The sequence below is a fragment of the Vibrio qingdaonensis genome (genome assembly GCF_026191675.1).
Taxonomy (GTDB): domain Bacteria; phylum Pseudomonadota; class Gammaproteobacteria; order Enterobacterales; family Vibrionaceae; genus Vibrio; species Vibrio qingdaonensis.
Genome location: NZ_JAKRRY010000006.1, coordinates 57,672 through 170,804, shown reverse-complemented (window position 1 = coordinate 170,804; position 113,133 = coordinate 57,672). Strand labels below are relative to the sequence as shown.

General features: G+C 44.5%; 104 protein-coding genes, 1 pseudogene and 1 riboswitch (1 of these 106 cut by a window edge). Of the genes and pseudogenes, 44 read left to right on the top strand and 61 right to left on the bottom strand.

Annotated features, from left to right (window positions below; all coding sequences use genetic code 11):
- A pseudogene (locus MD535_RS07240) lies at positions 1-267 on the bottom strand (diaminopimelate decarboxylase family protein); the annotation flags it as partial.
- 519 nt (positions 268-786) lie between these two features.
- Here MD535_RS07240 and MD535_RS07235 point away from each other — a divergent pair.
- Positions 787-2,163 carry an aldehyde dehydrogenase gene (locus tag MD535_RS07235; RefSeq protein WP_265674209.1) on the top strand — a complete coding sequence of 459 codons (1,377 nt, stop codon included), beginning with the start codon at positions 787-789 and terminating at the stop codon, positions 2,161-2,163.
- A gap of 199 nt (positions 2,164-2,362) precedes the next feature.
- Here the strand turns inward: MD535_RS07235 and ggt are convergent, their stop codons facing one another.
- From ggt to MD535_RS07215, 4 genes are all read right to left on the bottom strand, one after another.
- Positions 2,363-4,099, bottom strand: coding sequence for a gamma-glutamyltransferase (ggt, locus tag MD535_RS07230; protein WP_265674208.1), 1,737 nt, complete (start codon positions 4,097-4,099; stop codon positions 2,363-2,365).
- A gap of 145 nt (positions 4,100-4,244) precedes the next feature.
- Positions 4,245-5,021 carry a sulfite exporter TauE/SafE family protein gene (locus tag MD535_RS07225; RefSeq protein ID WP_265674207.1) on the bottom strand — a complete coding sequence of 259 codons (777 nt, stop codon included), beginning with the start codon at positions 5,019-5,021 and terminating at the stop codon, positions 4,245-4,247.
- A gap of 271 nt (positions 5,022-5,292) precedes the next feature.
- Complete coding sequence (locus MD535_RS07220) at positions 5,293-5,901, bottom strand: bifunctional 4-hydroxy-2-oxoglutarate aldolase/2-dehydro-3-deoxy-phosphogluconate aldolase (RefSeq protein WP_265674206.1); 609 nt, start codon at positions 5,899-5,901, stop codon at positions 5,293-5,295.
- Between the two features lie 8 nt (positions 5,902-5,909).
- Positions 5,910-7,286: a GntP family permease gene (locus MD535_RS07215; RefSeq protein ID WP_265674205.1), complete on the bottom strand. Its 1,377-nt coding sequence runs from the start codon at positions 7,284-7,286 to the stop codon at positions 5,910-5,912.
- A gap of 152 nt (positions 7,287-7,438) precedes the next feature.
- On the opposite strand from MD535_RS07215, the gene MD535_RS07210 reads away from it, so the two are divergent.
- The 3 genes from MD535_RS07210 to MD535_RS07200 all read left to right on the top strand — a co-directional run bounded on the left by MD535_RS07210 (position 7,439) and on the right by MD535_RS07200 (position 10,552).
- The gene (locus MD535_RS07210) at positions 7,439-7,951 is read left to right on the top strand and encodes a gluconokinase (RefSeq protein ID WP_265674204.1); all 513 of its coding nucleotides are present in this window, start codon (positions 7,439-7,441) and stop codon (positions 7,949-7,951) included.
- Entirely contained in the window at positions 7,944-9,740 is a 1,797-nt protein-coding gene (gene edd / locus MD535_RS07205) for a phosphogluconate dehydratase (protein WP_265674203.1), read from the top strand. Before MD535_RS07210 ends, edd begins: the two co-directional genes overlap by 8 nt.
- Before the next feature lie 293 nt (positions 9,741-10,033).
- Positions 10,034-10,552: a DUF2058 domain-containing protein gene (locus MD535_RS07200; RefSeq protein ID WP_265674202.1), complete on the top strand. Its 519-nt coding sequence runs from the start codon at positions 10,034-10,036 to the stop codon at positions 10,550-10,552.
- Positions 10,553-10,630: 78 nt separating this feature from the next.
- Here MD535_RS07200 and MD535_RS07195 read toward each other — a convergent pair whose 3' ends face one another.
- A complete protein-coding gene (locus MD535_RS07195) occupies positions 10,631-11,212 on the bottom strand; it encodes a porin family protein (RefSeq protein ID WP_265674201.1) in 582 nt (193 codons plus the stop codon).
- Between the two features lie 297 nt (positions 11,213-11,509).
- Positions 11,510-12,514, bottom strand: a complete 1,005-nt coding sequence (locus MD535_RS07190) for a LacI family DNA-binding transcriptional regulator (RefSeq protein ID WP_265674200.1) — start codon at positions 12,512-12,514, stop codon at positions 11,510-11,512.
- Positions 12,515-12,852: 338 nt separating this feature from the next.
- Between MD535_RS07190 and add the strand changes: the two genes are divergently transcribed.
- The gene (gene add, locus MD535_RS07185) at positions 12,853-13,845 is read left to right on the top strand and encodes an adenosine deaminase (protein WP_265674199.1); all 993 of its coding nucleotides are present in this window, start codon (positions 12,853-12,855) and stop codon (positions 13,843-13,845) included.
- Positions 13,846-13,984: 139 nt separating this feature from the next.
- Here the strand turns inward: add and MD535_RS07180 are convergent, their stop codons facing one another.
- The 6 genes from MD535_RS07180 to MD535_RS07155 form a co-directional block, all read right to left on the bottom strand.
- A complete protein-coding gene (locus MD535_RS07180; RefSeq protein ID WP_265674198.1) occupies positions 13,985-14,740 on the bottom strand; it encodes a hypothetical protein in 756 nt (251 codons plus the stop codon).
- Between the two features lie 201 nt (positions 14,741-14,941).
- Positions 14,942-17,182 carry a TonB-dependent receptor gene (locus tag MD535_RS07175; protein ID WP_265674197.1) on the bottom strand — a complete coding sequence of 747 codons (2,241 nt, stop codon included), beginning with the start codon at positions 17,180-17,182 and terminating at the stop codon, positions 14,942-14,944.
- Positions 17,183-17,350: 168 nt separating this feature from the next.
- Positions 17,351-18,115, bottom strand: a complete 765-nt coding sequence (gene fecE / locus MD535_RS07170; protein WP_265674196.1) for a Fe(3+) dicitrate ABC transporter ATP-binding protein FecE — start codon at positions 18,113-18,115, stop codon at positions 17,351-17,353.
- Complete coding sequence (locus MD535_RS07165) at positions 18,115-19,104, bottom strand: FecCD family ABC transporter permease (RefSeq protein ID WP_265674195.1); 990 nt, start codon at positions 19,102-19,104, stop codon at positions 18,115-18,117. Before MD535_RS07165 ends, fecE begins: the two co-directional genes overlap by 1 nt.
- The gene (locus tag MD535_RS07160; RefSeq protein ID WP_265674194.1) at positions 19,101-20,108 is read right to left on the bottom strand and encodes a FecCD family ABC transporter permease; all 1,008 of its coding nucleotides are present in this window, start codon (positions 20,106-20,108) and stop codon (positions 19,101-19,103) included. Before MD535_RS07160 ends, MD535_RS07165 begins: the two co-directional genes overlap by 4 nt.
- Positions 20,108-21,001 (bottom strand): Fe(3+) dicitrate ABC transporter substrate-binding protein, encoded by an 894-nt coding sequence (locus tag MD535_RS07155; RefSeq protein ID WP_265674193.1) that lies wholly within the window; start codon positions 20,999-21,001, stop codon positions 20,108-20,110. Before MD535_RS07155 ends, MD535_RS07160 begins: the two co-directional genes overlap by 1 nt.
- A 357-nt stretch (positions 21,002-21,358) precedes the next feature.
- Here MD535_RS07155 and MD535_RS07150 point away from each other — a divergent pair, with 357 nt between their 5' ends.
- Entirely contained in the window at positions 21,359-21,934 is a 576-nt protein-coding gene (locus MD535_RS07150) for a YceI family protein (RefSeq protein ID WP_265674192.1), read from the top strand.
- Between the two features lie 148 nt (positions 21,935-22,082).
- Positions 22,083-22,955: a patatin-like phospholipase family protein gene (locus MD535_RS07145; protein ID WP_265674215.1), complete on the top strand. Its 873-nt coding sequence runs from the start codon at positions 22,083-22,085 to the stop codon at positions 22,953-22,955.
- Between the two features lie 107 nt (positions 22,956-23,062).
- Here MD535_RS07145 and MD535_RS07140 read toward each other — a convergent pair whose 3' ends face one another.
- From MD535_RS07140 to MD535_RS07115, 6 genes are all read right to left on the bottom strand, one after another.
- Complete coding sequence (locus tag MD535_RS07140) at positions 23,063-24,679, bottom strand: methyl-accepting chemotaxis protein (protein WP_265674191.1); 1,617 nt, start codon at positions 24,677-24,679, stop codon at positions 23,063-23,065.
- Between the two features lie 272 nt (positions 24,680-24,951).
- Positions 24,952-25,296 carry an ArsR/SmtB family transcription factor gene (locus MD535_RS07135; protein WP_265674190.1) on the bottom strand — a complete coding sequence of 115 codons (345 nt, stop codon included), beginning with the start codon at positions 25,294-25,296 and terminating at the stop codon, positions 24,952-24,954.
- A gap of 71 nt (positions 25,297-25,367) precedes the next feature.
- Complete coding sequence (locus MD535_RS07130; protein WP_265674189.1) at positions 25,368-26,111, bottom strand: phosphatase PAP2 family protein; 744 nt, start codon at positions 26,109-26,111, stop codon at positions 25,368-25,370.
- Positions 26,112-26,307: 196 nt separating this feature from the next.
- A complete protein-coding gene (locus MD535_RS07125) occupies positions 26,308-26,604 on the bottom strand; it encodes a hypothetical protein (RefSeq protein ID WP_265674188.1) in 297 nt (98 codons plus the stop codon).
- Positions 26,605-26,851: 247 nt separating this feature from the next.
- A complete protein-coding gene (locus MD535_RS07120) occupies positions 26,852-27,319 on the bottom strand; it encodes a DUF2850 domain-containing protein (RefSeq protein ID WP_265674187.1) in 468 nt (155 codons plus the stop codon).
- A 151-nt stretch (positions 27,320-27,470) separates the two neighbouring features.
- Positions 27,471-28,790 carry an ABC1 kinase family protein gene (locus MD535_RS07115; RefSeq protein WP_265674186.1) on the bottom strand — a complete coding sequence of 440 codons (1,320 nt, stop codon included), beginning with the start codon at positions 28,788-28,790 and terminating at the stop codon, positions 27,471-27,473.
- A gap of 157 nt (positions 28,791-28,947) precedes the next feature.
- On the opposite strand from MD535_RS07115, the gene ppnP reads away from it, so the two are divergent.
- Positions 28,948-29,229, top strand: a complete 282-nt coding sequence (gene ppnP, locus MD535_RS07110; protein WP_265674185.1) for a pyrimidine/purine nucleoside phosphorylase — start codon at positions 28,948-28,950, stop codon at positions 29,227-29,229.
- Between the two features lie 286 nt (positions 29,230-29,515).
- On the opposite strand, the gene MD535_RS07105 is transcribed toward ppnP, so the two are convergent.
- A complete protein-coding gene (locus MD535_RS07105) occupies positions 29,516-30,364 on the bottom strand; it encodes a pirin family protein (protein ID WP_265674184.1) in 849 nt (282 codons plus the stop codon).
- A 169-nt stretch (positions 30,365-30,533) separates the two neighbouring features.
- Positions 30,534-30,633: riboswitch (purine riboswitch) on the top strand.
- A gap of 158 nt (positions 30,634-30,791) precedes the next feature.
- Between MD535_RS07105 and MD535_RS07100 the strand changes: the two genes are divergently transcribed.
- Positions 30,792-31,799: an adenosine deaminase gene (locus MD535_RS07100; protein WP_265674183.1), complete on the top strand. Its 1,008-nt coding sequence runs from the start codon at positions 30,792-30,794 to the stop codon at positions 31,797-31,799.
- 395 nt (positions 31,800-32,194) lie between these two features.
- The gene (gene mepA / locus MD535_RS07095; protein WP_279348231.1) at positions 32,195-33,040 is read left to right on the top strand and encodes a penicillin-insensitive murein endopeptidase; all 846 of its coding nucleotides are present in this window, start codon (positions 32,195-32,197) and stop codon (positions 33,038-33,040) included.
- Positions 33,041-33,142: 102 nt separating this feature from the next.
- Here the strand turns inward: mepA and MD535_RS07090 are convergent, their stop codons facing one another.
- Positions 33,143-33,487, bottom strand: a complete 345-nt coding sequence (locus MD535_RS07090) for a helix-turn-helix domain-containing protein (protein WP_265674182.1) — start codon at positions 33,485-33,487, stop codon at positions 33,143-33,145.
- A gap of 403 nt (positions 33,488-33,890) precedes the next feature.
- On the opposite strand from MD535_RS07090, the gene MD535_RS07085 reads away from it, so the two are divergent.
- The gene (locus MD535_RS07085; protein ID WP_265674181.1) at positions 33,891-35,168 is read left to right on the top strand and encodes a GGDEF domain-containing protein; all 1,278 of its coding nucleotides are present in this window, start codon (positions 33,891-33,893) and stop codon (positions 35,166-35,168) included.
- A 159-nt stretch (positions 35,169-35,327) separates the two neighbouring features.
- Here MD535_RS07085 and MD535_RS07080 read toward each other — a convergent pair whose 3' ends face one another.
- From MD535_RS07080 to MD535_RS07065, 4 genes are read right to left on the bottom strand one after another with little or no spacing between them, the layout of a single operon-like run.
- Positions 35,328-38,189, bottom strand: coding sequence for an FAD-binding and (Fe-S)-binding domain-containing protein (locus MD535_RS07080; RefSeq protein ID WP_265674180.1), 2,862 nt, complete (start codon positions 38,187-38,189; stop codon positions 35,328-35,330).
- 18 nt (positions 38,190-38,207) lie between these two features.
- Entirely contained in the window at positions 38,208-38,873 is a 666-nt protein-coding gene (locus tag MD535_RS07075; RefSeq protein ID WP_265674179.1) for a LutC/YkgG family protein, read from the bottom strand.
- Positions 38,874-38,883: 10 nt separating this feature from the next.
- Entirely contained in the window at positions 38,884-40,338 is a 1,455-nt protein-coding gene (locus MD535_RS07070; RefSeq protein ID WP_265674178.1) for a LutB/LldF family L-lactate oxidation iron-sulfur protein, read from the bottom strand.
- Positions 40,335-41,093 (bottom strand): (Fe-S)-binding protein, encoded by a 759-nt coding sequence (locus tag MD535_RS07065; protein ID WP_265674177.1) that lies wholly within the window; start codon positions 41,091-41,093, stop codon positions 40,335-40,337. Before MD535_RS07065 ends, MD535_RS07070 begins: the two co-directional genes overlap by 4 nt.
- Positions 41,094-41,228: 135 nt before the next feature.
- Between MD535_RS07065 and MD535_RS07060 the strand changes: the two genes are divergently transcribed.
- Entirely contained in the window at positions 41,229-42,131 is a 903-nt protein-coding gene (locus MD535_RS07060; protein WP_265674213.1) for a LysR family transcriptional regulator, read from the top strand.
- A gap of 71 nt (positions 42,132-42,202) precedes the next feature.
- Here MD535_RS07060 and MD535_RS07055 read toward each other — a convergent pair whose 3' ends face one another.
- Complete coding sequence (locus tag MD535_RS07055) at positions 42,203-42,805, bottom strand: hypothetical protein (RefSeq protein WP_455433331.1); 603 nt, start codon at positions 42,803-42,805, stop codon at positions 42,203-42,205.
- Positions 42,806-42,848: 43 nt separating this feature from the next.
- Between MD535_RS07055 and MD535_RS07050 the strand changes: the two genes are divergently transcribed.
- A complete protein-coding gene (locus MD535_RS07050; protein WP_265674176.1) occupies positions 42,849-43,160 on the top strand; it encodes a YnjH family protein in 312 nt (103 codons plus the stop codon).
- A 93-nt stretch (positions 43,161-43,253) separates the two neighbouring features.
- On the opposite strand, the gene MD535_RS07045 is transcribed toward MD535_RS07050, so the two are convergent.
- Positions 43,254-43,553, bottom strand: coding sequence for a YfcZ/YiiS family protein (locus MD535_RS07045; RefSeq protein ID WP_265674175.1), 300 nt, complete (start codon positions 43,551-43,553; stop codon positions 43,254-43,256).
- A 536-nt stretch (positions 43,554-44,089) separates the two neighbouring features.
- Here MD535_RS07045 and MD535_RS07040 point away from each other — a divergent pair.
- Positions 44,090-44,551: a TetR family transcriptional regulator gene (locus MD535_RS07040; protein WP_265674174.1), complete on the top strand. Its 462-nt coding sequence runs from the start codon at positions 44,090-44,092 to the stop codon at positions 44,549-44,551.
- Between the two features lie 170 nt (positions 44,552-44,721).
- Here MD535_RS07040 and MD535_RS07035 read toward each other — a convergent pair whose 3' ends face one another.
- The 6 genes from MD535_RS07035 to MD535_RS07010 form a co-directional block, all read right to left on the bottom strand.
- Positions 44,722-45,543 (bottom strand): heme ABC transporter ATP-binding protein, encoded by an 822-nt coding sequence (locus MD535_RS07035; protein WP_390902902.1) that lies wholly within the window; start codon positions 45,541-45,543, stop codon positions 44,722-44,724.
- The gene (locus MD535_RS07030; RefSeq protein WP_265674172.1) at positions 45,543-46,577 is read right to left on the bottom strand and encodes a FecCD family ABC transporter permease; all 1,035 of its coding nucleotides are present in this window, start codon (positions 46,575-46,577) and stop codon (positions 45,543-45,545) included. Before MD535_RS07030 ends, MD535_RS07035 begins: the two co-directional genes overlap by 1 nt.
- Before the next feature lie 132 nt (positions 46,578-46,709).
- The gene (locus tag MD535_RS07025; protein WP_265674171.1) at positions 46,710-47,603 is read right to left on the bottom strand and encodes a heme/hemin ABC transporter substrate-binding protein; all 894 of its coding nucleotides are present in this window, start codon (positions 47,601-47,603) and stop codon (positions 46,710-46,712) included.
- A 17-nt stretch (positions 47,604-47,620) separates the two neighbouring features.
- Positions 47,621-48,037, bottom strand: a complete 417-nt coding sequence (locus tag MD535_RS07020) for an ExbD/TolR family protein (RefSeq protein ID WP_265674170.1) — start codon at positions 48,035-48,037, stop codon at positions 47,621-47,623.
- Positions 48,034-48,729, bottom strand: coding sequence for a MotA/TolQ/ExbB proton channel family protein (locus MD535_RS07015; protein WP_265674169.1), 696 nt, complete (start codon positions 48,727-48,729; stop codon positions 48,034-48,036). Before MD535_RS07015 ends, MD535_RS07020 begins: the two co-directional genes overlap by 4 nt.
- A 2-nt stretch (positions 48,730-48,731) precedes the next feature.
- Entirely contained in the window at positions 48,732-49,565 is an 834-nt protein-coding gene (locus MD535_RS07010; RefSeq protein ID WP_265674168.1) for an energy transducer TonB, read from the bottom strand.
- Positions 49,566-49,772: 207 nt separating this feature from the next.
- On the opposite strand from MD535_RS07010, the gene hutW reads away from it, so the two are divergent.
- From hutW to hutZ, 3 genes are all read left to right on the top strand, one after another.
- Complete coding sequence (gene hutW, locus MD535_RS07005; protein WP_265674167.1) at positions 49,773-51,176, top strand: heme anaerobic degradation radical SAM methyltransferase ChuW/HutW; 1,404 nt, start codon at positions 49,773-49,775, stop codon at positions 51,174-51,176.
- A gap of 46 nt (positions 51,177-51,222) precedes the next feature.
- Positions 51,223-51,723, top strand: coding sequence for a heme utilization cystosolic carrier protein HutX (gene hutX, locus MD535_RS07000; RefSeq protein ID WP_265674166.1), 501 nt, complete (start codon positions 51,223-51,225; stop codon positions 51,721-51,723).
- A gap of 75 nt (positions 51,724-51,798) precedes the next feature.
- Entirely contained in the window at positions 51,799-52,341 is a 543-nt protein-coding gene (hutZ, locus tag MD535_RS06995; protein WP_265674165.1) for a heme utilization protein HutZ, read from the top strand.
- A gap of 38 nt (positions 52,342-52,379) precedes the next feature.
- Here hutZ and MD535_RS06990 read toward each other — a convergent pair whose 3' ends face one another.
- Positions 52,380-53,297: a chemotaxis protein gene (locus MD535_RS06990; RefSeq protein WP_265674164.1), complete on the bottom strand. Its 918-nt coding sequence runs from the start codon at positions 53,295-53,297 to the stop codon at positions 52,380-52,382.
- Between the two features lie 188 nt (positions 53,298-53,485).
- Here MD535_RS06990 and MD535_RS06985 point away from each other — a divergent pair, with 188 nt between their 5' ends.
- The 3 genes from MD535_RS06985 to MD535_RS06975 all read left to right on the top strand — a co-directional run bounded on the left by MD535_RS06985 (position 53,486) and on the right by MD535_RS06975 (position 55,809).
- Positions 53,486-53,764 carry a peptidylprolyl isomerase gene (locus MD535_RS06985; protein ID WP_250616217.1) on the top strand — a complete coding sequence of 93 codons (279 nt, stop codon included), beginning with the start codon at positions 53,486-53,488 and terminating at the stop codon, positions 53,762-53,764.
- Positions 53,765-53,841: 77 nt separating this feature from the next.
- Positions 53,842-54,198, top strand: coding sequence for a YibL family ribosome-associated protein (locus MD535_RS06980; protein WP_265674163.1), 357 nt, complete (start codon positions 53,842-53,844; stop codon positions 54,196-54,198).
- Positions 54,199-54,444: 246 nt separating this feature from the next.
- Positions 54,445-55,809 carry an alpha-amylase family glycosyl hydrolase gene (locus MD535_RS06975; protein ID WP_265674162.1) on the top strand — a complete coding sequence of 455 codons (1,365 nt, stop codon included), beginning with the start codon at positions 54,445-54,447 and terminating at the stop codon, positions 55,807-55,809.
- Between the two features lie 139 nt (positions 55,810-55,948).
- Here MD535_RS06975 and MD535_RS06970 read toward each other — a convergent pair whose 3' ends face one another.
- The 3 genes from MD535_RS06970 to MD535_RS06960 all read right to left on the bottom strand — a co-directional run bounded on the left by MD535_RS06970 (position 55,949) and on the right by MD535_RS06960 (position 59,650).
- Positions 55,949-57,790: a DUF3413 domain-containing protein gene (locus MD535_RS06970; RefSeq protein WP_265674161.1), complete on the bottom strand. Its 1,842-nt coding sequence runs from the start codon at positions 57,788-57,790 to the stop codon at positions 55,949-55,951.
- A 322-nt stretch (positions 57,791-58,112) separates the two neighbouring features.
- Positions 58,113-59,336 carry an HlyD family secretion protein gene (locus tag MD535_RS06965; RefSeq protein ID WP_265674160.1) on the bottom strand — a complete coding sequence of 408 codons (1,224 nt, stop codon included), beginning with the start codon at positions 59,334-59,336 and terminating at the stop codon, positions 58,113-58,115.
- Entirely contained in the window at positions 59,330-59,650 is a 321-nt protein-coding gene (locus tag MD535_RS06960) for an MFS transporter (protein WP_265674159.1), read from the bottom strand. Before MD535_RS06960 ends, MD535_RS06965 begins: the two co-directional genes overlap by 7 nt.
- A 125-nt stretch (positions 59,651-59,775) precedes the next feature.
- On the opposite strand from MD535_RS06960, the gene MD535_RS06955 reads away from it, so the two are divergent.
- Positions 59,776-60,786, top strand: coding sequence for a helix-turn-helix domain-containing protein (locus MD535_RS06955; RefSeq protein WP_265674158.1), 1,011 nt, complete (start codon positions 59,776-59,778; stop codon positions 60,784-60,786).
- Here the strand turns inward: MD535_RS06955 and MD535_RS06950 are convergent.
- From MD535_RS06950 to MD535_RS06935, 4 genes are all read right to left on the bottom strand, one after another.
- On the bottom strand, positions 60,749-61,039 hold the full coding sequence (locus MD535_RS06950) for a hypothetical protein (protein WP_265674157.1): 291 nt from the start codon (positions 61,037-61,039) through the stop codon (positions 60,749-60,751). The genes MD535_RS06955 and MD535_RS06950 overlap by 38 nt on opposite strands.
- Positions 61,017-61,235 (bottom strand): hypothetical protein, encoded by a 219-nt coding sequence (locus tag MD535_RS06945; protein ID WP_265674156.1) that lies wholly within the window; start codon positions 61,233-61,235, stop codon positions 61,017-61,019. Before MD535_RS06945 ends, MD535_RS06950 begins: the two co-directional genes overlap by 23 nt.
- Positions 61,236-61,466: 231 nt before the next feature.
- Positions 61,467-62,330 (bottom strand): MurR/RpiR family transcriptional regulator, encoded by an 864-nt coding sequence (locus tag MD535_RS06940; protein WP_265674155.1) that lies wholly within the window; start codon positions 62,328-62,330, stop codon positions 61,467-61,469.
- A 10-nt stretch (positions 62,331-62,340) separates the two neighbouring features.
- A complete protein-coding gene (locus MD535_RS06935) occupies positions 62,341-63,594 on the bottom strand; it encodes an amino acid deaminase (protein WP_390902901.1) in 1,254 nt (417 codons plus the stop codon).
- 198 nt (positions 63,595-63,792) lie between these two features.
- On the opposite strand from MD535_RS06935, the gene MD535_RS06930 reads away from it, so the two are divergent.
- The 8 genes from MD535_RS06930 (at position 63,793) to MD535_RS06895 (ending at position 73,595) form a co-directional block, all read left to right on the top strand.
- Positions 63,793-65,232 carry an N-acyl-D-amino-acid deacylase family protein gene (locus tag MD535_RS06930; protein WP_265674210.1) on the top strand — a complete coding sequence of 480 codons (1,440 nt, stop codon included), beginning with the start codon at positions 63,793-63,795 and terminating at the stop codon, positions 65,230-65,232.
- A gap of 54 nt (positions 65,233-65,286) precedes the next feature.
- Complete coding sequence (locus MD535_RS06925) at positions 65,287-65,679, top strand: RidA family protein (protein ID WP_265674154.1); 393 nt, start codon at positions 65,287-65,289, stop codon at positions 65,677-65,679.
- A 190-nt stretch (positions 65,680-65,869) separates the two neighbouring features.
- Positions 65,870-67,363, top strand: coding sequence for a sodium:solute symporter family protein (locus MD535_RS06920; RefSeq protein ID WP_265674153.1), 1,494 nt, complete (start codon positions 65,870-65,872; stop codon positions 67,361-67,363).
- 91 nt (positions 67,364-67,454) lie between these two features.
- The gene (locus MD535_RS06915) at positions 67,455-68,378 is read left to right on the top strand and encodes a sugar kinase (RefSeq protein WP_265674152.1); all 924 of its coding nucleotides are present in this window, start codon (positions 67,455-67,457) and stop codon (positions 68,376-68,378) included.
- A 10-nt stretch (positions 68,379-68,388) separates the two neighbouring features.
- Positions 68,389-69,012, top strand: a complete 624-nt coding sequence (locus MD535_RS06910) for a bifunctional 4-hydroxy-2-oxoglutarate aldolase/2-dehydro-3-deoxy-phosphogluconate aldolase (protein ID WP_265674151.1) — start codon at positions 68,389-68,391, stop codon at positions 69,010-69,012.
- A 148-nt stretch (positions 69,013-69,160) separates the two neighbouring features.
- Positions 69,161-69,880, top strand: a complete 720-nt coding sequence (locus tag MD535_RS06905; protein ID WP_265674150.1) for an oligogalacturonate-specific porin KdgM family protein — start codon at positions 69,161-69,163, stop codon at positions 69,878-69,880.
- 10 nt (positions 69,881-69,890) lie between these two features.
- A complete protein-coding gene (locus MD535_RS06900; protein WP_265674149.1) occupies positions 69,891-72,344 on the top strand; it encodes a family 20 glycosylhydrolase in 2,454 nt (817 codons plus the stop codon).
- Positions 72,345-72,641: 297 nt separating this feature from the next.
- Positions 72,642-73,595, top strand: a complete 954-nt coding sequence (locus MD535_RS06895) for a GGDEF domain-containing protein (RefSeq protein WP_265674148.1) — start codon at positions 72,642-72,644, stop codon at positions 73,593-73,595.
- A 46-nt stretch (positions 73,596-73,641) separates the two neighbouring features.
- Here MD535_RS06895 and MD535_RS06890 read toward each other — a convergent pair whose 3' ends face one another.
- The 3 genes from MD535_RS06890 to MD535_RS06880 all read right to left on the bottom strand — a co-directional run bounded on the left by MD535_RS06890 (position 73,642) and on the right by MD535_RS06880 (position 78,227).
- Positions 73,642-74,232, bottom strand: a complete 591-nt coding sequence (locus MD535_RS06890; protein ID WP_265674147.1) for an HAD family hydrolase — start codon at positions 74,230-74,232, stop codon at positions 73,642-73,644.
- A gap of 96 nt (positions 74,233-74,328) precedes the next feature.
- The gene (locus MD535_RS06885) at positions 74,329-77,181 is read right to left on the bottom strand and encodes a PAS domain-containing hybrid sensor histidine kinase/response regulator (protein ID WP_265674146.1); all 2,853 of its coding nucleotides are present in this window, start codon (positions 77,179-77,181) and stop codon (positions 74,329-74,331) included.
- The gene (locus MD535_RS06880) at positions 77,178-78,227 is read right to left on the bottom strand and encodes a cytochrome-c peroxidase (protein WP_265674145.1); all 1,050 of its coding nucleotides are present in this window, start codon (positions 78,225-78,227) and stop codon (positions 77,178-77,180) included. Before MD535_RS06880 ends, MD535_RS06885 begins: the two co-directional genes overlap by 4 nt.
- Positions 78,228-78,519: 292 nt before the next feature.
- Here MD535_RS06880 and MD535_RS06875 point away from each other — a divergent pair, with 292 nt between their 5' ends.
- A complete protein-coding gene (locus MD535_RS06875; RefSeq protein WP_265674144.1) occupies positions 78,520-79,611 on the top strand; it encodes an efflux RND transporter periplasmic adaptor subunit in 1,092 nt (363 codons plus the stop codon).
- A gap of 28 nt (positions 79,612-79,639) precedes the next feature.
- The gene (locus MD535_RS06870) at positions 79,640-82,684 is read left to right on the top strand and encodes an efflux RND transporter permease subunit (protein ID WP_265674143.1); all 3,045 of its coding nucleotides are present in this window, start codon (positions 79,640-79,642) and stop codon (positions 82,682-82,684) included.
- Between the two features lie 70 nt (positions 82,685-82,754).
- Here the strand turns inward: MD535_RS06870 and MD535_RS06865 are convergent, their stop codons facing one another.
- Positions 82,755-83,498 (bottom strand): dienelactone hydrolase family protein, encoded by a 744-nt coding sequence (locus tag MD535_RS06865; protein ID WP_265674142.1) that lies wholly within the window; start codon positions 83,496-83,498, stop codon positions 82,755-82,757.
- Positions 83,499-83,729: 231 nt separating this feature from the next.
- Between MD535_RS06865 and MD535_RS06860 the strand changes: the two genes are divergently transcribed.
- Positions 83,730-84,842, top strand: coding sequence for a BamA/TamA family outer membrane protein (locus MD535_RS06860; RefSeq protein WP_265674141.1), 1,113 nt, complete (start codon positions 83,730-83,732; stop codon positions 84,840-84,842).
- An 89-nt stretch (positions 84,843-84,931) separates the two neighbouring features.
- Here MD535_RS06860 and dcuC read toward each other — a convergent pair whose 3' ends face one another.
- Positions 84,932-86,299 (bottom strand): anaerobic C4-dicarboxylate transporter DcuC, encoded by a 1,368-nt coding sequence (gene dcuC, locus MD535_RS06855; protein ID WP_265674140.1) that lies wholly within the window; start codon positions 86,297-86,299, stop codon positions 84,932-84,934.
- A 336-nt stretch (positions 86,300-86,635) separates the two neighbouring features.
- On the opposite strand from dcuC, the gene MD535_RS06850 reads away from it, so the two are divergent.
- Positions 86,636-87,535 (top strand): LysR family transcriptional regulator, encoded by a 900-nt coding sequence (locus MD535_RS06850; protein WP_265674139.1) that lies wholly within the window; start codon positions 86,636-86,638, stop codon positions 87,533-87,535.
- Positions 87,536-87,648: 113 nt separating this feature from the next.
- Entirely contained in the window at positions 87,649-88,428 is a 780-nt protein-coding gene (locus tag MD535_RS26180; protein WP_265674138.1) for an autoinducer binding domain-containing protein, read from the top strand.
- Here MD535_RS26180 and MD535_RS06840 read toward each other — a convergent pair.
- Positions 88,369-88,977 (bottom strand): acyl-homoserine-lactone synthase, encoded by a 609-nt coding sequence (locus tag MD535_RS06840; protein WP_265674137.1) that lies wholly within the window; start codon positions 88,975-88,977, stop codon positions 88,369-88,371. The two genes, MD535_RS26180 and MD535_RS06840, sit on opposite strands and share 60 nt — an antisense overlap.
- Before the next feature lie 402 nt (positions 88,978-89,379).
- On the opposite strand from MD535_RS06840, the gene MD535_RS06835 reads away from it, so the two are divergent.
- Together MD535_RS06835 and MD535_RS06830 are read left to right on the top strand one after the other, a co-directional pair.
- On the top strand, positions 89,380-90,753 hold the full coding sequence (locus MD535_RS06835) for a diguanylate cyclase (RefSeq protein ID WP_265674136.1): 1,374 nt from the start codon (positions 89,380-89,382) through the stop codon (positions 90,751-90,753).
- A 94-nt stretch (positions 90,754-90,847) separates the two neighbouring features.
- Positions 90,848-91,738, top strand: coding sequence for a LysR family transcriptional regulator (locus tag MD535_RS06830; RefSeq protein WP_265674135.1), 891 nt, complete (start codon positions 90,848-90,850; stop codon positions 91,736-91,738).
- A 221-nt stretch (positions 91,739-91,959) separates the two neighbouring features.
- On the opposite strand, the gene MD535_RS06825 is transcribed toward MD535_RS06830, so the two are convergent.
- Positions 91,960-92,586: a response regulator transcription factor gene (locus MD535_RS06825; protein ID WP_265674134.1), complete on the bottom strand. Its 627-nt coding sequence runs from the start codon at positions 92,584-92,586 to the stop codon at positions 91,960-91,962.
- Between the two features lie 477 nt (positions 92,587-93,063).
- Between MD535_RS06825 and MD535_RS06820 the strand changes: the two genes are divergently transcribed.
- Complete coding sequence (locus MD535_RS06820; RefSeq protein WP_265674133.1) at positions 93,064-93,198, top strand: hypothetical protein; 135 nt, start codon at positions 93,064-93,066, stop codon at positions 93,196-93,198.
- Positions 93,199-93,303: 105 nt separating this feature from the next.
- Here MD535_RS06820 and MD535_RS06815 read toward each other — a convergent pair whose 3' ends face one another.
- From MD535_RS06815 to MD535_RS06800, 4 genes are all read right to left on the bottom strand, one after another.
- Positions 93,304-93,921: a glutaredoxin family protein gene (locus MD535_RS06815; RefSeq protein WP_265674132.1), complete on the bottom strand. Its 618-nt coding sequence runs from the start codon at positions 93,919-93,921 to the stop codon at positions 93,304-93,306.
- Between the two features lie 96 nt (positions 93,922-94,017).
- A complete protein-coding gene (locus tag MD535_RS06810) occupies positions 94,018-94,908 on the bottom strand; it encodes a DMT family transporter (RefSeq protein ID WP_265674131.1) in 891 nt (296 codons plus the stop codon).
- Between the two features lie 239 nt (positions 94,909-95,147).
- Positions 95,148-96,197, bottom strand: a complete 1,050-nt coding sequence (locus MD535_RS06805; protein ID WP_265674130.1) for a porin — start codon at positions 96,195-96,197, stop codon at positions 95,148-95,150.
- A gap of 191 nt (positions 96,198-96,388) precedes the next feature.
- Complete coding sequence (locus MD535_RS06800) at positions 96,389-97,435, bottom strand: porin (RefSeq protein WP_265674129.1); 1,047 nt, start codon at positions 97,433-97,435, stop codon at positions 96,389-96,391.
- A 710-nt stretch (positions 97,436-98,145) separates the two neighbouring features.
- Here MD535_RS06800 and MD535_RS06795 point away from each other — a divergent pair.
- Positions 98,146-99,270 (top strand): porin, encoded by a 1,125-nt coding sequence (locus MD535_RS06795; RefSeq protein WP_265674128.1) that lies wholly within the window; start codon positions 98,146-98,148, stop codon positions 99,268-99,270.
- A gap of 412 nt (positions 99,271-99,682) precedes the next feature.
- Positions 99,683-100,750, top strand: coding sequence for a porin (locus tag MD535_RS06790; protein WP_265674127.1), 1,068 nt, complete (start codon positions 99,683-99,685; stop codon positions 100,748-100,750).
- 131 nt (positions 100,751-100,881) lie between these two features.
- Here the strand turns inward: MD535_RS06790 and MD535_RS06785 are convergent, their stop codons facing one another.
- Genes MD535_RS06785 through MD535_RS06760 form a run of 6 tightly spaced genes read right to left on the bottom strand, consistent with a single transcriptional unit; the run spans position 100,882 to position 108,007 of the window.
- Complete coding sequence (locus MD535_RS06785; RefSeq protein WP_265674126.1) at positions 100,882-102,519, bottom strand: BatD family protein; 1,638 nt, start codon at positions 102,517-102,519, stop codon at positions 100,882-100,884.
- On the bottom strand, positions 102,519-104,429 hold the full coding sequence (locus MD535_RS06780; protein WP_265674125.1) for a VWA domain-containing protein: 1,911 nt from the start codon (positions 104,427-104,429) through the stop codon (positions 102,519-102,521). Before MD535_RS06780 ends, MD535_RS06785 begins: the two co-directional genes overlap by 1 nt.
- Positions 104,422-105,387, bottom strand: a complete 966-nt coding sequence (locus MD535_RS06775) for a vWA domain-containing protein (protein ID WP_265674124.1) — start codon at positions 105,385-105,387, stop codon at positions 104,422-104,424. Before MD535_RS06775 ends, MD535_RS06780 begins: the two co-directional genes overlap by 8 nt.
- 2 nt (positions 105,388-105,389) lie before the next feature.
- Positions 105,390-106,019: a DUF4381 domain-containing protein gene (locus tag MD535_RS06770; RefSeq protein ID WP_265674123.1), complete on the bottom strand. Its 630-nt coding sequence runs from the start codon at positions 106,017-106,019 to the stop codon at positions 105,390-105,392.
- Complete coding sequence (locus MD535_RS06765; protein ID WP_265674122.1) at positions 106,016-107,026, bottom strand: DUF58 domain-containing protein; 1,011 nt, start codon at positions 107,024-107,026, stop codon at positions 106,016-106,018. Before MD535_RS06765 ends, MD535_RS06770 begins: the two co-directional genes overlap by 4 nt.
- A gap of 24 nt (positions 107,027-107,050) precedes the next feature.
- Positions 107,051-108,007: an AAA family ATPase gene (locus MD535_RS06760; RefSeq protein ID WP_265674121.1), complete on the bottom strand. Its 957-nt coding sequence runs from the start codon at positions 108,005-108,007 to the stop codon at positions 107,051-107,053.
- A 493-nt stretch (positions 108,008-108,500) separates the two neighbouring features.
- Here MD535_RS06760 and MD535_RS06755 point away from each other — a divergent pair, with 493 nt between their 5' ends.
- The 4 genes from MD535_RS06755 (at position 108,501) to MD535_RS06740 (ending at position 110,670) form a co-directional block, all read left to right on the top strand.
- Positions 108,501-108,701 carry a restriction endonuclease subunit S gene (locus MD535_RS06755; protein WP_265674120.1) on the top strand — a complete coding sequence of 67 codons (201 nt, stop codon included), beginning with the start codon at positions 108,501-108,503 and terminating at the stop codon, positions 108,699-108,701.
- A gap of 300 nt (positions 108,702-109,001) precedes the next feature.
- A complete protein-coding gene (locus tag MD535_RS06750; protein WP_265674119.1) occupies positions 109,002-109,679 on the top strand; it encodes a LuxR C-terminal-related transcriptional regulator in 678 nt (225 codons plus the stop codon).
- A gap of 173 nt (positions 109,680-109,852) precedes the next feature.
- Positions 109,853-110,437, top strand: a complete 585-nt coding sequence (locus MD535_RS06745; protein ID WP_265674118.1) for a thioredoxin domain-containing protein — start codon at positions 109,853-109,855, stop codon at positions 110,435-110,437.
- Complete coding sequence (locus MD535_RS06740; RefSeq protein WP_265674117.1) at positions 110,434-110,670, top strand: hypothetical protein; 237 nt, start codon at positions 110,434-110,436, stop codon at positions 110,668-110,670. The genes MD535_RS06745 and MD535_RS06740 overlap by 4 nt, the downstream gene beginning before the upstream one ends.
- A 115-nt stretch (positions 110,671-110,785) precedes the next feature.
- On the opposite strand, the gene MD535_RS06735 is transcribed toward MD535_RS06740, so the two are convergent.
- Genes MD535_RS06735 through MD535_RS06725 form a run of 3 tightly spaced genes read right to left on the bottom strand, consistent with a single transcriptional unit; the run spans position 110,786 to position 112,546 of the window.
- Entirely contained in the window at positions 110,786-111,622 is an 837-nt protein-coding gene (locus MD535_RS06735) for a CsgG/HfaB family protein (protein ID WP_265674116.1), read from the bottom strand.
- A gap of 17 nt (positions 111,623-111,639) precedes the next feature.
- Positions 111,640-112,050 carry a curli assembly protein CsgF gene (locus tag MD535_RS06730; RefSeq protein ID WP_265674115.1) on the bottom strand — a complete coding sequence of 137 codons (411 nt, stop codon included), beginning with the start codon at positions 112,048-112,050 and terminating at the stop codon, positions 111,640-111,642.
- Between the two features lie 10 nt (positions 112,051-112,060).
- Positions 112,061-112,546: a curli production assembly/transport protein CsgE gene (locus MD535_RS06725; RefSeq protein WP_265674114.1), complete on the bottom strand. Its 486-nt coding sequence runs from the start codon at positions 112,544-112,546 to the stop codon at positions 112,061-112,063.
- A 287-nt stretch (positions 112,547-112,833) separates the two neighbouring features.
- On the opposite strand from MD535_RS06725, the gene MD535_RS06720 reads away from it, so the two are divergent.
- Positions 112,834-113,133, top strand: partial view of a curlin subunit CsgB gene (locus tag MD535_RS06720; RefSeq protein ID WP_265674113.1) — the start only. It continues 363 nt past the right edge of the window; 300 of the gene's 663 nt are visible here — the first part of the coding sequence; the start codon lies at positions 112,834-112,836; its stop codon lies beyond the right edge, outside the window.

Genomic DNA, 113,133 nt, shown 5'->3' with positions numbered 1-113,133 from the left:
CTTAACACGACGTAGGTTGTTACGCAGTGTGTCTTCGCTTAGCACGAAAAGCGGGCTACCGTATTGCTCGATAAGATCAGAGGCTTTGCAACCGCCGATGTATAGGTCGTCGCCTTGAGTGGTGAGCTCGTCAGTAGGAGTAAGAATATTATCAAGACGTTCAGCGTAGTTCATATTTGCTTTGTGTTCTTTAAGAAGCTGCTGTTGTTCTTCTAGGACAATGCTTAAGTGGTTTACCGATTCTGCTAAACGATCTTGATGCTTCATATGCTGCCTCTGTCGAATTGGAGTTCAAATTCATTATTGATTTAACTGCTGACAATTCTAGCGATTATCTGTTTTAGCAACATGTCACTCAGCGTCAAAATAACTTACTCACTCCGAGTTTTCTTGTTACTAAAATGTTGGGCCTGCCATCATTTGGGCTTATGAGTTGTATTTTATGCGCATTGTATTTGAGTATTTTACTTACATTGTAACGGTATCTTGTATACGTTATACCTTTGTAACTCAGTGCTCTCTGAGTTATGGTGATTTTTGTCGCTAACATCTTATATTCTTATGTATGTCAAATTTCCAACCCGATTTAGATCACAAATACGTTACATTTCGTTCAATAATATTGACGCTGGGTGACGTTACTCTCGCAGTCTATTCGATTAAATTGCAACCACTCTCTTGAAGTGCTCAACGGATTCCTAACTTCAATTGAAGGCAATTGGCCAGTTTAAGGCTAAACGAATTAACTACAGTGCCTAGCCACTGAATCTTTATGAGGTAATGACTATGTCTTTTGATATCAATAACGCTAAAGGTGTATTCGCGACAGTGGATGCTGCGATTGAAGCAACTCACAAAGCTCAAGTAGAATTTTACGCAACGTCGACAAAAGAAAGCCGCGAAGCCATCCTGACTGCCATTCGTGGAGCAGTATTGGCGCGTGCAGAAGACTTTGCAAAAATGGTTCGTGAAGAAACAAAGCTAGGCCGTGTAGAAGAAAAAGTGGCGAAGCATCAATTGGCGGCGCTAAAAACACCGGGTACAGAAGTACTAGAAACGAAAGTATGGTCAGGTGATCACGGTATCTCTCTAGAAGAGCGTGCACCATACGGGGTGATTGGCGCAGTGACGCCAGTGACTAACCCAACAGAAACGATCATTAACAACGCTATCTCTATGCTTGCGTCTGGTAATGCGGTCACGTTCAACGTTCACCCATCTTCAAAAGTGGTTTCAGCGGTGATGATCGACATGCTAAACAAGACGATCGTTGAAGCGGGCGGCCCTGCTAACCTCATTACGATGGTAAAAGAGCCTACGCTAGAAACATTGAATGAGATTGCTAAATCGCCACTTATCAACATGCTCGTTGGCACGGGTGGCCCTGGTCTAGTAAAAGCGATTCTACAATCTGGTAAGAAAGGTATCGGTGCTGGCGCGGGTAACCCACCCGTCATCGTAGACGCTTCTGCTAACTTAGACCTAGCAGCGGCTGGTGTATACGGCGGCGCTTCATTTGACAACAATCTACTATGTATTGGTGAGAAAGAAGTTTTCGTTGAAGATTCAGTGGCTGATGAGTTCCTAGCGAAACTCGAAGCAACAGGCGCTTATGTACTTTCTGCAGAAGAAGCCGAGAAGTTAACTTCTGAAATTCTAACGATGGATGAAATCGATGGTGCTAAGCCTTGTACCGCTCAAGAAATTGCACGCGTATGGCACCCAGTTAAAGAGCACGTTGGCCAAGATGCTAGTGATATTTTGAAATCTATCGGTATAGAGTCTGAAACTCGCCTTGCAGTTATGGTGGTAGAGAACGATCACCCACTGGTGCACGTTGAGCAAATGATGCCAGTACTTCCAGTGGTTCGTTGTGCCAATATCGACGAAGCTATCGAGCGCGCAGTCGCGGCAGAGCGTGGCAACAAGCACTCTTCTTGTATCTACTCAGGTAACATTGAGAATGTGACTAAATTTGGTCGCGCAATCAACACAACTATCTTCGCTCACAACGGCCCAACATTATCTGGTGTTGGTTACAACGCAGAAGGTACGTCAACGTTCACAATCGCAGGCCCTACTGGCGAAGGTATCACCAACGCGCTGTCTTACACACGTGCCCGTCGTTTTGCTATCGCTCAAGGCGGTCTACGTATCGTTTAATCGATAACAATGTAGAATTTCATCGACTCTTCCCAAGCGATGACATACCAAAGCCGAGCGAAAGCTCGGCTTTTTTTACGTTATGGGACGGTAGGAGTTAAGGAAGGCGGCATTCCGCTATGAGCAAGCAAAGGCTATGAATCTTCTGAAATAGGTTAGCACGCCAGTGCTAACCAGTATTTTTTGGACGCGAGAATGACTATTCACCCAATGACGTCGATGCACGGCGTCGGTCTGACGCGCCGTAAATTTTACCGTCTTTTAGCTCAATGGCATTCAGCCCACTCACAACAGGAATAACGTGAACCTTGTATCCCATCTCAGTAAATTCAGGCACAAGTGATTCAGCAAAAGTGCGTTTTTCAACCAATAGCCCAGTTGGGTTGTAAGGTTTGGTTCGGTCAATCTTGGTGCCGTATTGAATATTGGGTAAGTCGATAGCGGCTTGAGCTGACAGATCCCAATCTAACACCCCCACAATGGTTTTCAGTACGTAGCCAGGGATCTGTGAACTACCTGGGCTACCAACAACCAATCTTAGTTTGCCGTCTGGATCCATCACCATAAGAGGGGTGATGGCTGATCGTGGGCGTTTACCTGCTTCAATGGCATTTTGAACTGGCTTACCATTAAGCGTTGGGATAGAAGAAAAATTGGCCATTTGCGCATTGAGTAATACACCATCAACCATCACACCCGAACCCATCCCGGTGCCAACAGTACTGGTCATGGCTATGGCATTGCCTTCACTATCGACAATCGATATATGCCCGGTATCTTGGCTTTCAAATCCTTCATGATTAGCAGGAACCGTATCGCTCACCTTTCCAGGTGTGATGTCTTTGGATTTCCCTGCGCCTTCTTCTGGGATCATTTCATAGCGGTCATCGATGTAACCCTCGGCTAGCAGCTCTTTTACTGGTGTATCGACATAGCTAGGATCCCCGGCGTAGGCGATGCGATCTTCTTTTGCAAGTCGCATGGCTTCAACCATCAGTCGCCATGGTTCGGCATTGGTATAGGGCATATTGGCAATGTCGGACTTTTCCAACATATCCAGAGATTGAGAAACCAATACTCCCCCTGAGGCAGGGTAACCAAAGGAGACGATGTCGTGCCCACGGTAACTGGATTTCACAATATCGCGCTGCTTCACTTTGTAGTCGGTGAAGTCTTTTAGGGTGAGCTTGCTCTCGTTGTCTTTGAGGCGAGCGTTGACGGTGTCGACGATATGCTGTCCAAGTGCACCTTGGTACATGTAACTGTCACCTTCAGCGGCAATCTTTTTCAGTGTTGCCGCCATTTTTGGGTTGGTCATTTTCGTGCCGGTTGGGCGTATTTCTTTATCGTCCCAATACAGCGTCTTGATTTCTGGGTCATGAATGAGTCGCGTTTTCTCTCGGACCACAATGTCATAGGTATAGCTGTTCATCGCGTAGCCATTTTCAGCGTAGTTGATGGCGGGTTGTACCAATTGTTGCCAATCGAGTTTGCCATGTTCCTTGTGCGTGCGGTAAAGCAGTTTGAGCGTTCCAGGAATCGCGACAGAACGTGGCCCAAGAATATCATTACGGCTGATGGCTTGACCATTGCTGTCTAAAAACATATCCGGCGTTGCACTGGCGGGCGCCGCATCACGGCCGTCGTAAGCGGTGAAGCTTTTGTTTTTATTGTCATAGTAAAGAGCAAACGTGCCGCCACCAATGCCGGTCATATCCGGTTCGACCACACCCATGACAAGCTGCATGGCGACCATTGCATCAATCGCATTGCCCCCTTGTTTCAAAATAGAATAGCCAGTACTCGTGACATAAGGGTTGGTGGCGCTCACCATAAATTTGTCACCTTCACTATTCGGCAAGGTGGGAAAGGGAGCAGGTTTTGCTATCACGGCACTAGAAACGATAGACAAAAGAAGAAGGCTTCGTACAGACATGTAGACCTCAAATAAACGCGTGTGGATAGTTATTAGGCTAGTGGATATGAGTAACATATCCAGTCACGATGAAGTTAAAGTAATGTCAGAGAATGTGCCGAACTTTGTGAAAATACAGTGAATGACAATGCTAAATAACCGTGGTTTATAGGTAAGTGTTAAAAAAGAAATAGAGCGTAATAGATACCGAGCTAAATATAACAAAGCGTCGTACGATAATTTGAGGTACTCGTTGCGAGAAATGCGCAGCAAAATACCCACCGGTCAGTGTACCGAGCATCACAGCAATACCAGAATACCAATCAAGTAAGTCAGAAAAGATGAAAATGATAATGGCCATTGCCGATGCACAAGTCGAGATAAGCAGCTTAAGGCCGTTCATTAAGTTGATATCTCGGTACCCAGCAATGGCTAAATAACTGAGCCCAATGACACCTAATCCCGCGTTAAAAAAACCGCCAAATACGCCGACACAGAATAGAAACAGCGATAAAAAAAGCGCAATGAAACCAGTATGGTTGCTACCTTTGGATATTCGCTGCAGTGCTTGGTTAGCTTTCTCGCCAAAAATAAAAAGTAATGTCGCAGCAAGCAATAACCAAGGTACCGCGTATAAGAATTGTTGCTCACTGGTGTAAATCAAAAGTAAGCTACCACTGAATCCCCCCATTATACTGAGTAGGATGATCTTAAGTAGGTTAGCCCGATCTTTCAGTATTTCACGGCGAAAAGCGAAGGTCCCACTTAAGTAGCCCGCACACGATGCAAAGGTATTGGTGGCATTGGCAATAATCGGCGGAACGCCGACAAAAATTAACGCCGGGAAGGTAATAAAACTGCCACCACCCGCAATTGAATTAAGTACCCCGCCAAAAATACCTGCGATAAAGAGTAACAGAAGCTGCAGTATATCCAGTGACATAATCAGGGCACCTAAATGAGTGAGAAGAAACAACTTATTAACAATAAAGGAAATTATAGGGCTGAGCAATGGGGCTTTATCTTGATTGAGAGGTAGCAGCCGGAGCCTTTGAACCCTATCTTGTTGGTGTGGTGGCTCTCTGGTGAGTTAAATCGAGGTTGTTAACAAAAGAGAAAAGGAGCCGAAGCTCCTTTAAGTGTGGGATTCATTTACAACGATGGGCAAAACAGACCCTGTAAATAATTATGCGTTTCGGTGACAGACTAAGCGATTAAATCGCTTTGACTAACGCCGCTAGCTCATCCCATTTTCCTTCGTTAATTAGATGAGTGGGTACCATCCATGTTCCACCACACGCCAGGACGGAGGGAAGAGCTAGGTAGTCTTCCACATTACTTGGGCTAACGCCCCCCGTTGGCATAAATTCAACCGGGTAAACCGCAGACAGCGCTTTTAGCATTGGCACACCACCTGACGGTTCTGCTGGAAAGAACTTAACGGTTTTTAGCCCCAGCTCCATGGCTTGTTCAACCAAGCTGGGATTATTGACGCCAGGAACAATGGCAATACCAACTTGTTGGCAATATTTTACCGTTGTTGGGTTCAACCCCGGGCTAACGATAAAATCTGCACCCGCTTCTTTGGCAATATCAACCTGTTGTGCATTCAACACCGTGCCTGCACCAATAAGGAGCTCAGGATAGGCTTCACGCATTAAGCGGATTGACTCGGCAGCCGCTTCCGTTCGAAATGTCACTTCCGCGCAAGGTAGGCCATTTTCGACCAATACTTTGGCGAGCGGAACCGCGTGCTGCGCATCCTCGATGGCGATAACAGGAACGATTCGAATGTCTTTTAGCTGTTGTTCTAGCGTTTTCATAGTAAACCTTAAAGGATAAAGCTGAGTGTCGCGACGATAGCAAACGCAATCGTACCAAGTAATGTTTCCATCACTGTCCATGTCTTAAGTGTCGTTTTCTCATCCATTTCAAGTAGGCGAGATACTAACCAGAAGCCAGAGTCATTGAAGTGAGAAAGTACGGTTGCACCGCCTGCAATAGCGATCACGATGAAACATAGATCTAATTCACTTAGGCCAGTGGTTGCAGCAACCATTGGTGCAACAAGGGCAGCCGTTGTTGTTAACGCGACCGTTGCAGAGCCTTGGGCAACACGAAGACAGGTAGAGATAACAAAAGCCGCAACAATAACAGGCATACCAGTGTCAGCCATCACGTCTGCTAAAGCATCGCCGATACCGCTGGCACGTAATACACCACCAAACATACCGCCAGCACCTGTTACCAGGATAACAGCACAGATAGGGGCTAAAGAGTCACCACATAGGTTTTCCAGTTTCTTCATGCCGTAGTCTTTGGCAAAAACAGCCAAACAAACCAGCAATGTAATTAACAATGCAACGGGTGTTTTACCCAGCATTCTTAAGAATTCAACGAGTGGTGATGTACCGTCAATCACGCCAGCAACCGCAAGCGTGTTTAGACCCGTATCCATAAAGATAAGGAATACAGGGAGTACAAGAATCATGAGTACTGTTGCGAAGTTTGGAAGTTTAGACTCGTCGATGATCGCGTCAGAGTTAAAGAAGGCTTTAGACAGTGGGATATCGAATTTTTTACCCGCGTATAAGCCAAATAAGTACGCACCAAAGTACCAAGTAGGAATCGCAACTAAGATACCAACAAATAATAATAGACCGATGTTAGCGCCAAGAAGATCGGCCGCAGCAACTGGCCCTGGGTGTGGCGGGACAAAGGCATGCATTACGGCAAACGCGCCAGCAGAAGGTAGGGCGTATTTGATTGGTGAACCACCAAAGCGTTTCGCAACACTAAAGATGATTGGCATCATCACGACCAGACCCGCATCAAAGAAGATAGGGAAACCAAATAGCAAAGAAGCGACACCTAAAGCAAAGGGGGCTTTCTCTTCTCCAAATCGACCAATAAGCGTATCGGCGAGGACTTTTGCGCCCCCCGTCACTTCTAAAATCTTACCAATCATGGCGCCTAAGCCAACTAATAAAGCAACGGAAGCTAGTGTGCCACCAAAGCCACCCATCATGGTTGGTACGACTTGGTCAGAAGAAACACCGGTCGCGATCGCAGTGCCTAAACTCACTAATGTTAGGGACGCAAATGCATGAATTTTGAGTTTAATAATAAGCAGTAACAATGCCGCGACTGCAAGCACCGCCACGGTCAATAGGTAGGTAGGATCTGTACCTTGGGCTAGTTGTTCCATGTGTTCACCTTTAGGAATATTAATTGTGTTATAGTTCACATTTATTTAAGTTACGGGTAACATGTTACCGATAACACGAATAAGATAAACCCATATTTACGAGTTAATTCAAAAATTGGGATCCAGCGCAAACTTGGATAGGAGAAGAGATTATGGCGGGTAGTAGTGTAATAGTGATGGGCGTATGTGCATCAGGGAAAAGCACCATTGGAGCAATGCTAGCGCAGAAGCTAGGTCGAAAATTTATTGATGGTGATGATTTACACCCACGAGCAAACATTCAAAAAATGGCATCGGGTGAACCACTCAATGATGATGACCGTGCCCCGTGGTTAGAGCGCATTCGTGATGCGGCTTATAGCCTAGAGAGTAAAAATGAGCATGGCATTATTGTTTGCTCCGCATTGAAACAACACTACCGCGATCAAATTCGGGAAGGGAATGAACATGTTACCTTCTTATTCCTTGATGGCAGCTATGACCTTATTCTTGAACGTATGCGTAATCGCTCTGGTCACTTTATGAAAGAAAACATGGTGAGAAGCCAGTTTGATGCTTTAGAGCGCCCTGATGCGGAGCCTCAGACCGTTATTGTGGATATTGATTGCACGATGGAAGAGGTTGTTGAACGAGCGGCGGTTGCTTTGGAGGTTGCGCGTGACTAATCAAGTAGTAAGAGAAGTAACGGCTCGCATTATTGAGCGTAGTAAAGTACTCCGTGGGCAATATCTTGAAGCGATGAAGCGTCAGGAGTCGCTAGGCAAAGGCCGAACTCAGTTGTCGTGCGGTAACTTGGCTCATGCGGTTGCCGCCTCTTGTCAGAGTGAAAAGGACCAAATACTTAATTTTACTCGCTCTAACGTCGGCTTAGTGTCGTCGTACAATGATATGTTGAGCGCCCATCAGCCTTACTTAGGCTACCCACAAGAAATTAAAGTGGCGTTGGCTGAATACGGGCATACGGCGCAAGTTGCGGGTGTTGTACCAGCAATGTGTGATGGCGTAACTCAAGGTCAACCGGGCATGGACATGTCACTTTTCTCGCGTGATGTGATTGCACAAGCCACGGCGATTTCGCTGAGTCACAATGTATTTGATTCAACATTACTGTTAAGTATCTGTGACAAAATTGCCCCAGGGCAATTGATGGGGGCATTGACTTACGGTCACTTACCCACGGCTTTTGTGCCTGCAGGACCAATGAAAACGGGCATAAGTAACGAAGAAAAAGTCGATGTTCGCCAGAAATATGTTTCGGGTGAAGTGGGTGACGATGCGTTATTAAAGATGGAATGCAGCGCCTATCATTCACCGGGAACCTGCACCTTTTATGGTACTGCCAATACCAATCAGCTTGTTTTTGAATCCATGGGATTGATGTTACCAGGCTCTGCGTTTGTTCAACCTGATACCGCGCTGCGACATGCACTGACGAAGTCTGCGGCAGTATCAATCGCCTCAATGGCGAAGGCAACACCAAATTATCGACCGTTATACAAAGTGGTGGATGAAAAGAATATCGTTAATGGTGTTATCGCACTGCTTGCGTCTGGCGGTTCAACGAATCACACCATTCATATGGTCGCGGTGGCAAAAGCGGCAGGTATTATTCTAACGTGGCAGGATATGAGTGATCTGTCGGATGTCGTGCCATTGCTAGTGAAGGTGTATCCCAATGGTCCTGCTGATGTGAATGCCTTCCATGACGCGGGTGGGGTGCCTGCGTTACTGAAACGTCTAGATTCGGAATCCTTACTGCACCGAGATGTTCAACCTGTGTTTGGGTCATTTGCAGACCAAATGTCACTACCGAGTTTACAAGGTGAAGAGTTGGTTTGGACACCCGTTGAGGAATCGACGGATGGCGGCGTGATTTCACGATTTGATGAACAGTTTAGTCAAAGTGGTGGGACGAAGGTACTCAATGGGAACTTGGGTACGTCTGTCATTAAGGTCTCTGCGGTATCGGAAGATTATCGGGTGATTGAAGCGCCTGCTAAAGTGTTTCGATCTCAGCATGATGTTGAAAAAGCGTACCATGATGGCGAGCTTAACCAAGATTGCATGATTGTGGTGACGCATAATGGCCCAGCCGCCAACGGTATGCCTGAACTGCATAAGTTGATGCCGATTCTAGGTAATATTCAAAAAGCAGGACACCAAGTGGCACTGGTGACTGATGGCCGTCTCTCGGGCGCCTCAGGTAAGATTCCATCGGCCATTCATATGTCACCAGAAGCGGTGCGTGGTGGCGTAATCGGACTAGTACAAGAAGGTGACATTATTCGCTTAGATTGTCACACAGGAACCTTAGAAAACCTGACCGACATGACAGGACGAACGCCGGCAGTGATCGATACAGAATCCCAACAACAAGAGTGGGGACGCAACCTATTCTCAGTGATGCGCAATACCGTATCGAGTGCGCAAGAAGGCGCGAGCTTTATCGTATAGAAAGCGTTTGATTAACCGTCTATATATTCAACTATCACAGAGTCAAATGAGCCCGCTGTTTGTCTGACCCATTTGAAGAGCCTGCTTAAGTTTATCTTGGCAGGCTCTTTTGTTTATATTGGGGGGCATGCGTGATGATCTTGCGTAACCATCCTGCGCAATAGCCTTTACGTGATCGTTTTCAGTCGCTTTGATTTGTACATCGTAGGAAAGTTGCTATTCAGGCTTGCTCAATGCGTCATTTCTTGGGATCATCACAGCAGATGAACACATTTTTATAGGCCTGTTATTTTATGTCCAAACTAAGTCTCCAAGAGCAGATGCTAAAAGCTGGTTTAGTCAACGAAAAGAAACTGAAAAAAGCCAAGAAAGGCTCGAAAAAATCTCGAGTACAAGCTCGTGAAGCCAAAGCTGCGGTAGAAGAAAATAAAGCGGCGCAACTCGAGCGTGATAAACAGTTAAACAAAGAGCGTGACGCACTGGTTCTGAGTAAAGAGATGCGTGCTCAAGTTAAGCAATTGTTGAATATGAATAAAATCGACAATAAGAACGGCGATATTAAGTACAACTTTACCGATGAAAATTTGGTTAAGTCGTTGTATGTCGAGCAAGAAACGCGTAATCAATTAGCAAAAGGGATCTTGTCGATTGCCCGCTATGAAGAGACGTATGTCGTGATACCAACGATTGTTGCGAAGAAAATTGCGGAGCGCGATACTGAAACCGTCATCGAGAATGATGTGAAAGAAGAAGTCGCGGCAGAAGATGATCCATATGCAGACTTTGTCGTTCCAGACGATTTGATGTGGTAAAGGATCTTTTCAAGATAAACAAAAAGACCGCTGATATTCAGCGGTCTTTTTTATGTTTACTCTAAAGTACGGCTGTCTTTAGAATTTGTACGAAGCACCTAGGTAAAGGCCACCAACAGCAAACGTTGCTTTTTCTGTTGTCATATGTGATGGATCTTCATAGCTGAATGCATCCATGTCATAAGCAAGACGCATAGCCAATCCATCAATCATTTTGGGAGCGTACTCGACTCCAACGCCGTAACGAATGCCTAGAGTAGATTGTTCATCTGACAAGGGACCTAATCTGGTTTTCGTGTTTACATGGGATAAACCTACAGTAGCAAATGGGCGAATACCATTGTCAAACGTGTAACCAAGATTTGCAGCGACAGATAGCGCAGTAGGCGTAGCGGAAAAAGCAGGTACAGCAGGGTGTGTGAATTTACCGTAGTTAGTGTAACCTGCTTCAACAGCAACGATGCGGTTGAACTGGTAGCCACCGTAAACTTTTAGTGCGCGCTCGCCGTCAAATGTTGGGAAGCTAGAGTCATCTAGGTTGTTCAACTTGCTTTCAGTTAGACCGAAACCACCACCGATGTAGAAACCTGGATCTGTTGCAGCTGCGTAAGCGCTTGAGGCAAAAACGGTACATAGTGCTAGAGCGATTGCTTTTTTCATTCTGAAACCTATATTTTTATAAGTGGTATTTATAAGTGGTATTTATAAGTGGTATTTATAAGGGACTTAATAATTCGACGTGCAATGTAATAGTTTGCGACTAAAACATCCATGAGAGAAATGTCTGACAATGTAGGAAATGTCGCGAATTGTCAGAGATATGTCATGGCGTACATTCGACCTCTCTGATGAGAGATAAAGCGATCTGTCACTGATCGCGTTTTGGGGGAAGGGGAGCTAAAGAGTCATGGTTAAATGAAAGAACAAGGTGTGAGAGAAGAGAGCAAGTACTAACCGTTACAGACTCTCACCTTCTGTTATTCGATAGCCCAAATCAAAGCTACGCTGCGTTGGTGCATTGCCTTTCAAAGTTGCAATCAATAACTCAGCACTTTTTTCGCCAATGTCATAACGAGGCGTATCGACGCTTACGAGTTTAGGATGAATAGTTTGGCCAATATCCAAGGCGTTATAACCCACGACGGCAAGTTGCTGCGGTACCGCAATACCGCGTTGCTGAGCGGTTAAAATGGTACCAATAGCAATATCATCATTGGTACAAAATACGCCATCTATATCAGGGTGCTGTCTCAACGCCATATCTAGGAGCTCGGAAGCCAGAGAAAAACTAGAGTGCGATTCAGTGAGGATATGCTTAATTTCCAGACCCGCTTCATTCATGGCTTTGTCGTAGCCTTGCATACGCAGTTGAGTACGGGTATCCAAACGAGCACCAAAATAGGCAATCGACGTCCGCCCTTTTTGTATCATCTGTCGAACCGCTTGATAGGAGGCTTCCACGTGGTCTAACCCTACCGCCATATCAATAGGTGTTGCGGGTAGCTCCATGGTTTCAACAACCGGTATATCCGCGGTTTTAATCATTTGCAATGTGCGCTGAGTATGATGACTCTCGGTAAGGATTAAAGCATCAACTTGATAAGACAGTAGTGAAGCGATTTTATGTTCTTCCTCTATTTCATCATAGCCAAAATGGGCTATAAGGGTTTCATAACCATTGGCCTTGGTGACCGCTTCAATACCTTGCACAAAAGAGGCAAAGATTTGGTTTGATAAAGAGGGAAGAAGAATACCAATGGCTTTGCTGGAAGACTTAGAGAGCATAGCTGGCGCGCGGTTTTCAATGTAACCCACCTGTTCTATGACAGCCGCAATTTTATCACGCGTTTTTTGAGCGACAGAATCTGGATTGCGCATAAAGCGAGAGACGGTCATTTTTGTTACGCCCACTTGATCGGCAATATCTTGTAGAGTAGGGCGCCCTTTTCGTTCAGTTGTCATTATCTTTTACTAACCAATGTAATGTTACATGTAACATTATCACCGAATCCCTTAGTATGCCAATGACTTATGAATGCATGCTATTAGCTGAGTAAACTGTTCTATTATTAATTGATTATTTATAAACCAACAGTGATGAGGAAATTTTTATTTTTCACGCATACGTTTGCGTCAAATTTGAGGTTTGAAAGCGAATTTCTAATCCTGTAGGTTTATGGTCTATAGCTAAGCAAGTTTTGAGAATGGAGATTCAAGCGTAGCTCGGTTTATGAACCCCCTTCGTTAGCAGAAGTCCACACCTTAAAGACTTCAATAATAAAAATAGAGTGAGAGCGATAATGAACTACCATGCATTACCCAAAATTGATCTACATTGTCATTTAGATGGCAGCGTGCGACCTGAAACCATCATTGAATTGGCTGCGCAACAAGGCGTAGCGCTTGCGAGCACAGATGTAGACGTTGTTCGTGAAATGATGGTGGCGCCTGAAAGCTGTACCGACTTGCTTGAATATTTGAAACGTTTTGATCTTCCCCTTTCTGTGATGCAGCAACAAGATGCGCTAGAGCGAATCGCTTTTGAAGTGTATGAAGATGCGGCGTTAGAAAACGTCAAGTATATGGAAGTGCGCTTTGGTCCACTGTTGCACCGTGAGCAAGGTTTGTCTATCGACGGCATTATTGGCAGTGTTGTCGCCGGTATGAAACGTGCTGAGAAGGAACATGGCATTAAAGGCAATATTATTTTGTCGCTGTTGCGTCATATGCCGACCGATGAAATTAAAGACGTCATTGATGTTGGTGCTCAATATGTAGGCAAGGGTGTTGCTGCGTTTGACTTAGCGGGTGGTGAGGAGCTGGGTTTTTGCGAGAAGTTTATTCCTTTTGCTCAATACGCAAAGGAAAAAGGCTTGAATGTCACGATTCATGCCGGTGAGCAGGGTGAAGGTCAGAACGTGTTTGATGCGATCACCATGCTAGGTGCTGAGCGTGTTGGACACGGTATTCACATTGCCACACATCAACAAGCGTTTGACTTGGTACACGAGAAACAAGTTGCTCTTGAAACCTGCCCAAGCAGTAATGTACAAACGAAAGCGGTAGAGAGCTTAGACGTTCACCCGATTGAGTCTTTCCGTAAGCAAGGCATTCCAGTGACGATCAATACCGATAATCGCACAGTATCGAATACCACCATGACAAAAGAAGTACAAAAGGTCATTGAGCAGTTCAACCTATCGGCTGATGACTATGCTCACATCTATCGTAATAGTGTTGAAGGCGCATTTACCGACGCTGAGACTAAGCAATGGCTAATGTCGCAAATCTAAACGCGTTCCGGGTTTGGTGGCTTTAGGTTAGATCACTGGTTGAACTAAGCTATTAGCGAGAAAAAGCCCTGAAAGTGTCTGCTTTCAGGGCTTTAATATGGGTATAGGTTAATGATTTACCACACTGGTAGGCATGTTATTAACTTTGACGGTTGAACTTAAAGGTTTGTACTTTTAGCTCTTCGCCTTTGACGACCACGAACGTATCGATAATCCAGATATTCTTACCAACGAACCCTAATTCCATGTGGACATCGCTTGCATTAACACCTTCATAAATAACGGCATCTAAATTTTCTGGGTAGAAACTATAGCGGTTTTTTGAAGCTTGAAACTCACCAGCAAACTCAACGGATGTATTTGATTTCTCGTTGTTGATTTGCATCTTATAGCCAGTTTCGGGAGTAAAACTAAAGTTAGCGTTAATCGCTAATTCATCAGTGCCTGAGAGTACGATTTCTGCTTCAGATGTCTTCTTCAATGAACCGCTCGCCGATGTTGTTGTTGAACCCGGCTCAACAACATGAGTTTGAACCGTTACCCGCCATTTTCCAGTGAAGTTATCGAGTTCTTTCCAAACTTTTGGCGTAGATTCGCTGTTTTGATTGCCAATTGCAGCAAGAGCGGCATCTCTTTTTTCTGCGCGAATATTTTCTCTATTATTGGCGAGATCTTCCGAGGCACCAGACACGCCACCAGCCACACCACCAACTAGAGCAGCTTTTGCTGCGACGTCAGCATCCCCTGTGATAGCGCCAATCGCAAGTCCAAGTAACGCTCCGCCAATAGCGCCTTGTTTTGTCATTTCATTGGGATCGGTTTCACCGGGTGTCGCGCAACCAGTTAACACGATAGTTGCTAGTGATAACGCGGCAAATTTAGATTTAAGGTTCATGGAACAAACACTCGTATCAGGAATTAAGGGAATGGAATTCTATTTAAATAACGAATGGGTTGCAAGTGATTGCGGTGGTAATTTGTACTAATGTTTGGGTTATCTATATGGTTTTTAAATGCATTGGGGCAGGAATCCCCTTGTGCGATAGGGGGATCGGCCAGCAACGAGGGGGGTAGCTGCTGGCCGTGATGTAATCGCTTAAAAGTCGAGTTCGTACCCTAGGCTAAAGGTTTGTCCTCGGCCAGAGAAGTAGTAACTTGAGTGATTGCGGATCTGGCTGAAGTAGTTGATGTACTGCTCGTTGAGTAAGTTTTCAACGGCAAAGCTTACGCGACCATAGCCGTTCATGTCATAAAACATTGATATGTCCATCAGTCCATAGCCTTCGAAGTGTTGCGCCGCGCCAGCACCGTTGGCTTCTTTTGAGCGAGAAAACATATGGTTGTACTGGACACGCCCATTCAAGCGGTCTGAAAAGCTATGGTTAACCGCAACAAGCAGGCGGTCAGGGGATAAGTTTTTAAGATCCATATCGCTATCAACGCTACCATTTCCTGTGCTATCTACTTGTCCTTGTACGTGAGAGTACAACGATTGGATAGATGTGGTCGGTAATACATTGTAGGTCGCCGTGAGTTCATAACCTTTGATATCGGTACGTTGGCGTGTGACATCATAGGTACCACCACTGTTTAATGACAAGTTCGCACCATCTTTGGCGATAGACATATAAGTACTGCCGCTCACATGCAGTTTGTCATCGCTGTAGCTCAAGCCTATTTCATAGTTGTCAGTTACAACGGGTTTCACCGCTGGCATAGTATTGAAGTCGATCGGTGCTCCGCCAACAGGTGCAGTTGATGGGCCGCCTATCCAGTTACCGCGTAACACTCGGCCGATATCAGGTAACCCGAAGCCTTGGCTAAAGCCAACAAACGAGCTGACTGATGGGGTTAAGTCGTAAACCGCGCCAGCATTAAACACCGCTTGGCTAAAGTTTTGCTCACCACCGATGATATCAACTTGGCGATGACCCGCATTGCCGTATCCCCACAGGGTTTGCCCGTCCGCGACTTTAACTTTGGTGTTTTCTAGACGAACGCCACCGGACAAACGTAGGGAGTCTGAGACAAGAAAATCACCTTGAACAAAAGGCGCGAGGCTTTGATACATCATATCCGGTGTGACATCTTTACCTGATTGCATGAGTTTTTGTTTCGTGGCGTCTTCCATGCCATCTAAGCCAACTACCCAGCTGTCGTCCCAGCCTAGGATGTCGGTTCTTACATAGCTGAGCTTAAACCCTTTCTTAGACGAGACGATCGCGCCTTGATCCATTTTTTTGTCAGCAGTAGGCCACCATGATGCTTGGCCATAAACCGCTTCGAACTCTTGGTAAAACGCTTGGAATTTCAATTCACCACCGGCGAAGTTGTAGTGATCATAACCGAAGTTATAGAGCTCAGCATAGTTAGAGGTTGGAACGCCATCTGGTGTGCCACGGACAACCGTACCCGGCGTGCCGTTTACATGGTCACCTTTCACTGGGATGTAATTTTGGTTACTTTTCAGCTGAAAACGGCTAGCACTAAAGCTGACTCGTTGATCGCCACCATCAAAGTTATAGCCACCCTTAGCTAAAAAGTTCGTCGCATTTGAGTCTTGAGTTTCACCTTGAATGGCATTCATGCCGATAGGGTTGCCGTTACCGTCATAGTAAAGCCCTTGTTGCTCCCAAGAGCCGCCAATGAATAGATCGTAGTCTTCATCGTACTGTTTCAGGTTATAGTAGACCTTACCGCCCGTGCCATCGTCTTTTAGGTTAGACGTGACTCGCGTACCAATCGTTTGTTTCCAGTGATCGCCCGGTTTCGCACTTTTAGTGACGTAGTTGATGATACCGCCTGTTGCACCATTGCCCTGGACGGCGCTCGCGCCCTGCACAACTTCGACACGTTCAACCATCGAAGGGTCAACCGTGTAACCGTAGCGGTTACCGTTACGTAGTGGGTTATTTTGTGGTACGCCATCAACCATTATTAGTGCGGTTCGACCACGTAAATTCTCACCTTGATTTGAAAGCTTCTGGCGGCTAGGCGTCATGCCCGGAACAAGATTTGCAATGACACTGGTTAAGTCATCACTTACCGCTGTCTGTTGCTTCAGCTCTTCACTAGAGATGACGTGAATAGACCCTGGGATTTTATCGGTATCCTGGCTGTAACGCGTCGCTGTGACCACCATGGTTTCCGCTGCTTTCGATTCACTCTCAACTTGGCTCGGCGCTGCCTGCGCCGTGTCTTCCGCTGTTTTGTGAGACGCGTGATTTTGAGCTTGATCTGGATTCAGAGGTGCATTTTCAGCGTACGCACTGTTTATTGATAAAGCTAAAAGAGACAAGGTAAATAGACTTGTCTTAACGGAGTGAGACGATTTCAAAATAGTGTCCTTATACTGCTTGGATAAATTGTTGGTTTTTATTATTAGAGTGATTCGTATTACTCTATCGAATTAAAGTCGCGTGCAGTCGAGCACCACCGGGAGGACAATCAATGATTCCTAGATAATGGTTTGACTTGCCTTCACAAGGGGAGCGGCCCCGCTCGGTTACCGTGCAATGCACATCGGTGACTGGGAAATAGGATCGGAGATGATCATTGCGTCGAGGTTAAACACTTGCTGCAATAATGACTCAGTGAAAACCTGCTCTGGTGAGCCTTGAGCAATGAGTTTGCCTTTTTCAAGGACCACCAAATGATCACAATAGCGACAGGCCTGATTGAGATCATGGAGTACAACGATGACCGTTTTCCCTCGACGATTCATCTCATGCATTAGGTTCATCAGATCAATTTGGTGAGAAAGGTCGAGATAGGTGGTCGGTTCATCGAGCATGACAATGTCGGTATCTTGCGCCATGATCATCGCGATCCACGCACGCTGCTGTTGCCCACCTGACAGGCTGTCTACCGGGGTGTCGGCAAGATCAGTTACGCCCGTTGATGCCATAGATTGCTCAACAATACGTTGGTCATCTGCTGTCAATTTACCCCAATGAGAAGTGTAGGGTGCGCGGCCATAGCCCACCAATTTTCGTACACTGATCCCTTCTGGGGTAGTGTGGATTTGCGGCAGCAACGAAAGACGTTGCGCTAACTGCTTAGTGGGAATTTGCTCAAGCGCGACGTTATCAAGAAGTACGTTTCCTGATTTGGCTTTGTTAATGCGCGCTAAGGTTTTTAGTAGCGTAGATTTCCCACATCCGTTAGGACCAATTAGGGCGGTAATTTTGCCTTTTGGAATAGACAGGTTGAGATCGTCGATAATCACGTTGTTGCCATAGGCAACTTGCAAATGTTGAACAGACAGCATTACCAACCCTTATAGCGTTGTAGTAAAAAGATAAAGTACGGCGCACCAATTATGGACGTCAACACGCCAGCAGGCAGCTCAATGGGTGGTTGGATACCACGAGCAATGGTATCGGCGGTGAGTACAAGGAGTGCACCGATTAAACTGGATCCAACGAGCAGAGCCTTGTGGTGGTGTCCAAAAATAAGTCTGGCTAGATGGGGAGCGAGTAAACCGACAAAGCTGATGGTACCAGCGATAGCGACACTGATACTTGCGAGTACGATGGCACAAAGCAGTGCGATACCTTGAACCTTATTGAGGTCAACGCCCAATGAAATGGCGGTATCGTCACCCAAGCCTACAACATCTAGTCGCCATGCCAGCCATAATGTCACGGGCAGAAGTAGCGCTAGCGTCATCCAAATATACGGAACTTGTTCCCAGTCTCTTCCCCATAGACTCCCCGTCAACCACACCATCGCGGTGTTGATTTCGATAGGGTGTACCACGAGTAAGTAATCAATACCACTGGCAAGAAATGCACTGATAGCAATGCCGACAAGCGCCATTCTCGCTGGGGTGAGGTGAGCGTAGTGAGTGATGACTAGTAGTGATATACCCGTTGCTATTCCCCCAATCACTGCCGCAATAGGAAGTACATATAATGGCGCATTGGGGTAGATCGTTAATACGAGAGTGGCAACAAATCCTGCACCTGCACTAATACCAATAAGGTCAGGAGAGGCGAGAGGATTACGGATGACCCCCTGAACCAACGCGCCAGATAGTCCAAGACCTGCGCCAACACCAATAGCAAGAAATAAGCGAGGTAGTCGGTAGTGATTGATAACAAAATCGTAATCACCGCCATGCATCACGGTCTGGATCACGTCTGGTAGGGATAAATCCGCGACGCCAACCATCAAACTTATGATGCTAGCCAGTAAAATAACTACCGCGAGCGTCAGCCATGGTAAGTATTTTGTGTGGTGAAGAGTGACACTCATGAGTTCAAGCGACCTCGAATAGACAGTAAAATGAAAAATGGCGTGCCGATAAGCGCAGTGACAATTCCTACGGGCGTTTCAGTAGGAAAAGCAATCGCTCTAGAGAGCATATCTGCTAGTGTCATCAGTAGTGCACCAAGGCATGCGCTGGCAGGAATGATTAGCCGATAATTTTGTCCAACAAGTTTTTTAGCAATGTGGGGAACAAGTAATCCAACAAAGCCAATAGGGCCTGCTGTTGCGACGCTGACACTGGTCAAAATGACGATCGCGAGACAAGCAAGTAAACGTACAAGGCTGGTATTAACACCAAGATTGGTGGCAACATCATGCCCGAGAGAAAGTAGATTGAGTTGGTGCGCTAACAGCCATGAGAGGGTAAGCGCCGCTACGCTTATGGGCATCATTTGTGTGAATAGGGCCCAGTCTAGGTTACTGATTGAACCTATCAACCAAGATTGAATACTATAGGCCATATCATCGGCCAATATGATAGAAGCGCGCGTTAAGCCAAGTAGTAAAGCATTGACGGCAATACCCGCAAGAACCAGTTTTAAAGGGTGAGGTCGATGGTCAAAGAAGCCACCTAAGTAGATGACGATAAGGCCACTTAGCATACTGCCTATCGCGCCCATGAGCATGGTGGGTATTGGCAGGGTAATAAGGCCAACACTGCCAATGACGATACACAGCGACGCACCAGCATTGATTGCAAGTACGGATGGCGAGGCTAACGGGTTACGGGTAAGGCCCTGCATGAGTGCTCCTGCTACCGCCAAGTTAGCGCCAATGACCGCACCACTCAACGCTCTTGGCATTCTTAGTGTCGCGATGATTTGCTGTTCCATACTCGTTTCATCGAAGTGGAGCCAAAAATTCCAAAGTGTTGCCATCGATAGGTCGAAACTAGACCAAGCGATCAGCGACAGATTGAATGTGATAACTAAGGCGGCGCTCAATGCAAACCAAAGCGCAAGCCCTTGGGGTTTTAATGTCGTCAACATTACTTTTTGGTTAACAGTGTTTGCAGATTTTTGGCGATGCCTTCGGCCGCGAGCATGCCTCGATTTAGTGACCATAATTGCGGAGAGACCCGCACGGCTTGCTGTTTTTGTGACACCTTAAGTAGTTTGCTTAATGGTTGTTGTTGCCAGTCATCATACACAGTATGCGGCTTATATGGACCGAGCAGTAACCAGTCTGGATTTACTTTTAATAGCTGCTCGAAGCTGACTTCAATGTAGGCTTTATCATGGTTTGGCAACGTTGGTCCTTGCAGACCAAGCGCTGTAATGACACCACCAGCATAGGAATTAGGGCCATGCAGCCACATCCCTTTGTCGGTGACAACAGCAAATTGGATGGTTTCCGCGCTTGCTAATGTCTGTTTGTACGATGCCATGTTGGTTTTGTGCTGCGAAATTCGCTGTTCCATTTGACTCTGTTTATTGATCGCAATGCCAATTTTTAACGCTGAAGCTAGGTTTTCTTGATAGGTTTCACCGCGGCTTTTAAGCAATAGCGTTGGGGCGATGGTGCTAAGATCCTTGTAAACCGTGGCATGTCGTTCTGCATCAGCAATGATCAGGTCCGGTTTGAGTTCAGAAATGGCTTCTAAGCTAGGTTGCGGTCGCATTCCCACAGACGTCCATGGTGAAATAAGGGCGCGGACTTCAGGAAGAATACGCTCAATGTTTTTATCATCAGCAACGCCAATAGGCGAGACACCGACAGAAGCCAGAGCGTCGATAAACGAGTATTCAAGTACGACGATTCTCTGAGGCGTACCGAAAACAGTGAGTTCACCATGTTCATCTTTAATAGTTCGAGCTTGTTCCGCCGCTGATAGTAATGGTGTGGCAAATATAAAAACAACGACAAGTAATCGACGGAGCATCGTTAGGGGGCCAAGTCTTGAAGCAAGATGAGGTTTGCAAAGAGTGGATTCAAAGGCTTTAGATTTTAACTGTTTTATTGCTAACAACTTGACACCGTCGAGGTTTTGAAAAGAAAAACGGATACTAAAGTAATTACGAATTATTATCAATACTATTAATAATTACTAAAGTGAATATAACAGGCGCACAGATTAACCTTATTTATATAAAGGTTAATTGGCTTGTTAACAAACCCTATTAACGTAGTGCGATAAACAAAAATAAGCGGATAATGGTAGCGGGTTCAGGTATTAGATTTGGTGTTCTGATAACGGTGAACTACACCTATTAGGTACAAAAAATCAAAGGAGCGCGATATGAGAGCTGGAATCAGTGGTTTATTGGCCTTAATGTTGGCCTTTCCCGCGACAGCAGGGTGGATACTAGATAATGAGGCATCGTCATTAAAGTTTGTTTCAACGAAAAAAAATGCTGCGAGTGAAGTTCATCATTTTGAGGCGATGTCTGGCACCATATCGGATGATGGGAAAGCGACGGTGATATTGGATTTAAGCAGTGTGGAAACCAATATCGCAATTCGAAACGAACGAATGAAAAGTATGCTATTTGATGTGGCATCATTTAAAACGGCGACGATTACCACGGTCATCGATATGAGCGAATTAGATGGCGCGGATATTGGTGGTATTTATTCAGCGACATTCGATGTTACCGTTGATTTGCATGGTAAACAAAAGACCTACCCAGCTAATTTGACCGTGATGAAAATGTCTGATGATAAAATTGTCGTGGTGGCTAATGATCCACTCATTGTCAAAGCGGCTGATTTTGGTTTAGAGAAAGGGATTGAAAAACTGCGAGAAGTGGCTGCTTTGCCTTCGATAGCGACGTCAGTTCCCGTGACGTTTGTTTTGGTTTTCGATCAAAAATAGCCTCTGTTTGCTCCCTAATTGTATTTTAGGGAGCGTATAAAACATCACTTTGATAGCTTTTTCCTATCGAAGTAATTTACAAGTCCCATTATATTTCAGGCTTATGTTTCATTATTCTGTCACCAGTATTGATGATGAGAGAGAAATGATGAATAACAGTGCATTGATTGTAGAGGGTGGGGCAATGCGAGGTGTTTTTGCAAGTGGTGTGCTCGATACCTTTATGAATCATGATTTTATGCCTTATGATTTTGCAATTGGTGTTTCTGCAGGGGCATCGAATTTAGTTGGTTATTTATCAAACTCTCCTCAACGTAGCTTTGAGGTCATCACTAAAATGGCGACGAACAAGCGGTTTTTTAATCCAGCGCGCTTTGCCAAAGGCGGAGATTTGGTTGATGTAAAGTGGTTATGGGATGAGTCTAATCAACGCTACCCACTAAACTGCGAGGCGCTTTTCTCCAGTATCCCCATGTTTGCAGCTGTAACGAATATTGATAGCGGGCTTGCGGATTATTACCGAGTGGAAGCCCATTCATTATCCAACATTATTGAAGCTACAACCGCGCTTCCGATTGCCTATCGTCGTCCACCTTGTTTTTCTGGTGGTTGTTATACTGATGGCGGTGTCGCGGATTCTATTCCCGTAAGAGAAGCCTACCGCCGCGGTGCACGTGATATTACCGTGATCTTATCGCATCCACTGAGTTATGAAATGAAAGCCAGTCGTTCGGCGTGGTTGGTTCAGGCCTTATTAGCGAAGTATCCAAGTATTGCTCAAGCGATGAAGGTACGAGCTGAAAACTACAACCAATCGTTAGAATTTATTCGGCATCCCCCGAAAGATGCGACGATCAGAGTGATCACACCTCCAGAAGACTTTGCGGTGAAGCGATTAACGATGAACCAGAAGACTTTGCACCAAGGGTATAAAATGGGGTTAGCGGCGGGAGAGGAACACTTGTCTATTCGTCGCGGTGAATACGGGTTACACCAAGAAAATTGTCATTTCTGTGTTTAGATTATTGATGAGAGCGAAGCGCGATGGAGAAAAGGCTGTCGTGAGAAGGTGATAATAACAACGCTACATAGTCAGCTAACTACTATGTAGCGCTCGATAATTTTTAATTAAAATTTAAAGTAAGCCAGTTTTTGTGATAACTCGTCGGATGCTTGCGCCATCGTTTGAGATTGCTGGGCTAAATGTTGACTCGTTTGTTTTATCTCACTAATAGAAGTGTGCACGACAGTGACATTCTCATTCACGTCATTCGCGACGATCCCTTGCTGCTCTGCTGCCGCCGCAATTTGAGTCACCATGTCATAAGTTTGGTTTAGGCTGCTAACGGCACCATCAAGTTGCTCTTGTGTTTTTGTGGCGAGTTGAACACTGTGGGTGATCTTTTCTTGATTGGTCGCCATGACCGATAAGACACTGGTTGTACGTTTGTTTAGATCGTCGATAGTGCTTTGTACTTGCGTGGTGGATTCTTGCGTTCGGCTAGCAAGATTTCTAACCTCATCGGCAACGACGGCAAAGCCGCGACCTTGCTCACCAGCCCGAGCGGCTTCAATCGCTGCATTTAACGCCAGTAAGTTGGTTTGTTCAGAGACTTCGGTAATTACACCAACAACGTTGCTAATGTCAGCGACGCCTTGCTTCAAAGATGTCATGAGTTCATAAGTATCGGTAATGTCGTCTGAGATGGTGGCAATGTTGTCCAGCGTGTATCCCATGCTTCGGCTACCATCACCCGCTAGCACTTTGCTTTGCTCTGTGGTGGTAGAGGTGCGCTCTGCATTTTCGGCGATATCTTGAATGGTGGATGACATCTCACTCATCGCCGTCGCCAACTGCTCAAGCTGCTCAGTTTGCGAATGGATACACGTTGCCGTTTCCTCGCTGGTGGCTGCAATAGAGGCTGACAATTGACCTGAATGACTGGCAGATTCTTTCGCCACCGATATAGTGTCACGTAACGTGTGCATCATTCGATTGAGCTCGAGGCTTAATAGGCCAATTTCATCTTTGCGTTGCGTCGTTAAGTTTCGGCTAAGATCGCCATCGGCAACATGGTGAACACTTGTGACGAGATCTTCGATGGGGACAACGATGTTTCGCGCAATGGCACCACATAATAGAATCAGGAACATTGCCGCGATGCCATCAATAATCAGTTCTTTGATCATCGCTGATTTGAAGCTGTCATCGATATCAGACAGAGGAACACCAGAACCAATGATCCAGTTCCATTGAGGGATATGTGTCACATAGGTGATTTTCTCAGATTCTTCGCCGGAGGCTTCCTTCCAGTAATATTGCACGAAGCCTTGTCCTTGAGTGGTCGCTAAGTCAATAAGTTGCTGCATGAAAGGCTTACCACGTGCATCGGTGATCGTTGTGGTACTCATTCCCTCATAGTGAGGTTGGGTTGGGTGCATGACGATCTTTTGATCGGAGCTTGCTATCCAGAAATACTTATCGTGGTCAAAACTCAGTTGACGAACTGCCGCCATGGCTCGAGCTTTTGCTTCCTTGTCACCAATATCAGCGCTGAGCGCAATGTAGTGATCGGTAAGGGTTTTCGCGATATCCACACTTGCCTGAATGCTGCTCTTGCGCTGTTCGTAGCTATTGGATTTTTGTATGTTGAGATTAAACACACCAATAGATAAAAGGATAATCACGGCAATGATAACAATGCATTGCAGTTTGGTTCGAATAGACAGGTTGCTGAGATTCACTTAGAGGTCCTCGGGATGGGCTTTGTCATTTGATGACTTTTATGTGCAGTACTAAGGCGTTATCGGCATGTTAACGCAGATGTTGACGCTCGTGATGGGGGGAAGTATTGGCAGTGTGAATGCTTGATTAAGGCTACTATTGGTTGTTCGAAGATAACGGAAGGTGTTATTTGTCTGATGTATGGTTGGTGTGTCTTGTATATCTATAAGGCTTTAGGAAGAATGGGTTTTCTTTAGTCATTGATATGACCAGTTAAGAAAACCCGCTGTTTTTATGATAGTGGTAAATTTTCTTGGTCTTGAGTTCGGCTTATCTCAGCGTCATTACCGCTTTCTTCAATGCAGCATTCGTCTTGCAAGAAGCCGATAACACCTTGTAAATGCTCATATTGTGCAACGCAATAAAGGGTGCGCCCTTCGCGTCGTTGAGTCAGTAAATTCGCTGACGTTAAACTTGAAATATGATGGGATAACGTAGAGCCTGGGATATCAAGACGCTCTTGGATTTCGCCTACTGGAATGCCTTGATGACCCGCGCGAACGACTTGGCGATAGATCGCTAAACGCGTAACGTGACCCAGTTCTTTTAGCGCTTTCGCGGCGGTAGTGATCTGCATAAAGGTTCTCCCGAATAGTGTATTTCGATAATAATGGAAATTACGACTACGCTCTAGTAATTTCTACACGTTTACTCAGTCTTTTGCCTTTTTAACCATTTATCAAACAAAGGGTAAGTCATCGGGATAACGGCGTACAACAGTAAACCAAACAACATAGAGCCAAATAAGTCGATAGGGCGGTGCATACCAAGCCAGAGTCGACTCATAGCCACGCTCGATGCCCAAATTATGGTCAGAGCGGCCAGTAAATAGCGGCCATTACTTAGCAGTAGACCCCCAAAAAATAGTACGCAGATACTTGCAAAAATGGTGTGTCCAGAAGGGAATGAATAGTCCGTTTCCCCCATCCAGTGCATGGTTCTCCAATGACTAACTTGCTCGGACACTTGCTCTATCGCCTGATCTTTTTCGGCTACTTTTAGGGTGTAAAAGTCTCTGGGATTTTCAATGACATGCTGCTCAGCAAGTAGGTGAGTATAGGGTCGCGGGCTTTCTGTTACGTTTTTTAACAGCGACTTAGCACCAAAACTTAGCACGAGTAATAGACCTAATTGAATAAGGAGGTGCAGTTTGATAGGGGATTTCTTAATGACCCATGCTGTGGTAAGGCAAAACACACACAAGGTGATTAAAAAGCCTTGGTGCCCTGCGGAATAGGTGAGAGTTTGCATCGCCTCGCCTGTCATTGCTTCGACGTGACCTCGTAAAGACAAGGGGTAAAAGAGTAGGGTAAGGGCGAAGGTGACGGTAGCGAAGGCTGCAAGGCAAAGCATGCCGGAAGTTTTGGTGTCTTTGATTGAAATAAGTGCCATATTATCCGTCTACTGAATTGAAGAGCGAGCATCATAATGGATAGTTGGGCGATTTCTAACAGAGTAATGTCATAATGTGACATTGAGAGGCATGGTTGAGCTTTATTGTCGCCAATGCTCAGCACACCTGTTTCAAGGTATGCTGCTCATAAACGACATGAGTCGAAACGTCCAACGTACCGCTGCCGACATCAGGCTATAGATCGCGCATCAATGTTTCAAATTCATCATTAGCACGCAAAATTAATGCATTTAGCTCGCGGGCATCCTGGCAATGTAAAGGAAGATTCCAGAGCTGCTTATTGTGTTGATCGACGCCCTGAATATGGGTCACGGCGCCAGCATGCTTGAACGTCACTTGTTCAAACTCTGAATCATGATGTTCTTTTGATTCAATGATATCAATATCGAGATGCCCTATCGGGTTGATATCAATATTGACGTGGTAGCCGTTTGATTCAGGGAGTAAAAAATTACGATGTGTCTTGATCATGTTCCTCTCCTTGGTTGCGTGTATCTAAGGGATGCTTACTATTGCTAGCTATCGGCGGTAAGCGTCCCGTGTGGTGTTTTATTTGCTAACGCGCTTAGTTAAAGTTTAGGAGAAAAACAAAGGATAAAAATGAAAGTGTTATGAACATTGATTTATATCAATTGGGTCGTCAATTACGTTGTTATACCGCTGAGAGATACTGCGCCTTCCAACGGCATTTTCTTGAATATGTTCAACGGTAGAGAGGTTATTTGGTGGTGAAGTGCTCACTTAATGCAGAGCGACGGTTCTGACCTGGGCTATAACCATCCATTGGTACGGTATGTTCGAACCCTTGTAATATGAATCGTTGTGGCGGTAGAGCGGGAGTAATACGGCGTAATTGAGGTGAACGCGGTGTGCCGACTTTCTCGTAGACCCAAGTCCCACTGCCGGTTTTTAGTTTCACAATACGACCATCAAACTCATATTGAGTGGCGATAAGGCGATGATTTCGTTGTACGCCGTGAGAGGCAAATGTGAGGATTTCGGTACTTTGTTTTGGTGCGCCGATTTCAATCCAATTGCCATAGACTTGTGTTGGGGAGATGTGTTTCTGATGGCTGTTATAAAAGGCAAACCCTAGTACAGATGCAAGCGTAATAGAGACCAACAAAATGATGATGAGTATTACACTATCATTTGTCTTTGTGTGCTTTCCTCTACGTGATGCCATTCACCGCTCCCTTATATAGCCTGTAAATACAATATCGACCAGCTTAGCTATAACTTGAGCTTACGTTGACCTACCCATCAATTGTAGGCTTAGATTGTAACAGTTTATCCTTTTGTGACAGATATTTATGCGCATCGCATTCAGTAAATGTTCAGTCACTATTGACACGATAGGGTTCAAACAGAGAATGGACGTCGACCGTTGCATTGAGTCGTGCCGCGAGCAGGTAGAGCCCACCTATTTTTCGGTGTAAGAATAACGCATCTGCTGGCGGAGTGTGCCAATAGCCTTTTTCCATGCTCAAAATTGTGCCAGCTTGGCTAAGACGCTGCGGCAAATTGCTGCTACCAAAGTGATAGGGCCCTTGTTGCTTCAACGGATCACAAGCCAGTCTGACAAGATCAAAAATAGCGGTTTTTTGATCCGCAAGAATCTCTTGGTTAAAGAAGCCGATTTGAGCCAAAGCGTGGTCAAGGGCGTCATCGTTCTCATCTAGAATGGCGGAGAAAGCGCGTCGATACCCATTGCTGATATTCTCGTCATAACGGCGGGTCGCACCAAAATCCAGTAATACGACTTTTTGTTGGGCGGAGTCGTAAAGAAAATTAGCAAAATTGGGGTCAGTTTGAACCAATTTAAAATCGAAAATTTCTTTAAACAACAAGTCTAGCAACAGCTGAACGACTCGGTCTCGCGTTTGTTGGTTGGCACTGGTTAAAGACTCAATAGGATCGCCATGGACGAAGGTCATTGCCAGTACGTTGTCAGTGGTGAGATCAGCGATGACAGAAGGTAAAATGAAGTTGTTATTTCCATCAAGGTGCTGATGATATTGATTCAGTAATGCAGCTTCAAGTCGGTAATCCGCCTCAGCGTGTAATTGCAATTTAGCCTCTTCTAACAGGCCTCGGTAATCCACCCCTTTAGGAATTAACCCTACGACATTGAGTAAGGTACCGACATTATCGACATCACTGTCGATACTTTTTTTAATACCGGGGTATTGCACCTTGATGGCGAGTTTTGTTCCGTCCTCAATATGGGCTTGGTGCACTTGTCCAATGGAGGCGCTAGCAATGGGTTTGAAGTTAAAGGCAATAAAGTGCTGCTTCCAATTGACGCCGAGCTCTTGAGTTAACACTGTTGCGAGTTGCTTTGAAGGCATCGGTGCCGCGTCAGAACGAAGCCGCGCCAATATTTCCGCAAGTTCTGGGCTGATTAAATCCCCCGCATCCATGGACATCAGCTGTCCGACTTTCATGGCAGCGCCTCGTAAATGAGCGAGCTGATCCGCTACGCGCTTTACATTGCTGGGGGTTAACAACAGATCTTTGGCGCTTGGTCTTTTGCCTTGAGAAAGCTGTTTAGCACCTTCAGTCACCATGGCGCCAGTCACGCGAGTGGCCAAAGAAGCAAGCTTACCAAACCGTGAGACACGATTAGTAGGCACTTTACTCTCGTACTTAGACATAAGAATTCTCCGTTGCATGAATCGTTATTTGAGCAGATGAATGCTCATGACTACCTTGTTATACCAATTAAGCTGCGTTATTGATCAATAACTTGTTTTACGTTAAATAGTGCGGTAAAACCATGTTTTATATTAGATACTTAAACAAGGAAGTCCCATGATAAAAGAAAATACCTATTTTGACGGTGGCGTTAAATCGCTTGGTTTTACTCAAGCGGACGGTGATAGCAGTGTTGGCGTAATGGCTGCGGGTAGTTACACCTTTGGCACGGCAGCAGCGGAAAAAATGACCGTGGTGAAAGGTGCGTTAACGATTAAACGCAGCGCTGACGCTGACTGGGTAACGTTTAGCGCTGGCGAGAGCTTTGATGTGGAAGGTGACTCGAGTTTTGATGTGAAAGTTGACACATCAACCGCTTACTTATGTGAGTACTTGTAACCTTGGCTTTTTACTCACCTCGGTACTTTACTAATGTGAGTCTTTACTGATGTCAGTGCCTAACTGATTAAACGGTCTGAGTGAGTTCAATACGGATTAGCCGTGATCGTTTGACCAATAAAATGACGCATCGACAACGTGTCGATGCGTGACACATTGGCAGTGAACATCGTGTCTACGTATTTTCCGTGATGCTTGGTTAGGGCTCCTCTACCATCCTCACCCGTTAACGCTGTAAAGCGGCTTACCTCAATGCAAAGCAGTTCTCAATAATCCTAGAGCGGTATTAGTACGTTTCAAACAGCCCGGCATTATAATCATCAATAGCTTGTTGAATCTCTTCCTTAGTGTTCATGACAAATGGGCCATAGTGAACCACAGGTTCGTTAATCGGCTCACCAACAAAAATGAGTATCCCTGAGTCAGAATGAGCGGTGAGTGACAGTAATTTCCCCTTTGATAACAGTGCCAGCTCGCCTTGACTCACTGTTTTTCCTTCTACGCTTGCTTGTCCTGAATAAACGTAAACCATCGCATTGTGATTAGGCTCAAGCTGCAATTGAATACCTTGCCCTTTGTCGGCTTGCCAGTCCGTGACTGAGAGGGGGACTCCCGTAGTTTGTAACGGGCCCTTGGTCTTGGCGCCGTCAATACCGATGTCACCAGCGATAACCCGAACGGTTCCACTCTTATCAGTGGTTGATTGGGTAATCGTTTCAGGCTGAAAGTCATGATATTGAGCCGGTATCATTTTGTTTTTCGCTGGTTGGTTTATCCATATCTGGAAACCGTGTAGCGCGCCTTCTTCCATAATGGGCATTTCGCTATGAATGACCCCTTGCCCTGCCGCCATCCATTGTGCGCCACCCGATCGTAATTCACCCACGTTGCCCATATGGTCACGATGTTGGAAGTGCCCTTGGCGCATGTAGGTTAAGGTTTCTATCCCTCGATGAGGATGCGGAGGAAAGCCACCCACGTAGTCTTTTTTGTCGTCTGAACGGAGCTCATCAATCATCAAGAAAGGCGAAAATGCCTGATTATCAAACCCGTGAACACGACGAATTTTCACGCCATCACCATCAGAAGTGGCGTGGGAAGGAATAATATGTTGAACATTTCGATAGGCGGTCATAATGAATCTCCTTGGTTGAGAGTCACTATAGAACTCAAGTTGAGTCTGTTGCAGGGGAAAGAAGTGATGAAGTCGTTCAAAAAAATTGAATGACGTCTTGGTGGTTTCTACGCAGAACAAGTGCGTCAACTCGTTAGAAATCAGCAGTAGTCATCGCCCATTTGTTCCGTATAATGGCAATCGTTTGCTTCGTATAACCCCAATAATCTGGTTTGGGGGTCTCTACCAGTACCCTGAAAGTGCTGATTACGAAGAGTTAGGATCACAATTGTGTTCTTACTCTTTGTATTGGTGCTGATTCAGTGAGGACTCAATCGTTCTAGATCTGAGTCTGATTGATAAAAGTCGCGCTGACTTTCGAAAAAATCAGCGATCCCTTCCATACTAAGAGTAAGTGCACCCACAACACGAACTATAAAGGTGGAATATGAACGCATTTATTCAAGGTCTTCCAAAGGTAGAGTTGCATTTACATATCGAAGGTTCACTCGAACCTGAATTACTCTTTACCCTTGCTCAACGTAATAACATTAATTTGCCATACTCTTCACCAGAAGCGCTGCGCAAAGCCTATGAATTTGATGATCTTCAGTCATTTTTAGATATTTATTACCAAGGGGCCAATGCGCTGATTACTGAGCAAGATTTTTACGACTTAACTTGGGCTTATTTGCAGCGCTGTCATTCAGATAAGGTTATGCATACCGAGATATTTTTTGATCCTCAGACACATACCGAGCGCGGGATTGCGTTTGATACCGTGATCAACGGCATTTATCGCGCCTTGCAAGATGGTCAGCATAAACTCGCTATTTCCTCCCATATCATTATGTGCTTTCTTCGCCATTTATCAGAAGAGTCGGCGATAGACACCTTAAAACGTGCACTTGATCATAAGGATAAGATCATTGGTGTTGGCTTAGATTCATCAGAGCAAGGGCATCCACCGAAAAAATTTCAAAACGTGTTTACACAAGCGAGAGATGAAGGGTTCTTGACGGTGGCGCATGCAGGGGAAGAAGGTCCGGCGCAAAATATCGTGGATGCAATCGATATTCTAGGCGTGAGTCGTGTCGATCACGGGGTACGCTGTGTTGACAGCCCAGAGCTGTTAGATTCACTTGTTGAGAGTCAAATGCCACTTACCGTTTGTCCATTATCAAATATTAAATTACGCGTGTTTGATGATATGTCTCAGCACAACATTGTGGAATTACTTCGTAGAGGGGTTGCGGTGACGATTAACTCCGACGATCCAGCGTATTTTGGCGGTTATATGACGGACAACTTCCAAGCGGTGAGTGCGGCTCACGCGATGACGTATAACGAATTAGCTCAGTTTACACTTAATGCCATTGATGCCAGCTTTATTGACCCGTCACTGAAACATGAATATCGTCGTCGTGTTGAAGAATACCTTGGCAAGAGTATTTAATGGACCGTGTATAAGAAACATCTTAATGAAGTCGTCATCCCGAAGGTGGCAGCCTAAAAAGGAATGGCGACTTTTCGTTACTTACATCTATGCCTAGACATAAGAACGATAGTATTAAAGGGAAAGTGGCAATGATTCAATGTGTTGTCGTTTGTTTGTGAGTCTTTTGTCATTGAATGTGATTGATTTCAAATTTGATATATTGAATTAATCGCTGTCCTAGCAGCCAGCAAGCGAGTGACGAGCTATGCTTATAATCATGGTTTGGTTGATGGATTGCGCTGGCTCTTGTGAGGTGACTGTAGTCTTGATACAAGGTGTCTTATGAAGCAACGCTTACGGTATTGGAGACAAATGGAGACGAGATGTTAGGGAGAGGGCACGGAGAAACGTAAATGATAAAATATGGATTGGTGTTGTGTTTGTGCCTGCCATTGTCGTCGTTGGCAATGAATCGTTCATGGGAAGAAGTTACTCTACCCAGTGACGGGGAATCAAACTCGATTGGCAGTTATGCCAATGGCTGCTTGGCTGGAGGCGCAGAACTTGCGCCAGCAGGTACGGGTTATCAAGTGATTCGGACACAACGAAATCGCTATTACGGTCACGCCGATATGATTGATTATCTGACGTCACTTGCGATTCGTGTCGACGCATTGGGGATAGGTCGTATTCTAGTGGGTGATATCGCCATGCCACGTGGTGGACGTTTTGCTTCTGGGCATGCTAGCCACCAAACGGGATTAGATGCCGATATTTGGCTGCGACTTCCAGCAACCCCCTTGAGTGTTGAGCAACTTTCCACGCCTAAGCCTTATTCGGTTGTTGATCTCAATAGCTACCGTTTAGAAAAAGAAAAATGGACCGAGAGTCATGCGCTGTTAATTCAAACCGCAGCGGTTGATGAGCGGGTGGCTCGAATTTTTGTTCATCCACTTATTAAGCAGCAATTGTGCGACACTGCTTGGAAGGATAATTCATGGCTTAGGAAGGTTCGGCCGTGGTGGGGGCACTATTCACACTTTCATGTTCGCTTGCATTGCCCTGAGGGCGATAGCCAATGTGTGGCGCAATCGCCACCACCGAAAGGTGATGGTTGTGGTGCAGAATTGGCATCTTGGAAACCCAATCCGTATATTGCGCCTAAACCCGCGAAAGCCGTGGTAAAGCTCGCCGATAAACCGAAGAAAAAACCAGCCAAACCTAAATATCAAGAATGCGTGGCGCTACTTAATCAGTAACAAGCGCCATGCTCGTTGTCAGTCTTTGGCAGGTTCACAAAGTCAACTCTGCGACGCTGACTTATCATGCATTCAGTCTGCACCCGTTTATAGCGAATCAGGTTACTGAACACGATATTCAATGATGACTTGATTACCATCGATCCGCACGTTGGTGATTTCTCCATCAATCGTTAACTTCGTATTAAACAGGCGTTCGTCGATCGCAGCAACCCGAACCGAGCCTTTTAGTGATGGTAGGTGATGGTTAGGATTGATATGCAGTAACTTACAAAACCGATCAATAAAGGGCGCATCTAATGGATGTTGACCGTTTAGGCGATTGGAAAGCTCAACCTGACTAATGCTCAAGCGCTTAGCGACTTCCATTTGGGTAATGTGCATTTTTGCTTTTTGTGACATCCAGACGCTGTAGAGTGCTTCTGTATCTTGTAGTGTGTAATTCATGATGTGTTTAACCCTGCAATGATTAAGAGGACTGGTGCCCCTTTATTTATGCGCAGTATTCAACCGTAAATAGTGATTATTGATGTCAGTGCTGAGAAAGCTAGGTAAGGGTTAGGTCGGAATAATGACAAATTCTGGCAAAATTGATTCAAGTTGAGATACTCTTCTAATATCGTCAACTCTGATATGCGCATAATATTATAGGTAATTGGTTTTATATTGCCCTGTTGTTGCCTTGTGCTATTCATACCTCATATCTAGCTTCCTCCTGCAAATATTAGTGAGCTCACTCGCACTTTTGAGTTGCAATAAAGATTCATTACGTAATTATTCTAATATGCATCTTATTAATAACTGCGCTGAATGATTGACAATTATTCCGAATCACAGAAAAGGTTGGCACATGGAAGTGTTTTCTTTAGATATGAGAACGCTAAATTTTATAATGATTCTCTTTAGCTGTATCTATTGTATTGGTTTGTTGCTTTACCAACGTCCTAACGAGCTTCATCCCAACCATTTACACCCTAGAAATTCGGGTCCTAGCGCTTTGAGTCGTACTCATTTGCGGGATAACACCCAGCGCTCGACTAACTCGGTGAAGGGGCTTAAGGTCTTTGCTTTGGCGCTTTTAGCGATGGGAGCTGGACCGTTATTAATCAGTTTCAGAGGTTTTGTATCGGAATGGTTTAGTATCGTGGTTGCCAATATGCTGATTGCCTTCGCGTTTCAGATGCTTCTCCATGGTTTGTGTTCATTTCGGGAGTCTACGTTTCGATATTCTTATGCTTGTATGACGTTGATCCCGATTGTTTTTGGTCTATTTGTTTATTTCACCTATATCGAACCATCAATCAGTGCACGTATTGTCGTGATTGCAAGCTATCTGGTTATCGTTTCATTTGCATCCGTTAAGGCGCTACAAAGCGGGACTCGGTATGATCTCCCTTTAGCGGTGAAGATGATGTCGGGTACGTATTTCCTGTATGGCTTATTTATGCTATTTCGTGGTTATCACACGATAGCCAGTGCAAGTGTGACTGAATTTATGAGTGCAGGTTTGGTCCATCAGTTGACGTTTTTGTTTAGTATTTTTCTTATTGTTTCTATTAGCTTTTGTATGCTTTGGATGATTAATGCAAGGCAACTACACGCGATCAATGAACTCTCTTTTTATGACTCTCTCACCAAAATAAGAAACAGGCGCGCACTAGATCTATTTGTACATGATTTAAAGGATCGAAAAGATAAGACGCCGCGACCAATGAGTCTAATTATGCTCGACATCGATCACTTTAAATGTATCAATGATGAATATGGACACGTTGTGGGTGATAGAGTAATTCAAACGGTGTCCGGCGTTTTACGTAATACATTACCATCTCATGGTTCGATGTTTCGTTATGGTGGAGACGAAGTGATCATTGTGCTTGACGATCACGATATAAAAGTGACCGCGAATCTTGCAGAGCGGTTACGACAAAAAATTGAACATGCCCCCTATGTCGATAATCTTGCCGTCCAACCTACCTGTAGTTTTGGGGTCGCGCAAATTCATGGCGATGAAAGTTGGGACAGTGCGGTTAGTCGTGCTGACAAAGCGCTGTACCAAGCGAAAAAAAATGGAAGAAATACGGTTTATATTTCTCCCATGGCGCAGCTAAAACAAGTTTATGCCTGATTTTTCTCATTCTAGCGACTATCAGATAATTGAGGCATGGTGTATTTAGGATGAAGTCACCCATGCCTTTGTTCTGGATTATCCTTATGCACAAATACAGAATAGTTAAATACAGAAATAGTTAAATACAGAAATAGTTAATTACATGACTGAACGTACTCACTTAGCTCGCGGCTGCGCAGCCTCATCGACAAGATATAAAATAGACTGATACGGTATTCCACTATGATGTGCGAGACCAATTTCACAGGTAATACTATTGCTAAATCCTCGTTGGCAATCGGAAGGTACTTGTTCTTTTAGTGGTGCCGTCGCCGCTTGGTTAAGCTCTGGGGTGGTGAAGCCTTTGTCTCCTGCCCAGCCACAGCACTGAATGTGCTCAGGAATAATCACATTGGTCGCACATTGCTGTGCGAGCTTAAGCATACTTGACTCCAATCCCATTCGTCGTGAGCTGCAGGTGACATGTAGCATGACAGATTCGTTGAGTGGCGTTAATGATAGGTGAGGCAGCAGGTAGCGACTGACAAAACCGACGGGTTCGGTAATGTTTAACGGTTTAGTAAAGTGTTCAATACTGCGTTTAGCACACGGACTCGTATCCATCACTATCGGGTATTCCCCTTCTTTACTGGCTGTCCATAGTGTTTCTTCAAGCTGCAATGACTTTTTGTCGGCAAGTTCAGTCATTCCTTTGCTGTCATAAGGCATCCCACAACATTGTTCTGTGAGCTCGCGTGGGGTGATTACTTCAAATCCTGCCTTTTCAATCAGTGACAGTGTCACCTCTGTTAGAGGACGTTGATCGTTGGCATTTGGCTGGGCGGCCATATTCCGACTGGCACAGGAAGGCAGATAAACCACTTTACCTGTCGATGAAGAGCGTGGCTTTTCGACTCCGGTAAAGTGGTTGGTTTTTGGTGTTTGTGCTAGCCATAGCGGTGTGCGCTGTTTAGTGACTGACCGCATCTGCCCGGCAAGTTTCTCGACCCGTTCAGCGCCGAGTAGATTGCTGGCGATTTCGCCCGTTTTTAGACCAAAGCGGGCAATGGAGGCGGTAGTGGCGAAGTGTTCAGCGGTCCATCGTGCGATAGGCTGGAATTTTTGATATCGCGATGCTCTGAGTTGTTTGACGAGATCACCCGTGTTGATCCCTACTGGGCAGCGATCAGCGCATAAGCCGGTTGCTGCGCAGGTGTCTAAACCTTGATATTGAAATACGTCTTCGAGCTGCATTTGGCTTTCAGACGTCTCGGTATCTGCTGGACGGCTGCGACGTTGGCGCTGGATCTCCCGGTATAGCACGATGCGCTGACGAGGCGACAGCGTAAGTGTACGTGAGGGACAAACGGGCTCGCAAAAACCGCACTCAATACAGCGATCGATAAGATCATCCGCGGCGGGCATGGGTTTTAGGTTTTCGATATGAGAATGTGGATTGTCATTAATGATCACGCCAGGGTTAAGTAAACCCTGAGGATCAAACAAGGCTTTGATCTGTTGCATTAATTCGTAGCCATCTCGACCCCATTCAAGTTCAACATACGGTGCCATGTTGCGACCGGTGCCGTGTTCTGCTTTGAGTGATCCTTGGTATTTTACCGCCACAAGTTCTGCGACATCATCCATAAACCGACCGTAGCGCTGAATCTCTTTCTCGCTATCAAAACCTTGTGTGAAAACGAAGTGCAAGTTGCCTTCCAGTGCATGCCCAAAAATAATGGCTTCGTTGTAATGGTAACGGTCAAAGAGCTGCTGAAGATCTCGAACGCCTGCGGCTAGGTTTTCGACAGGAAAGGCGACATCCTCAATGATCACCGTTGTTCCCACTTCTCGCACTGCGCCGACCGCAGGGAACATGCCCTTACGAATACCCCAGAGCGTAGCGACAGTGCTAGGGTCGGAGGTGAAGGGAACCGATTCAATAATAGTAAAGTCGCTGAGTGCTTCCATAACCATAGCGTTAGAGTGTTGAAGGTCAGCGTCATGTGACGCGTGGACTTCAATCAATAACGCCGCAGCTTCAAGATCGAGATGTTGGATAAAAGCAGGCATGCCAGGTTGATCGGCAACGGATCGAAGTGAGCGACCATCCATCATTTCTACGGCTGCGACAGGGGTATCAGCGATGATAGTGACGGCTTGACTGGCTTCTTCAATGCTGGCAAAGGTTAGTAGGGTAGAGGCTTTAAATGGGTGCTCTATCACGGTGTTGTATGTAATGTCGGCAATAAACCCTAACGTACCCTCTGAACCTATCATAAGGTGCTCTAGAATTTCGATGGGATCTTGAAAGTCAACCAAGGCGTTGAGTGCATACCCGGTGGTATTTTTTAGGCGATATTTATGGCTGATTTTTTCTGATAATGTGACGTTTTCTTGGGTTTGCTTAGCTAGGGTTTGTAGACCTGTGACAATATCGGAACGCGTTTCTTTGAATCGAGCAACACTGTGACTATCGCTCGTGTCTAGAATGGAGCCGTCAGTAAACACGATTTTCATGCTATCAACGGTTTTATAAGAATTTTGAGCGGTACCACAACACATTCCACTAGCATTATTTGCCGCAATGCCACCAATTTTACAGGTGTTGATCGACGCTGGGTCGGGGCCTATTTTTCGTTGATAGGGCAATAGATACCGGTTTGCATCCGCCCCGATAACCCCTGGCTGAAGGCGGATCTTGTCGCCTTCATTTAAAATTTCATGTCCACGCCAATCATCGGTCAATGTGATCAAAACAGAGTCAGAAACAGCCTGTCCAGACAGGCTTGTTCCCGCCGCTCTGAATGTGAAGTGAATCCCAAGGTTCCCACACTGTTGAATCGCGAAGATGACTTCGTTGAGACTGTTTAGTCGCAGAACAATCTGTGGAATCAGGCGATAAAAACTGGCATCGGTGCCATAAGCCAGTCGCTCCGGTTCGCCAGTGATGATTCGCTGTGTTGGTATTTTTTCGGCGAGGATAGTTTGCAGCGCTTGGTAGCGATCTATCGTCGAGTCATACTTGGGGGTGCTCATTACTATCATCCTTTAATGTTATTCATCTTCCAAGAAAATGACGACCAGCTGACTAGGGCCGTGCGCGCCATACGCTAGGGTTTGTTGGATATCTGCCGTCTTGGATGGCCCAGACACTAACAATGCGTTGGTTGGCATATAATGATTCCATTGATTGTTCGCCATAGCTTGTTGAAAGTGGCCAAACAACATCGATTTTTTGACGAATGCAATGTGACAAGGAGGAACCAGAGAGAGGGTTCTCGGTTCATGCTCATTGGGCCACAATATGATGGCACCAGTATCGGCAATTCCGCCTGCGGTGTGTGTGATGCCAGCATCAACTTGGTCAAAAAGTTCGGCTTTCCAATGCTCTATGCTCTGGCTAAATTCGGTCACTTGCACAAGAGCCGTTGCTTCATGGCAGGCATCGATGAATTCACCAGCGGTGCCAATGGCAATGTGATGAAGCTGATATTCCGATATAACGGCCTGAAGGGTGGGGACGAGCGCCGCGCGAGTGGTCACTTTAACATCGGTATGATTGGCGGTCATCATGGCTATAAAGCGTTCTGCTTTGTCATCCATACTGATCGCTGAATCACTCCCCCATGGACGATAAACGGGTTCATCGCCTTGATAAGCGGTACGTGGTGCGCGCTTGAGGCGATTAAGGATGTTTTCTTTACTACTGCGTGTATCCATTGTTATCGCCTCATTTCGGATTATTCGTTTGACGCTTACGGTCGGTCATTCTCTGACGACCTTTGATACGCTGGTGCAGCGTTTTGTCGGCAGGCTTAGGGCGTGTGCGACATTGCGTCCATGCACCAAGGTTACTGGGAATAAGGTGCTGCAGCTTACTGGTAAGAAAAGTGGCCGAGTGATAAAGGGCTGGCGATGATGCGGCTAACGCATAACCGGACATGAGCGCAGACTCTATCGTGCTATGCGCGGTGTTTTGCCCTTTTAATGGGGCACGCTCCTTGCGTGCTGGGTGCTTGGCTTCCTGTCTTAGCCGTAACAGCATATCAGGAATAGGGATTTTAACCGGACAGACTTCACCACACGCGCCACATAAGCTTGATGCCGTCACAAGGTCTTTGGTTTTATCCAAGCCCAATAAATGCGGTGAAATGATCTTCCCTATTGGGCCGGGATACACCGTCCCATAAGCGTGCCCCCCTATTTTGGTGTAGACGGGACAGTGGTTCATGCATGCACCACAACGTATGCACTGTAAAGTTTTACGCAATTCTTCATCTTGATAGGCTTGGCTACGACCGTTGTCTAGTAAGATGAGGTGAACCTCTTCAGGTCCATCTTTTTCGGCATATTTTCGTGGTGAACTGATCATATTGAAGTAGGTGGTAATAGCTTGCCCGGTTGCACTGCGGGTCAATGCACTATACAGAGGTGGTACATCTGCCAGAAACTCGACAACTTTCTCAATGCCCGTAATGGCAATATGCACTTTAGGCACGGTGGTGGACATTCTGCCATTTCCTTCATTTTCAACTAAGCAGAGTGTGCCGGTTTCGGCTACCGCAAAGTTCACTCCTGATAGGCCAATATCCGCCTCAAAAAACTTACGTCTTAGGCGAGTACGACCCGTTTGAATAAGGCTATCAACATCGTCAGTCGGGGTGAAGTTCTCCAAATGGGTACTAAAGGTGTCGCTGACTTCTTGCTTGTTTTTGTGGATGGCAGGCATGATGATGTGTGAGGGCTTGTCACCATCAAGTTGTACAATGTATTCGCCCATATCACTTTCTAGGCAGTGGATCCCAAGCTTTTCCAACGTATGATTCATTTCTATTTCTTCGCTGACCATCGACTTACCTTTGATGATCAGTTTGGCATCGTGCTGAGCAGAAATATCAGCAATCAAAGCATTGGCTTGTTGTGGTGTTTCCGCCCAGTGCACTTGTATTCCGTTTCGATAACAGTTGAATTCTAGTTGCTCTAAAAGTTCGGGTAGTTTGCTTAAGCAGCGCTGGCGAATGGATTCTGCAATATTGCGGATATTCTCTTCTTCTGCTGGATCATCAAACGCCGTCTTTCTTTTGTCGCGTAAGTAATCCATCGCGCCACGAAAATTGTCGCGAAGCTGAGCATCATCGAGCGCTTCTTTGGTTTGCTGATGAAAGTTGTTAGGTTGTTGGCTCATGAATTTACCTCCTGCGTACGCTCAAGTAAGAAAGACGCAAGGTGGCGACCAATGATCGGTTTCTGTTGGTATTCGAACGCACCGTTGATATTAAGTAAACAGCCCCAATCAGCACTGACGAGAATATCAGATTGTGTATTGCTGATATGGCGAGTCTTATCTTCTACCATCGCTTGAGAGATGTCTGGATGACGGACCGAAAAGCTTCCCCCAAATCCGCAACACTCGCTTTCGTAATCTTGTACCCGTAGTTCGACATTGGAGAGCTGCGAGAGAAGCTCTGTTGAGGTGGTATGGACATTCATTTCTCGTCGTGCCGCGCATGAGGTATGCATCACTACTGAGGTCGGTTGCCCTTGATCGGTTAGCTTAACCCGGCAGACATTGACTAGGAACTCAGTCAGTTCAAACACTCGGTCACAGAAGGCCTGTACCTTGGCTTCTTGACGGTCACCTTTGAACAGCTTTGGGTAGTGGTGGTGCATCATGCCACCGCAAGACCCTGATAACACGATAATGGGAAAAGGGTCCGGAAATAAGTCAATCTGGCTTTGAGCGACGTGCTTTGCCTCTTTGGTATAGCCGGAGGTATAAGCGGGTTGACCACAACAGGTTTGCTTTTCGACAAAAATGACGTTAATGCCTTGTTGCTCGAGCAAAGTGATGGCGTCGAGTCCAGCATCGGGATCAAACACATCCACTAAACAGGTAGCGTAGAGATAGACTGTTGATGGTTTTGGTGGGTAGATGCGCATGATAGGACTCCAACGTTTAACTCATGTTATGCCGTGTTGTAATCGGGCTGTTAATAAAGTGTGAAGTTAACGCTTCCAATTTTCTTTATACAGAGAAATAATGAAAATGATTATTTCCAAAAATGACCTAATATGATGCGTGCAGATGATTTGATCTTGTTCTATCAGGTAGTTGAACTGGGGGCTTTTAGTCGAGCAGCTGAGCAAAATAACCTGACAAATTCGGTAGTTAGTAAAAGGATTGCGCGGCTAGAAGATGAACTCGGCGTGCAATTATTATATCGAACAACGCGTAAATTAACGTTAACTGAAGCGGGTAAAGCCTTGCTCCACAGTGCTAAAAATGTGACCCAAGCGACTATGGAAGCTGCAGCGTCTGTCTCAGGCTTTGGTGAGAATATTAGTGGTCATATCAAAATGTCGGTACCGACGATTTCCGGTGATTTGATTTTAGCCGATGCCGTGGCGGAATTTTGTAATATGTATCCGGGTCTCAGCGTCGATATGTCGCTAGACAATCGGTTTGTCGATTTGGTGGATGGCGGCTATGACTTAGTGATTCGTACTGGCTACTTAGAAGATTCAAGTTTGATTGCCCGGCACATTTTGGACTCCCAATGGGTGGTATGCGCCTCACCCTCTTACATTGCCAAAAATGGTAAGCCGTTAAAACCGCATGATTTAGCGCAGCATAATTGCTTGCAATACGCCTACCAAACAACAGGGGCGTCGGATTGGGAGTTTAAAGCTGGAGCGAATGGTAACGAGATCATTAAGGTTTCAGGTTCGTTTTCAACCAATAATGCTGGAGCATTGAGAAAGGCAGCACTGGGAGGGCATGGTATTGCGTATGTACCGCGTTGCCTTGTGTATCACGATGTAAGAAACGGACAGCTGGTGGATATATTTCCGGAACAAGTTGGGAAAAAGTTGGGTATCTATGCGGTGTACCCTTTTACTCGGCAGCCGCCAAATAAAGTCCGTCTATTAATTGAACATATACGGACAAGATATTTAACCATATCCCATTATTTTTAACCATATCCCCAATTTTTAAACGCAGTGAAACGCAAAGGAGCCAGGAGGAACCAGCTTGAAAATAGCGCTACTTAGCGAGCAACCGCACCACCAAGGGTGAGGTTTGTTGGCCATTTTGTAATGTGATTACCGCCAAGAAAGATATTTCCGTCAACGGTGAGTCTAGCCGGAAGGACGGTAATATTTGAGCCACCGATATACAAACTACCTTTGACGATAAGATTATCTGGTAGCTCTGATAGTGGGGTTCGAATCAAGCCTAAATCACCATTGACGATCATGCCATCAGGAAGCTTAGCTACAGGCGTATCGGTTAAGTTGATATACCCTCCGGGCGTGACGCCTTCAGGCCATGCCTTTAATTGGCTGCCAAGAAGATTCGCATAACCTGTGATTTTCGTTCCTCTTGGGATATATGCCACTAAACTATTGGAAGCGTCTAGGCTACCTTGGACATCTAAATTATTGGGTAACGCTTCTATAGCGGTTTTTGCGATGTTGAGGTTACCTTTGACTACTAGCCCATCAGGTAATGCAGTGTAGGGTTTGTTGCGAAGGTGGAGGTTGCCATAATTATCAAGATGGTTGAGAATTTTATGGTGATCCAGTGATGTCGCGTTAAGCTGGCTAGTAGAAACAAGCCACATAGTAATAAGTAAGCAAACGCGCATCATAGAAAACAGAGCCGAAAATTAATGACAATACAGGTAGTGTGCAATGGATAGTCAACGAAAACAATGGAAAACGTGGCGTAAAATTTCAAAATTAACGGCAATCGCGATCGTTACAGTCGGTGTGCCGCTGTCATTAGTGAATGCAAAAGTGATTACGACACCGGGCGTGGATGTAGGGGCTGCGGTGCTGCTCTCAGATTCGAAGTTAGGTAAACGAGTGTGCTATTACAATGATAAGGCGTTTTCATTGGGATCTGTGATCACCGTTGAGGGTGTCATCTTACAGTGTGTGGCTGAGCAAGACTTCGAGATGAATGGTGAACTGAAGTGGAAGCGTCTAAAAAGCGAGCAATAGTGCTCGCTTTGGTCTCATGGTATGAATGAACTCATTCATACTCTTGCTTAGTCGTGCTTAGCCAATTTCTAAATAGTAGCCAAACGATGAAGGCTAGCGTGAGATTGAACGTGTTTTAAGTTCAAAAATAAGCTTTTCTGCACTGACTTCGAATTTGAAACGAGCGTGAAGTTCGGTTGAGTCTTCTTCGAGGGCAGAGATGTCGTATTGAACTTCTTTAGAGACTGACTGCGCAAGATCGATATACTTTTGAATCTCTTGCTCTAACAGGGCTTTAGATTCAGCAAAGAGCTGAACTTCAGCCACATCGTCACCTTCTTTGATGATGAAGCCCATTTCTCCGGAGACGCCACATGCGTCACATACCGCTTCTTCTTTGTACGTGTTTGACATAACAATACCTCTTACTAATTATGAGACCATTCTATAACTGTGGTTTTCAGGTAGCCAGAAAAAAATTGGTGGCGTTAATGTTACCGCAGCGGGCTACCCCGCTGTTACTGTGATTCAATCACGTAATAGTCGCCCGTTATAGGTTGTTAATACATCAACGGGTTAATGGACTAGTGGCATATGCATTCTTGCGCTCAATGGTATTGTGTTTGCCATGTGATTTAATTATGCAAGTGATTTATTTGTAATGTGATTGATGTCTCAAAAACGAGACCAGTGTCCTAGCGATAGAGTACACAATTGTATTTACTGAACGGAGAAGTGGTAGACTTTATAAGTTATAAATCTATTAATGATTTTTTATAATATTTCAATTGTATGCATATCTAATATCCGCGAATGGGTGTAACCCTTGATGCCGTAAACAAGGGTTAATAAATATTCATGTTATTTTATTAGATTAATTTACAGAGAATTGCTTTAATTATGGTATAGCATACAGTCAATGCACCACAGCGATAAGAGAAGAGCGTCAAATGCCAAAGCGTAGTAAAGAAGATACTGAAATCACTATTCAGAAGATTATGGAGGCGGTTGTCGACCAAATTATCCGTTTGGGTTACGACAAGATGTCTTACACGACTTTGAGTCAGCAGACAGGTGTATCAAGAACAGGGATTAGTCACCATTTTCCAAAGAAAACGGACTTTACAGCAGCGCTCGATGGACGCATTTTCAAGATGTTCGTTGAGCACCTTGAGTTTGAAGGTGGGCTAGATAGCTTTGTAAATAGTTGGTTGGCGGCACTGAAAAATGATGAATTTTTGGCAATTTTGAAATTGCTCTTTCATCATATTGTGACTTCAGAAAATGCGCATGAGTTTGCCTCTAAAGGTATCGACCGTTTATACAAATTGGTGGAAACTCAATACGGCGCAGGAAGTGAAAAAGAATTGGAGTGGCTGTTGGGCCGTTCATTGATTCAATTAAGTAAGTAGTGTATCGCTCATACTTATCTTGGTACGATCGTTAGCTTGCAGCCCCGCAAGTTGTGGATTGTACATTCACTAAAAATACCGTGACTAATTAATAGTCGCGGTATTTTTTTGCCCAAAAATCATCTTATTTTAAATAAATAGCGTTCATTCAGTATATTTTCTCTATTTAACTACCGTGATATTACTAACGGAAAGCCCTTTTTAGGGTGTTCAGTAATAATGACGTCATAGCCATAAACGTCTGAGATCATTTCACTGGTAATGGCATCCCATGGTGAGCCATCAGCAACGATTTTTTGTTGGTTCAATACAATGATCCGATCTGAGTATTGAGAGGCTAGGTTTAAATCGTGGAGGACGACAATGACGGCTGCGTTATTCTTGGTTGCCATCTCTCGTGCCAGAGCAAGGGTATTGTGTTGGTGAGCAAGATCGAGTGCTGACGTCGGTTCGTCAAGCATGAGGATGGTTTGCCCTTTCGCATGGTGAAGCTGACTCAGGACTCTTGCAAAGTGGATACGTTGTTTTTCCCCCCCAGATAAACTTGGATAGGGACGTGAGGCAAGCGGCAACATATCGACAGTGTTGAGGTAGTGTTTTGCTAACGCTTTGATCTCTCGATTAGACAACTTAAGTGGTATGGCTCCTAACTCAACGACCTCCGAAGCGAGAAATGGAAAGCTTAACGTACTGTGTTGTGGTACTAGACCGAGATGCATAGCGAGCTTAGCAGGCGTCCAGACGTCGCGTGATTGACCGAAATAGCGAAGGTTAGCCTGTGTTTTTAGTTCCCCACTTAGCACTTTTAATAGTGTGCTTTTCCCCGCGCCATTTGGGCCGAGTAGCGCGGTGACTTCACCGGGGTTCAGGTTTATTGAGACGTTATCTAAAATAGTCGTGTCGGCAAACTTAACTGAAATATGGCGAGCAGAAATGGCGTATTTAGATTCGTTTGTCACAGATTTTCCTATCGTGGTCTCTTGATATGTCATTACAGAATCTTCCCTTTTTGCTGAAAAAGAAGATAGAGGAAAAACGGGGCACCGACGATCGCAGTAACAATCCCGACAGGCAATTCTGCTGGCGCAACTACGACTCTGGCAATCATGTCAGCTGCCGTCATTAACAATGCACCAAGTAGTGCGGATACTGGCAACAGAGTTCGGTGATCAGGGCCTATGAGCATCCGTCCTAAATGAGGGATGACTAAACCGATAAAACCGATAGGGCCAGAAACACTGACGGTGACTCCGACACCGACGGCGGTGAGCAGTATCAATTGACGTTTGAGACGCTGTACGGCAATACCGAGGTGCATTGCTTCAGACTCCCCAAGAAGCAGTGCATTAAGTGCCATCGCCTTCTTGGAAAAAAGTATGATTAGAACCAGAAGCGTCAATGTGGCAAGTGATATTTTTTCCCATGTTGCACCAGCAAGAGAACCCATTGACCATAGAGAAAGATCGCGAAGCATTTGGTCATCGGCGACAAAATTGAGAAAACCGATCCCTGCCCCAGCTAGAGCACTTATTGCCACCCCGGCTAACAGCATAATAGTCACTGATGTGCCAAATTTCCCAGAGCCTAATTTGTAGACTAAAACGGTGGTCAATGCACCGCCAAGGAAAGCGAAAACGGGGACGACGGCGAGGTTCATCAATTCAGGGAATTGTGTGCCGAGTGTAGAAAAACAGACGATGGCAATCGCGCCACCCAACGAGGCACCAGCCGATACACCGATGATACCGGGCTCCGCAAGGGGATTGCGAAATAACCCCTGCATGACAGTGCCACAAATAGCTAAAATTGCGCCAACGACGAGACACAATAGTGTGCGAGGCAGACGGATATCATTGACGACTAAAGGGATGTGAGGCGCGAGTTCATTAGAGCGGGTTGTCAATGCGATCAAGCTATCGGAGAAGGAAATCGACATTGGTCCTACCGTTACGGAGTAAACAGTGGTGACGACAAGTAGGCTAATAAAGCCGACGAAAATAATCGGAAGAGAGTAATGTCTAAGCATAAGTTTACAAGAGTCGCTAAAAGTTAAGGTGCATCCAATTTAATGCAGAGCAGTTAAAAGAAAGGAATGAGAATGAATCGGCGACAGCCAATGACGCGTAATATTTGATGCGCCTCATTGGCTGATATGCGGTTATTTTGGATAAATCTTCTCGTTCAATCTTTGTGCTTCTGAGAGACTTTTTAAACCTAGCCCGCCGACCAGCGCGTGACCATCAATAGTGACAAACTGTTGATTTTGTCCAGCAGGCGTAGCCGCGAGCATCGGCAGAGCTTTTAGTAAGGCATCGGGGCCGCCTAATTGACGATAGCTGCGGTCACTGACCAAAATGATGTCTGGCTGCATTTCAATGATGGCTTCATTTGATAATGGCTTATAAGCATTGAGTTGTTTAGCAGCAGGATTAATGCCCCCAGCAAGCGAGATAATGGCATCGGGCGTGGTACCACTGCCAGCCACATTCGCAGGTCTACCCTCATGGATAAGTAAGAACAGAATCTTTTTCTTTTCGTCTGATGTTGACGGTTGGTTAGCGGTGAGGGCATGGAGTTGGGCATCAATTTTATTATTCAATGCGGCAACGTTATCTTGGGTATGAGTTAACGACGCTATTTGGTCGATTCTTTTTTTAAGCCCAGTGATGCTAGCAGATGTATCAACAACCTCAACGTTAACACCCGCTTGTTTTATCTGATCCAGGGCCGGTTTCGGACCCATTTCATCAGTGCCAATGATGAGATCAGGGTGCATCGCGAGTAAACCTTCTGCCGACAGTGCACGATGATAGCCCACTTTAGGTAATACAAGAGATGGGGGTAATACACTTGTTACATCAACTGCGACCAATTGGTGTTGAGCGTTAAGGGCAAGTAGCAACTCGGTAACCGATGCCCCTGCACTGATGATGTTCTGTGTCTCTTCAGGTAATACCGTCGCTTCTACTTGAGTGGACTGAGCAAAGACACTAAAAGCCATCATGGATGTGATGGTACTGACGATTAGCGTTTTACGTAATGGTTGAAACATAATATGTACATTCCTAGTTATTTGGTTGAGTCTTCCGTTAGGAGCTGCGTTGCCGGAATACCGTTATCTTGCATAAAGGCGAGCAGCTTGACTAAATGTTGAACATCAGCCGTTTTGTCGGCTGCAATGATGATCGGTTGGGCAGAGGATTTAGACTCTTCCAGTAACGCAATTTTAAAGTTGTCCCAGTCGATATATTGTTTGGTATTTAAAGCCCAATATGGGGAATCGGCTAGGATATTGACGGTAAGGGATTGGTTAGCTACTTCTGATACGGCATTGGAATCCGTTGCCGGTAGTTCAACGTTTAATGACTCCAAACGAACTGAGGCGGTAAGCATCAAAAACACCATGACAATAAAGATGATGTCCAATAACGGCGTAAGGTCCGGGTAAATGGGCGTGCTGGATGAAGTATCACTGACTTTGATCATGATGCATCCGTGACTGATAATTTATCGAGGTTGCGGGTCTGTACTGGATCTTTGTCGGAATGCGGCATTTCAATACCCTCAAGCCACAGGTTGACAAAGTTAAGGGTGTGCTCCAATTTCGTGACGATTCTTTCTGCCCATAAACCAATAAGTTGTGCGCCAGCGATGGCGGGTAGAGCGATCATAAGACCAGCAGCGGTTGTTCGCATAGCAAGGCCAAGACCTTGTGCGAGATCGTTTGGTGTGACATTGCCGGAAGCCGCCGCAATACCTTTAAACATCTCTATCAGCCCAAGTACCGTTCCTAGTAAGCCAATCAATGGGCTGATAACACCGATTAGCGATAACAGTTTTAGCCCTGAGTGAAGTTGATGCCGTTTATCTTGTAGCCAAATACTGGCGGCGTCTTCACGCAGTGACTTGGCAAATGAGTGATGGGCCAATAGCATGGCGACACCGCGGTATAGTAGCGGTCGTTTGTCAGATAAGACGGTAGCAAGTTGTTCTATATCTTTAGCGTTAATAGGTGAGATTTGATTCAAATTTTGACGAATAGCTGTCATCCCAACGCCAGTGCTGATGACGATTTGGAAGAGTCGTTCGATGATGATCATCGCAGTTAACGCAGAGCAAATAAGTAATGGCCAAGTCATTAGCCCAAGTTGCTGTTGTAGATAGTGTAGTGGTTCCATGATTAATCCAATTTAAAACGAACAGGAATTTGAATACGATGGGCGACCGCAACCCCTTTAACGGTATAGGCGGAAAATTGCCATTGTTTAATAGCGTCAAGTGCGGTCTTATCCAAAATTGTGGCGCCAGATGAAGAGACAAGCACTTGTTTTGTCTGGTTTCCGGATTCATCAAGCCAGATTTCATAGGTTGCAGTGCCTTCAATGCCGCGCTTTCTGGCAATTCTCGGATATCGAGGTTGCACAGGTGTCGTAGTGAAAGAAGGGGTGTTTCTTAGCACGGGTTCATTACTTACCCCTTGATTAACGACGGCTGGTTGCGCCGAAGTGGGCGCGGAATCGTTCCCCGATGTTTTTGTTTCTGTAATTTCTTCTTTAAGTTCACTTTTTTTAGGAACAGGATTTGATTGCTCCTTCGGTGATGTCTTTTGGATCGTCGATGTGCTTTTCGGCGCCTTGTTAACAGCCTTTTCCCGTTTTACAGGTTGCTTTTTGTTTTTTGTCACCGATGAACGACTCGCTTTCGTTACGGCTTTCTGAATAGAGCGACGTTCTACGGGCTTATTGTCAGTAGAGTTAGTCTTAGCAGAAGTGGTCTCAGAGGAATGAGGTGGTACAGGTGCTTTTTCTGCCGTGTCCGGTGGAACGTCTGTATCACTTGGAGGTGTCGGTGATGCCGCTGTAGCCGAAGATTGAGCGATAAAATTGAGTGATACCAATGTAGAGTGGCTACCTGACGGCATTGCAAAGACTTGTTGTGTATCGTCGACAAGCATAAAACCAAGATGGAATGCCACAGATAAACTTCCTGCAACGACATACCTTTTGATGTTCATAACCCAACCTCTATTCACTGTAATTCTCGATTGACTACCGAGCGCCTTCGCTCGTTACTCACTATTGTTATCAACGAGAGAAGGTGATTATGTATCACAATGAAAATAAGATCAATTATCAATTGCATTATCATTATCACCAATTTATGATCGTGAATATCTTCTAAGACCCCTAATTACGGGGGTGAGTGGTAACAGAGAATAGATATGCAAATCGACTTAACTCACCTTAACGCAACACACTTCGGTGTTTCTTCGCCCGACCCGTTGCGCTTCGCGTTTACTCAGAAGACGTCGCCTCATGCTGGTGGCATGAGTGCACCGATAAAGTCAGAGCGTTATGAGTCTCTATTTCAATCACTGACTTCTGTGTCTTCTAAGCGTTCGAATAAGCGCTGCCTTTACATTCATATCCCTTTTTGCCGGGTACGTTGTACGTTTTGTAACTTTTTTCAAAACGCGGCCAGTCGGCAGCTAGTCGATGATTATTTTGAAGCACTACTGAAAGAAATTGAGTTGAAATCTCGACTTGCTTGGACTCAAACCGGTTTGTTTCATGCCGTTTATATTGGTGGTGGAACGCCAACGGATTTGTCCCCTGATCAGATACAAAGATTGGGCAAAGCAATTCGTCACTCGTTTCCCTTAGCGACGGATTGTGAAATGACGCTAGAAGGAAGAACTAACCGATTTAGCGATGAAATGTTCGATAAAGCATTGGAAGGCGGGTTTAATCGCTTTTCCTTTGGTGTGCAGAGTTTTAATACTAAAGTAAGACGCAGTGCCAAAAGACTTGACGATCGTGAGGTTGTGCTTGAACGGGTTTCTCACTTAAGTTCATTGGACGAAGCCCCCATTATCATCGACCTGCTCTATGGACTCCCATATCAAACACTCGAAGTCTTTGCTCAAGATCTTGCCGACTTCAAGGATTCAGGTGCGCATGGCGTTGACCTTTATCAGCTTGTTGTTGGTGGTAATGCGCCAATGCTTAATATGGTAGAGAAAGGACGTATAGAGCCACCAGCCAATTCTGCGCAGAAAGCTTCTATGTACGAATACGGTGTCGGATTCATGAATGAACACTTTATTAAGCAACTCAGCGTTAATCATTGGGCACGAGACAACAGAGAACGTAGCCAATACAACAGTGTTGCAAAGACCTATGCGGAAGTGTTGCCAATAGGGTGCGGGGCTGGCGGCAATATAGGTGGCTATGGAATGATGAACCATCGATCATTAGAGTCGTATATGTCTGCGATGCGCTCAGGCGACACGACTATTGCGATGATGAGCAAACACCATTCACTAGAGCCAGTATTTGCGAGTTTGAAAGCTGGGTTTGATAGCGGCGTAGTACGTCGAAGCGTATTAGCCATGACTCAAGGGTACGATACTTTTGAGCTGCTTACACCTCTGTTTCAAGTGTGGGAGCAACATGGTTTAGTTGAACTCAAAGGGGACTACTTGTTATTGACGCTAGCAGGCAGCTTTTGGGCGGTAACCTTAGCTCAAGGGGCGATATCGGCCTTGTCGACGTTGAGTCATGGGCAGCTTTCCGTTTCATCACCGCTGTCTCATGGTAATAAAAAGTTGCATTTCGTCGCCTAATTGACGAAATACGATGATGAATCATCAGATTAAATAGGAACAACAAATGACGTTAAAGCAAAAAGTTGCAGCGATTCTGGCGGACGAACCTAAATTACTACCCGCTGCGATTGCAGATAAACTCGCGGTAAGTGAGTGTGAAGTGGTGTGCGCATTACCTAGTGAAATGGTTGCTGTCGCGGGAGGGAGTATTGCCCAAGAAGTCTTGGAATCCATCACCACGTGGGGACCTGTGACAACGATTGTTCACTCGTTCGGGTCTATCTTTGAGGTTAAAGCCCCGTTTCCAAAGGGTAAAATGGCACGAGGCTATTATAATCTTATGGGTAAAGACGGCGAGTTACATGGACACCTCAAGTTAGATCTGATTACTCATGTTGCGTTAGTGAGTAAGCCTTTTATGGGCAATGAAAGCCACTACTTTGGCTTTTTTGATGCACTTGGTCATAACGTGTTTAAGATTTATCTTGGGCGTGACGACAAGCGGCAACTGTTGCCCGAGCAGGTGACTCGTTTTAAAACGATGCAAAGTAAATTACGCCAATAGTACGATACGGCAGCGAAAAAACCACTTTATAACACGATAAAAATAATCAAAGTACAGTCAGAAAAGGAACAGAAAATGGATCAGCAAGTTAAGCAAGAGCGACTACAGGGACGATTAGGTCCTGAAATCAAAGAGTTTCGCCAAGCGCGTAAAACGATTCAACTTGCTACCGTCGATGGGGAAGGTTGCCCGAATGTTAGCTATGCACCATTTGTCCAAAATCAAGATGGCTACTTTGTGCTGATTTCACAAATCGCCCGTCATGCCCGTAATTTACAAGTGAACCCAAACGTATCCTTGATGATGATTGAGGATGAATCCGAAAGTAAGCAGTTGTTTGCTCGCAAGCGATTGACGTTTGATGCAATTGCAACCGTAGTTGAAAGGGACACACAGCAATGGCATGCAGTGGTCGCTCAGATGCAAGCCCGTTTCGGAGAGATTATTGATGGCTTAAGCCAACTGCAAGATTTTGTATTATTCAACTTAAAAGCGGAACAAGGGTTATTTGTTAAGGGGTTTGGTCAGGCGTATCAGGTTTCTGGAGAAGACTTAGTCGACTTTGTCCACTTACAAGAGGGGCATCGCCGCATAGAAAACAGCGATACCGTAGAGTAATGGTTTTATAGTAAATACAATGATCGATGCAGAATCTGTTATGAGGCCGCTTTGGATTCCACAAAGGTTTCGGCGCCTCGTAACATAGCCTCAATGAGCTCTCCTGCATTGAACTTTACTAACGCTTCGTGTGCGCCCACCTGCCTTGCGCGATCGGTACACATCTCGCTAGATAAAGAGGTGTGTAGGATTCGATAGGCGCGGTTCAATGATGTGTCATTTTGCACTTCAAAAACGAGCTCATAACCGTCGAGTCCTGGCATTTCAATATCACTGACAAGGATGTCGATTGCTTGAGGGGAGTGCGCTTTTTCACGCATAAAAGCCAACGCGCTGTTGCCATCTTTGCAGATCTCAAAGGGGATATTAATTTGGTTCAGCGCATCGCCAAGCTGTTTTCTTGCGATAGATGAATCATCCACAAGTAATACGTTCAAGGCCTTCATTCGCTCTCGTTGCACATCTGTGAGCATCGGGATTTTAGTATCAGCGTATTGTGGGTAAATTTTCGACAATAGTAACTCTACATCGAGTAGCTGGACGATGTCGTCATTAAACTTAGTGACTCCGGTAACGAAAATATTCTTTCCAGAACTTTCTGGCGCTGGCTCTATTTCCTTCCAATTACACTCTATGATTTTATCGATTTCTCTCACCATAAAGGCGACCACGGTGCGCAGACAGTCGGTCACAACAAGATACGTCGTCGAATACTCTTCGGGAGTAATCGGTCTAAAGCCAATGGCCGCTGCCATATCGATGACGGGAACGGTTAAGCCACGGATGCTTACTGTGCCAACCACATGACGATGAGAGTAAGGGATTTGTGTTGTAGGCAAAAATGGCACGATTTCTCGCACTTTAAGTGTGCCGATGGCAAAGCGCTGTTTCTGCATATTCAGCGTAAACAGCAGCATACCTTGTGCTTGATTGGCTTTACTTATTTTTGTCGACATTGGTATTCATACTCTAGGTTGGTGACAGTCTAATTCTATAGAATAGTTTTAGTTTTCCCTAACTTATCTGCGGCAGATCAGAATAAAGTTGAAGTGGCTTGGATTGTAAACGTGATTTCGCTCTCATTTTGATTTACACTTTGCGCTATTAGTAGCATCTCTTCATTTTGTATTAGGGTAGACACGTTATGGCAAGAACCGCACACGCACTTCACATCCTTGTTAAGCATAAAGACAAAGCAGACGACATTATGGGTCAGTTGAAAAAAGGTGCTAAATTTCAGGCTCTTGCTAAGAAGTATTCTACGTGTCCTTCTGGCAAAAAAGGAGGAGACCTCGGTGAATTTAGAAAAGGTCAAATGGTTCCACAATTTGACAAAATCTGCTTTACCGGAGAAGTGTTAACGCCTCACCTAGTGAAAACAAAGTTTGGCTGGCACATCGTAAAGGTTCTATACCGTACTTAAACTTAACAGCATGCGTGGGGAGTCTGTGATACACTCCGCGTCCGTTTTATTCATTCGTATACTAGGTTCAGATTACAATGAGCATGAAAAAAGAAATCCAAACACTTAAAAACCGTCTTGATGCTTGTCGTCATAAGCTAAACAGTGCTCAATCTCGTAGTGACAGCGAGATGATCTCTAAATTTACGGATGAAATTGATAAGCTGACAAAGAAACTGGCTCAGCTTCAGCATAAAGAAAGCTATGACATGAACAAAGAGCGTAAGAGCTTGCTGGACATGCCGTTCTACCGTGAAATCACGAAAGCAGAACAAGCGGATTTAGGCAAATTGAAAAAGAGCGTGAAAGGCTTAGTGGTTGTTCATCCAATGACGAAGATTGGTAAAGAGCTACGCCTAGATGTGATGACAGGCTTTGCACCTAAGAAGTTTTAACTCTTTTCCAATAGACGAGTAGAGATATTAACGCGCCCTCAACGGCGCGTTTTTTTATGTCCAACATTTAGATGGTAGTGGTGATAGACGCCGTTAGTTATCTACAACGAGTTAGTTATTTAGTACCTAATAGTCGCTACGCCTAGCTCCTCATACAACAGAAACCGAGTAGAGGAGGATTTGGCGGTGATGAGTTTCGATATAATGGCAAACAGAGTAACACACGCATTATTGACAGGAGTCAACATGTCACATTCGGCACTGAGCCAGAGTAATGTCATTTTGCATGCCTTTGATTGGCCATATGCATTGGTAACAGAAAGAGCACAAGAGATTAAAGCTGCGGGCTATAAGACGATACTGGTTTCGCCTCCGATGAAATCATTTAGACAATCTACGTCTGTTCAATGGTGGCAGCTTTATCAACCGCAAGACTATCGAGTGATTGATAATAAACTGGGTAATACTGAAGACTTTAAGGCAATGATGGTAACCCTTAATGCACTTGATTTATGGGTATATATCGATGTGGTTTTTAATCATATGGCCAATGAATCCGGCGCTAGATTAGACCTGCAGTATCCGAGTTCCGAAGATTTAGCACGCTATCGCTCTCATCATCAGTATTTTGAACAACAGAAGTTATTCGGAGATCTTAGCGAGCCACTTTTTGATGAAAATGACTTTGTTGAGGCATTTGGTATTAAAAACTGGAAAGATCGATGGGAGGTTCAAAATGGCCGCCTAACGGGAGGACCAAAGGATCCTGGCTTGCCAACCTTAAGAACCAGTAAGCGGGTGATAGACCAGCAACAAGCGTATTTACGAGCGATGAAGGGTCTTGGGGTTCGAGGGTATCGTATTGATGCGGCAAAGCACCTCAGCCTTGAACATATCCAGGCGGTATTTACCGATGATATAACAGATGGAATGCACGTCTTTGGCGAAATTATTACCGATGGTGGTGCAACCAAAGAAGAGTATGAACTGTTTTTGCAGCCTTATTTGAAAGCAACTCGTCTATCGGCGTATGATTTTCCATTGTTTAATACCTTATTTGAGGTTTTCCAAAGTGATGGGAGCATGGCTTCGCTTATTGATCCTTACTGCTTTGGTCAAGCACTTACCAATGCACGTTCGATCACTTTTGCAACCACCCATGACATTCCCAACAATGATGTATTTCAAAATTTGGTATTAACAGAGCAAAATGAATGGCTTGCGTATGTCTATATTTTAGGTCGAGATGGTGGGGTTCCGCTCATTTATTCAGACTTGGATCCTAGTGGGATCACCAATCAACAAGGGCAACCAAGGTGGGTTAATAGCTGGAACGATCCTAAACTATCACGGTTGATTGAGTTTTATCATCGTATGCATGGTGAGAGTTTTGAGGTGATAGAAGCGAATGATGACATTCTTGCCTTTACTCGTGGCAGTAAAGGGTTGGTCGTGATTAATAAGTCTCAACGTGATAAGACTATATCGATTGATCCGACGATTCAGTTAGTGTCCGCCTTTGATGCTCGTCAAAATGCGACTCAAGGAGAGGTGCGAGTTGCAAGGTGTAGTGCAGAAGTCTTCTACATCGAGGTGCAGGACGATATCTAAGGGCAAAGTGAGTGACTTAGTGGGAATACTTAACGGTTAGTATTTCTGGTCTAGTGCTTGAATCGCCGATTGAATAAAAAAACGGAAGAAGCGAACGCTTCTTCCGTTATTAATGAACGCAATTAAATGGGTTATCTCGTTATTTTGTGTATCGAGTTAGCACTTCTAACGCGTATTGCATACGTTCACGATCAATCTCTTGTTCTGGTAGCAGTCGGTTGCTGCCGTCCCTGACTTCGTATAGCCCGTTACCTTTCAACGAGAAGATTTTATCTTCAGACACAATAGAGTAGTCACCATAGTCAGCAACGATGGTAAACGGTCGATCAACCGCTTCTCCTAAGAGGTCTTCACCAATGGTGTAGTCTTTTAGATCATTAGTCACGCCTAAATAGTTCTTCATCAGCGTTGGCACTAAATCAAAGTGGGTGGTCATCATACCCGCGGGCCATTGGTTGCTTGCTTTGTCTATACCAGCGCCGAGCAAGATAAATGGCACTTTGATTTGCGCCTCGGTAAAGTTACCGTTGTGACCCCAGAAGTTTTGTCCGTTGTCGTTAAACTCTTCACCATGGTCACCGGTGACAATGATTAATGTATCGTCGTACGTGCCTTCCGCTTTAAGCTTCTCAACCACTTCTTTAATTTTACTGTCAACAAAGTGTGTGCTGGTGCGATAACGATTTAACACTGGCTCTGGATCCGAGTCATTACTGCGAACAAACGGGTTATTAGGTCCAGACATTGGCTCAAATCTTGGCTGGTAATCTTTAGGGAATACGAAGCCATGTGGCGCATCAAAGAACATGAATGAAAAGGTGGGTTTGTCGGTACGGTTGTCATACCACGTTTTCCAATCTTCCACGAGTTCAATGTCTCTGTCCGACGCATCACCTTTTGCTTGACCACGAAGACGTAAGTTAGGGATCTTGGCAAAAATGGTACGATTGAACTCAGGCGACTCAATGTGCGCAGAGGTAAACACACCAATTTGATAGTCGAGTTGTTGCAATCTATCCATCAATACGGTTGGACGCTGGTTGGCTAGCATTGGGTGCCAGTATGGACCCGGCAGTCCGTAGAACAGACCAAATGTGCCCATGCGGGTTGCGTTACCCGATGCGTAGTGTTTATCAAAAGATACGCCTTCTTTAGACATCTCATACACGGTTGGCATGTATTGCGGTGTGACGGTATCTGGTCGCCATGAGTCAATCAGGATCAACATGATGTTTTTTGGTTGGGCTGGAGCGTCGCCGACCAATGGATGGACAGGGTAGTTCAAGCCGCCTTGGATTTTTGGTGTTTTTGCCTGACTTTGTTCAAGCTCTTCTCGGTCAAGCCATCCATGTTTGATTAGGAAAGAGTTGGCGATTGTTGGGTAAAACACAGGTAGATATTGGTTTACAAATGTTACCGGCTGATAGGTTTTAGCCGATGCCCAGATGTGAATGCCATGACTGGTTAAAGTCGTGACTAAAAACAGTGGGAAAAAGATTTTACGCAGTGATTTAGTAAAGCCAAAGGATTGGCTTTCCATACGACCTAGCGCCCACCATTGCAGTGCAAATACACCGCCAAGTCCGGCAACAAGCATTGCCCATGCCGATAATGGGAACTCTACAATTTGCCCTGACATTACCAGTGATAGCACTGGGTAGTTTAGGTGGAATCGGTAGAATCCAAACACCATGGTGTCGACGAACAAAAACGTCAGGCCTAAGGTAGCCATTAGGGCAAGGATAGGTCGTTTAACCTTTAGGGGGAGGACGCAAAGCACTAACCCGAGTAACCAAAACACTAACGCTAGTAGGCTCATGTGGCTAAAGAGACTGGTTGCAGCAAATGTGGTTTGGATGCCATCAAATGGCAACTCTGGAAAATATAAGAAGTAGCGAACGCCAATCAGCGTTGCTAGCAACGCGTTGAGAATAAGGAACTCGTAATAAGCACTTAAGCGCGTTTTAAAAAGTTTAAACATTTTGATTAACCAATTTACTAAGTAACATCAATACAACAGGCCGATAACCTGAGATTAGGATGGGGCACATTGTAGGGGAGTGAGGCAAAAAACTGAAACGAAAAAGCGTCATTAGTGACAAATCGTTACGTTTCGCCCCAACCGTTCAGTGACTTAGAGTAACGGATTTACTGTGGCAATAGACTCATGCGTATCACATGCGCTTATTGCTTTCTTGTATATGGTAAGTCTAAGGGGGAGTCAGTAAAAAGCCACTCAATGAGAGTGGCTAATGCCGTAGTTCGTCAACCTAATTGTTATTTTATAGTGATATCTAGGCGTGTTAAATTGAGTAGAAGTAGTAAAGCTGCGACTTCATTCTCAGTATGATACCTCTTATGACATCAAGGAAACCAAGAAACGCGATGGGTTTTTCCCCACTGATCCAAGCAAGGCCAACGGCACCAACGGGAATGTCATAGCCTTCTGTTTCATATACTTTTAAACGAACGAAGTGATGCTTGTTATTTAGGTTTTTTCCAGTTGTTGCTCGTACGGATTGATCCAGACCGAGTAATGTTCCTTGAGATTCGCCCGTAGCTTCAATAATCCCTTCTACCTCAGCAGCAAAGACGTGACCAGGATAGACAGACGTAGAAAACTCAGCGGGTTGACCGGGTTTGATATTTCGGATTGCTTGATGGTTGACACGCATTAACACGTATTTCTCGTTGGTGTACATCTGTATTCTTGGTACTCGAGATAATAATTGTCCTTCACGCAGAATAAAGTTGGTGACGAAGCCATCGCTGGGAGCGGAAACTTTAGTGCTGTCCAGATCCCACTTAGCTCGCGCGATTGACTCGTTGGCCGCTTTTAAATCGTTATTTCTGCTTTCAACTGCTAACTGTGATTTATTGATGGATAGGAAAGCTTTTTCGGCGTCGATCTTTTTCTTGTCAAGTTGTGAGCTAATGGTTTTAACCTTATGTCTTGCCATTTCAACCAAACTGATTTGTTTATCAATATCGCTTTCCGTGATGGTGTTGCTGACGACTGAATTTTGTTCCTGGTAACGTTTGAGCATCTTAGTTTGCAGTTCATATTCAACGGTTGCAGAGCGCAGCTGACTCTTTGATGTCTGGACACTTTTTAGCATCGAGTCATAATTGGATTCTGCGATGTCAACATCCTGAATGGCACTGTCATAGGTGCCTTTTGCAATGTCACGTTGAATAAGGGATTGGTCATAAGCAATTTGATATGGCTTAGGGTTAATTTCATAGACTAATTGTCCCTTGTCTAATTGTTGGTTGGGCTTAATATGCAGCTTGATGATTTTCCCAGAGACATTGGAAGAGTCGGGGCGTAATTGGATGTGTGGCGCTTGTACCAAGGATCCTCCGGATAAGTCCATAGGTGTGTAATTGATGAGTCCAACCCAAACGAAAAGCAGCCAACTGACGCCGCCAATGTAAGCAAAGCCTTTGGAAAGTTTATTCCATGGCATACCCACTAATCGTAGTAAGTATATAAATAGCGCCCATACCGCTAAACCCTCTAGCATGCTGTGTCCTCCTCGTTGCCTTTGTTGTCTAACCAAATATCTCTAAAACGAACGATGGCTTTTTCCATATCCACAAACGCGATGATAACCGCGATGACCCATACCCAGTGCCAAACAAAGCCAATCCAAGTGAGTGTGGTGATTAAGCCTAATTGATGATGGTCATGGCGATGAGCTTTGTTAATAGGCAGTTCATGAATTCTCCAGAAACCGTAAATAGCGGCACCAATTGTGGTGATTAGCATTACAGCAGACACAATGTGCAACGCGGTATCGGCTCCAGTCCCGACAAACGGGACACTTAATAAACTCATTGTTCGATCTCATGTTCATACGAAGAGTGCAGAGTCTATGCGACGATGAAATATTGATTTACAAAATGATTGATTTCATCAAGAATCATGAATAATTGATGAGATCGATGAGTGTGGAGTCCCTCATGTTTGAGAATGTACACTTTGTACGGGCAATAGCGATGAAAGGGCTGATGGAAGGATTGTTTGCCACATATGGTGTTAGATCCACCGCATTTGGCATTCCTAGTTCGGTGTTTGACTCGCCAATGACGTTAATCCCAGTTTCAGTTCTTAATCACTACTATGAAAATATCGAGGCGCTGACAGGTGATCCTGATGCCGTTCTTAATTTGGTTCGTAGGGGGAACCTTGAGCAGTTGGGGTCGATCAGCCGTTGGTTTTTTTCAGGTCATGAATTGGCGTCTGCTATTCGTCGGATTAATTTTGGAGTGACCTGTATCCAATCTGGCGCGTTCTTTAGAGGGGAAGCTGTCGGACCGTTGATTAAATGGACCTATCTAAATGACTCAATTTCAGCTCAGGGCAAAGTGCACGATGGCATTCGAGTGGCTAATTTTATGTGCAACGTACTGATGCGGTATCTGGGCAATCAATTTACGCCTGATCGAATTTGTATACCGGGATCACGGGTGAACAGTCAAAAATACCAGGCGTATTTTGGCTGTCCTATTGAGTGGGGGCACGATCAAGTCGAAGTCTGGTTACCCAATAAACTGCGACTTGAAGGAAGTAAAGTACCCTCGATAGCGGTAGACAAATTATCGATGAGTTTTGCCGATCTTGATAACTATTTGAATATGCCTGATCCGCAAGATCATATGAAGGTATTGTATGAAGTGGTGAATTATGCACGCCATTCTGGGTTGCCGACCTTAGCTAAGGTGTCTGGTCTTCTATCTTTGTCTGAGCAGCAATTGCAGCGGCGGTTGCAATCTTCGGGGTTGAATTTTACGTCGATTGTCGGCTTTGTTCTTTCAGGAGAAGCGGCAAATATGATTATTCTAGGGATGCCCTTTGAACAGATCGCCGCTCGTCTTGGTTATCGTAACCTGACAAGTTTTAGTCGTATGTTTAAAAAGTACCGCGGCATCACCCCTACGCAATACCGCCAGAATTACCTGTCGGCATACTAGAAAAAGGGAGCGCCATTAATGATGGTGAGGGTGAAATGACGCGATGATGTGGCGTCATTTCATTTGAATATTGGGGTTGAGGAGTGGTTAGTTTCTGCGTATTTTGATTATCCCAATCTGACAGAGTGCGGTTGTCGCACCCCATGATTGCAGCGCTGATAAATACCGCGAGATAAAACACAAAAGCAACCATTTTTCGGCTGTGCCGTGCTTTTAACCGCTGCGGCTGGCTATTTGGTTGAGACGTTTTCATATTCACCTTCGATAGTCGCTCCAGGGGCGGCGTCTTGGCGGAATGGTTGGCTGTTTAATTGCTGTTCCATCTGCTTTTTAATACGGTTGCCAGTAATAAATGCGGCGATGGCCAGTGGGATTGCCATTAGCAAACTGAATATCATCGCAAAGAAACCAATGATCAACGCGCTAATGGTAATAAGTAAGTTTTTCATAGTAACCTCTGATAAAAAGCGAGTAGGGGGCTAGCATACCGTTTTGATTCTGAATCAAACATGAACAACTGAATACGGTTTGTATTAATACTGTGAAAGTGGGTATTTTGGTTAATCGGATATTGGTCGCATGAGTCGTGAGAAGATCGAAAAAGCTGCACGAATGCAGCTTTAGAATTATTTGCGGGATTTACCTAATACTCATGGTTGGCATAAAGCCTATAAGCACGGCTAGTCACCTAAAGGTTGGCGATCACTGCCTGTTCGATGCGAATCAAGAGCCAGTTTAAGCCGTCGCAGGCGATCTCGGGAGCGACGTTTGTGATTCACCGCCAACTCCATAGAAAGCACGTCGACCAGCGCTAACATGGCATAGCGAGAAGCGGATGGCTTATAAATAAAATCCGTTTCTTGGTGAATGATGGGCAGCACTATGTCGCAGGTATTCGCCAATGGAGAATCGGCTGGTGTAATCGCGATCAATTTAACACCATATTCTTTTGCAATCACTGCAGATTCAATCACTTGTGGTGTATGTCCTGTCGCTGAAATGAGCACCATCACGTCATTAGGATCGGCGGTTGCAGCGACCATCCGAGTTAGCAAACCATCATTATAGGCAACAACCGGGTAGCCTAAGCGAAACAGGCGGTGTTGTAGTTCTTGGGAGGTAATGGTGGACCCGCCACCCACACCGATCGCAATGACTTGTCTTGCTGAGTGAAGCATGGCTACGGCTTGAGTTATGTCTTGCTCGTTGATGAGCGCTCGGTTGATGTCGAGCGCTTGTTTAATCGACTCATAAATACCTTGGTGGCTAGTATGATCGGGTGGCTCAATAATGAACCGCTGGCCAACGGCGAGAGACTGGGCAAGCTTAATCTTGAGATCACGAACATTGATACATCCAACCGCTTTTGCGAAGCGCGTAATGGTCGCTTCACTGACATTCGCCTGTTGAGCTAACTCGGTGATGCTGGCGTTAGCGGCACTACTGACATCATCCATCACTAAATCGGCTACTTTTTTTTCTGCATCACGAAGCGCGCTATAGCGCTCAGTTATTTGCGAAATAATATCGACGTCTACATTCACAGTTTTTTCCTTAGAAAGCCGTTTCAACCCATTGTTCTACAACGTGTTCATCATTACTGATGGCAATATAACGCCACTTGTCAAACGTTAGGCATGGATGCGAAGTTGAAAACGCTATCATATCACCAACTTGGATATCTGAGTCAGTTGGAATCGCCAAAAATGTATGTTGATCCATGACATTAGTCGTGGTGATATCATTTACCGGTAGTGCCTTCCCGTTACGATAGCGGCGTTCAGCGGTTGGCAGTCCTGCGTCAAAGGCGACATCCCGTTTACCTAATCCAACCACGGCTTTATTGGGTTCTGGTCTTGAAATAACGTAAGCCCAGACCTCAAGGGAAGAGGTAAGGTCACCTCCTAAATCACAGGCAAAACCACTATTTTTTTGCGCTCGTGCCATGACTTTTTCTTGTGCTTCCAGATAAATACCCGTGTCATGGATAACATAACAGCCAGGGCGAATGATGGCTTCAAAGTCATCGAGGTTTGCCAGCGTTTCTGCAACGACGTCATACCATGCCGACCCAGCTCCAGTGAGAATGGGTAGCGGTGGAAGAAGCTTATCGCTGAGTAACTGGCGACCTAATTGGATGGTGGATGTTAATAGGTCACGAACTCGTTGTTCTTCATCTCCGCCATGAATCACCCCTTCATAAACTTCGATACCAACGAGTTTGACATTGGGTTTACCTTCGATGTATTGCGCCAACGTCATGACATCATCGTGGCTTCTTACCCCGCATCGACCACCTTCCACGCCTAGCTCAATAAGGACGTTAATCGTTTGGCCTTTTGCCGCAAAGAAGGTATTGAGTTGATCAACGTTGGTTTGGGAATCAACACAGCATATGACTTGGCTTTCCGTCTCTTCGATTAGGCGAGAAATCATCGCCATATTGGTTTTTCCGACAAGCTGGTTCGCCATAATAATATTGGTCATACCGCTGTGAGCGGCTATTTCTGCTTGTGGCGCGGTGGCAACGGTAATCCCCCAAGCGCCTTTTTCCTTTTGTTGTTGAAAAAACGCGGGTGTCATGGTGGTTTTCCCATGCGGACATAGCTTTACGTTATGGTGGATCGCAAATTGTTGCATCCAGTCCATGTTGTGTTCTAGAGCTCGCTTATTGATGACGGCAACGGGCAAACTAATGTCCTCGTTAGTCACGTGGTAACGGTGCTCCTGGTGAGTGGTAATAGGTAATCCTTTCATACCTCTAATGGATGAGAAATCCAATGTTTTGTGATTGTTTCTATCATTCATAATATTTCCCCCGGACAAAAAAATGTTAGATAACTTAGTGTAAGTTATTGTTTTTAGTGGTTTGATTAGGAGTATATTAAGTGTTGTGTTAGAAACTATCAAACTTCATGGTGATAATTGTGTGTTTGGTCACTGAAATGTTTAAGGATAGTTTCTAACATAGGCTTCGTGAAATGAATGGGAATAAGAGAGATGACTATGTTGTTCGACATCATTATAAAAAACGTAGAAATTGTCGATGGAATGAGCTCTAAAGCGTATTTTTCGGATGTGGCAATTCTTGGTGATCGAATTGCTGAGATTGCACCAATGGATGCAGGGTTAGCTAAGCATGTTATTGAGGGGCAGGGAAAAGTACTCAGCCCTGGTTTTATCGACGTTCATACCCATGATGACACGAATGTTATTCGCTACCCAGAGTGTCTGCCTAAAATTAGTCAGGGTGTGACGACTGTGATTGTGGGAAATTGTGGCATTAGTGCGTCTCCGGCAGTGTTAGCGAATGAGCCACCCGATCCAATGAATTTATTGGGTCAACAAAAGGATTTTAAGTATCCAACGTTTGCGCATTATGCCGATGCCGTAATGACGGCACAGCCAGCTGTAAACGTTGCTGCACTTGTCGGTCACACCACGTTACGAAATAACGTCATGGATGAATTGCTTCGTGAGGCAAGTGAAAGCGAATTATTGTCAATGAAAGCCACGCTTTTGCAAGCGTTAGAGCAAGGGGCACTTGGTCTGAGTTCTGGTTTAGCTTATGCCAGTGCCAAACAAGCGACCGCTGAAGAAGTCATGAGCCTCGCAGAAGTACTCGCCGATCATGGTGGCATCTATACCACACACATGAGAACCGAATTTGAGGCGATTTTAGAAGCGATGGAAGAGGCCTTTGAAACCGGTAAACATGCCAAGGTGCCTGTTGTCATTTCTCACTTGAAGTGCGCAGGTGCGGGAAATTGGGGGAGAACGGTTGAGGTTTTGGAGTTGATGGAGGAAACCGTCAAAAATCAAGATGTTTCTTGTGACTGCTATCCATACTCTGCTAGCTCTTCGACGCTTGACCTTAAACAAGTAACCGATGAAATTGATATTTTCATTACGTGGTCAGAAGCGTTACCAAAGTTTGCGGGGCAAATGCTAAAAGACATCGCAAAACAAATGGATTTACCATTACTTGAGGCGGCAAAGGCATTGCAACCCGCCGGGGCGGTTTATCATTGTATGGATGAAGCGGACGTTGAGCGGGTTCTTAAGTACCGTTTGACCATGGTGGGTTCTGATGGTTTGCCAAATGACCCTCATCCGCATCCTCGATTGTGGGGGACGTTCCCAAAAGTACTGAGTCATTATTGTCGAGATAGAAAACTATTCTCACTTGAAGAAGCGGTACATAAAATGACTGGGTTGTCTGCACAGCGATATAATTTGAAGCAACGTGGAATAATCGAAAAAGGCGCATTTGCGGATTTAGTAATATTTGATAAAAATCGAATTAAAGATACGGCAACATTTGAAGATCCAATATCAGTTGCTGATGGAATAGATTGTGTTCTAGTTAATGGTCATATTAGCTATAGCAATAAAGAAGTGGCAAAGAATAGGTTTGGTCGATTTATTTATCGACATAAAGAGTAATATTGATGCAATCAATATTTAGGTAAGTAATTAAGTATAAATTTTGGAGTTAAAATGACTATTAAACGTTACGGTGTTGAAGGTGGAGTGGGTACTGGTGGTCAGCATCTTCCGTTTGCGAGAGCAACAGAGGCGGGCGGTTTTCTATATGTTTCAGGTCAAACACCAATGACCGATGGTGAAGTGGTCGAAGGGGGCATTATTGATCAGTCTCGCCTTGCTATCCAAAACTGTGTCGACATTATGGAAGAAGCAGGCTACGGCCTTGAGGATGTGATGCATGTTAAAGTTGTGCTGACAGATTCTCGTTACTTCCAATCGTTCAATAAAGTATTCCGCGAGTTTTTTGGTGCGAACCCTCCAGCTCGTATCTGCATGGTTTGTGACTTAGTTGTTGATGTAAAAGTAGAAGTTGACGTGACCTGCTATCGCTCAGATCGTGCTTAGATGTTACTCCTATTAATATAATTAATGGGAAGTATATTAAGTAACATTGGAAGGGCATGATGATGCCCTTCACATAACAATAAAAATTCACTTTGAATTAAAATTATTCAACCAATAAATGTTACTTTTAGATAATAACGTAAAACAATAAGTGGTTAATGCACGCCACAATTATATTTGGAGATGTTCAATGAACAGTACACTCTTTTTAACTGGTTTCGGAATATATGTGTGTTTTCTTATTTGGTTAGGGTGGTTTGTATCACGTAATCAAAAATCTGGGGAAGACTTCCTTTTAGGTGGCCGCGGCTTACCTTTGTTTCTTGTTTTAGGTACCACGGTTGCCACCATGGTAGGAACCGGCTCAAGTATGGGCGCGGTCGGCTTTGGTTATGCTAACGGTTGGGCGGGTGCTTTGTATGGCATTGGTGGTGCGTTAGGTATTTTACTGTTAGCTCTATGGTTTGCCCCTGTACGTAAACTCAATTTCATGACCATGAGTGAAGAACTGGCGTATTACGTTGGCGCCAATCGCGTGGTGAAAAATGTGGTTGGTGTGCTGATTTTTATCGCCTCTATTGGTTGGTTGGGTGCCCATATTCTTGGTGGCGGGATGTATCTCGCATGGATCGCTGATATTGATTTAAACGTTGCCAAAGTGATTATTGCCGCAGCCTTTACGATTTACGTCGTCATTGGTGGTTACACGGCTGTGGTTTGGACCGATACCATTCAAGCGATTATTTTGTTTGTTGGCTTTATTTTAATGGCAGTGATGTCAGTGCAATACATTGGTGGTCTTGATAACCTTTATGCTGCGATGGACCCTGCCGCGACAAGTTTCTTAGCCATCGAAAAGTTAGGTGTGGTACCTGCTGTCTCACTTGCGGTTGTGATTGGTGTTGGTGTATTGGCTACGCCGTCGTTCCGTCAGCGCATATACTCAGGTAAAGATGTCTCTACCATTCGCCGCTCATTTGTAATGTCTGGTGTGCTGTATCTATTCTTCTCCATCATTCCTGCCATTATTGGTATGGCTGCTCATGCGATTGACCCATCGCTAGAAAACCCGAACTTTTCATTCCCTTATGTAGCTGCGACGGTATTGCCAGTCGGCGTAGGCATGATTGTATTGATTGCAGGTCTTTCGGCTACGATGTCGAGTGCGAGCTCTGATGCTATTGCCGGTGTGTCGATTCTTCTTCGTGATGTGTACGTGATGTTTACTGGTCGTATGCCTAACAAAGAATCCATGCTGAATTATTCTCGTTTAGCGCTGATTGTTGTCATTGGTTTTGCACTGTTATTCGCGTTAACTTCAAACGATATCATTGGCTACATCACGAAAATGATTTCAACCGTAATGTCTGGGATGTTTGTCTGCGGCATGCTAGGACGTTTCTGGAAGCGTTATAACTGGCAAGGTGCCATCGCGACTTTGATAGGTGCGTCATGTGCATCATTCACAGTAATGCTAAGCCCAACATTGACAACGTATTGGGGCAACCCGGTTATTCCTTCTGTGTTAGTGGCGACGCTAGCCGGTGTGGTTGTGAGTTTGCTCACTCCTGCTAATACGGTGACTCCTGAGCAAGCGCAAGCGATGCTCGATGCGGAAAGAGCGCAAATGGAACTGAGTGATACTTCTGGCTCCACAATTAAGTCATCTCCTGTGACAGAGTAATTAAGCGGAATGGAGCGTTGCAAGACGCTCCATATTTTTCACCTATTTATCTTAGGTAATGCTCCTAAGCTATTTTTCCCAAGGTATAAACATGAAAATAGCGTTTTTTGGCGAGTGCATGGTTGAGCTTAGTGGTGAACCGCTGAGAAAAACATTCGGTGGTGACACGTTGAATACGGCTCTATATCTGGCTCGACTCGGCCAGCGAAGAGGCATTCAAGTTTCTTATGCTACTGGTCTGGGTGATGATCAGCTTTCATCTGACATGAAGTCACATTGGCAAGATGAACAGATTGAAACGAATTTGGTAGAAACCATAGTTGGTAAACAACCTGGATTATATCTGGTCGAAACCGATGCGTCAGGTGAACGAACCTTTCTGTACTGGCGAGAAAACAGCGCAGCAAGGCATTATTTTTCTTTGGTAGCGACAAAATTAGAGATCGCATTGGCGACTAATCAATTTGATGCTTTCTATGTCAGTGGAATCAGTATTGCGATTCTTGATGACTCCGCGAGAGAGCGATTACTTTCCGCAATCACGTCTTTTAAATCTCGTGGCGGGAAAGTGATTTTTGATAATAACTTTCGTCCACAACTCTGGAGCACTGCAGAAGCCAAACACTGGTACCAAGCCATATTGCCACATGTTGATATCGCGTTAATGACAGAAGATGACGACGTGATGATTTGGGGTAACGAGGAGTCGGTAGAGAGTCGTTGTCAACGTTTAGGTGTATCAGAGCTTGTGATTAAGCGTGGGCATGAGCCGTGCAAGGTTGTTGCAGATTTGCAGTCAGACGCTCCAACGGCAAGCTATGTTGCTGCGACCCTCGTTGCAAACGTAGTCGACACGTGCGCAGCTGGGGATTCGTTTGCCGCTGGATATTTAGCGGCTCGATTGACAGGTGAAAGTGGCGATGATGCCGCGTTATTAGGGCACAAATTGGCGTCTACGGTTATTCAACACCCTGGTGCCGTTATTCCGTTGGGTGCTATGGACCATTTAATATAAGAGAAGTGTCATGTCGTTAATAGATAAACTAAAACAATTTAAAGTAATACCCGTTATTCAAATTAACCATGTTGAACAAGCTATCCCGTTGGCAAAAGTATTGGTTGAAAATGGCTTACCAGTTGCAGAAGTCACATTTAGAACGGAAGCCGCTGCTGACGCAATCCGAGCAATGAGAGCAGCCTATCCTGAGCTATGCATTGGTGCGGGTACGGTGCTGACGACTGAGCAAGTCGATACCGCGATAGATTCCGGAGCTGAGTTCATTGTTGCTCCCGGCCTGAACCCGACAACCGTTAAGTACTGCCAAGAAAAAGGTATTGCCATCGTCCCAGGGGTTAATAACCCGAGTCAGGTAGAGCAAGCATTAGAGTTGGGATTGAGCTTTTTGAAGTTTTTCCCAGCCGAGGCTTCAGGTGGCTTACCAATGATTAAATCGTTGTTAGCGCCTTATGGAGAGGTCGCCTTTATGCCAACTGGTGGTATCAGTAAATCAAATATTAATGATTATCTCGCCATTGATCGCGTGCACTGTTGTGGTGGTACGTGGATGGTGTCACCACAATTAATTGATGACGAGAAATGGGATGAATTGTCGAACCTAATTCAAGACGCCGTTAATTGTGTTAAATAGCTCGAATAAAAATATCTAAATAATAAATCAGGTAATGCAGTTGCTATAATTTATACAGCTGTATTATATGCGAAACATTTTTTGTGATGGCATTTGTCGTGTGAATTCAATATGGCACGTCACAACTCAAATTTAATAGAAACTTATTATGAATAAAATCATACCTTCTGCGTTACTTATATTAATGTCCTCTTCAGCATATTCTGCAACTACGTATCTTGATCTAAGACACGAATACCGAGATCCGTCAGACCGCCATCGTAGCCGAGTTATTTTAGGCCACCATTTTGATAACGGCTATGGTATTGAGATGCTGACCAATGTGAACCACGGGACTTACGGCGATAGCTTTGGCAGTAACTTACGTTTGTCGAATACAGAAATTACCAACTATTACACCTATGCTGTCAATGATAACTTCGTTCTAAATCCCGGTTTAACCATGAACTTTATGAGTTCAAATACCTTTTATATGCCGTATCTAAAGTTAAATTATAACTTTGACAGTGGATTCTTTATTCACGGACGTTATCGATATGACTTTTCAAGTGCAGAAGCTAAAAATGCAGCAGGAGAAAACGAAACTATCCGTCGAAACCGTTACGATATGTGGACAGGATATAACACGGATAAGTATACGTTCTCTTATGCCTATACCTATTTCGACCAAATAACGAATCACCCTGGTGAGCTCGCTAATGGTAAGCAAACTGCGAGAGAGCATACGTTTAAATTTTTATATAAATACTCTAGTTTCATGAGACCGTATGCTGAAATTGTTGATGCTGATAAAAATATTTATATTCCAGCGCCAAATACTGGCGAGACGGAATGGCGCTATAGAATTGGATTAAACTTTGTATTCTAAGGAACTAAGAATGAAAAAGAATGTTTTATCACTGCTCGTTGCGGGTTCATTGATGTCAGCAACAGCATGGGCCGCTGCGCCTAATACCGACCTAAATTTGATGCCTTACCCACAATCAGTAGAATTAGGCACAGGTCAAGTTGAGCTAACAAAAGATTTTAGTGTTTATATTAAAGGTTATCGTTCTGATCGAGTTGACTTTACCGCTAAGCGATTCATTGAACGTCTAGAAAGACAAACCGGTTTGCCTACCTTAAATTGGAACGCGGATTCTGAGAGTTCGGCAACGTTTGTTATTGATATTGCGGATGCACCTCAAAATGATGTGCAAGATATGGATGCTGATGAGTCCTACCAGCTAGTCGCGAAAAATGGTCAAATTACATTAAAGGCTAATCGTCCTTACGGGGCAATCCGAGGTATTGAAACATTGCTTCAGCTTGTTGTCACGGATGCAAAAGGCTACCACGTACCGGAAGTAAATATTGACGATGCACCGCGTTTCCCTTGGCGAGGGGTTTCTTATGATACATCTCGTCACTTTGTTGAAATGGAGGTTATTTTACGACAGCTTGATGCGATGGCATCGGCAAAAATGAACGTGTTCCATTGGCACCTATGGGATGATCAGGGCATACGTATTCAACTCGACAACTACACAAAGCTGTGGGAAGACACCACCGATGGTGATTACTACACCAAAGATGACATTCGCCATGTCGTTGAGTATGCGCGTCAGCGTGGTATTCGTGTTATTCCAGAAATCTCGTTGCCAGGCCATGCTTCCGCTGTCGCTCACGCTTATCCAAACTTAATGTCTGGTATGGGTGAACAAAGCTATGAACAGCAAAGAGAGTGGGGGGTATTCGAACCGCTAATGGATCCGACTAACCCTGACTTGTACGTGATGTTAGAGAGTGTGTTTGATGAGGTAGTTGAGCTATTCCCAGATGAGTACTTCCATATTGGTGGTGATGAGCCAAATTATAAGCAATGGCAAGAAAATCCGTCGATTCAAGCGTTTATCAAAGAAAATAAGTTGGATGGTGAACGTGGTTTACAATCTTACTTGAACGCGAAAGTTGAAAAGATGCTAGAGCAACGAGGCAAAAAAATGTCTGGTTGGGATGAGATTTGGCATAAAGATTTACCAAAATCCATCGTGATCCAAAGTTGGCGTGGCCACGATAGTATTGGTCGCGCAGCACAAGAAGGTTACCAAGGTCTACTATCAACAGGTTACTACCTAGATCAACCACAACCAACGAGTTACCATTATCGAAATGATCCAATGCCTCAAGGCATTACCGTGGATGATCAGCTTCATGAAGGTGAACGTTTCGTTAGTTACCAATGGGAAAAACCGCGCACCAAAGGTGGCCCACGTAAAGGTCTACTGACCATCATTCAAGCAAAAGACGGCAAAGTTCGTGCATTCACAGACTACAATGGTAAATCACGTACTGAAGTTAACATCATCGAGTACACACCAGGGGAAAGCTTCCGTGGTCACTTTGACAACTTTATGTCGTATACCGAATTTAATCTTAATCTGTCAGGTGAGCAGTTGGCTGAAGGAAGCTACCAGTTAATTGGTAATGTTCGTTGGCCGACTACCGGTAAGATTGTGGCTTCTTCTGCTAAAGAAGGCTCGTCAATTCCGGCTCCAACTGGTGGCTACCCAGCAGAGCTTACCGATGATGAAAAGGCCCTAATTCTTGGTGGTGAAATTACGGTATGGGGTGAGAACTATAACTCACTAACGGTTGAGAATCGCATCTGGCCTCGTAGCTATGTTATTGCAGAACGTTTATGGTCGGACGAAACGTTGACTGATGAAGCAAGTATGTATAAGCGTATGCGTGCGATCGATACATGGTCTGAGATCTCGGTAGGAATGCGTCATCATGCCAATGCACGAGTGCTAATTGAAAGACTGGCTAACGGTGCAAATCCACAGCCTTTGCTGACTCTGGCTGACTACACCGAACCAGCTCAATATTATGCACGTAACTGGGAGAAGTGGATTCAAACTGAAACGCCAGGTGATTTGTATAATCAACATGAGCGTCTAAACCGTTTTGCCGATGCACTCGCGGTAGAAAGTTATGCCGTCTATGAAATGAACGATTTAGTACAAGCCTATCAATTGGGTGATAAAACCGCACTAGATGGATTAGAACTGCACTATGTCAAAGTTGCGGCGGCAGCTGAAACTTCAGCCACGATTTTTGCTAATAACATCGCTTCTATCGATACGGTTGATGTAGCACAATCGACGGTGAGCATCGCGCAGCTAGGACAGACGTTGATCGAGCGCGCACGCAATCAAGACACGCTTTCGTCGGCGGATGTTAGAGAGTATCAGAAGATGATCGATGCGGTAGCGGTAATCAAAGATGAGACGATTGTTGCGATTACAGTCCCAACAGAAAGGTTGCTTCATGCGTTAGCCAATAAGTAGCGCGTTGTTTAACTGGTATTAATTTGAGCGCTCCTATCGAGGGGCGCTTTTTGATCAAGAGTTAGGGGAGGAGGACTTCTAAGTTGAATGGGGTAATTTCAGGGAATCCGTGAAAATCTACCTATATACCTATATACCTATATACCTATATACCTATATACCTATATACCTATCATTTGGTTTGTAATAACGGTCTGAAATACGGGTTGTGCTGCTTGTTTCCGCTGACATCCAAGTGGAAATAGAGCACATATCGACTAGTTTTAAATGAATGAAGGCTAAGAGAATCATGATGTCATGCAACCACCACCTATTCCTGCTAACGAAGACTATAGAATCCATCTTCTTCGCCAGCTCAAGATCTTAGATACCCCGCGAGAAGAGCGTTTTGATCGGGTGACTCGCTTGGCTAAACGTATGTTTAACGTCGATATAGCACTAGTCAGTTTGATTGATGAACAGCGGCAGTGGTTTAAATCAGGGGTTGGGATTGATGCTACCGAAACTCATCGAGATATTTCATTTTGTGGTCACGCGATACTAGGTGATGAGCCATTTATCGTTCCGGACGCATTGGCGGATCGTCGCTTCTGGGATAACCCATTGGTGAAAGGTGAGCCTAACATACGTTTTTATGCGGGCGTGCCACTGAAGCTGGCGGAGGGCGCTAAAATTGGAACCTTGTGTATTATAGCTCGTGAACCGCGCCACTTTACCGATCAAGAAGTACACGACTTAATTGATCTCGCCAAACTGGCAGAAGGTGAACTCGTTGCTAATCTAAACTCCACCATTGATGAATTGACCCAGATCTCAAACCGCCGCGGTTTTAATGAACTCGCAAATAAGGTGATCAGTAAGTGTCGGTTTCTCATGGAGCCCTACAGTTTAGCGTATTTTGATTTGAACGATTTTAAGCGGATCAACGATACGTTAGGTCACTCTATCGGTGATGATGCGCTGACCTCTTTTTCTCGATTGTTAATTGATAACTTTAGAGATTCTGATGTGATAGCTCGTATTGGCGGAGATGAATTTGCGGTCCTAATGTCGGGCACGACCGGAGTGGACGCCCGCTATCCTATGACCCGATTTGACGAAGAGATTATGAAGTTTAACAGTGCCCATCCTCGTATTTACAAACTGGGTTATAGTGTTGGGGTTGTCTCTTGTTCACCGTTGGAAGATATCGATCATAACGAGCTTTTAGATCGTGCTGATAAAGCTATGTATCAATATAAGCGAGATTAGATAATACGCGAGACTAGGGTTCGACTATAAGTGACTCTAAATCACGTTAACGCGCTTTGAGCCACTCGAGCAGCCCTTTGAGTGATGGAAAAGAAAAGTTAGCCTCATGAGGTATACCCACTTCAATGTTATCGTTAGCAATGAAACAGCTTTGACACCCCGCGTTTTGGGCTGTTGCAATGTCGTAGTAATGGTCACCTACATAAAGTATTTCTTGTGGGGCAAGTTGCCACTGATTCATGAGGTGATATAACGCGTCAGGAGCTGGTTTAGGAGCAAACTCCTCTCTTGTGAGCAAATGTTCGATGGGCAAGCGATGAGTGGTAATTTTGGTCATCGCCGCCTGACGACAGTTTCGAGTCACCACGCCAGTATAATATCGTTTTTGCTTTAGCCAACGAATCAACTCTACCGCGCCAGGCATCAGAGTACTGTTTACCGCATCTTTAATTTCGCATTCTCGAATGATGTTGGATAATCGATTTTGTTCTTGACGATCAAACTGCTCCAAATGTTTGAGTAGATCACGATCTTGTGGGCAATTAAGATGTTGGCGTAGCTGAACAAAGTTGATATCTGAAGATATGAGAGTGTTGTCTAAATCAAATACGATCGCTTTTAGCTTATACAGGCTCAAGGATAGTGTACCAAAGCAGTTTTAGATGATTGCAGGATAGGCGAGCTTAATCGGCTTGGGTAGTCGTTGATAATATAATTGTGAGATTGCTATCCATCAATATGTTTTTTTTTGCGGGGTAATAGCCAGTAAATCAGACCTGTTCTCTTGCATATTTTGTTGATCAAGAATCCGTATGGCTTGGTGAATATTGACTTCAACCAAATTAATGAGGGACTGCATATCATTGAGACTAGGTTGTTGACCGCTTTCAAGAAGAGCGGTCAGCGTAGCGAGCTTACTTTCAACCAAACTGAGGTTGAGTTCGCTAATTTCACTCTGTAGCGATGTGAGAGATGCTAATATTTCTGGTATGGATTTTTCAGGGTAAACTTTTACTAATACGTCGAGACACTTTTCGGCCACATTTTTAAATTGGGTGATTTGAGGAATATCAATTGGGTTCCCTAAGTGTGAATGCGACGTCATCCGCAGTTCAGCTTCGGTGTTGCTAATCCCATCCAGTTTAGTGACGTCATGCCTAATTAAGTGCAGAATATTTGGATGAGTATTCTCCTTGGACGGAATCATCAATTGATGACGAAAGCGCTGAAGTGCGTCGATAAAGCTCTCTTTTTGCAACGGTTTTGTTAGAATATGGTTCGCACCTGCTGCCATGAAATTATCATGGGCTTCTTTAAATACATCTGCCGTACATCCAAAAATAACAGTATTGCATTTGAGTTGCTGTCGAATGATTCTAGTGGCCTCAATACCATCCATCACAGGCATATGGTTATCCATAATGATCAAGTCGTAAGCACTGTTTTGGACACGTTCAACCGCAATCTCGCCATTTTGGGCGACATCAACTTGATGGCCTTGTTTGGTACAAAACGTTTTTGCCACCAACGCATTGACCTTATTATCCTCGACAAGAAGAATGTTCAGCGAACAGGCAATTGCTTGGTCGTCAAGAGACACGCTTTTTTCTTTAGTGGCTTGAACAGCCTGAATTGGCATCAGTTTTAGGTTTACGGAGAAGACGCTTCCCTTACCGAAAGTACTGGTGACATTGACATCGCCTCCCATTAAATTCGCGAGTTGTTTGACAATCGCTAGCCCCAATCCAGTCCCTCCAAACTGTCGAGTTGTTGATGATTCCGCTTGAATAAAAGGATCGAATATGGATTTCAAGCGGTCGTTGGGGATACCAATCCCGGTATCGCTAATTGCAATGACGAGTGTTTCAATATTGGATTGATTATTAGGACGAGAAGCAACGTCAATGGTAGAGGGGGTATCTTGACTTAAGGTGATGGTGACACTACCTGTTTCAGTGAATTTGACAGAGTTGCTGAGTAGATTAAATATGATTTGGCGAATTCTAGATTTGTCACCGCGGTACGATTTTCCGGGTGACAGTTGATTAATTAAATGAAAACTAATGCCTTTTTCTTTGCAAAGAGAAGTATAAGTACTGACTATTGGGTCGCAAATATCTTCGATAGAAAAGTCTAAAACCTCGAGTTCTAGCTTACCTTCTTCAATCTTTGAAATATCGAGAATATCATTGAGTAATGAGAGTAAGTGATTGCCTGATTCTAGGAGAATATGCAGTTGTTGTTGGTGCTGAGCATTGGTTACCGAAGATTCAAGAATCTGGGCCATTCCTAGAATGCCGTTGAGTGGTGTGCGTAACTCATGGCTCATAGTGGCTAGGAATGTTGACTTTGCTTGATTGGAAGCATCCGCTCGTTCAACGGCGTGCTCTAGGCTTTTTTGAAGTTGTTTACGTTCACCGCTGTCACGCTCGACAGCAATAAACTGTTCAATTTGGTTATCTGCATTGAGAATTGGAGTGATGACAATATCGATCCAATACGGTTGCCCATTTTTGTGATAATTGATGAGTTCTGATTTGACAGTATTTCCAAGTTTCAGTTCTTTTGAGATACGACGAACTTCGCTTAGCGAGGTACCTTCCCCTTGTAAAATGTCACCGGGCTTTTTACCGATTACCTCATTGAGGCTGAATCCGGATATTGTTTCGAATGCTGCGTTGACCCAGGAGGTATAGCCTTGTTTATCCGTTATGATGATCGCATCACTTGCGTGTTCAACAACCATAGCGAGGTGAGAACGTTCTTTTTCTTTAACGAGAAGATCGGCGATTAACTTCCGTTCTCTATATTGTTGTATCTGTTGTTTTCGATATAGATAACAACCTATTGATAGTATTAATAATATTAAAGCAATGGAAATATGAACTTTAGTTGATAGTGAGCGCTCAAGCCAAAAATTATTGGTTTCATTCATGAGAACATGAATTTCACTATCGACCAGCGCCTGTTTCTCCAAGCGGATACTATTTTGAACTCTATTATGAAGCTTGATATACCCATCAAGTGCTAGCAGGTCATTGTTCTGTTGGAGTTCATTTGGAATGACAGCGATCGATTGTGCTAAGTCGAGGTATTGATAAATGGCGAGTTTGTCTTCGGCTGAATACGTGTTGGACATTAGGTTATTTTTTAGGGCCTTAAGGGTGTTACTCGAATACTCCAACGACACTTTTGCGCTCAGCAGACGTTCAAGTCGTTGAGTGAAAATGAGAACGTTGTTTTTCACACTTTGTGCATATGAGACGCTTTCGGTTGGTATTGGGCTGATAAAAGAGGGGTAGCCTTGGCTGTTTGCTTTCATGTTGTCATAGAGCTGTTCAGAAAGTCGCTCTAATTCGACTAACTCATTTGAAAACCTATCGTAGGTCTTAGTCGTACTATATTCGAAAGAATATATTTCTTCGAGGCTATGGGTAATGTTCTGCGATAGGGAGAGAAACGCTTTTTGATATGAATCGCTGACGTAAGTGCTAACGGCACTGACGATGAGCCACAATGCTGAAAGAAAAATGACCGTGATGTAAAGAAATTCGGCTCTACGTTTTGTCAGCAGTCGGCTCTTCATTGGGTAGCTCCTTGAGATAACTCCTCGAGATAGGGTGGAGGTGGGGCGGAAAGCGAGTGTAAAAATGCGCTTATCTCTATGACGGTGATTGCATCTAACTCTTGACCAAGTTGAACCTTTGCCATGGTAATGATGGCATCTTCTAGCGTTAAGCTTCGTCCGTCGTGAAAGTAGGGCGGTGTTTTTGCCACGTTACGAAGGCTTGGAACGCGAAATACATTTTTGTCAATCTCAATACCCGTTACGTTGTATCGCCCTAAGTCTTGGTTTTGATGAGGGGTCTGTTCTATATTGCCAAATTTTTGAAATAAGTTACCGCCAACATTCGTACCTTGATGACATACAATACAGCCCAAGGACTGAAACTTTTGCCAGCCTTTTTCTGCTATCGGCTCGATGGCAATCTTATTGCCTTTTAAATAATGGTCAAACGGGGCATCCGGAGTGCTTAGAGCGCTCATAAAGGTAACGAGAGATGTTTTAATATTGGCTAGGTTTATTTCCCCATTCCAAACAATGTCAAACTGATTACGGTAATGTGGTGTGGATTCGACGTAATCGATGATGTTATCCCAGTTCGTATCCATCTCTAGTGGATTATGAACGGGTCCATCCATTTGATGCTCCAGACTTGACGCTCTGCCATCCCAAAAAAATCGCGTGTTGTTTGTGATGTTAAACACTGTCGGAGAATTCCTAACTCCTGCTCCTTTTACACCCGTTGAGACTTTAGTGTTTTCTGCTCCATTATCGAAGATATGGTGACAAGATTCGCAACTGATTTGACCGTCAGATGACAAATTGGGATCGATAAATAATTGAAGGCCGATCTTAGCAATTTTTTTCTCTCTAATGTTTAGTTGAGTGACTTCAATAGGAGAAATGAGTGGGGTGGGTTGTGTATCCAGTGTATCAGCAAGCGAATGATGTTCATGCCCCTCAAGTTGATGAAGAGTTAAAGGCGAGTTAAAACGGTGCAACATCCATGCTGTAAAAATAATCAGAAAGGTTACAGCGACTATCCACTTGACTAAATAGCTATTCATACAGTGTGTACGATTATTGATTGTACTTATTAGTATGGGATACATATTTTCCGGTTCAATGTAATGTAAAAAAAAACCAAGAATAATGAACTTACGTTAAGAAATAGGTCTTATAGGGGCTATGGGTTGCAATCGGTACTTTTACTCAATTACTGATATTTCAGGTTGAGTTTTTGTGTCCACAATGTTGCTTTTTGCTTGGCTTGATGTAACTTGTACCATTAAGTAGTTATTGATTTTGTTAGCCTATAATAGTCTTAACTTTTATAAATTTTTATGTTGGGTGGTTGTTATGAAAACTCATTTACGTGTTCTTACTCTGACGGCGCTAATTGGCGTTGCATTGACTGGGTGTAGCCCAGAGGCAGAGAAGACAGTTGAAGCTCCAGTTGTACGTCCAGTAAAAACGATAGTTATTGGGTTAGAGAATCAAAGCATGGTTCGTGAATTCCCTGCACGAGTCTTAGCGTCTGATCGTGCAGAGATGGCTTTTAGAGTGTCGGGTAAGATCGATAGTCTTCCAGCAAAGGAAGGCGATGATGTGAAGAAAGGCACCGTCCTTGCCACGTTAGATGATACTCGTTTTAAATTAGCGGTGAGAGACGCCAAAGCGACATTGCAGCGCTTGCAAGCTGACTTTAAGCGAGCGAAAGAGCTAATTAAAGATAACTTTATTTCGAAAAAAGATTACGAACAAATTCGAGCAGACTTAACGAAAGCCCAAGCTGGCTACGATAACGCCAAAACGCAGCTTAGCTATACCAAGCTTGTCGCCCCTTTTGATGGCTTTGTTGCACAACGTAGTATTCAAAACTTTGAAAACGTCGAAGCGAAGCAAGTGGTTTTCTCATTCCAAAATCTTAATACACTTGAGCTAAAATTTGCGGTACCAGAAAAATTGGTGAGAGAAATTCGTGATGAGCAAACAGATGACCCTGTTGAAATTCCGGTTTTTGCCTATTTTGACCTAGCTCGTGAAAAACCGTACCCAGTCGAGATCACAGAGGTGTCCTCTAAAGCAGATTCCGATACCCAGACATTTGAAGTGACGGTAACGCTTGAAGCACCAAGTGATCAAAATATTCTTCCTGGTATGACGGGGTATGTGACCGCAGACTTCTCCAATCTTAATGACACCAAAGGGGCTATTCAGGTTCCAAGTACGGCTGTCGTCAGTGATAACGCTCATAACCCAACGGTCTGGGTAGTAGGCGAGGACAACACGGTTTCCCCTAAGCAAATTGAAGTGTCGACAATGGCAGGTGATCGCATCACGGTCTTATCGGGCTTAGAAATGGGTGAGCGCATTGTAACGGTAGGCGTTCCATTCTTGAATGAAGGAATGGAAGTAAGCCTGATGCCGGAAATCGATCAAGCTCAATAACTGTCGACTCAGCGAGAAGAGATGTTTTATGAATTTAGGTGAGTATTCAGTAAAGAATAAAGTCAATAGCTGGCTATTAGTGCTGCTAATGACGGTTGGTGGTGTTCTGGCATATTTTGAAATGGGGAAGCTGGAAGATCCAGCGTTTACCATTAAAGAAGCCAAGATTATCACGACTTATCCGGGCGCATCGCCACAAGAAGTCTATGACGAGGTCACGTATCATATTGAAGATGCGGTGCGTTTGTTAGGGCAGGTGAAGCGTATCAAACGTTCCGTTACCCGAGAAGGACTGTCTGATATAACGATTGAGTTCAAAGATGAGTACACGTCTGCAGAAATGCCGGGTATTTATGATGAACTTAGACGAAAGATCGCCGACAACAAGCACAAGCTTCCTCCCGGAGCCGGTGAGCCACAGATCATTGATGATTTTGCCGATGTATATGGCGGGTTTTTAGCGCTGAACGGTGAAGGCTACAGTTTTCGTGAGCTAAAAGATGTTGCGGACAATCTTAAGAAGCAATTAGTACTCGTTCCAGGGGTACGTAAAGTATCGATTGATGGCGATCAGCAAGAAGTGGTCTATGTCCAAATGTCTCGCACCAAAATGGCGAAGCTTGGCATTGACATGGCGACCATTGAAAATCTGTTGAGCTCTCAAAACTTAGTGTCAGACTCAGGGCGTTTTCGAGTTGGTCCCGAGTTTATTCGAATTGAACCAACGGGTAGCTTCAAACACGTGAGTGAGATTGAAGATCTGCTGATTGCAAGTGACGACAAGAAGCTTATTCGCTTGGGCGACATCGCTGAAGTAACTCGAGAATATAAAGAAGAGCCGTCGAAGCTCATTTACTTTAATGGTAAGCCTTCACTTACCGTCGGCATCTCAATGCTAAGCGGTAAAAACGTGGTTGAAGTTGGTGGCTTAATTAATGATAAAATTAAGAGCTTAGAGAACCAAATTCCTCTAGGTATGAACCTTGATATTATCTATAACCAGCCGCAAGAAGTGGATGCTTCTGTGGCGGGCTTTGTGACCAACACGGTTGAAGCCCTTATCATCGTGGTCGTGGTGTTACTGGCCTTTATGGGACTGAGAGTTGGCCTGATCATTGGTGCCGTTCTTGTGATCACAGTGGCGGGTACGCTGGCTATTATGCACCTCTATGGAATCGAGCTTCAGAGGATCTCTCTCGGGGCCTTGATCATAGCCCTCGGGATGCTGGTGGATAACGCCATCGTGGTTGCCGAAGGGATGATGATCCGTATTAAACGTGGTGTACCTGCGATGAAAGCGGCGGGAGAAGTCGTTGGAGCCAATGGTTGGGCGCTATTAGGTGGTACCGCTGTAGGTATTCTAGCGTTTGCTGCTATCGGTATGTCTCAAAGTAATACCGGCGAATTTACTCGCTCACTGTTCTACGTTATTTTGATTTCCCTATCACTGAGTTGGGTGACGGCAGTATCAACAACACCACTACTGTGTGCGTTGCTTCTTAAGAAGGAAGATCGTAAAGAGGGTGAAGAAGAAAAAGACCCATACGCGGGTGCTGGTTTCGTTATTTATAAAAGTGTACTGCAGTTTGCTCTTAAACAGCGTGCGCTGACCATTAGTATTATCCTCGCGATGTTTGTTGCGTCGGTCTGGGGCTTTGGGTTTGTAAAAAGCGCCTTTTTCCCGAATGCGAATACACCGATGTTCTTTGTCGATGTTTGGGAAGTGGAAGGCAGCGATATACGTCAAACGCGTGATGACACCTTAAAAGTCGCGGAGTTTATCCGTGAACAAGAAGGTGTTGAATGGACGGCGACCTTTATTGGTGGCGGGGCATCGCGTTTCTCATTAGTTTATACGCCGCAAGATACAACAAAAGCGTATGGTCAAGTTATCGTTCGTACTGAAAACCGTGAAATGATCGCTGCGTTGCAAGCGGACATTGATAAGTTTATGACGGACAATATCGATAGCATCGAACCAAAAATTAAGAGTTTGCGGATAGGTCCGGGACGAGACTCTAAAATTGAAGCTCGATTTGCGGGACCAGATCCGGCTGTGCTACGTGACCTATCCTCGCAAGCTGAAGCGATTATGCTTGCCGATCCTGAAGCGAAAGAAGTGCGTAATGACTGGAGACAGCCAGTTAAGCTAATTAAGCCTATCTTTAATGAACAGGTGGCTCGTCAACTGGGTATTACGCGCACTGAACTGACCGCCTCTTTACGTGCCGCGAGTGAAGGCTCTCAAGTTGGTATTTATCGTGATGGTGTAAGATTACTGCCGATTTACTTCCGTACGGATGCCAGTGAGCGCCAAAACGTGGCTCAATTGATGGATGCGCAGGTTTATAGTCCAGTACTAGAAAAAACGGTGCCTATTGCGCAGGTGGTTGTGGCATTTGAGACCGTTTGGGAAGATGCGATGATTCGTGGTCGTGATCGACTAACGACGATTATAGCGTCAGCTAACCCAACGGGTGAACTTGCTGCACCGTTATTTGATCGCCTGAAGCCTCAGATTGAAGCGATAGAATTACCACCAGGTTATACGATGGACTGGGGTGGTGAGTACGAAGATTCAGCTGAAGCGCAAGGCGCGTTGTTTAGTGCGATACCAGTGTCTTTTATCATGATGATTATTGTCGTGGTATTACTGTTTGGTAAAGTTAAACAGCCATTGATCATTTGGATCACGGTACCGTTGGCGATTATTGGTATTACCGCAGGCCTACTGCTACTTGATGGCGCGTTTGATTTTATGGCGTTATTGGGCGCACTTAGCTTGATAGGCTTGTTGATCAAGAATGCGATAGTTTTGCTGGAAGAAATTGATATGCAGGCGGAGGAAAAGCCAGTATATGATGCGATTATTGACTCTTCGATCTCTCGGATGAGACCGGTAATGCTAGCAGCGTGTACGACTATTCTAGGTATGATTCCGTTACTTGGAGACGTATTCTTTGTCAATATGTCAATCACTGTGATGTTCGGTTTGGGTTTTGCAACCGTTCTAACACTGGTATTTATCCCGGTAATGTATGCCATTTTATTTAAGGCAAAAAATCCAGCCTAAGTAAAACCGGTCTTAAAATAGCCCCTTAAATAAAAGGTCAGACTCCTAAGAGCCTGACCTTTTTTCTTTGTTATTTACCCGTTTTCGCGACTAGAAACTCTGAAAACGCCATCCAAGATTTTTTATCTGCGTCTTCTCGATAATTTTTTGAACCAAAGACGGTGAAAGCATGAGGAGCGCCACTGTATGTGATCATTTCGTGTGAGATGTTGTTCTGTTCTAATTCGACCGCTAAATCCGCAAATTGGGACATAGGGATTGCGGCATCTGCCGTACCATGAAGAACCATGATTGGCGCTTTAGTTTGCGCGTAGTTTTGTCCTTTCGGTGTTTGCAGGCCACCATGGAACGTGACAAAGCCTTTTGCTGTCATCCCTGCTCTGGCAGATTCTAAGACCGCAGCACCTCCAAAGCAGTACCCCATGACGACGGTATTATCAAGGTTCCCGCCCAGCTTTCCCGCTTCAGCAAGTCCGGCATTCATCAGAGCCTGAAGCTTTGCTCGGTCTTTATAAAGCTCACCCGTGTGCTGTTTTTTGTCTTCGACTTTTGTCGGTCTAACATCTTGCCCGAAAAGATCAACAGCAAAGACGTTGTAGCCCATGGTGTTGAGCATCTCTGCACGTTCTTCTTCGTATTCAGTAAGCCCATCCCAATCATGTACTAACAGGACGAGAGGTGCAGTATTGTCGGTTTTAGACCAATAACCTTCGTAGGCTTGCCCATCCAGTTCGTAAATGATGTGCTCTCCCGCTAGGGATAGCGATGACATGAATGTGGTTGCAAGTGCCAATCCAATGCGCTTATTTTTCATTGTATTCTTCCTTGTCATAGTAATGTTGCGCCAGTTTATTGAAGCTTAGTACGAATATTTGACTCTGTGGTTCAATGGTTTTTGTAATAGTAGAAACTTACGTCAAAGCCGTTTGTTGAAAAGAGTGGAGATAGCCTCAATACATGCAGAAGTAAGTAGGGTGGAAAGGACTACTTTTTTAATGAGTTATTATGTATAACAACGACAGGATTCAATACATGGATGTAGCCAATGGGCAATAAATTACGCAGTACCTCAATGTCAGTATTGCTGCTGGGCTTGTCATCGTCTGCTTGGGCAGCTGAATATAAAGATCATGTGGATGATAAAAAAGATAAGGTTGAGAGTTCTCGAAAAGCGAGTGGTGAAAAGGAAGGGTTTATTGCTCTTCCTATCCCGATGTCGAACCCGACTTTAGGCACTGGAGTGCAGTTGCTTGGTCTATATATGCATTCGAAGGAGCCCGATGCAAAAGCGCACAATGACACATCAGGCGTTATGGGAATGTACACCTCGACAGAAAGTTGGCTTGTGGGTGCGTTTCATGATGGTGCGTTGAAAGATGATTCCATTCGGTATACGGGCGGGCTGTTCCACGGTAACTTAAACTTAAAGTACTATGGTGACGGAAACGACCCGATTTTTACTGATGACCCGCTAGAGTATGGGATGGTGATGAGCGCTGTTATGTTGCGCGCATTATTCAAACTTGGACAGTCGAATTGGTACTTTGGGCCACAGTATAATTATATGCAGACTGAAATTAGTTTTGACAAGTTCAATGGTTTTTGGCCGAAACCTGAAGAAGTAAAGTCTGGTGGGTTGGGAGCGGTTTTGCATTTTGACACTAGGGATGACAACTATTATCCGACCACGGGTTGGTTTTCTCAGTTTAGCTATATGGACTATGGGAAACAGTGGGGAGGAGATGGTGATTATGCGATGAGTAAATTGGCAGGCAGTAATTACACCAGTGTGTTAGAAAATGTGGTTATAGCATCGAAAGTGACCATGGAGTTGAGTGGAGGCGACGTGCCATTCTATGAAAAGCCAACGTTAAAAATGAGAGGCTTTAACCATGGGCGCTATCGAAATGACAACATTTTACAAGGTCAGTTTGAAGGTCGCTGGATGTTTAAGCCTAGATTTGGCCTAGTGGCTTTTGTTGGGTTAGGCAAAACGGCGGAATCACAGCAAGATATTTTGCGCCAAAGTACTATTGTGACTAAGGGGTTAGGTTTCAGGTGGCAACCCGTCGAGCAAAAGAAAATGAATATTCGAGTAGATTATGCAAAAGGGCCCGAAGAAAACACGCTTTATCTTTCGGTTGGTGAGGCATTTTAGACGTTGACTCATGTTACAAGTGAAGTCACTACTTAAAAAGGGAAGCGATCGCTTCCCTTTTTTCATTGGTTACGTTGTGCTCGGTATCGTTATGCCGACATAGGCACCAGAATCATTGTACCGATAATCACGGTGATTAATCCCGCAATGACAGGTACAGAAGTACGTTTAACGACCTCAAATGGTGAGATATTACCCATTCCAGATGTTGCCACAATAACGCCAGAAACTGGCGAAATAGTGCGACCAAGGTTAGAGGCTTGTAACATAGGAATGATTAAGAAAGCCGGGTTAAGCCCCATTTTCGCTGCCAGAGAGGGAGCGAGCTCAACGAAGGCGTAAAATGGCGCATTACCAGAGCCTGTTGCGATAGCCGCCGCCACAGTGAGGCCTGTGAGGATAAGCATCAGTGCCACACCGCCAGCGCCGGCTGAGTCCGCAAGATGCAGCAGGTTATCAATTGCGCCGATAGACATTAAGCCTTGCGCAAAAACACCAGCAGCCACCAACAGCATCACCACGCCTTTAAATGCATCGGCCATCCCTTGATAGCATGACTCTAAGTCTTCTAGCGTCTTTTTACCATTGAACCTTTGCGTGATGAAGTTGATCACGGCACCAATGAAGATTGAGCCGACCACAATAGTATAAATATCGAGTGATAAGCCCGGAATAGTGCGACCATTAAAAAGAAAAACCCCAATAATTGGCAAGAATGGAAGTAAGCAATAAAACGCTGGTGCGTCTACTTTCATCTCAGAAACGTCAACACGCTCCATGGGTGTGTTTTCTTTTTGGTCTAAGTATTTATTCCAAAAGAATGCCGCGGCAGCCATGACAATGATGGCGCAAATAGACACCGGAAGCACGGTTTGTACGGCAAATACGTCAAGCGCCAGCCCAGACTTTTCGGCAGCAATAACAACATCACCAGATGTCGGGGAAAGAATAATGGCCGCCGGAGAGGCACACACTGCGACTGCTGCGGGACGAGAGATTCCCATTGCTGTCATCATTGGGAATAACGTGGCCATAAGTAATACGCCAAGGCCTGTCGCAGAGCTGACCGCGAGGGACATCAAGCAGGCAACAATATACGCTGCGACCAATAAAACATAGGGAGATTTGATGAATGACAATGGTTTAGAAAATTGTTTAACCACCACGTTATTGGCGCCGATATGAGTCATGTAAGACGCAAAACCACACAGCAACATGATTTGCATACCAAGACCTCCCCCACGATACTGGAGCATATATTTCACGTATTCTAGAGAATCTGTGACCATATTGCCCGTTGAAGCGATTTTGGAAGGTAAGATAGTGTGCCCTAACATGCCAGTAAGTAAGAGCAGTGCAATACCAGCTGTCAATAAAACGCCTGCGGGTTTGTAGCCCTTAACAATGAAATAGCCTACGGCTACTGTCACTATTAAGCCAATAAGTAGTTCTAACATAATTGTCCTTTTATTCAGTTAAAATACGCAACAATTTATTTCTAAATGTGTCAGAAAATGTACAGGAAATTGATTTGTGGCACGACAAATACCTAACGAAGCGATGATCTAAAACAATAAATTAATTTGGATGAAAACTGCAGGTTTTTGGGCTGTACTAATAGTGTTGAGTAGGTGTTAATTTCGTATTAATGTCATCATGCAAAACTATTGCCGCGGTCACGTTAGGTTGGTTTTTAACCAATGTCGTTGGTGAATCCATAACTGGTGATGTTTCGGTTGCAAATCTGTCGAATAACGACAGAATCAAACCATATTTTTATAGGAATCGTCGATATGTTGCACCCTTCTGTTAACTTACTTGATGTCCGCGCTTTTGTGTTAGTCGCAAACTTGGGTAATTTCACTAAAGCGGCTGAAGCGCTAAAAGTATCGAGATCTCACGTATCAAGGCAAATCCAATCTCTTGAGAAAGAGATGGGGGTAAGCTTGTTGATACGTACCACACGCACAATGAAGCTGACTCAAGCAGGAAAAGCCTTACTGGCAAGCTGTGACAGTGCATTACATAGCATCGATCAGGCGGTTCATGCCGCGATAGATGATATTGATACAGTGAAAGGGCGCATCAATATTAATTGTGTGGGCGGGTATATCGGTGAAGAGCTAGTCGCGAAGTACTTGTCTGAGTTTTCTCTACAGTATCCCGATGTTTCAATAGAGTTGGAGTTTTCTAGCCACCGCGTTGACTTACTGGAAGAAGAATTTGATATTGCCATTCGTATGGGTGAGCTACCTGATGCGAACTATGTCGCTCGACACTTGGTTGATATTGAGATGCTCACATTGGCAAGCCCGAGTTATTTGGCAAAAGCAGACCCTATAGAGCACCCTAAAGACCTTAAGCAGCATAATTGTTTAACGGGCTCGGTAACAAAGTGGCAGTTCATTCATGATAGCGGCAATGAAAAAGCAGAAACTACCATCTACGGGCGCTTAAGTTGCAAGAATGGACGAGTATTGGTGAACAGTGCAAAAGCGGGGCTCGGAATCATTCGCGTGCCAGCCATGTACTGCCAACCAGAGTTAGATTCGAAGCAACTAGTTCCGGTATTTGAAAATTGGGGAATTAAAGCTGTACCATTATCACTTATCTATCATCGAGATCGATACCAACCTAAACGCATTAAAGAATGCGTAGCATTTTTGAAAAAAGGTTTTTCACAAGAGCTTTAGACATCATCTGATTGTATTTTCACAGTGTGCAAGTTATCTTAGTTCAATTAGCCGCATATCACTTTGTTGGTTAACTCGTTCTAGTCTTTTTAATCAAGAGCCACTTTAGCCACGTGTATTCAGTAGATAAAATTAACCAAATTTTAAAGCGAAATCTCAAGGAAGCCGAGGAATTCAGCTTAGACGGACTCAGTAAAAAGTTATATGAGGTCACCGATGTCCTTGATTTTGAGCACTTTTTGTTTGCGGTTTCTGTCCCTGTGACGTTGATGCGCGCTGAAAACGTGGTGTTAACGAATCAGCCAATCAATTGGCGTGACTTTTATGAAAATAATGAGGTGATGTATTTTGATGAAGTTGTCCTTCATTGCCGCAATAGCACCGCCCCCATTTTATGGAATGACATAGTCAAAAATGGACAGCATGAGAGTAAAAATGTCGTTAAATTAGCGTCTGATTTTGGGCTTGGTGATGGTATTACCGTGCCACTTAGAGCCAATTTTGGTTGTTTGGGACTACTTAGTTTTTCAAATCGTAAGAGCTCGGCCATATTGAGCAATGAGTCAACATTATTAGCGACTTACGTCGGTAGCTTAATTGCAGACTACATCAATGACGTCAGGTATGAGGTGTGTAAACAGCAGCCCGGTTTTGTTGAATCAGACTTAACCTTACGAGAGCAAATATGCTTAGCGTGGGTTGCAGAGGGCAAAAGCTCATGGGAGGTCTCACAGATCATTGGTTGCTCGGAAAGAACGGTTAACTTTCATATCCAGAATGCGAGTGAAAAACTTAATGCTTTCTCTCGCACTCAGGCGGTGTCTAAGGCACTGTTAACCGGCTCTATCGAACCTATGTTGGTGTATCGTAGTGTTGGCAAACCAATGACGTAATGCATTATCGACAGGGACACGCAGTGCAACGCTGCGTGTGGTGTCGAGTAGATGCACCTTACCGTCGCCAATTCGACAACTCGGAATGCCAATTTTTCTCATGATGCGCTCAATCCCCGTCGAAGTTAACGTGACATACTCAGTGTAGCCTTGCTCGATGGCATACTGCACAACGAGATAAAACAGCATAGCGGTAAAGTTAATATGACTTGCGCGTTTAGCTATTTCTCTATCTACGGCAAATCGAGTAAGTTCTACAATCGACTTATCATTGAAAACCTCACCTTGCAATAATTCTGGAAAAGTATTGTTTAGCATGTAAGCGCTGTTGGTATGAAGTAAGCGCCAGCAAGCGGCGACCTTGTTTTCATACTCAATAATAATGTATTTGGAGTCAGGGCGATCATACTCATCGATATCTAGTTGGTCTTGTGTGTTAATAGACCATTGTAATCGCTCTACAAACACTTGGTAGCGTAGCTGATGCATCTCGATCTTTTGTTTATCGGTCAGTTCATTATAAGTACAAATAGTAATGATCGGTTCCATGGGATGTCCTCTTGGTTGTTTAACAATAAGAGGTTATCGCGAGTGAAACATAAGCATAACTGATAGAACGCTCAGCTTGTTTTATTAAAAACAACAGAATGTCAACCTGTCATTTTCTGCAGTTTATTAATCTATTAATAAGTGCAAAAATGTAATCAAGCTCTGTAGACCTTTTAAAACAACGTCAGAACGCAGATTCAATGATTAAAAAAACAGTCACACACGGCTAGGTGACTCTCGGTTTACAGAGCTTTTCCTTTCTTTACCCTTAAGCACCTCTTTTTCGACATTATTCACGATGTTTGAGTTGTTTGACTTCACTGAAATCGAGATAATACTTAGTTAAGTGCTTTTGACCATTGTCGGTCATTCGCTAGAATTTGAGTTAATTATCGGATGACTATGCGCAAACTGACAAAGAACCACACGACCATTGTCTTGAAGGCGATTTTGCTGTCTCTTGGCATTTATCTGATCGTGTTGTACAAAGCTGCGGATAAACTTGTCGACAATGAAGTCGCGAAATTTCACCTAGTAACGAAATCAATATCGGACTATCAGTCGACGCTCTATTTGCTTGGTGCACTATTTGAAGCAGAGATCGCAGCCAAGCAAAATGACGAATTAATAGGTCCCTATCTGACAAAAGGTAAAGTCTACGCCGCTGCCCAACATAGCGAACTAACAAGAAACGAACGTATTGTGAGCATCACAGCAAAAAATTTGTTTGTTCGTATGCCTGAGATCGTGAGTGCAGAGCAAGTCCTTTATTATTACCGCTCATACGAGGGTAAGAAGATCATGTCAACGCACTCGTTTGAGCAAAACTCGTTGGCTTACGAATCGGTGTTTTCTCGAAAAAAGTGTATTGCCTCTTTAACTTGTTCGAAGTATGCCAGTGAACGTGATTTAGAGGACAGGCTCATCGTGTCCAACATTTATCTTGATCGCGTAACCGAGCAGCCGATAATAACAATATCAAGTCCGGTCTATTTTCAAGGTGTGATGGTCGGCGATCTCAATGTTGATGTTTACCTAGATAAATTTCCATTTTTGGTTGATAAAGAATACATATCCCAATTCAGTGCGGTAGGACGGCAGGTCGTCGTGGAAGATTTACGTTATCCATTTTCGACTTATGCATACTCTGCCGATTACCGGGCTGATGATGATTTATTGGTTACGTATCGAATACCATACAGTAAAATTATCATCGATTATGGTTGGCTTCTTGTTGGGCTGCTCATCATACTTATCTATGTGTTGAATAAACTAGAAGAGCTCCAGATTAAACGAACGAAGTTATCGCTAGCGGAAGTAGCCATTCGCAAGGATGAGCTCACCAGCCTATATAATCGAGCCATATTAAAAGATAGCGCCATAAAGTACGCGATGGAAAAGAAGGGCATTGCAGTCATAGCCGTGGATGGCGATAAAATTAAAGCCATTAACGATAATTATGGTCATCATGTTGGTGACGAAGCGATTATTCACATCGCCGAAAGTATGCGGCGGTGTTTTAGAGAGAGTGATTACCTTATTCGAAGTGGCGGTGATGAATTTATTGTCATTTTACCCGGTTGCTCTTTAACAGCAGCAGAAAAGTTAGCAGAGCAGCTCTCATCTGAAGCGTCATCTAAACCATTTGGAGCGGACGGACTTACGCTGAATATAAGCGTTGGGGTTAGTAAGCTTAGAGAAGGCGAGTCGTTACAAAATGTATTGAAACGAGCAGATGCACGACTTTATTTAGCGAAAGAGAACAAATACACATAACACGTGAGTTGCGCTGGGACGAGAAATTCGTCTAAATAGCCGATTCGTTTAAATAACAGGCTCATCAAAAAACAGCAATCAGAGGATACGTTAATTGCACAAAGAACATGATTTTAACCTATTGAAAGTGTTGGTTATGATCTACCAATATCGAAGCTTAACAATAGTAGCTGCTCATTTGGGTAAAACCGAAAGTGCCGTCAGTAAACATTTGTCTAAGTTAAGAGAGCAATTAAAAGATCCCCTTTTTGTACGTACAACAGAAGGCTTTGAGCCGACTCATTACTTGGAGAGAATCATTCCAGGCATCGAGCAGGGGTTAAAGTCGGTAGAGCAAGCTCTATTGCATGGTGAAGAGTTTGATGCAGAAAACTACGATCAACCGATAAAGCTGGCGCTCTATAATGTGTCACTAGAGCATCTTGGTGAACCCTTGTATCGAGAAATTCGACAGGCTTTTCCAAAAGCGATGATTGAGCTGAGTACGTGGAGAGATAGCACCTATCAAGACTTAAGTAGCGGCAAAGTCCATTTAGGGGTGCAGATATTTAACGAAGATTGCCCTAAGTCCATTTATCAAACAAATTTATTTCATATTGAAATGGGTGCCTTGGTTGGACGACAAAGCAGTATTCAAACTTGGTTGGATGTGTTTGAGCATCCGAGTATCTTTTTTGAGGTTAGAGGTTGGAATGATATTCACCAACGGTTGATTAAGCTCATGACACAGAATAATTTCAATCTAGACTATCAGCTAAAACTGGATAACCTGACAGCGACTTATCAAATACTAAGGTCACACAACTATTCGGCGTTATTGGCGAAACATCTGGTGTCTGGCTCAGAATTCCGATTTATTCCCTTCCCAGAAAACATGCAGCCTCATACGCCTTTAGTTGCTTGCATGAAACAAAGCAATAGACAAAGCCCGCTGCATATGATGCTGCATCAGATTATCAAGAAGGTACTAGTTACATCGAGCTAGTGGAGCCGCGATGCTAGAAAGACAAATGCATTGGTAAGTAAATGCATAGAGAACTATACGCATAGAGAAGCAAACGCATAGAGAAGCATATGTATAAAGAATCATAAGTACAGTAGAAGTGAACGCATAGCTACTATAGTGCATCCTTGCACTATAGGGGGCGTGTTGAATCGCTATCGGTTGTTCATTTACATGTTGCAACGGTACGAGTGAAGCTAAGGTTAACTAGCTAAGCGTATTTCGCTTTCGACCACATCGTGAGAGTTGACTAATTCGACGATCGAATTCGCTTCATATTTATCTAAGATACGGGACTTATAAGTGCTAATGGTCTTAGCACTCAAAGATAAAAACTCTGATATTTGTTTGTTGGTGTAGCCTTTTTTCAGATAGTTGAATACCACGGTTTCACGTTGTGATAGGACAATCTTTCTGTTACGGACCTTATAATCCGTTTTGAAGAGGTTATAGCCGCGCATCACGCCGCTAATAGCATCACGGATAAGCGCAGGATCTTCAGATTTACTGATGTATCCATTGACACCCAGCTTATAGGCGGTCTCAGAGTAAATAGGGTAGCCGTAACTCGAAATAAAGATCGCTTTACCTCGATACCCTGCAGCAAATGCGCGGCGCATAAACTCAAATCCATCCGCTTCTGCTAAATTGACGTCAAGTACGATCAAATCAATACTTCCTGCTTTAACTAGATCTAAAGCGACCTGAATGTCAGAAATTTGATGGACTAAGTTGATATCCTCGATGCTAGAGACGATGCGTGAAATAGCCTCTCTTACCAATGGAAAATTATCAATAACGAGGCAGTCTTTTGGTTGTGAGCGGAGCATTAGCATTACCTTGTTGAAAGTGAGAGATTAAAAAGAGAATCAAATTGGGTCCTTCACTTATGGCGCTGCGTGATAGTTGCAGGGTTATTCTGATATCCATGACAGAAATTCGACGTGAGAAAGTATAGGTAACAATGATGTGAAAGTGTGGAATGGTCGAAATGCCAAAATGGAATGGAATAAAAAATAACCTTAGCCTTTATATTTCAATGGTTTATCGGATGTGTTTTTGTGATTCTAATCGTTTTAACAAGAATGTTTGATTGACGTGATTACTAGATTTGGCGTATGCCGCCGGGGAGGTGCACTCAAATTTACGCAACGAGGTGTAAGGAAATCAATCAAACGAAAATGGGTATCATGCAAGATAAAAAATACGATTACATTAAAAGTGTGATCTATGTCTTGTGTTTTGTGTGATTATGTATAGAATTCGCGGCGAATTGAAAACTACTGATAAATTAGCGAGAGAAAATCATGGGTTATGAATTAGGTGCCGCATACGTAAGCCAACTTGCCGCCAAAAAAATGATTGATGACATGCTTTATGGCAAACCTCAGCCAAAGAAAAAGTCGTTTCTTAAGCGAATGATGAAAAAACTACGCAAATAAGAAAAGTGACAAAAGAGAAAGCTCGCAGAATGCGAGCTTTTTAATATCCGGTTTCCGGTATTGTGTACGCGCCTTGTCATCGAATTACGCCTAGCGTAACACAGGCTAAGATGCTGATTTTTCGTTAAATTTAAGAATGTTATTCGTACTAGAAGTGATGGGCTGCTTTGCTAACCATTGTTCTAATTGCTCAGCGCCACCGATGTACTCACCGTCCATCCAAATCTGCGGGACGGTAACGGGGGTTTTCTCTCCGATATGAGCTTTGACTTCAGGAATCATTCGATACAGCGCCGCACTGTCTTTAACCACATCATGGTATTGGAATTCAATTCCAGCCTCATTGAGAAGTTGTTTGGCTCTGACACAGAAAGGGCAGGTTTCTTTACCGAAGACAATAGAGCCTGTTAGGTCATCTTGCTTGGTCCATTCTTGTATAATGGACTGCACCAGTACGCCACGGTTTAACGCTTCTCCTTGGCTAATAACTTTACCTTCAACCATGATAATCGGTGCGTGCCAAGCGCCGACTTTGAGTGGTTCCCACCAGTTAGACAGCCAATCTTTTACTTCCAGCTCTACAGGCACACCATTTAACTCGTGAGAAAATGTATCTTTAAGAATATCTTTGGTTAGCGTGCACTCACCACAGGGAATGGTGACTTTGAACGGTCCCCAGCTCCCAGCCCAGCGATACAGTGTGACTTTGATTGGCTTTGCCATGGTTATCTGCCTCTTAACGGTATTTATATAAGAACAACACTTGTCCATATAAGAATAAGAACGCTCTCATCACCGATTTATTTCACCTGGGGGTGATTATTTTTTGGACTGACTTTTAGATTTTGTTTCCCAGTGAGTAATAAACGCGATGGATGCAATAATAATAGCAGCGCCAATCCATAAGCGCCCAGGCGGAACCCAACTAAATACTAGCCAACCGGCAAGCACGTTCATCGGTAGTTTTGCGTGGTCAAAAGGTTGCACGAATGAGGCGTCGGCGACGGAGTATGCTTTTACAATCGCCCATTGAGCGAATGCGGTTAACGCGCCAGCCCCAATAAGATAGACCCAAATGAGCCCCGTGGATGGCAGAGACCACGTAGGCAGCGCTAACATGAAATTAAATGGGGTAATGAGCAGCAGTAAATAGATCACCATCGTAGACGGAGAATCATGTGCAGATAGCTTTTTGACCATCAAAGAATAACAAGCCCAGAAAAAAGCGGCCCCAACAGGAAGCAACGTCGCCCAACTAAAAGAATCTGACCAAGGCTCTAGTATTACCAGAGCGCCAATAAAGCCGCATATTGTGGCAAACCAGCGGGCGTATCCCACTTGCTCTTTGAGGATTAGCCCTGAGCCTAATGTCGCAAAGAGCGGGGAGGTCATTAGCAACGCAATCCCTTGCCAAATAGGCACGGGGTAAGCGAGCGCCCACATCCATAATTGGATACCTATGACAGAGAGTAGGATACGGAAAAGGTGTGCACCAAAATGCTGGGTGCGGAGCGAGCGAAACAGTCCACTGTTGCGAAGGGTCGGGAGGATAACAATAAGTGCAATCGCATATTGAATGAGAGCAATCATGGTCGACGACATGCCGTGATTAATGCTAACAATTTGGGCAATATTATTGACTAGCGCAAAAGCGGCGCCAGCGGATAGCATCCAAACTGCGCCTTGAAGCGGGTGATGTGATTGACTCATAGTATGGGTTCTTAGTGTTGGTTGGCTGATATTACTATGGAAACATGACTATGGAAACTGACACTTAACCGATTATCCTCGGCAGAGTCTTACTGGTTGGTAGGGTAAGGGCTTTAGAAAGAGGAGAAAAGCAAGGATTGACGATCTTGTTTAGTCAAGAGTAGAGACCAAATGCAAACAAGCCGAGGACATGACCTCGACTTGCTGTATTCATTTCGCTCTTGATGACTCAGAGATGTCTAGAAATCGTAGCGAAGACCTAGACGTAGGGTATTTTCAACGTCATAGCTGATTTTCGTGCCATCGATATCGCTATAATCATCTTTGTTACGGTTATCGATTTTATAGGATAGGTAGGTACGTAGTGATTTATTGAAGTGGTATTGACCCGTTAATTCAATGAAATCATCTTTATTATATTTGTTTTGGCTAGCGCCCTTGCCTTCAATTTCTGATTTTGCGTAAGCTGCCATTAGACGGAAGCCACCGTCGAATTTGTAGGTACCAGAAACCTCAACGCCGTTATAGTTCGTATCGCTGCTACCAGTGTTCTTGTAGGTGCCTTGCGTATACGTACCGCCTAGTGTCAAACTGGCGATAGAGTAGCTTAGACCACCTATGATTTGGTCTGCGTCACCCTTGTCTTCGTTCGTTGTTGGTTCAGTGCCTAAACCGTTTTGCGCGTAGCCTAAACCGATATCAAGACCAAATGGTGTCGCGTAGATACCCGATAAGCCATAACCATCGGTGTTTTTATCCGATCCCAAAATTGCACTGGCTTTTACATCAAAGGCGTCAGCAAAAGTATTGGCATACGCAATAGTATTGTTGATTTGCTCGTTACCGGCGTTGATGAATTCTTTTTGTCCGCCAGTCCAGATTTGGCCTGCATCTGACATTTGAGAAATTTGTACGCCAGCCGTATCTTGTTTACCAAATGAAATGTCACCGAATTGAGTGCCGATACCAGCGTACATATAACGCTGTTTTAATTCGATTTCCGCCTTTTTATCACCAGTTGATTCAACCCCTTGCTCTGCTTCGTAGAAACCAAAGCCGGTAAGGTTATCAGTGATCTGCGTTTCACCGCCGACATTAATACGGAAACGCGATTTATTCGCCATCGTACCTTTGATTTCTTCACCACCGTTGCCAATGAAATCGCCACGAAACTCAGCACGGCCACCGATTTTCAGCGACGTACCTTCAGAATTGTATACTTCTGCTGCGAGGGTTGAACCTGATGCCATCACTGCCAGTACTGCACTTGCCAAAACTGCTTTTTTCATTTTAGTTACCTATTAAGTCTCTGTAGACACATGTCTTTTTGGAATGCAGGTAGGTTAGGGTTTGGTTGTTACAGCGAAATGTAAGAGATATTGCAGTTTGGTTTCATTGAGGTGAGGTTGAGTCGGTCTAATAGTTTTGCAAAAAAATAGGGGCGAAAAATTCGCCCCTATTCCTTATATGAATCTATTAATTAGAAGTCGTAGCGAACACCTAAACGCATAGAATTTTCGGCATCATAGGTTGACGCTGCGCCAGTCGTCGAATCGTTAAACTCACCAGCTTTCAAGTTATTCATTTTGTATGAAAGATAGGTGTGAATAGAGGAATTAAAGCGGTAGCGACCAGTTAACTCGTAAAAATTGCTTTTGTCAACTTTTGTCGTGCCATCGTCTAGCTCACCTTTTTGGTAGGCACCAAGAACATCAAAGCCATTCTCAAATGAGTAAATAGCGGCAAATTCATAGCCAGTAAAGTCTTTATCTTTATTTGTGTCTGCTCCTGAACCTTGTGTATAAGTACCCGCTACATATAAACCGCCAAATGTGTAGTTAAGACCAGCGATGACTTGGTTACCATCTCCCTTATCTACTCCGCCACCAGTTTCGCCGAGTCCATTACCCGAATAACCCAAACCAACACCTAAACCGAAAGGTAGGGTATAGATACCTGATATACCATAGCCATCAGTATTTTTACCGTCCCCAGCGATGTAGCTAGCCTTAACGGACAGTGCATCCATGAAGTAACCGGAGTAGGCGATGGTGTTATTGATTTGCTCATTACCAGAAGAAATGAACTCTTTCTGTGCACCAGTATAAGTGGTTTTATCTGACATTTGAGAGATCTGAACACCGGCGGTATCTTGGCGACCGAATGTGACCGTGTTGCCATTTGTTTCTAAGCCTGCGAATAAATAACGTTGTTTGAACGTAATACCATTAGTACCCTTATCGTTATCACCTGACGAGTTAGCACTCTGCTCAGCTTCATAGAAACCTAGACCAGAAAGGTCATCGTTGATTTTGGTTTTTGCGTCGATGTTAATACGGACACGAGATTGGTTATCCATAGTACCGTCAAGTTTTGAACCACTTGAGCGGCCTAAAAAGTCGCCACGAAATTCAACTCGACCACCTACACCGAGTGAAGTCCCATCCGAATTATAAACCTCTGCCGCTAAAGCTGAACCAGAGACGAGTGTTGTCGTAATCGCTGCTGCGATGGCTGCCATTTTCATAATTATATTCCTTTAATTTGTATCACCACTGCAATGTCGCCATTGCTATTTACCAATGCCTGCATACACATCAGTAACTAAAGCAAGAATAGAACGGCATTCGGAACTTTCCTGATCCGAAAGGGGTAAGTTCAAGTTTTATGCTAGTTTTGTGACCTGTAGCTCATATATTGCGTACTTCATTGGCATTTTTATAACCAATTTCATGTTTGGGGAGCATACAGAGCCACATACGCCAGTCGATCATTGAACGGGTATGGGGAATTTTACACCTATATAACGAGGTTTGAGTGATGCTTTCGCACTAGGTTAAAGGACAGCGAAGAGCGTTAAACAATTGAAACTACGCACAAGAAAACAGCAATAAAAAGGTGGGAGAGTGTCAAGTAATGCGCCGTAAAAGCTCAATTAGAATAAAAGAGAGTGAAATTCAGGCTTATTTAGGTTGTTTTATGTTTTTTATATTTATTATAAGTATTTGTTTTTAAATGGTTAATAAAAATAGAAAACACTGTTTTTAATCTTTTACGTCTTTTTATGAAAGCTTTGGGAACTTTAGGGTTAGAGTGATTTCCGTCATGTTAATCCAGCGTTACATTAAGTGGGTTACATGCATAGGTGTTATGTCTGTGTACGTAACAGCTTCATGTACGTTATGTCATTCATTATGTAGATGTTTGGCGCACAAAACTTGAAATATGGAAATCCCAATGAACAAAAAATTTATCGCACTAGCAGTGGCAGCTGCAGCATTCGGTACATCTGCACAAGCAGTTGAGCTTTATAACAAAGACGGTTCTACTTTCGCAGTAGGCGGTCACGTTTCTGTAGGCGTTATGGACGCTGAATCAGAAGCAGCTGGCGTAAACTCTGTTTCTCCGCGTATCAACTTTGAAGCGACTCAAGACCTAGGCAACGGCTTTACTGCTGATGCTAAAGGTGAGTGGGCGCTTAACATGCTTAACGGCGGCGACAACTCTTTCACTACTCGTCTTGGTTACATCGGCGTAAGCCATGAAGAGATGGGTCGTGTTGCAGTAGGTACTCAATGGGCACCTTACTACAATGCTGGTGGCGTTGCGGATCTTCCAATCGCTTTCGCGAATGACTTCCTATACGACAACCACGGCGCGCTAGGTACTGGCCGTGCTGAATCTATGGTTGCGTACTCTAACGCATTCGATTTCGCTAATGCTGGCGCATTGAACGTAGGTCTAGGCTGGCAAGGTGCATCTGACATCAATAACAATGATGCCGATGCTACGCCTGCAGTGGAAGAGAGTAAGTACCACGTAGGCCAGCGTGCCCAAGTAGCTCTTGGTTATGACGTGGCTGGTTTCGGTATTAACTATGCTTACACTGGTGGTGACATTGCATCTAAAGCTGGTACAGCTCAAATTCTAGATGACAAAGCAACTTCTCACCTAGTTTCTGCTAAATACGGTACATACGGCAAAGGTCTATATGTTGCTGGTGTATATGCAATGAACGACTACATGAATAGCTATGACGCGACAGTTAGCGCAACTAAAGCTAATGGTCTTCAGTTAGACGATACTAAAGCATATGAAGCAATTCTAGCGTACGGTCTTTCAAACAGCCTAAACCTATCTATTAACTACGAATCAGTTAAATATGACGGTGATAAAGTTCTTGGTGCTGGATACCAAGGTGAGACAATTTACTCGACTACAGCTATCCAAGCTGAGTATGACGTAACATCACGCATGCGCGCTTACGCGGGTTACGAGTTCGACCTTCAAGGTACTGGTCAATTCAAAGAAGACCACGCTCGTGACAACGTATGGATGGCAGGTGTTCGTTTCTTCCTATAAGGAAAAAATGACCATTTAGCACCAACAGGTTAATAAAAGCCGCTCCTTGTGAGCGGCTTTTTTGTGTCTGGTATTTTTATTTTAAATGTAGTAAGTCGCTAGTGATTCACAGAACTAATGGGAAAAAGAAAAGAAAAACTATGAATAGGTGTAAAGTTCTCACTACTTATAAATATTTATATTTAAGATGTTGTTTTTAAACGGGTAATTCTCCCGTTTTCGGCTCTCTAAAATTTCAGTTTGTTTTACGACACATTCGGGAACTCTCAATTTAAAGTAATTCCATATTTCAAGTTCACGTTTTTAGCGTCTTTAACACCGAGCGGCCTGCCAGCTTCTCTCGTTAAAGAAACACTTTAAACACCTATCGGGCGATATAGCTCGATAACAAGCCGTCAATATGGAAATCGTAATGAACAAAACACTATTAGCACTTGCAGTAACTGCTGCTGCAATCGGTACTCAAGCAAACGCACTAGAAGTTTACAACAAAGAAGGCACGCAGATGAACATCGGCGGTCACGTAACTGTTGGTTTAACTGGCGCGCACAAGGGTCAAGACGCACGTGTAGAAGAGAAATCTCCACGTCTAAACATTGAAGTAATCCAAGACCTTGGTAACGGCTTCAAGGCTGACTTCAAAGCAGAATGGCAAATGAACATGCTTGAAGGTGCTGAAAACACGTTCAAGACTCGTCTAGGCTACATCGGTCTTGGTCACGAGACTTACGGCCGCCTAGCTGCTGGTACACAGTGGTCGCCTTACTACATGGCGGCAGGTGTTGTTGATACGCCAATCGGTTGGTCAAATGACTTCTTATACGACAACCACGGTTTCTTCGGTACAGCTCGTGCTGAGAAGATGGTTGCTTACTCAAACACTATCGATTTTGATACCGCTGGTGCATTGACGCTTGGCGCGGGTTGGCAGGGTGCTAACCAAGTAACGGAAACTGTATCGACTGTTTCAGAAAATGTTGTTTCTACATCAAAAAATGTAGTGCTGCACTCACAAAACCGTGCACAAATCGCTGCTGGTTACTCAATTGAAGGCTTTAACGCAAACTACGCATTCAACTCTGGTAACCTAACAGAGCGTGGCATTGCTCGCACTGCTGAATCTCACCTGGTTTCTGGTAAATACGGTAACTTCGGTGCAGGTCTTTACGTAGCTGCGACTTACGCGTCTAACGAGTACATGAACTCATATAACAACGCTCTACTTAAAGATACTAAAGCGTTCGATTCAATTCTTGCATACGGTCTAGACATGGGTCTAAACCTGATTCTTAAGCATGAAGTGATGAAAGATGACGAGCTAGGTCTAAACGTTAAATCTGGCACATCTGTTCAAGCTGAATACACTATCTCACCTCGTCTACGTGCCTACACGGGTTACAACTACGACAACCAAGGTGAAGGCAAGTACAAGAAACAGCAAGATCACCAATTCATCATCGGTACTCGTTTCTACCTATAAGTGACCATCGATGTTAACAATGCGTTAATCATTGCTTAAAGCGCCCATCTAAGGGCGCTTTTTTTATGGGTAGTACTCCAGTATTTCAAGTCTTACGAGATTATTCATCCACTAAATCCGATTGAATAGTCTTATAGCGGCGGTAATTCATGGCCTTCTTTGGTTAACCTTGCACTTTCAATTAATCCGATCACATGGCTTGAATCCCAAGAACTCGATTCATTGCGCTCTAATTCGCCAGTGAGTGATAAGCGACTCATCTCAGTAAGCTGCGCTTGAATTTGTGCCACGGTTGATGCCGACAAACCTTGGTTCGACTTAATCCACATATGGAAGACAGACTGCGCCTCAATGGCTTGGTTATCTTTGATCGCTTGTATTAAACGTTGCTTGATAGGCAAATGACTGTCGCCCGTTTGCAGCGTTTCAACGTTTGAACGTGGTGCGTGTTTGCTTGCCCTGTACCACATGAATGTCGAAAATAGCCAAAGCAGCGCCAAAATGCCACTGAGGTATGGCCAAAGCCCAGCGTCTTTGACCACTTCTGCAGGGGGCGCTACATCTGGTGGCGCAAATGAAATCGGGGCTTCATCGCTTTGTTGCACGCTAACGGTTAATCCGGGCGATGTGGATTGGTCAGCGAGGTTCGTGGTGGTATTCCACCAATTCACTATGATCTTGGGTAACTCATAATTCCCGGCTTGTTTGGCAATTAATACTTGTTTGGTGGTCATGGTGACTGAACCATCACTATTTTCGGTAAAGGTCGGCTTTTCTGGATAGACGCGAAACGCGTCTGGGTTTTTTATCGAAAGGTTAGGGAGCTGGTTTGCCGTCAATCCCATCGCAGTTAATGTGATGGTTCGAGTGAGCGCATCGCCTGTCGCCATTTCAGTGTCATTAGACGACACAAGGCTGCCATCAGCACGTTGCCAAGATTGTGTCATTGAAAGTTTGGAAGTGGGGAGCCAAATACCTTGATAGTTCTCAGGAATAGGATGCACTGTTATGGCAAGTGTCGGTGCTTTTGGGTTTAGAGTGAGTATTTTAGTCGACCCACTCCGATTATTTCCATAGAGTACTCCGCCACTGAGTGTTGGGGCCTGAAGAGTAAAGTCACCAGCGTCTTTCGCTGTCACTCGATATTGTTGATCAATGATCAATACATCGACACCGTCTAATACGGCTTGGTATTGCTTTGGCTCTCCAATCGCGTCTAACGATACGCCATTGGCGATAGGTTGCACTAGTTCAGGGTTTTGTAACAGGCGAGGGTCTACTTTAACGATAATCCGCACGTCTAATAAGGTACTTTCTTTAGGAAACAGCTGCTGTTTGCCGATTTGTGTTCTGACCTCGATCATGTCGTCGGTGGTAGGCGTTTGTTCATCAATCGTCACAGACAGGGTGATTGGCGCCGTTTTTACCCCATTAACATCAAAGCTTGGAATGACAATTTTACCTATCCGTTGTGGTGCAATGGCAATAGTCCACACACTACTGTCCGTTCGCGAGCCGTTTAAAATGTTAACGGAAGAACTAAAATTGGCGCGACCAGTATAGAAGTCACCGCTCAGCGCATCAAAAGAGACCTTATTCCCATCGAGTTTTTCGTCGGCGACCACTCGCAGTTGAATGACTTCATCTTTACTGACTTTGGTTTTATTAACGCTAGCGGTCACGTTTAAAGCCCAAGAGGGAAAGCTGATAAGCCCACACAAGGTGAGTAATAAGCCTAGGAGCAAAGGATGCAAATTCATGTTTTTCATTACCAGTTTTTCCCTTGAGCAGTAGGTGGTTCTCTATCTCGAGCTTGCAATAACATTTGGGCTTGAATAAGGCGGCTCGGATCTCGCGCTGATTCTACCTGTTCGAGTTGACGTAATTCTGGCTCCAACGCCTCTAATTGATCGTGCTGCGATATGGCATTATTACTTTGTGTGTCGCTGCTGGTGTCCGCTTCTTGGGCATTCTTCCCTGCCTGGACGTCGACTGTTGAGTCTTGCTTATCCGTTAGGTTTTGTTCATCGCTGGGTTGTTGTCCTTGCGTATTGTTAGGCACGTTGTCTTCGCTTGCTTCTTGTGCTGACGACGGCTTTTGTTCACGATCGGCCATGCTGTTTTCTTTTGAAGGTTCGGCTTGTGAAGAGTTAGCCGAAGAAGAATCCGCTTGCGACGTGGAACCTTGATTGTTTTGTGATTGTGAAGCGTCGGCGTGGCTTTCTTCATTGTTGGCGCTGTTACTGTTCTGTTCCGGTTGCCCTTGCTGGTCTGGCGAATCAGAATCTTGTTGCTGTTGCTGTTGCTGTTGCTGTTGCTGTTGCGCCTGTTTAACAGTGGCTAAGTCTCGCTGTGCGGCGAGGTTGTTCGGTTCCCGTTCTAGTACGGTTTCATAGCTTGAAATGGCGTGTTCAAAATCCCCATTTTGGGCGTACGCATGAGCCAAGTTGTTAATGTCTTCAGTCGTATTGAGTGATTGCCATGCTTGAATTGCCCCGGCGTAGTCACCCGCTTCATATTTGGCTGCGCCTTGCCATTGCGCATCGGTGAATTCGTTCGCCGCTTGCTCGAAGCGTTTGTCTTGAAAGGCATCATACGCATTTTGGTCACTATTTTTAAACCAACCAGCGATGGGGGAAGCCGCCACTGGGGAGGGGGTGGAAACGAGTGCGATAAAGTATAGAGGCAGAGTGAAGATCAATCCTTTTCTAAATAAAGGCAGCATGAGTAACAAGATGAAAGGCAGTAACCAAATCCCGTTGTTAACATGAGTGGTGACCGATTGTTCAGCGGCATCCAGCTGGATTTCGTTATCAAACGAGGGATTTATTGATGTGCGGACCAGCCGCTCAATATCACCATTGTTGCTTTGGTAGGCGCTAAACTGACCAGCGTTTATGTTGGCGACTTGTTTTAGAGCTTGGAAGTTGGTCTTCGCAACCACGGTTGTTCCCGCTTTATTTTTTAATAATGAACCATCTGGAAGCGGAATCGGTGCACCCGCTTTAGACCCGAAAGCTAACACTGATAGGGTCCAAGGACCATCACTTAACAACGCTTCAATATTGGATTGCTCTTGATCGCTTAGGTCATCAGAAAATAGGATGACCTCACCTTGATTGACCCCTCCTTGCTTCATCATGGTGATGGCTTGCGCTACCGCGAGATCAGCGCGAGCTCCTTGAACAGGCATAATGTCAGGCGAAAGATGCTGAATCAGGTTTTTTAATGTCGCGGAGTCGGTCGTGAGAGGGCTCAGGGTGTAGGCGTCACCTGCATAAGCAATAAGCCCCGTTTGTCCTTGTTTTAGTAGCGGTAACAGGTCTTGAGCTTTATATTTAATTTGAGCAAGTCGACTGGGTTTTATGTCATTAGCATAAACAGATTGAGACATATCCAGCACCAACACTCTCGCGTCGTTAGTTTGCGAGGCGGGTACGGCATGTTTTTGAAAACTCGGCCCGGCGATGGCAATGATGACAATAACGATCAGTACCGAAATCGCAGGTAAACGTAAATAGTGCCCTGAGTTCGCTTGAGTAAAATAAGCGGTTAAATGAGGTGCCATCAACGCGTTCGCTTGCCCACTGCGTTTTAACCAACTTAACAAGGCTAAACCTATGATTGCAGGGAGCAGTAACCATAAAGCCTGAGGATAAAGGAACATAAAGTCAGACATCGTCTCTCCTAATGAAAAGTAACGCGCTCAGCAACATCAGTGCGAGTAAAGTCGGTAACCAAAACCATTCGGTTTGAGGTCGCCAACTTTGAGACGCTTGAGTGATCGGTTGCAGTGCGTTAATCGTGTCGTAAATTTTGCTAAGATCTTGTGCGTTTCTGGCTCGAAAATACTCGCCGCCAGTCATGGTCGCGATTTGAGTTAGCGTTTCTTCATCTAAATCTTCGGCGGTATTTACCGTTCGAGTCATGAAAAAGTCTTTCACCTGCATTTCACCGGCACCAACACCGATGGTGTAGATCGTTGTCTGGTATTTTTGTGCAATTTCCGCTGCTTTAATGGGGTCGATAACGCCAGCGTTGTTACTGCCGTCGCTGAGTAAGATCATCACACGTTGCGGAGCATTACCGTCGATAAAGGTTTTTGTCGCCAGCCCTATCCCTTCGCCAATTGCGGTTTGTGTACCGATTAACTTCAATACAGTCTGATCCAGTTGACGCTTAATGGTTTCTTTATCAAACGTTAGCGGTGTTTGCAGGTAGGCATGGTCAGCAAAATAAACCAACCCAATACGATCCCCTTTGCGCTTATCGACAAAGTCAGAGACGACGTGTTTTACCGTCGTAAGTCGGTCTATGTATTCACCTTGATAAGCCATGTCTTCTTTACTCATTGAGTAAGAAAGATCGATAACCAACATCATGTCTCGATGTTTGGGCTGGATCTCAATGGGTTCTCCAAACCAAACAGGCCGAGCGCTGGCGATTACGAGCAGTAACCATGCGCTAATTGCCAAAACTTTACTGACAGTTTCCATCCGATTAGCCTGCTCTGGAAGTGCAGTCAAATGCGGAAGGATGACGCGGGTGGAAGCGATATTCGGCGTCAATATTCGATGAGCAACATAGGGCAACGGAGCAAGAAAAAACATCCACCACCATTCAAATGACAGTGACATGACTACCCCCTATTCCAATTGCGATACTTCCGTTTTGGCGGCAGTGCTTGTTGAATCCAACGCTCACAATCTGCGATTAAAGTATGGCCTTCCAAGCTAGGATGCGAGACCGTCGGTAGGGCGTTACTGTCCTGTTGAACTTGCTCGTTGATATCAGTCTGGGCGGCGCCATTGAGCATTTGAGCGCGAGGAGAGCTATAAGCATATTGAGAATTATAAGTATGTTGGGAATTATAAGCACGTTGCGAGCAGTAAAGCGCCTGATTCCACAGTGCTTGATTGGGAGAAAAGACATTCTCCGCCAGTTGTGAATCTAAAAATTGATACCAACTTTGCCCACTTAACTTCGCAATATCTTGCCTTGGGTAGTAACTCAGCGCCGCTTGTCGGACGACTTCTATAGCGGAAGATGGGGTTAAAGTGTGGCGCTCTATCTTAAATAAATTAAGTGCTGCACGTTTGGCTCGCGTTTTCTGCTTGTTGCGTCTGTACCAAAATATCGAACAGACGATAATGAAAGCGAGAGCTAATGCTGATATCCACCATCCCGGCCCAAGTGGCCACCATGATGGCGCCGTTGGTAGGGTAAGGGAGCTTAATTCTAATGGGTGCGATATAGTTTCTTGGGTCATGATTGGCGTTCTAAAATTTGTTGAAGGAGTGGCGCACCACTGGAAATTTGCGATAAATGTATCCCAAACGATGCGAGCTCATATTGCAGGCGGCTGTGATGGTTGAGATACGCTTGTTTGATAGCAGAACGAGTGCGATCGCTACTCATGTTTAGTGTCATTTCATCGGCTTTACCTTGAACGCGTTGTAGCCCTTTGCCGTTGCACTCGGCTATTTCGAGTGGATCATATATTTGAATCGCTCGCACTCGATTGTGCTGAGAAAGGCGTTTAACGGTGTCAAAATCCTGGGTTGTCGCGGTAGAGAAATCACTGATAAGCACAACCTCACTCCCTTTTCTGCAAAGATTGCTTAGCGCATCAAACGCCTGCGTTTTTACTTCGCTTGGCTTTTGCTGCGCGAAGGTGAGGTGCTGCTCAGCAGACATGCTCGTATTAGGCTCTAGCTGGTGGTTGTGCGCAGAAACGATAGCGTTAAGAAGTTGGTAAACCGCGCCTTTTGATGCAGAAGGTCGTAACTCAATAAGCCGATTTTGAGTACGAATCACCGCCCCGACACGGTCTTTATTGGCCACCGCTACCCAACACAAAAGGCTAGCTAAATGGCACAGCTGAACAGATTTAAGGAGCAGTTTGGTGCCACTGAATAGACTCGGTGTGAGATCAAGAAACAAGACAACGGGTCGCTCTCGTTCTTCGGAAAACAGTTTGGTGTGAACCTTGCCTGTGCGCGCTGTAACCCGCCAGTCTATTTGCCTCACATCATCGCCTGCTTGATATTGACGGACTTCAGAAAAAGTCATACCACGTCCTTTGCGGGGGCTTAAATGTGCGCCGTTAAGCTGTGACCATAAACTTTTTGCCGGTGGTTGCCATCGCTTGCCATGAGTTTGGTAAAAGGCAAGTTCGTCTACGGTTAGGCTAACACCGTTACAGGTAGGTAAGTGCCCTTGCTCAATCGCTTGCTGTAAAGGACTTACTTGGTTAGATTGACGTCGAAAAAACATAACTGCATACCGCCTAAATGTTCGTTACGCAGAAGTAACAGTGCTAAGAAGCTCGTCCACCACATCATTGCCGGTGATCCCTTCTGCTTGTGCGTGATAGCTGAGCAGTAAGCGATGGCGCAGCACAGGGTAAATAACGGCATGCACATCTTCTGGGCTAACGAAGTCTCGCCCGGCTAACCAAGCATGGGCACGGCTTGCTCTATCTAATGCGATTGTGGCTCGTGGGCTCACGCCCATTTCTAGCCATTTTGCTAATTTGTCGCTGTATTGAGCGGGCTGACGAGTCGCGATAATCAGTCGAACGATATAGCGTTCAATAGTGTCTGCCATATGAATAGAGAGAACTTGCTGGCGAGCCTTGAAAATATCCGATTGTGAAATGGCTTGTTGTGGTTGCACGGTATGTCCAAGTGCCTCGCCACGATTGAGCTTGAGGATGGCTAACTCGCTCTCTGCATCTGGGTAATCGACATCAAGATGCATTAGAAAACGGTCTAACTGTGCCTCTGGCAGAGGATAAGTGCCTTCTTGTTCAATTGGGTTTTGTGTCGCCATGACTAAAAAGAGTTCTGGTAATGGGTAAGTGGTTTGCCCGACACTGATCTGTTTCTCGGCCATTGCTTCAAGCATGGCAGCTTGTACTTTTGCAGGTGCTCGGTTGACTTCATCCGCAAGCAGTAAGGAATGGAAAATAGGGCCCGCTTTAAATTCGAACTCGCCACTTTCTGGTCGATAGATGTCAGTTCCAGTTAGGTCGGATGGCAGTAAGTCTGGTGTAAATTGGATACGATGAAAGCTGCCTTCAATACAATCAGCTAGCGCTTTTGCTGCCCTTGTTTTTGCGAGTCCTGGTGGTCCTTCAACAAGAATATGCCCGTCGGCGAGTAGGGCAATGAGCAATTGTTTTACCAACGCTTCTTGGCCGATGACTTGGGACTCGAGGTAACTTTGGAGTTGTTGAAAGGCTTGCATAGGCATGTATTATTTCCTTCTTATCGATAGCTAGCCACGACAAATGACATAACGGGCTTATATATAAATCATCTAGACGTATTAAGTAGAGGCGCTACGGTTCACAAAGTTCCATCTGTTATGTCATTGTTTTGTCAAGCTAGTTATGACGTTTGTCGAATTTGCGATACCCGATAATGTAGGGCGTTAGAGAGGATTGTTCAATCCCCTTTGAATGAATCTATAGCAGAGAATATGCATCAGCCATAATAGGTTGACGTTTGGGTGAAGTATGTACGAATTGCTGGCGTAAGTAGTACGTTTTATGCGCGCGTTTTGTGCGAAGCGTTCATGACAGCAGTCGCCATTTTCGGACACTTTTGGTACTTACTGGTTAGCGTAAAGGGGCGACGTAGACTTGTCGCTAGCCTCGTTATTACAAAACCAGTAAACTAGTCAAAATTTTAAACATCGTATTGATGAAACTTTATATTGGTATAATTAGGAAAGGTAATCGGTTATGAGTGATTTTGAGAAAGAGTTAGAGGCGATGTCTACTCAGACAGAAGGTGAGCCAGAAGTCTCTCTACCTTCAATTGAAGAGCAACGTGAAATTGCACAAAAGCTAAAACAATTAGAAGCGGAAGGTAAATTGACGCCTGAAATATTAGAGCAGTACTTCGGTAAGTTTAGCGAAAAGAATGCCGCGCCACTACACTAAGTCATCTGATTAATATTATCGTCTATCCACGCGGTGTTATCTACGACACCGCGGCTCAATTCCTTTCAATATGAACCGATGCCATTAAACGTTGTACTTATACCTTTGTCACAAAAAATGGACAGATTACTTAATAAGCTTCTATCGTCTCACTCCTGAGACGTAACATCTAACCTTATGATAATAATATTGTTATCACTGGCGGTGGTCATAATGTCTCAAAGGCGACACTTGACGGATGTAAATAAGAGGTTAACTTTAGGGTTAATTTTAGGAACCTACACAGGCAGGGAGTATGCTATGTCGACCGTAGAAGTTGAGACCCGACAAGCGATCTTGTTGGCGGAAAATAATCTACAGTCAAGCTTACTTAAAGACTCGATTGAGCAGAAGGTTGATCTTCACATCAAGCTCGTCTCTCCAGAGCGATTAAGTAGTTGTAAGCTTAGCTTAAAACAATACAATTTTGATGTCGTGATTGTTGATCATCAGGCAATCACGGATAAACACATAGAGAGGTATCAGGATCTCCGTGAAACCCTTGGTGCTGACGTACAAGAAGTGCTAATTAATACATCACCAGACCTTTCTCATGCCGATATGCTGAAATGGCAGCATTTAGTGGGGATATTTTATTCAACCGATAATCTCGATAAATTAGTGACGGGTTTCGAGTGTATCTTACGTGGTGAAATGTGGATGAGTCGCAAACTGGTGTTTGAGTACATCAAGTTTTATCGTGGCCGCCAATGCGCAAAAACCAGTCCTTATTATTCGAAGTTAACTAAACGCGAACAACAAATTATTAAGTTGCTGGGTGATGGGGCGTCTAATACGCAGATCGCAGATTCGTTGTTCGTTAGTGAAAACACAGTGAAAGCACATCTGCACAACACCTTTAAGAAAATAAAAGTAAAGAATCGCCTTCAGGCGTTGCTATGGGCAAAAAATAATATCGCATCTAACGAGTTTGTTTAAATGGCGATGATTTTGGCGTAAAGCGAACACCATGTGAATGATGTAAATTGAAGAGAGGTAACTCTCTTCTATCGTTTTTTCAGTTTCCCCTTCTTATCTCTACATATTTTAGAATTTATCAGTAATTAATGTTTCGTTATGGTAGCGTTCAGGTTTTTAGCTAGAGATTACCAATGAAATCCCTGTTTACTTTGATGGTATTTACCCTCGTTCAATTTTCTGCTGTAGCATCGCCGTATAAAGCGGGACAGCACTACCTTACTTTAACGCATGCCCCAAGCATTGAGCCTCAGGTTATGCTATTCCACTCCCCATTTTGCGGACCTTGTGCCATGGTTCACGGCCCTATTATGCAAATTGTAAAACAACACAATGCGACTTTTAGGGAAATTATTGTAGGTGTCGGCCCGGTTGGGCGCGATGTGCAAGAGGCATTTATTGTTGCCAAAGAGCAGGGGCTAGAGCAATCATTTATTGAGGAATTGATTCACAGAATTCATTTTCGCGCCAATCACGCCCCTCAGTACAGAGAAGATTTTGTTGAGGTTCTTGACACGTGTGGTGTACAGCAAGACAAATTTGAAAGTCGTTGTCAGTCAGTAAACGATCAAGTAGAGGATTTTAATCGGCTAGTGAAAGCTTATCGTATTAATGCCACACCTACGATTGTCGTTAATGGCAATAAGCAAGTAGTGTTGCATCGGCTTAATAGTTTTGAGGAACTCGATGCATTAATCGCGGAGTTACTCGCATCATGATGGAACAGGATGTTGCGGTAGCGATGATTTGTTTCAGCGTACTTTGTGCACCAGCCGTGTTGGGCGGTTTCCAATCAAAACGGTCGTTAACTTGGTGCTTCAATGCCTTGAGTGCGGTCTGTGTTGGTATCGCGTATCATTACTCTTCTCATCCTATGGTTTATCTGCCAATGCTGATGTTAGCCGTGACAAGCTGGCTCTTTGCCGTAGGATTCGCCGTTAATCAGTCTTAGTGCGTCATTGATATTCTGGAAAAGTCGCCATGAGCGAGGGTAAAAAAATAGGGCTACGGGTAATATCCATTTTCCGCATAGCCCTATTTGTTAATAAAAACTATTTGTTTTGAGATCACAGTATTTCAGTTGTGGCATTTGAATATTTAGCAATAATTGGATTCGTGTCTGCCTCTGGGTCATTTGAAGACCACATACCACGTTCCATTCCTTTAATGATGAGATGAATCACGGCCGCATCAATCGCTGACATAATGGCAATGTTAACGGGTTCGTTATTACTGTATCCCATCTCAACTTCTAACAGCTCTTTGTAATCAATGAAGCGGAAAGCGCCCAATCCAATTTCGTGAGAGGAAATCGTCTTAGACGTCGTGATACTCAGTAATACCTGACCGCTTCTCACATCAACGGCACGAAGATTTACGGTGACTTGGTCGGTTCTATATTGTCCTGATGCACCAATACCTAAATATTTCGCTCCAACACCACCCGTACGGATATTTGAATCGTAGGCAACAATTCCCCCTTCAATGACAACGTTAGCGGAATTCAAAGAAGATAAATCTGCACCGTGATTAGAAATGACTTTATCTTTTTTCTGAGCGGCACGAATGATTTTACGTTCGGTTAGTAGGTTTTGTAAGCCTTCACGCTCTAAAGGAATGAACCATTGAGAATCAAGCAATGATGTCGTCAGTAAGGAAGTCCCTCCTTGAGGAACCGCAGTAGAGAAATTACTGTTTGGCTGGGGTTTATATTGCCCGGTTTGATCTCTGAAATCGTAAACTGAGACAAGAATTTTTCCTGCAGGTTTTGGCAGTGAAATTAAATCCGTATAAGTTGCACCGCGGGGCATGAGTATCGGCTCTGCCGAGGTGTCGGGTATATCGAGTGATGTCGCGCAGCCTCCGAGCAATAGGGCGAGGCTTAAATAAAGTAGACCTTTCATACTACGTTCCTTGTAAATTACAGGTCGGGGTTAAGACCAGAAACACTAATTTCAGTAGATTCTCCGGTTGTCTTATCAACAATTTGTACAGTAAGCAATCCGTTGGTGTCTAACACGTTAAGAAAGAAATCGTCGGTCTCTAACTGTCCGGTATTACCGTTGCCTATGTCAGCGAGTAGTTGACTGATCAATCTCGATTCCAAGCTTGATGCTAGGCGTTCAAGTGGCGACTCTTCGTCAAAATCAAACGAACTGGCATTTGGATCCTGATAGTCGTTAATTGCGTTTGCATGATTAATCAAAATCGTACTGTTCAACGGGTTTCCGCCAAAACTCGGGTTAACAGGGGTGTAAACCAATTCACTTGCTATCGCAAAGGGGGAAGCTAATGCGAAGATTAAAATTATTCTAGGTGGTAAATTTGCCATCCTTGCCGCCTTAAAATTCATCATGTTCGAGATCTAAAGTATCCATATAAAGACGCTCAGCTTGCCAACGTATAATGTAGTTACCTACGACTTGTAAAGCATCGTCTGCTCTATCTTTCGCTAACCTTCGCCCGGGAGATAGAGCTGTCCGGTAAATAGCTTTCCGAGAATGATAGACTTCGATAATGCTACCTGAGAGCGCTGTCGGGATTTCCTTAATCGTAAGGTTTTCTTTAAGATTCGGGTATCTGTCATTAAGCTGTTGAGAAAAGAAGAAGTAAAAATCCTCACCCAACCGAGTAATAGTCCTATCGACAATGACCCCATCAACTTCGCTAAAGTCGTTGAATGGAACCTTGAGTTTATCTCCTTGGCTCTCTAATCTTTTCCCGTTTTCGAGGGGAGCACCATTCTCCAAGTTATTGTCTGCCTTAGTGGCAGTAATAGAAGCAGAGATAAGCAAAACAGCTTTCATGGTAAACAGTAGTAATTTCATGAAGTGTCCCATTCAAAAATCCGTTTAAAAAATGAGAAAGTACGGTTTGTAATTATCCTTAAGGCTAACTCAGTTCTTAAGGTTTAAACATAAACTTCAGGTGTAGTTGAACAACAATATACTTCGTACTTCGGTCAACTTAATAACGGTGAAAGTACATCAATATCCTGATTATTTATTTAAGGAAATCAATTTTAGTTTAGGGTTAGACCGCTAATAGAAATATAAGATTACAGCAGCGTGAAAAGGGAGTGCGATTTTCAAATGAGTGACTATGGAGAGCTCACATGAAAGTGATAAGGAACACGACGAATTTTCAACTGGACAAGATAGCTAAGACTTTTTTGGTTTGTCTAGGGCTTTTCACAGGTTCATTACCGATTATGGCTAATTCGTTAGTTTTTGCTCCAAACGGAGGGGTTGATTCTACCGGTGATTTTCTCCACGGGGTGGGACAAGATGTGATTAACGACTATAACGATTTGGATCGTGGAAACAACGACATAGATAACTATTCAGAGGTAAATATTACCAATGCGACAGACTCCCTCGTCATTGTGTCTCAAGTTAAAGCGGGGCTTGGGCGT

What these genes read in the sequence shown, in the direction of transcription:
- MD535_RS07235 (WP_265674209.1), top strand. Translation starts at nt 787, where the DNA reads ATGTCTTTTGATATCAATAACGCTAAAGGTGTATTCGCGACAGTGGAT.
- ggt (WP_265674208.1), bottom strand. Translation starts at nt 4,099, where the DNA reads ATGTCTGTACGAAGCCTTCTTCTTTTGTCTATCGTTTCTAGTGCCGTG.
- MD535_RS07225 (WP_265674207.1), bottom strand. Translation starts at nt 5,021, where the DNA reads ATGTCACTGGATATACTGCAGCTTCTGTTACTCTTTATCGCAGGTATT.
- MD535_RS07220 (WP_265674206.1), bottom strand. Translation starts at nt 5,901, where the DNA reads ATGAAAACGCTAGAACAACAGCTAAAAGACATTCGAATCGTTCCTGTT.
- MD535_RS07215 (WP_265674205.1), bottom strand. Translation starts at nt 7,286, where the DNA reads ATGGAACAACTAGCCCAAGGTACAGATCCTACCTACCTATTGACCGTG.
- MD535_RS07210 (WP_265674204.1), top strand. Translation starts at nt 7,439, where the DNA reads ATGGCGGGTAGTAGTGTAATAGTGATGGGCGTATGTGCATCAGGGAAA.
- MD535_RS07200 (WP_265674202.1), top strand. Translation starts at nt 10,034, where the DNA reads ATGTCCAAACTAAGTCTCCAAGAGCAGATGCTAAAAGCTGGTTTAGTC.
- MD535_RS07195 (WP_265674201.1), bottom strand. Translation starts at nt 11,212, where the DNA reads ATGAAAAAAGCAATCGCTCTAGCACTATGTACCGTTTTTGCCTCAAGC.
- MD535_RS07190 (WP_265674200.1), bottom strand. Translation starts at nt 12,514, where the DNA reads ATGACAACTGAACGAAAAGGGCGCCCTACTCTACAAGATATTGCCGAT.
- add (WP_265674199.1), top strand. Translation starts at nt 12,853, where the DNA reads ATGAACTACCATGCATTACCCAAAATTGATCTACATTGTCATTTAGAT.
- MD535_RS07180 (WP_265674198.1), bottom strand. Translation starts at nt 14,740, where the DNA reads ATGAACCTTAAATCTAAATTTGCCGCGTTATCACTAGCAACTATCGTG.
- fecE (WP_265674196.1), bottom strand. Translation starts at nt 18,115, where the DNA reads ATGCTGTCTGTTCAACATTTGCAAGTTGCCTATGGCAACAACGTGATT.
- MD535_RS07165 (WP_265674195.1), bottom strand. Translation starts at nt 19,104, where the DNA reads ATGAGTGTCACTCTTCACCACACAAAATACTTACCATGGCTGACGCTC.
- MD535_RS07160 (WP_265674194.1), bottom strand. Translation starts at nt 20,108, where the DNA reads ATGTTGACGACATTAAAACCCCAAGGGCTTGCGCTTTGGTTTGCATTG.
- MD535_RS07155 (WP_265674193.1), bottom strand. Translation starts at nt 21,001, where the DNA reads ATGCTCCGTCGATTACTTGTCGTTGTTTTTATATTTGCCACACCATTA.
- MD535_RS07150 (WP_265674192.1), top strand. Translation starts at nt 21,359, where the DNA reads ATGAGAGCTGGAATCAGTGGTTTATTGGCCTTAATGTTGGCCTTTCCC.
- MD535_RS07145 (WP_265674215.1), top strand. Translation starts at nt 22,083, where the DNA reads ATGAATAACAGTGCATTGATTGTAGAGGGTGGGGCAATGCGAGGTGTT.
- MD535_RS07135 (WP_265674190.1), bottom strand. Translation starts at nt 25,296, where the DNA reads ATGCAGATCACTACCGCCGCGAAAGCGCTAAAAGAACTGGGTCACGTT.
- MD535_RS07130 (WP_265674189.1), bottom strand. Translation starts at nt 26,111, where the DNA reads ATGGCACTTATTTCAATCAAAGACACCAAAACTTCCGGCATGCTTTGC.
- MD535_RS07125 (WP_265674188.1), bottom strand. Translation starts at nt 26,604, where the DNA reads ATGATCAAGACACATCGTAATTTTTTACTCCCTGAATCAAACGGCTAC.
- MD535_RS07120 (WP_265674187.1), bottom strand. Translation starts at nt 27,319, where the DNA reads ATGGCATCACGTAGAGGAAAGCACACAAAGACAAATGATAGTGTAATA.
- MD535_RS07115 (WP_265674186.1), bottom strand. Translation starts at nt 28,790, where the DNA reads ATGTCTAAGTACGAGAGTAAAGTGCCTACTAATCGTGTCTCACGGTTT.
- ppnP (WP_265674185.1), top strand. Translation starts at nt 28,948, where the DNA reads ATGATAAAAGAAAATACCTATTTTGACGGTGGCGTTAAATCGCTTGGT.
- MD535_RS07105 (WP_265674184.1), bottom strand. Translation starts at nt 30,364, where the DNA reads ATGACCGCCTATCGAAATGTTCAACATATTATTCCTTCCCACGCCACT.
- MD535_RS07100 (WP_265674183.1), top strand. Translation starts at nt 30,792, where the DNA reads ATGAACGCATTTATTCAAGGTCTTCCAAAGGTAGAGTTGCATTTACAT.
- mepA (WP_279348231.1), top strand. Translation starts at nt 32,195, where the DNA reads ATGATAAAATATGGATTGGTGTTGTGTTTGTGCCTGCCATTGTCGTCG.
- MD535_RS07090 (WP_265674182.1), bottom strand. Translation starts at nt 33,487, where the DNA reads ATGAATTACACACTACAAGATACAGAAGCACTCTACAGCGTCTGGATG.
- MD535_RS07085 (WP_265674181.1), top strand. Translation starts at nt 33,891, where the DNA reads ATGGAAGTGTTTTCTTTAGATATGAGAACGCTAAATTTTATAATGATT.
- MD535_RS07080 (WP_265674180.1), bottom strand. Translation starts at nt 38,189, where the DNA reads ATGAGCACCCCCAAGTATGACTCGACGATAGATCGCTACCAAGCGCTG.
- MD535_RS07075 (WP_265674179.1), bottom strand. Translation starts at nt 38,873, where the DNA reads ATGGATACACGCAGTAGTAAAGAAAACATCCTTAATCGCCTCAAGCGC.
- MD535_RS07070 (WP_265674178.1), bottom strand. Translation starts at nt 40,338, where the DNA reads ATGAGCCAACAACCTAACAACTTTCATCAGCAAACCAAAGAAGCGCTC.
- MD535_RS07065 (WP_265674177.1), bottom strand. Translation starts at nt 41,093, where the DNA reads ATGCGCATCTACCCACCAAAACCATCAACAGTCTATCTCTACGCTACC.
- MD535_RS07060 (WP_265674213.1), top strand. Translation starts at nt 41,229, where the DNA reads ATGCGTGCAGATGATTTGATCTTGTTCTATCAGGTAGTTGAACTGGGG.
- MD535_RS07055 (WP_455433331.1), bottom strand. Translation starts at nt 42,805, where the DNA reads ATGATGCGCGTTTGCTTACTTATTACTATGTGGCTTGTTTCTACTAGC.
- MD535_RS07050 (WP_265674176.1), top strand. Translation starts at nt 42,849, where the DNA reads ATGGATAGTCAACGAAAACAATGGAAAACGTGGCGTAAAATTTCAAAA.
- MD535_RS07045 (WP_265674175.1), bottom strand. Translation starts at nt 43,553, where the DNA reads ATGTCAAACACGTACAAAGAAGAAGCGGTATGTGACGCATGTGGCGTC.
- MD535_RS07040 (WP_265674174.1), top strand. Translation starts at nt 44,090, where the DNA reads ATGCCAAAGCGTAGTAAAGAAGATACTGAAATCACTATTCAGAAGATT.
- MD535_RS07035 (WP_390902902.1), bottom strand. Translation starts at nt 45,543, where the DNA reads ATGACATATCAAGAGACCACGATAGGAAAATCTGTGACAAACGAATCT.
- MD535_RS07030 (WP_265674172.1), bottom strand. Translation starts at nt 46,577, where the DNA reads ATGCTTAGACATTACTCTCTTCCGATTATTTTCGTCGGCTTTATTAGC.
- MD535_RS07025 (WP_265674171.1), bottom strand. Translation starts at nt 47,603, where the DNA reads ATGTTTCAACCATTACGTAAAACGCTAATCGTCAGTACCATCACATCC.
- MD535_RS07020 (WP_265674170.1), bottom strand. Translation starts at nt 48,037, where the DNA reads ATGATCAAAGTCAGTGATACTTCATCCAGCACGCCCATTTACCCGGAC.
- MD535_RS07015 (WP_265674169.1), bottom strand. Translation starts at nt 48,729, where the DNA reads ATGGAACCACTACACTATCTACAACAGCAACTTGGGCTAATGACTTGG.
- MD535_RS07010 (WP_265674168.1), bottom strand. Translation starts at nt 49,565, where the DNA reads ATGAACATCAAAAGGTATGTCGTTGCAGGAAGTTTATCTGTGGCATTC.
- hutW (WP_265674167.1), top strand. Translation starts at nt 49,773, where the DNA reads ATGCAAATCGACTTAACTCACCTTAACGCAACACACTTCGGTGTTTCT.
- hutX (WP_265674166.1), top strand. Translation starts at nt 51,223, where the DNA reads ATGACGTTAAAGCAAAAAGTTGCAGCGATTCTGGCGGACGAACCTAAA.
- hutZ (WP_265674165.1), top strand. Translation starts at nt 51,799, where the DNA reads ATGGATCAGCAAGTTAAGCAAGAGCGACTACAGGGACGATTAGGTCCT.
- MD535_RS06990 (WP_265674164.1), bottom strand. Translation starts at nt 53,297, where the DNA reads ATGTCGACAAAAATAAGTAAAGCCAATCAAGCACAAGGTATGCTGCTG.
- MD535_RS06985 (WP_250616217.1), top strand. Translation starts at nt 53,486, where the DNA reads ATGGCAAGAACCGCACACGCACTTCACATCCTTGTTAAGCATAAAGAC.
- MD535_RS06980 (WP_265674163.1), top strand. Translation starts at nt 53,842, where the DNA reads ATGAGCATGAAAAAAGAAATCCAAACACTTAAAAACCGTCTTGATGCT.
- MD535_RS06975 (WP_265674162.1), top strand. Translation starts at nt 54,445, where the DNA reads ATGTCACATTCGGCACTGAGCCAGAGTAATGTCATTTTGCATGCCTTT.
- MD535_RS06970 (WP_265674161.1), bottom strand. Translation starts at nt 57,790, where the DNA reads ATGTTTAAACTTTTTAAAACGCGCTTAAGTGCTTATTACGAGTTCCTT.
- MD535_RS06965 (WP_265674160.1), bottom strand. Translation starts at nt 59,336, where the DNA reads ATGCTAGAGGGTTTAGCGGTATGGGCGCTATTTATATACTTACTACGA.
- MD535_RS06960 (WP_265674159.1), bottom strand. Translation starts at nt 59,650, where the DNA reads ATGAGTTTATTAAGTGTCCCGTTTGTCGGGACTGGAGCCGATACCGCG.
- MD535_RS06955 (WP_265674158.1), top strand. Translation starts at nt 59,776, where the DNA reads ATGTTTGAGAATGTACACTTTGTACGGGCAATAGCGATGAAAGGGCTG.
- MD535_RS06950 (WP_265674157.1), bottom strand. Translation starts at nt 61,039, where the DNA reads ATGAAAACGTCTCAACCAAATAGCCAGCCGCAGCGGTTAAAAGCACGG.
- MD535_RS06945 (WP_265674156.1), bottom strand. Translation starts at nt 61,235, where the DNA reads ATGAAAAACTTACTTATTACCATTAGCGCGTTGATCATTGGTTTCTTT.
- MD535_RS06935 (WP_390902901.1), bottom strand. Translation starts at nt 63,594, where the DNA reads ATGAATGATAGAAACAATCACAAAACATTGGATTTCTCATCCATTAGA.
- MD535_RS06930 (WP_265674210.1), top strand. Translation starts at nt 63,793, where the DNA reads ATGTTGTTCGACATCATTATAAAAAACGTAGAAATTGTCGATGGAATG.
- MD535_RS06925 (WP_265674154.1), top strand. Translation starts at nt 65,287, where the DNA reads ATGACTATTAAACGTTACGGTGTTGAAGGTGGAGTGGGTACTGGTGGT.
- MD535_RS06920 (WP_265674153.1), top strand. Translation starts at nt 65,870, where the DNA reads ATGAACAGTACACTCTTTTTAACTGGTTTCGGAATATATGTGTGTTTT.
- MD535_RS06915 (WP_265674152.1), top strand. Translation starts at nt 67,455, where the DNA reads ATGAAAATAGCGTTTTTTGGCGAGTGCATGGTTGAGCTTAGTGGTGAA.
- MD535_RS06910 (WP_265674151.1), top strand. Translation starts at nt 68,389, where the DNA reads ATGTCGTTAATAGATAAACTAAAACAATTTAAAGTAATACCCGTTATT.
- MD535_RS06905 (WP_265674150.1), top strand. Translation starts at nt 69,161, where the DNA reads ATGAATAAAATCATACCTTCTGCGTTACTTATATTAATGTCCTCTTCA.
- MD535_RS06900 (WP_265674149.1), top strand. Translation starts at nt 69,891, where the DNA reads ATGAAAAAGAATGTTTTATCACTGCTCGTTGCGGGTTCATTGATGTCA.
- MD535_RS06895 (WP_265674148.1), top strand. Translation starts at nt 72,642, where the DNA reads ATGCAACCACCACCTATTCCTGCTAACGAAGACTATAGAATCCATCTT.
- MD535_RS06885 (WP_265674146.1), bottom strand. Translation starts at nt 77,181, where the DNA reads ATGAAGAGCCGACTGCTGACAAAACGTAGAGCCGAATTTCTTTACATC.
- MD535_RS06880 (WP_265674145.1), bottom strand. Translation starts at nt 78,227, where the DNA reads ATGAATAGCTATTTAGTCAAGTGGATAGTCGCTGTAACCTTTCTGATT.
- MD535_RS06875 (WP_265674144.1), top strand. Translation starts at nt 78,520, where the DNA reads ATGAAAACTCATTTACGTGTTCTTACTCTGACGGCGCTAATTGGCGTT.
- MD535_RS06870 (WP_265674143.1), top strand. Translation starts at nt 79,640, where the DNA reads ATGAATTTAGGTGAGTATTCAGTAAAGAATAAAGTCAATAGCTGGCTA.
- MD535_RS06865 (WP_265674142.1), bottom strand. Translation starts at nt 83,498, where the DNA reads ATGAAAAATAAGCGCATTGGATTGGCACTTGCAACCACATTCATGTCA.
- MD535_RS06860 (WP_265674141.1), top strand. Translation starts at nt 83,730, where the DNA reads ATGGGCAATAAATTACGCAGTACCTCAATGTCAGTATTGCTGCTGGGC.
- dcuC (WP_265674140.1), bottom strand. Translation starts at nt 86,299, where the DNA reads ATGTTAGAACTACTTATTGGCTTAATAGTGACAGTAGCCGTAGGCTAT.
- MD535_RS06850 (WP_265674139.1), top strand. Translation starts at nt 86,636, where the DNA reads ATGTTGCACCCTTCTGTTAACTTACTTGATGTCCGCGCTTTTGTGTTA.
- MD535_RS06840 (WP_265674137.1), bottom strand. Translation starts at nt 88,977, where the DNA reads ATGGAACCGATCATTACTATTTGTACTTATAATGAACTGACCGATAAA.
- MD535_RS06835 (WP_265674136.1), top strand. Translation starts at nt 89,380, where the DNA reads ATGCGCAAACTGACAAAGAACCACACGACCATTGTCTTGAAGGCGATT.
- MD535_RS06825 (WP_265674134.1), bottom strand. Translation starts at nt 92,586, where the DNA reads ATGCTCCGCTCACAACCAAAAGACTGCCTCGTTATTGATAATTTTCCA.
- MD535_RS06820 (WP_265674133.1), top strand. Translation starts at nt 93,064, where the DNA reads ATGGGTTATGAATTAGGTGCCGCATACGTAAGCCAACTTGCCGCCAAA.
- MD535_RS06815 (WP_265674132.1), bottom strand. Translation starts at nt 93,921, where the DNA reads ATGGCAAAGCCAATCAAAGTCACACTGTATCGCTGGGCTGGGAGCTGG.
- MD535_RS06810 (WP_265674131.1), bottom strand. Translation starts at nt 94,908, where the DNA reads ATGAGTCAATCACATCACCCGCTTCAAGGCGCAGTTTGGATGCTATCC.
- MD535_RS06805 (WP_265674130.1), bottom strand. Translation starts at nt 96,197, where the DNA reads ATGAAAAAAGCAGTTTTGGCAAGTGCAGTACTGGCAGTGATGGCATCA.
- MD535_RS06800 (WP_265674129.1), bottom strand. Translation starts at nt 97,435, where the DNA reads ATGAAAATGGCAGCCATCGCAGCAGCGATTACGACAACACTCGTCTCT.
- MD535_RS06795 (WP_265674128.1), top strand. Translation starts at nt 98,146, where the DNA reads ATGAACAAAAAATTTATCGCACTAGCAGTGGCAGCTGCAGCATTCGGT.
- MD535_RS06790 (WP_265674127.1), top strand. Translation starts at nt 99,683, where the DNA reads ATGAACAAAACACTATTAGCACTTGCAGTAACTGCTGCTGCAATCGGT.
- MD535_RS06785 (WP_265674126.1), bottom strand. Translation starts at nt 102,519, where the DNA reads ATGAAAAACATGAATTTGCATCCTTTGCTCCTAGGCTTATTACTCACC.
- MD535_RS06780 (WP_265674125.1), bottom strand. Translation starts at nt 104,429, where the DNA reads ATGTCTGACTTTATGTTCCTTTATCCTCAGGCTTTATGGTTACTGCTC.
- MD535_RS06775 (WP_265674124.1), bottom strand. Translation starts at nt 105,387, where the DNA reads ATGTCACTGTCATTTGAATGGTGGTGGATGTTTTTTCTTGCTCCGTTG.
- MD535_RS06770 (WP_265674123.1), bottom strand. Translation starts at nt 106,019, where the DNA reads ATGACCCAAGAAACTATATCGCACCCATTAGAATTAAGCTCCCTTACC.
- MD535_RS06765 (WP_265674122.1), bottom strand. Translation starts at nt 107,026, where the DNA reads ATGTTTTTTCGACGTCAATCTAACCAAGTAAGTCCTTTACAGCAAGCG.
- MD535_RS06760 (WP_265674121.1), bottom strand. Translation starts at nt 108,007, where the DNA reads ATGCCTATGCAAGCCTTTCAACAACTCCAAAGTTACCTCGAGTCCCAA.
- MD535_RS06755 (WP_265674120.1), top strand. Translation starts at nt 108,501, where the DNA reads ATGAGTGATTTTGAGAAAGAGTTAGAGGCGATGTCTACTCAGACAGAA.
- MD535_RS06750 (WP_265674119.1), top strand. Translation starts at nt 109,002, where the DNA reads ATGTCGACCGTAGAAGTTGAGACCCGACAAGCGATCTTGTTGGCGGAA.
- MD535_RS06745 (WP_265674118.1), top strand. Translation starts at nt 109,853, where the DNA reads ATGAAATCCCTGTTTACTTTGATGGTATTTACCCTCGTTCAATTTTCT.
- MD535_RS06740 (WP_265674117.1), top strand. Translation starts at nt 110,434, where the DNA reads ATGATGGAACAGGATGTTGCGGTAGCGATGATTTGTTTCAGCGTACTT.
- MD535_RS06735 (WP_265674116.1), bottom strand. Translation starts at nt 111,622, where the DNA reads ATGAAAGGTCTACTTTATTTAAGCCTCGCCCTATTGCTCGGAGGCTGC.
- MD535_RS06730 (WP_265674115.1), bottom strand. Translation starts at nt 112,050, where the DNA reads ATGGCAAATTTACCACCTAGAATAATTTTAATCTTCGCATTAGCTTCC.
- MD535_RS06725 (WP_265674114.1), bottom strand. Translation starts at nt 112,546, where the DNA reads ATGAAATTACTACTGTTTACCATGAAAGCTGTTTTGCTTATCTCTGCT.